This window comes from Thermodesulfobacterium hydrogeniphilum, assembly GCF_000746255.1.
GTDB classification, from domain to species: domain Bacteria; phylum Desulfobacterota; class Thermodesulfobacteria; order Thermodesulfobacteriales; family Thermodesulfobacteriaceae; genus Thermodesulfobacterium; species Thermodesulfobacterium hydrogeniphilum.
Genome location: NZ_JQKW01000013.1, coordinates 1 through 93132, shown reverse-complemented (window position 1 = coordinate 93132; position 93132 = coordinate 1). Strand labels below are relative to the sequence as shown.

Genomic DNA, 93132 nt, shown 5'->3' with positions numbered 1-93132 from the left:
GAGATAGTGAGAATCAGAAGGACCTCTATTGCGTTGTTTGAGCTTTATGTTTTGATCGAGGAGTTTGGGGAGACCGAGATATGAAGCGAAACGAGCGAGAAAAGTAATGCCACCTTTTGAGGTAAGAAGTTCATCAGTGAAGTCAATTTCAGGTTTTGGTGGTATAATATTCATAAGGGCACCTCCTGGGTGAAAGGTGTTATTTGGCTATATAATAATTTATACCCCAGGTTTGGTGCCCTTCCAACCTATTTTATCAGGGAATTTTGGATTCAAAATTAACATTTTTCAAGATTTTGGATATATGGTTGTAATATTGTCTGTATGTATTATAATTTAGGATAAGGCTATTGGGGGCTGCGCGACGGATCTCGGTGAACCCCGCCAGGCCCGAAAGGGAGCAACGGTAGCCGGGCTCTCCGGGTGCCGCAGATTCCCCAATAGCCCCTTTTGTTTATGGAAGCGTAAGGGGACTGGTGTCCCTCCCGGGCTTCAAACCCGGTGCACCTCCTATAAAGAGGTGGGTGGGTTCAATTCCCACACGCTTCCGCCAAAAAAATTGTTATTTTATATACTAAATTGAAATCCTTAGTTTTAAAACTTCTAACCATTTTTGTTGCTTTTCAGCTATTTTTAAATATTCCATTTGGTTATCCCCTGATTAGTCTTCAAGAAGAAGAAAAAATAGGTAAAGAAATAATTAAAGAACTAAATTCTCAAGTAGAATTTATTCAAGATATAGAATTAGTAGCTTATATAAATACTATTGGACATATCCTTAAAATTAAAGGTCTGGATTTTTCTCCTTTTAATTTCAGATTTTTTTTAATAAAAGATGATACTTTTAATGCTTTTTCAATTCCTGGAGGATACATTTTTTTAAATTCTGGAATTTTTAATAGTATAAAATCCGAAGATGAGCTTGCAGCTATTATGGCTCATGAAATGGGACATAATATTTGCAGGCACATAGCCAGAAGATTTGAAAAAATGAAAAGACTACAAATAGCTACTACTGCAGCTACCATAGCAGCTTTACTTTTAGGAGGAGGAAAAGTGGGAGAAGCTGTGGGAATAACTTCCTCGGCTTTGGCTCAAACTAAACTTTTAGCTTATAGTAGAGCTGATGAAGAAGAAGCAGATAGAACCGGTTTCCAAATTCTTACTAAAGCTGGGTATAATCCATGGGGTATGGTTAACATTATGGAAAGACTATCAAAACAAAGCAATTTTGCTATAGAATTAAATTACAGATATTTAATAGATCATCCTCTACCTCCTGAAAGATTGAATTATATTACTATATTAGCTGAAAATTATACAACCAATAAAACCCCTGCTAATATAGTATGTCATGAAAAAGAATATTTTAAAAGATTATGCATCAAGGCTCAGGTTCTTTCTAAGGACCCTACAGATTTAGTTATAAAATATAGAGAAGAACTTAATATTAAAGATGATCCATGGAAACATTATGCTTTAGCTCTTGCTTTAAGCCAAGAGAGATTCTTTAAAGATGCCCTTATAGAAATGAAAAAAGCTCTTTCAGAGCTACCTGCTAAACCCTATTTTATTTTAGATCTTGCAGAAATCTATTTCAGATCAGGTAATTATTCTAAAGCATTGAGTGTTTTAGAAAAAATAAAATCTCATTCTGATTCCAAATATTGGTATAAAAAAATTTATAATTTAAAATTGAAATATTTAAAAGCTCGTATTTTTACTGAAATTGGAGATACTTATAAAGCTTACACTTTGTTTAATGAATTAAAAAACAGCAATATTCTTAATACAGATCCTTATTTTTATTTTTATTTTGGAAGAACCGCTTCAGAAATGAACAAATTAGGAGAAGCACATTTTTATTTTGGAAAATATTATGAATTAAAAGGAGATTATAAAACTGCCATTTATCACTATAAAAAGGCCCTTTCTTTTTTATCTAAAACAGATAAAATGTATAAAGAAGTGCAAAAAAATTTAAAAAATTTAAAATAAAAAGGATCTTTTAAAAGGAGGCTTTAATAAATGGAAGAAAAAAATTTTTCTCCTATAAGAAAGCATCAAATAAAGATAAAAAAACCTTTTAAATTGAATTATAAAGAAAAAATTGTGTGTCCTTATTGTAATAATAGTGAAGAATTTTATGAGGTTATTGAGAATGCTACTTTTCTTATTTATTATGTTCAAAATCCAGATGGCACTTTAGAACCTATTGAAGAAGAAACAGAGGTTCTTGGGCCTGTAAAATTTTTTTGTGGAAATTGTCATGCAGATCTTACTATGTTAAGAAATAAAAGGAATAATAAAAAATAATAATGAGAGCTTATTATATAATTTTAAGCTATCAAGCCTTTAGAAAACATTTTAATGACCTGAAAGAAGGAGATCTTATAGGAATAAGATTGCCTCTTAAAAAAGAGGAAATAGGATTAATTGTAGATTTAATAAATAGAAAAGTGGAAGCCTTTCCTCCTTTTTTGGCACAACTTTTAAGTGGTTCAAAGACTTTACAAGCTGAAATTTTAAAAGAATTTATGCTCCCTTTTACTTTTGTAATTAGAGATTTGAAAACCATGTTATCAGCTATTTCTTTGTTTTCTCAATTAGAAGGTAGTTTTAGCAAATTTATTACTAAGGATGATAAAGCTAATTGTGGATTAGGAGTAAGACTTTGGAATTCTTTAGAAGATATTTTTAATGTAGCAGGATCTCAGGTTTTACCTTTCCCTTTTGTTTTACAACCTTTTTATGAAAATATAAGAGATATTAGAGTAATTATTCTGGGAGATTATTATATAGAAGCCTATGAAAGAATTAATCCTACTAATTTTAGAAAAAATATCTTTTTTGGAGGAACTTCTCAAATTTATAATTTATCTGAAGAAGAAATAAATTTTTGCAAAGCTGTAATGAAAAGAGGTCAATTTCCTTATGCTCATTTAGATTTAATTTATATAAATGGTGAGGGTCCTTATCTTTCTGAAATAAATCTTAAAGGAGGAATAAAAGGAGCTCAAATAAATACTCAAGAGTATGAAAAAATTATTTATAAAATTACTCAGGATTTTTTTAAAACTTGGGAAGAAAGATATAACCCTGTAATTTATTTAAAACCTTGAGAAAGTTCTTTTAAATTGGGGAAAAGATAAGTTTTTATTACATAATCCCAGTTTAATTTATATCCTATCTCAGCTATTTTATAAAATTTTTCTTCTTTTTCTTTTAAAGATTTGGGAATTTTATTAAAAACTTCTTTTACTTTGTCTGCAATTACCATTTCTTCTAAAATATGCCTTTTTTCCTCTGTCATTTTTTTTAAGCTTTCAATAGAAAGCTTTTCTCCTGCAGAAATAAAATCAAAAGCAAAATAGGGTTTAAATTCATTTTTAAAGGTTTTTTCTAAGAAAAAATTAACTCCACAAGAAGTGGAAAATACAGGAGTTCCTGTAAAAGGTAAAACTTCTATGTGAGCAATTCCAAAAGGCTCATAAATAGACATACCAAGTTCTAAATCTGAAGCAATTCTAAGATCACGAGTTTCTACATCCTCTGTTACCAAAGCAAGACATTTTCTTTTAGAAAAACCAAACTGATTTATAAAAATTGCTTTTATATTTTTAGATGTTTGATTAAAATTTTTTATAAGTCTATAAATATCTATTTCATAACTCACTAAATCTGGCCAGCCTTCTCTGTGTTCAAAAGGCCAGTTATATTCTTTTACCATTTTTTCAACTTCATAAGTTGGTCTACCTGTGACTACTAAAGAAGAAAGTAAAATATATACTCCAAATATACGATTTTTATGGAATAATTCATCTAAGTATTGAAGCAAAATTATATCTCTCCAAATTCCCTTACTTTTTACCAAACGACATACATGAGTAATAATGATATCTATATATGTGTTTAAGTATTTAGAAAAACATTTTTTAATTTTTTCCTGAGATTTTATTTTATCTTCAAAAGTATAATGATCTAAAGCTATGGCATTATATACTACAGTAAGTTTTTGGTCTGGGGTATCAGGACAAAGAAATTTGTATTCTTCTACTACCCAGTCCCCTACTGCAAAAATTTTATCAAACCTGCGTGCCAATTTAACCAAAGGGGTTCTATACCAGTCATCTTGAGGACCAAAAATCTGTTCTAAAGATATTCCTGAAAGTTTGCATTTTTTAAGAATATTATAAAAACTTATATCAGCACCACCTAAGTTTTCTACAATTCTTCTAACTGGAGCTACCTCATGAGCATAAAATATTCTTTTATGTCTTTCTGAATTGAACTCAGGATGCAATTCCAAAGCTAATAACGATGGAATTCCCATATATTCATGAGCAAAATGAACAAATTTATTATTAGGGGAATATAGAGCTGTAATTAATTCATAATAAGGAACACCTATTCTAAAATACTGTTCATAATCCCAATCATATTCATATCTGTCAGAAGGTAATCCAAAATGTTCCCAGAATAAATATTTTATATAATTAAGGATATCTTTATTTATATGGGTGATGTCTACCAATAAAACATCTACATTTGAAGTTTTATTAGGATTTAACTCATTAACTATTTTTCTTTTTCCATAAACAATATCTATATTATACTTTTCTAAAATTGGTTTAAAAATTTTTGAAAACTCACCTGTATCATAGTTATCTTTACTGGAATAAAAAACTGTTCCATCTTTTCCAAGTCTTGTATTAGCTGAGCCTATATATTCAAAAAGAGGCCCGTAAAGAAGAGTTTTATTAAAAATAGAAAGATAAGAAGGAGAGGTACAAAGCTGATTTATTACTTCTCCTATACCACCAACTTTATATAAAGCTTCATGAGTAACATGGATAGCAATTTTCATATTTTTAAAATTTTAATATAAAAGCTTTAAAAAGTAAAGCTCACACTTTTTCATAAATGCCTTTTTTTTTATGTATTCTATAAATTTCTGATAGGTTGGATGACAGGCTAAGGTTTTAGCATTACCTATGCAAATAAGTTTTCTTCTTGCTCTGGTAATAGCTACATTAAGTCTTCTTAAATCATTAAGAAATCCTATTTCTCCTTTTTCATTTGATCTTACAAAAGAAATAATTATTACTTCCTTTTCTCTACCTTGAAAACCATCTACAGAGTTCACTTCAACTTTTAATCCCTTTTCAATAAGAATCTGTTTTATTAATTTTACCTGAGCAGAATAAGGTGTTATTATACCTATATCCTTTTTATCAAGACCCATTTTACATAATTCTTCTGTTAGTTCTATAACTAAATCCGCTTCTCTATAATTTTCATAAGAGGTAGAACCTTCAGGCTGAAATTCGTAAGTATTACCTTCTGAAGTATCAAGAAAAGTAATAGGTACTTTAGGATCAAGAATTTTTTCGTATTTTCCAGGACTTTTAACTCCTAAATCAGCTAAGGTATGATTTTTAACAAGATCTGAAGCTTTAAGCTTTCCTCCATAAAATTCCTTATTTGGAAAATCCATTATTTTTTCATTCATACGGTATTGAATTTCCAGCATTAAAGCCAGTTCTGGAAATCTATTAATCAATTTTTCAAAAAGAGTATTTTCAAGCTCCTTGGCTTTCTCACTTAAAATAGTAGGAGGGAGTTGTTTGTGATCTCCTGCAATGTAAAATTTATCAACTTTCATTATAGGAATTAAAGTAGAAGGTTCTGTTTGTTGACTTCCTTCATCTATAACAGCTACATCAAAATAAAAATCTTTTAAAAATTCAGATTGAACCATAGAATTTGTAGATACTACTACATCTGCTTTTAAGATAATAGAATTAAAGATAGCTTTTTCTTTGTCCCGCAAAGCTTGTATTTTTTCATTTATTTGATAATTTAAAACAAGCCAATTTGCCATAGACCTTAGAGTAACTCCAGAAATTCCTCTTGTTCCTTTTCTTTTTTCTCCTAAAAATATAATTTCCTCATCACTAAGACCTCTTCTTAATTTTGGAGAGGGTTTGGTAAAAGAGTCTCTTTTTTCTATTAATTTCTTAACTTCTTCCCACTCTTTAAATAATTCCTTTGCAGCATTTGCTTTTTCAAAAAGCGCAAAGATAGAAAATTTTTCTAATTCTTCCATAACTCTCGCAGGATGTCCAATTCTTACAATTTTAAGTTCAGGATATCTGGAAAGATTAAGAATAAGATTATCTGCAGCAATATTAGAATCAGCAGTAGCTAATACTTTTTTCCCTTGATTAACAAGTTGCACTATCAATTCTGTAAGTGTGCTGGTTTTTCCTGTTCCAGGTGGTCCATGGATAAGAAAAAAGTCTTTAGCTCCCAAGGCAAGTTTTATAGCCTTTATCTGAGTAGGATTGAGTTTGGTATCCTTTAAAGAAAAATCGCATTCCTCTGCTTTGTCTGGTTCTTTTAGTCCTAAAATAATGTTTCTTAAATCTCTTTGTCTTCCTTGTGCATGTCTTAAAAACTCTAAATTTTCTTCCATACGTTTATAAGTAATATCATTTGCATAAAGATCAATTCTCACTCCTTTTTTATAAATCCATTTGGGAGGCTTTTTATCAAATGCAACTGTTATGGTTTTCTCTGTGACCTTTATTACAGTTCCAAGAAGATCAATTTTTAAAGGATTCCCTTGGCTTATTAAAACTATATCTCCTGTGCTTATTTCTGTTTCTATAGGTTTTTCTCTCCAAAATCTAACTAAATAAAGATGAAATTTTGTTCCAGCTTTGTTACCTTTTAAATTAAGAATAGCTCTTCCAATAAGTTCTCTTTCTTTCCCTGAAAGTTTTCTTATTTCTGCTTCTTGATTAGAAATTTCTGCTTGTCTTTCAAATTCTATTAATTTCTTAAATTTTTCTACATATTTATGAACAGTTTTTATTTCTTTAATGGTATTTTTATCAGGAACAAAATCTGGATAAAACCTGCATAAAGATTCATCTTTAAGATAAAGAAGAATGGAATTATTGGCTATATAAATTTTTTTAATATCTTTTTTCTTTAAACCTAAGCGTTTTAATTCTTTCTGAAACCTCTTTTCTTGTAAAATTCCAGGTAAAAGTAAAGGCATAAAATAATCCCTTTTAATATTTTAACATTTAAATTATTATAAAATAGAGGCTTTTTAAAAGAATTTTTTATTTCTTATTTTTTATCCAGGAAGCTATATAAAGCAACCACCCTAAAATGCCCAGACCTATTAATAGACCTGTATGAGTTGCTACCAGAGGTTTTTTAAATGATTTTACAAACATATTTTTTCCAACTTCAATATCTACCTGAACACTATGTAAACCATGTTCTGTTTCATCCCTTACTTTTATTATCCATTTTCCTTTTCTATCAGGTAAAAAGCAGACAAAACCATTTTTATCTGTTCTCCCTTTCATATAAGGAAATTCATCTCCCGGACCAAAAATTTCATATTCTGCATAATTAGCTGGTTCATCTTCATAATAAAAAAATCTGGCACAAATACCTTTATTTTTCACTTGATATTGAATAGAATGAGCTCCTGCTCCTTTAAAGCAAAGGAGCAGGAGAAAAAGAATTAAATAAAAATTTCTACTTTTAAACATAATAATTATATTACTTCCAGGTCAATACTGTAGTAAAGGCTTTATAATCGGCTTTAGAAGTATCTTTTAAAGGTATTCTATATCTTACTGCGATTACTTTCAAAATTCCTTCTGGAACATTCACTTGAGCAATTCCGTTTTTATCAGTTTTACCAAGCTTTTTATGCCCTCTGGTCTCTATAATTAACCCTTCCATAGGTTTTCCTTTGAAAAAAACTTTTATAGGTAAAATATCTCCTGATTTTAAATTTAAAGGGTTTTTAAGAGGAACAATTTCAAATTTTAATCCTAATGGTTTGGTAACAACATCAGAGTAGGTAAAAATAGATTTGGCAAATTGTTGAGAATAAAACGAATCTAATATTTGAAGCCCTTGTTTTAAAGCTTCTTTTTTGGTCATTTTATTGTATTTTTTCTTTCCTTGAGGAGTAATAGATACTACATAGTATTTAGGTTTGCTTAAAACTGCTATCAAAGATATTTTGTTCTTTGTTTCTAAAATAACCTTGTTTTTCATATTTATTCTTTTTATAGAAACCTTTTTTCCTTTCAAATTATAAGCTATTATTTTTTCTATCATTTGAGGATTATAAAAATCTACCCTCTTGTAAGGATGTCCCCATTTGATTTCAAATTTATTAGGTTCTACTTTTTCTACCCAAAAATGATGAGCAAAGCTTAATGAAATAGTTGTTAATAATACAACTAATATAATAATAAACTCTTCAAATGCCTTTTTCATAAGCACCTCCTTTTATAATTTAAAAATTAAAACTGACTTTACCAAAAATATTTCTTCCTAACCAATCTTTATCAGGCTGTCCATAGTCTGAATCAAAAACATTATTAATTTCAAAGGAAAATTTAATATTTTTAGAGATATCTTTTATTACTTTTAAATTAGAAATAGAATAATCCGGTATAGTTTTGGTATTATCACTATTTGTATATTCTCTGGAAATATAATTGGTGTCCCAATGGACTAATATTTTTAGAGGCTTGATTTTATAATCAATACCTAAGCTAATAGTATGATGAGGACAATAAGTAAGATCTTTCTCTGTATCTTTATTCTCTGTATCAAGATAGGTATAACCCAAATTTAGATTAAAATTTTTGAAAGGCTTGGTTTTTATACTTATTTCAACACCCTGAGTATAAGCTTTTTGAACATTTTCCCAGGTTCTTTGATTAGAGGAAATATCTACACGAACGATCATATCTTTTACATTATTTCTAAATAAAGTTAAATTAGCAAAAAGTTTATCAGAAAATTCATGTTCTATTCCTGCAGAGTATCCCCAAGATTTTTCAGGTTTAAGATCTTCATTAGGAATATTCCACCAACCATGATGGTAAAAGTAAACATACAACTGTCTTATAGTAGGAGATTTAAAGGCTCTTCCAACTGAAAATCTTAAACGAGTGTCTTCTCTTAATTTCCACAATAAGCTTGCTTTAGGATTAAATTCTGTTCCATATAAAGAATTGTGATCCCATCTGGCTCCTAAAACTATTACTAAAGGATCAAAAGAAATTTCATCCTGTATATAACCACTTGTAATATCCATATTTTTATCTATTTTGCTATACCCTTCTACAGTTAAATCTACATTTCTATGTAAAAATTCTATCCCTCCTGTAAAAAGATGGTTTATTCCTATAGGTTTAGTATATTGGACTTCCATTTGATTATAAGAAACATCTCCATATCTGTGAGTATACCCAGGAGAAAAAAGATCCATATTAAAATTATAATAATATTCTCTAATTTTAAGGAATGAACTATCTGGAAAATTAATATCTATGGATGGACTTATTCTTACCTTTTCGTCACTTTCGTATTTCCAATCCAATTTACCGTAATTTAAACCAAGATTTAAATTTATTTTAGGAGTTAATTTATAGGCGAGGTTAGTTAAAACATATTTTCCTTCAAAATTATCTCTACGTGCTCCATATTTACTTCTTTCAGCCTTATCATAATGAGCATCTATAAAAAATCCAAATTTATCAGTAATCCATCTTCCCAAACCTGTGTTTAAAGTAGAGGTTCCATATTCACCATATCCTCCAGAAAGTGTAAACAAAGGCTTATCCGGGACAGATTTAGTTATAATATTTACTACTCCTGCCATTGCATCACTACCATATAAAACAGAAGCAGGGCCTTTAACGATTTCTATTTTTTCTATCATTTCAGGAGGTATCTGATTAATACTTGTTCCATATTCTCCCATTCCTCCACCAAAAACCCTTTCTCCATTTATTAGAATAAGTCCATAACCACTATCAAAATCAAGACCCCTTAATTTAGAACGCCAAGCTGAAGAGCCAGGCACATTTTCACTTTGAATATAAAAACCCGGAATTTGTCTCAAAATTTCTGATACATTTTTAGCAGTAGATTTTTCAATATTTTCTTTTGTAACCACAACAGTTTCAACAGGAACATCTTTAAGCAAATGAGGTGTTTTTGTGGCTGTGACCACCACTTCAGGTAGTTCCTCTGTAGCATTTTCAAATTTAACTTTTTGTGCTAAACAGGCACCATTAAATCCTAAAAATGAAATCAAAGCTGAACTGATAAAAAGATCCTTTAACTTCATTTACACCTCCTTTTCAATTTTAATATATTTTGTTATTATCATTGGAATTATATAATTTTAAAACAACTTTTCATAAATTTTGTAACAAAAAATTTAAAAAAGTCAATAATATTTCAAAAAATTCAACTATTATTTTATTTTAAAGACAAAAATTTAATACTTAATGAAATTTAAAGATATTTCAGTGCCACTTTTTTATAAATAAAATAGAAGATTTTTAAATTGAATTAGGGTTTGATTAAAGTTTTTCAATTTTTACTGTAGTAATTTTATATTCAGGAGTATCTGCTAATTCATCTTTTGCAGAACTGGTAAGAAGATTAGTTAGAGTATCTTCAAAATGGAAATCCATGAATACTATGCCTGGTGGAACTTCATCACTTATTTCCACTTTAACTGTTATCTCACCTCTTCTACTTTTTAATTTAACCAAACTATCATTATAAATTTCTAATTTTTTAGCATCTTCTGAATTAATAGATAGTTTTTCATAAGGACATAGTTGTTTTAGAGTACTGATTTTATTAGTCATACTTCCGCTTCTGAAATGATATAATCTTGTTCCTGTTATAAGAAGAAAAGGATATTCTTTATCAGGATGCTCTTCAGGAGAAATATATTTAGGAGGAACTAATTTGGCTTTTCCTGTATAGGTGGGGAATCCATTAGTAAACAATAATTCTGTACCGGGATGATTTTCATCTGGACAGGGCCATTGAATCCCTGTTTTTTCAAGTCTTTCATAGGTAATTCCTTTCATAGCTGGAACAGCTCTTCTTATTTCATTCCAAATATCCTCAGGTGTTTCATAATCCCAATTGAATCCTAATCTATTAGCAAGTTTTTGTAAAATTTTCCAATCTGGTAAAGCTTCTCCAGGAGGTTTTACAGCGGGGTTTATTTTTTGAATTCGCCTTTCACCATTGGTAAAAGTTCCTTCTTTTTCTAAGAAACTCTCTGCAGGTAAGACTACATGAGCCATTTGTGCAGTGCGTGTCATAAATATGTCCTGAACTATCATAAATTCTAAATTTTCCAAAGCTTTCCAGACAAAATTTAAATTAGCATGGGTTGCAGCTATGTTATAACCTATTATATAAAGTGCTTTTAAGTCCCCTTTTAAAGCTGCTTCATACATTTTAGTTTCATTTAAGCCTGGTTTGTCTGGAATATCTGTTCCCCATAATTCTTTGAATCTTAATCTTACAGCTGGATCAGAAACTCTTTGATAGCCTGGTAAAACATAAGGTAAAGCTCCCATATCACAAGCACCTTGAACATTGTTATGTCCACGAAGAGGCATAGCACCGCATCCTGGTTTACCATAAAATCCACAAAGTAAAGCCAGATTAGATGCTGCCATAACCGCATAAGAACCTGATCTATGTTCCACTAAACCTACTCCCCACCAAATAAGCCCGCTTTTGGATTTAGCATAGATCATAGCAGTTTTTTCTATTAATACAGGATTTATTTCTGTAATTCTCTGAACCTTAACTAAATCCCATTCAGAAAGAATATATTCCCTATATCCTTCAAAGTTTTCTACATGTTTTTCTATAAATTCTTTATTATAAAGATTTTCTTTTAATATTACGTAGGCAATTCCATTTAATAATGCTACATCTGTTCCTGGTTTTAAAGGTAGCCAAAGGTTAGCTAATTTTGCCAAATAAGTTTTTCTTGGATCTATGACTATTAATTTTAAATTTTCCTTGTTTATTCTTTCTAAAACTTTTTGAGCCAAAACTGGATGAGCCTCATAAGGATTTGCTCCTATTAATATTAAGGTTTCAGTTCTTAAAACTTCATCAAAGCTACTGGAAGGTGCACCTGTTCCTGTGGTGGCAGCCAGCCCCACTACTGAAGGAGCATGTCAGACACGAGCTGAACAATCTATATTGTTTGTTCCTAAAACAGCTCTGGCAAATTTCTGAGCTAAATAATTCTCTTCATTAGTAATCTTAGATGAAGATAAAAGACCTATAGCGTGAGACCCATAAACTTTTTTTATTTTTGATAATTTTTCTGCTACAAAATCTAAAGCTTCTTCCCAAGAAACTTCTTTGAATTCATCTTTTCTATCTTCTCTGATAAGTGGCTTTTTCAATCTTTCTTCATTTTTATAAATTTCAAAACCAAATCTTCCTTTTACACAAAGATTCCCGTAATTAGGCGGCCTGTTTTCTCCTGTAATTTCTAAAATTGTATTGTTTCTTACATGAATATTAATATTACAACCAACTCCACAATAACCACATACTGATTTGACAATTTTTACATTTTCTAAACTATAAGGAACCTTTTGCTCTTTTTTAGTTAAAGCACCAGTTGGACATACATCCACACATATACCACATTTAACACAGGTTTCTTTGAAATAAAAGGTGATGTGCTCTTCAGGAGTACCTTTATCAATTATTTTCATTTCTATGCTATTATAAGGACAAGCTCTCATACATCTAAAACAGGCTATACATTTATTAAGCTCAACATTTATTAAAGGGTGATCTTTATTTAAAGGATATCTAAATTTAGTAGGAATTCCTATTACAGAAACATTTTCTTTAATAAGAATTTCTCTAAATTCACATTTATGAAAACCTAAGCATCCACATTGCAAACACCTTTGAGCCTCTTCTATAGCTTCTTTTTCTGAAAAAGTAGAATAAATTTCTTTAAAACTGGAAATTCTTTCAGAAATAGGCAATTCTTTGGGACTTTTGGATTGCTTTTCTGAAAACTGTTCTGCATAATAAGGATCTATTTGATCTAAACGCTTTCCACGAGAAAAATCAAATTTTACTGTAATAGTTTTTTTTGGGCTTTTTTCTTTTAGAAGATAAGTATTTATAGATTGAGCAGCTTTTCTTCCTGAAGCTACTGCTTGAATAACTGTTTTTGGACCATAAATAAAATCTCCTCCAGCAAAAACTCCTGGCACATTAATTTCTAAGGTAAAATTATTAACTACTAAATATCCTCCAGGATTTATTTCTAATTTTTCTTCTAATTTTCCATAATTAACAAAATCTGTTTCAGGCCCCTCTCTTAAAGCTTTTATTACCAAATCAAACTCTTGCCATTCTTCAGTACCTTTAGCAGGTAAAACCTTTCTTACTTTATGTTCATCTGGTTCTGAAAGAATGGTTTTGACTGTTAAAACTCTATATTTATCTCCTTCTTTTTGAATTTTTAAAGGCATAGACATGAATAGAAATTTAATCCCTTCTTTTTCAGCATCTCTAAGTTCTCTCTGAGGGATAGGCATCTCAAGTTTTGAACGTCTATAAATTACATAAACATCTGCTGACAATCTACGAATACTTCTGGCAACTGCTATAGCAGTATATCCTCCTGCTATTACTAAAACCCTTTTCCCTGATAAATTTTCCCTGAATTTATTTTCTTTTATATCAAATAAAAGTTTCAATCCACTTAAAGCTAATTCTTCCCCTTCAAAACCAAGTTTTCTTTCTTTTCTTGCTCCTACCCCTATAAAAATTGCAGAAAATCCCTGCTCAAACAAATCTTTCAGAGAAAAATCTTTACCCCAGACCTTTCCACCTTGAAACTCTATGTCTAATCTAAAAATGTTTTCTACTTCTTTTCTTACAATTTCTATAGGCAATTTATACGAAGGGATTCCATATCTTAAAAGACCTCCAGGTTCTTCATGAGCATCAAAAATAGTCACTTCATGTCCTTTTAATCTCAAAAAATAAGCACAGGAAAGACCACTGGGGCCTGCTCCTATGATTGCTACTCTTTTTCCTGTAGATGGAGGTATTGAAGGAAGATCTTCTCCATATTTTAAACCATAATCTGCTACAAATCTTTTTAAATGATTAATAGCTATGGGTTCATCTACCAAAGCTCTTCTACAAACTGGTTCACAAAATCTTGGACACACCCTTCCTACCGAAGCAGGTAAAGGTAATTTTTCTTTAATTAAAGCTAAAGCCCCTTTAAAATCCCCTTTTGCTATAAGACCAATATAGCCCTGGATATTAAGACCACCAGGACAAGGGACATGACAAGGAGCTTTGCAATCACCATAATGATTTTTGATAAGTTTTTGTAGAAGCTCCTTTCTTATCTTTTTAACTTCAGGAGTATTTGTAAAAACCTTTAATCCTTCTTTAATTTTTGTTTCACAGGCTCTTTTTATGCCTTCACCTTTAACCTCTACCACACAAAGTCCACAAGAAATTTTAGAAGGTTTATCTTTTGAAAGATAACACAAACTCGGAATATAAATATTATAACGTTTTGCTACATCTAATATAGTCTCTCCAGAAAATCCATATACTTCTTGCTTATTTATTTCAAACTTTATCATCTTTTTTCCCTTTAAAGATTTTAAAATGTTTATAAAAAATCTTAAAGTTCTAACCAAGATTCTGAAAAGATAGTTTTTCCAAGAAGTACTCTTGTAGTTTTATATATTTCTAACTCCTTAGGAGACAGAGTCTTAGGATCTGGTTCATCACCATCCATTATTCTATGAACCAAAGCTACCCAATCAGAGTGTTTTCCTTTGGCTATTTCTACCAATTCTTTATCATAAACATCTAAAATGGCACTATAAATGTTGTATTTCATAAGCATCATTAACATTACTCTATTTAAATAAGGTCTCAAAGGAGCAGCTACTCCATTGGAAACATTAGAAAGCCCTACTATAGTTTTAGCTCCTGGGGCAATTTCTTGGAGCATTGAAAGAAAAACAAATACTTCATTGAGTTGATCTGCTCCTAAGGTAATAGGTGTAATTATTGGATCAATCCAAATTTTTTCATTTGGAATTCCGTATTCATTAAGTTTCCCTACAAGATCTACTGCAAGCGCAGCTCTTTCATTGGCATCTCTTGGCAATCCTTCAGTTCCCCATAAAAGTGCTACAACATCACTTCCAACTTCTGCAGCAAAAGGACCAAGCTTTTCTAATCTTCCAGGCTGAATAGTAATAGAATTAATTAAACATCTATCAGGTTTTTTAGATGCTTTAATTCCCGCAATCATAGCCTCTGGATTGGTTGTATCAAGAGAAATAGGTGTATCTACTACTTCTTCTACTATTTTCACAATCCAACTTGCAAATTCTTCACCATTCTTTTTAGCTGGTCCAATATTTAAATCTAAATAATCTGCTCCAAGTTTCGTCTCTTCCTTAGCCATGTCTTGAATAGGTTTAGGATCCCTTGCTTTCATTGCACTTCCTATTTTTTTTGACATAATGTTTATACTTTCTGCTACACACAATACAACTCCTTCACCTTTTGGAGCCTCTGTAGTTTTTTTATCTTTTTCTTTTGGTGATTCCATAGATACAGCACTTATTTCTTCTTTTTCCTCTTTTTGTAGTTTAACTTCCTCTTTCTTTATCTCTTCCTTTTTTTTAACCTCTTCAACTTTAACCTCTTCAACTTTTTTTTCTTCTTTTATTTCTACTTCTCCAGCTCCTTCTCTTATTTTTCTACTTACTTCTTTTAAAACAGGGGGTAAGCCATTAGCTTCTCTTGGACCTACAACAATCTCCCAATCTGGCAACTCTTCTTCTAATTCTCCTTTTATACCTGCTAAATATCCAGGAATCATGAGCTTTCTATGTTTAACTTTTTCAGCTATACCACATTTTTTAACAAATTCTGCAATAGTATCAGCTCCAAATTTACCTGCTGCCCAAGCTGTAAGAACAGAAAGTCCTTCTGTGTCTTTAATAAGCAACCAAGTAGGAACTCTACTGCCTTCTATTTCTCCAGATACAATAAAATAGGTTAAAGCAAAGTTGCAGGTTATAGCAACAGGTGAATACTCATCTGGATTATTAATTGGGTAAATTCCTTCTTCAACAACCAGAGGCTTTTGAGGATCTGTAAAAATATTCATTCTCTCTACTAATAAAGGAAATAGATACTCAGCTTTTAAATCAGAAAGTAGAATAATACTTGCATACTTAGGAATTATGGAACTTGCTAAGATACACTCTAAAAAAAGATTATCAGCGTACCTGTATAAAAAGGTAATATTAGGAAAACCTAAGGGTTTAAATCTTTTTTTAATAGCTGCTCTTCTCATAATTATAAGGTCTTCAAAAAGTTCCTTAGGAGATTGGGCTCCACTATCTAAAACAAGTTCTTTTACACCTAATTTAAGAAGTTCTTCACTTAATTTGGCAACCTTTCCTACACTATCAGCTTTGATTCCAATAGGAACCTTAGTATCTGTAGCTAATTTAGCAAAATTTTGATAATTTTGAAAATCAGCTCCATAAACAAGAGGTTTAAAATCTCCGCAAATAGAAATAGCTTCTTTTAAAGTTTCTAAATTTTCACTTTTTAAAATTATAGCTACATCTGGGATCTCAGCTCTTATATTTTTAACCAAATTTAAAAATTTATCTTTATCACTTTCATCTTCAACAAGGATTACATCAGGCTTTAATAAAATTCCTACTCTGTCCCATCTAAATCTTTTATAAGCTTCAATTCTTGAATCAATCTCATCCTCATCCATAGAGGTTGTGATAAAAGTTCCAATTAAAGGAGGGTTTTCAAAACGTTTTTCATGTCTAAAAAGAACAGTTTCCCCTCCTAAGGAATAAACAGCTTCTCCACCTCCTAATTTTACTATTCTTATAGGAGGAGCTGTAGCTTCAGCCAGTTCTTCTTTTACCTCAGGATCTACATAAGGGCACTTATCTATTTCTATCTGTCCTGCAGCAACTTTCATAGCAAAAGCTAAACAAGTAGGAAAACCACATTCTCCACAATTTTTCTTAGGAAGTTTTTGCATTATCTGAATTCCTGTAAGTCCCATCTTTCCTCCTCTAAATTATTCTTTCCTATATGCCTATTTATCCTATAGGTGGTAGATCTAAAATAGGATGTTTGACCTTTTTAATCCAGTTTTGTACTTCTTCTTCTGTAGTTCCTATGGTTTCATCAGCAATTTTTTCAATTAAATCTGGAACTCCGAGTTCCTGTCCTCTTTTTTCTAATTTTTCTTTAAGCTCATCTTTTAGCATTTTGGGCATCCAAACTACTCTTAAAAGCCCTCCTTCAGGTTTTAAAAATTTGTTAGATATTATATAGTTTTTAGCTATACCAATAAAGCCAGGAGTCTGTTGCCCTCCTCCTACCATACCTGCTAAGGTAGAAAATTTCATTCCTGCAGGAGTCATACCTAAATAATCTCTATTAACTATCATTATTCCTCCAGTTCCAGGAAGAAAAGCAGCAATAGCTTCCATACATCCACAAACTGTCATAGGGTCTGACATTATGCTATACAAGTTTAATCTCTCTACTTTTCCACGAGAGGCTTGTTTAACAAATTCATTTACATTACTAAACTGTCCATATTCAGAATCTATACATTCGCCTTTTTCTATAGGCTGGTTAGGTCCAGCTGGATTTAATTGATAACAAGCTTTAGCATCAAGCCAGTTATAAGCTCCACAAGGTCCTATTCTTTCAGGTGTAATAATACATATATGGGTAGGAGCAAAACTCTGACAAAGAGAACATGAATAAAAAACTTCTACATTTTCGTCTATAAGACCAGCAAGCTTGGCATCTCTTCTTTCATAAACCTGTTTTGCTATTTCAAGTATTTCTCTGACTTTTTCTTCTTCTGTATAAATAGTAACCTCACACTTGTCTACAATAGCTCCAAAGTCTTGTCTTAACTTGGCATAAAGGATTTTTCCAATATGTTCAAATTTAAAGCCTTTTTCAGCAGCTGCTTTACTAATTCTAATCCATACCACATTTCTTTGGCCCATGTGCATGATGCCTTGAGCATAATTGATTAAATGATGAAATTGTCTTTCTAAAATAGCTTCAAAATCCTCCTGCATATTAACACCAGCGACTTTAACTACAATGGCTAAAGGCAATCTATAAGGTGGTCCTTTGATTCCAAATTTTGCTACATCTGTAATCTCAGGACCTATTACTTCTATTTTACCATCTTGAACCTCATCCAAAGATCCTGTAAGCAAAAGCTCTACAGCTGGTGTTCTTCCACCACCACATTCTAAAAACAAATCATTTTTTCTAACCCTTTCTCCTTCAAAAGCAGGAGCATAAGCAACAGGTATATCTAACTTGACTTTTGTTACTTTTAATCCTCTTACTTCAACAGCTTTATCAACTATTTCTTCATAGGGTACTTTGGATACTACATGTTCATAAGTGCAAACTCCATAAGGTTTAATTTCAGGTATCTCCCAGTCAGATATTATTGGAAAGCCCCAGTTTATTGCTCCTGCACCATTGGCATACCATTCGTCAGAAACAGGACCAAAAGTAATTACAAAAGCAAAAGTTCTATCTTTATTATAAAGAAGATTCCCTAAATAATCTCCTGGTTTGATACCTCCAAAGGACATAGCTACTCTACAAGCAAAACCTATAGAGAATACTACAGAGGTATATTCTGGACCAAAAGGAATAAGTCTTATAGGCCAACCTAATTGTAAGTTAGCTTCTTTTAAAAGATAAGGCATATAAATACCATTTGTCTGATCATGCATAAATACATATAGATTTTTTTCTAAAAGCTCTTGAACCATTTTAACTGCCAGTTCTTTATTAGGAGGTGCTCCAAGAATAGCAGCAAATCCAGGAGCTGTTCCATCAACAAATTCTACTCCTCTTTTTCTAAAGATTACATCATCCGCTGCTCCAAGCCAAATGTTCTCTTCTGTAGGCTCTTCTCCTTGAACATAGAAATTTGGATCTTCTAAATACCTTATAGCCTCTATAATCTCTTCAGCAAAGTAAGTGGCCATTCCTGCATCTAAAGCAGGTCCTAAATAAGGAGTATAAATTTTTTCTTTTTCATCAGGAAGAGGAGGAAGTAGCTTTTTAGCCTCCTCCAATACTTCTCCACAGTCTCCAAGCCTTTTAACAGGATAACCTAAAATAGCATATATAATAGGAAGATAATAAGCGGTATTAGGAAAACCCACCTCAACTTCTTTGCCAAATTTTTTTACAGCTTCTTCATATTTTTCCCAAGCCCTTTCAAGTATCTTATAAGCACCTCTAATAGCTGAAGTGCAAATTATTCTTGACATTTAATCTTTACACCTCCTTTTTAACTTAAAGAATTAAATAAAATTTTAGCCAATTCTATAGCTTTAGGATGTCTCATAATAAAAATTTCTCCACCTGCCAAAGCTAAACATACTGTTGTAATAGCCTCCATCATAATTCCTCTCATTTCAGCCTCACCCCATAAATCATCTGTAGGAAGCCCTACTTCCTTTGTTTTCCAAACCTCTCTACCTACATTACAAATAAATGGAGCTTGAAGCTTAATATCTTGAGCATAAAGCGCTGCTATCCTTATTCTTTCCATAACTGAATAAGTATATTCAATTCCATATCCTAAAGCACCTACAGAAGGATCCATTAGAATTTTATCTAAATTTACTCCAACATTTTCTAATAAAATATTAAGTTGTTTAGCCAAATTAACATCTATAGGTGATGAAGCTACAACAGGAAGATCATATCCTATAGCAGTAGCACCAAGTGTTCTATGATTAGCTTCTACAATAGGTCCTATAACTGACCCTCTATCTCCTATAACTTCTGCTACCTCTCTTAAAACTTCTACATCTTTTTCAGCATTTCCAGATCCCCAGATTATTAAAGGAACATCTACAGCTTCTTTTACTTTTTTAACCACCTCTACAGCATGCTTAACATCTAAATTTTTAAAATTGGGATCAGTTCCAATTAAATAGACGCCTATAGCCTCAGCTTTATACTCTTCTACACATTTTTTAGCCCAAAGTCCTGGATCATGAAAAACATCAGAAAAATACTTTGTTAGTGTCTCTGGCCAGTCTTCAGGAACTATATCTAAAATTTCCATAGCTATTTTTAAAGGTTGTCCTGTATTCCCTTCAAAACTGTAAAAGGGTAAAACCTCTGTTCCGCCAACTTTAAAGGCTTTTTCACCTTTTCCTATTTCAACCTCTACAATTTTCCCTGAACTTTTATCTATATAGAGATCCTCTGAAAGCCCTTCTGCCCTTGTTTTTAAATCTCTATAAGTTCCTTTAAAACCAGTTTTTCCTATATCTTCTACTTTCTCTTTAATTTCTTTTTTTGGTTTTCTTATTTCTTTTTCTTCTTTTGGCTTTTCTTCAACCTTTATTTCAGGCTTTATTTCAGGTTTAGCTTCTACCTTTACCTCGGTCTTTATCTCTTTAATCTCCTTTTCTTTTCTTTCTTCTTTAGCTATTTTTTCTACCTTTTTCTCAGGAATTTCTTCAATTTTACGAAAAACTTTTTCAATCTTTTTTGGTTTTCTTCCTAATAATTGTTTTTCAATCTCAGCCAAAGTTTCTTCTATATGTTCCATTCCAGATTGTAAATTTTTCAACCCGGCTTTAAGATTGGTTATCATCTCTATCAGAAATTCTATTGATACACCTTTAATTTTATCCATTTCTTCCTCTCCTTCTAATCCCTTTTCCACTTCTATAGGTTTTTCTACAATCTTTTCTACTATCACTTCTACAGGCTTTTCAATCACTTTTTCCACTATCTTTTCTACTGGTTTTTCCACAATTTTTTCTACTTCTACCACTTTTTCCACTACAAAAGGTGGTTGAATTTCAGGTTCCATAGGTCTGGGATGAAGTCCAGCTCTTTTTACTATTTCAGGAACAGCTTCTTCCCATTCAATAGCCATTATATGAACACCTTTTACTCCAGGAATTTCTTTAACTTGCTGAATAATTTCTACTGCTATATTTATTCCTTCCTCCTTAGGATCTTTAGCTTCTTTCATTCTTTTTAATAATTCATCAGGAACCATAAGTCCTGGAACATTGTATTTCATATAACGAACCATTCCAAAAGATTTAGGAGGGGTTATACCAGCTAAAATATAAACTTTATCAAGAAGACCCTCCTCTTCAGCTAATTCCATAAATCTCTTAAATCTTTCTACATCATATACAATCTGAGTTTGGATAAATTCAGCTCCAGCTCTAACTTTTTTAGCAAGTCTTTTTACTCTAAATTCAAAAGGATCTGCAAAAGGATTAGCTGCAGCTCCTGCAAAAAAATTGGGTTTTTCTCCTTTTATTTCTTCTCCATTGATAAACCTTCCTTCTTTAAAGCCTTTTACCAAACTGAGCAGTTGTATAGAATCTAAATCAAATACAGGTTTAGCCTGAGGATGATTGCCGAATTTAGGATGATCTCCTGTTAAACAAAGTAAATTTCTTATACCTAATCCCCAAGCACCCAAAAGATCTGCCTGAATACCAATCCTGTTCCTATCTCTACAGGTCATTTGCATTACAGGTTCTAAACCTTCAGATAAAGCTATAATAGCAGAAGCAAAACTGGAAAATCTAACCACAGCTGTTTGACAATCTGTAATATTTACAGCATCTACATAACCTTTTAAAATTTTCGTCTTCTTCTTTAATATTTCTATATCTGCATTCTTAGGAGGTCCCATTTCACAGGTAACAGCAAAGTGTCCCTTTTTTAAAATTTTCTCAAGATGGCTTCTTGTTTCCATTATCCTTCCCTTTTATTGTTTTTTATTAAATCCTCTCTTATCCTTTTTCTTGGAGATTCACCTAAATAGGTTCTCCAATCCTTAGGCTCCCATATTTCATTAAGCTTATCTAATTCTCCTCTGGCTGTTAATCTTTCTATGATTAAATGCCATATACAAGGATTTTCAGGATTTATTTCACATTTTCCATTTTGAGAACCTCCACAAGGACCGTTCAATAAATTTTTAGGACATCTTGCTATAGGACAAAGCCCAGCTGTTAAATCTATAATACAATCTCCACAACCACGACATTTTTCTTGCCAAACCCCTAATTGGGTATTGGCACCAAAAAACAAAGTATCTACTCCTGGATAAACTCTTATATCAGGATATAAATCTGCTATTAAATTAACCCCCACTCCACAGGCAAGACTTACTACTGCCTCTGCATCCTTCATTAACTCTGGGAGATTTGCTAAATACTCAGGATCACATTGTCTTATTAAGGTTGCCTCATAAGTAATAAGTGGTTTCCCCTGTCTTTTTCTGGCTATCCTCAAAGCCGTAGCAATAATTTCTACCTCTCTATCCCCTCCTGTGGAACAAATAGCAACACAACCTCTACATCCTAAAATTAAAACCTTATTATAAGGTTCTATATTCTTTAAAATCTCTGAAAGATGCCTTCTTTCTGCTACTATCATTTTTTATCCTCATCTTTTATTTAAAATTTTTTCTACAAAATCTTTAACTGTTTCTACAAAAGCACCTGTATCTAACCTTGGAACAAAAGCCATTTGAGCTCTTTCAGGGTCTATTCCTATTTCTTCTAAATACTTTTTCGCTCCTAAAACCCTTTTTTCTGCTCTTAAGTTTCCTGTTTTATTATGACACTTTTCTTTTTCACAACCACAAACCAAAACCCCTTCGGCATCATCTTCAAATTCTTTTAGAATATCAACAATTTCTATACTGCCAGAACAGGGAAACCTTTTTATTACAATTTCACAAGGAAAATCTTTAAAGTCTTCATCAGTAGCAGAATTAGTATAATTACAGCATAAAACTGCAATTTTTGGTTTAGCCATTAATCGTCTCCTCTTTATATTCTACACTTGGTTTAAGCTCTATAGCCCTTGCTGGACATTCTTTAACACAAATACCACAAGCTCTGCACATTTCTATATCAATTTCCGCATATTCTTTATCTTTTATAAAAGGTGCTCCAAAAGGACAAATTCTTACACAGGTTAAACAAACAATACATTTATCTTTATTTACTCTTGCAAATTTGCCAAGTTCAAAAAGTTTATCAACGCTTACTAAACCTTTCTCCAATGCATAGGTTCTTAAAATTCTTATCACCTCTTTTGGTTTAACATCCATAGGACACACTTCTACACAACTACCACACTGAGAACAATACCATAAAATTTCATTTAAAACCTTTTCTGTAAAACCCAGAAGAAAGGTATGAACAATTCTTCTTGGATCAAATTCAGGTTTCATCCTTTTCACAGGACAAATACTTGAACAAGCTCCACATCTAAAACATTGAGCATAAGAAGGATTCTCTTCAGTAAATTTTTTTATCAAATCTTCAGCTTTTTTATTGACCTTAGACTCTATAAGCATTTATATGCTAACCTCCTTTTTTCTTGAAACTCTCTAAAATTTTTTGAATTTCTTCAGGGGTTGCCCCTGTTTTTTCTTGTAAAATTTCCAAAGATTGAGGACCTTGTTTCATAAGTTTTTTAATTTCAAATTCGTAAAGTTTATTTTTTATAACTTTGCTCAACTTTTGTTGTGCTTTTGCTTTTATACTCTCTTCACTATAATCTCCTAATTTTTTAATCTCTTTGCATAAATTAGCATATTGAGCACGAAATTGCATATTTTTACATAAATTTTCTGCAGCCCTTAATCTTAAAATTAAAGTTTCTTTATCCAAACCTTCTCCTTTTCCTAAGGGTCCTAACTCTTTCAAAATTTTTGTAAAATCTTTAATTATTTCTGCAATCCTTGCACTTTCAGAAGAAGAAACCCACTCTTTTCTAAATCTTTTAATATTAAGCCCTATATTTTCTAAAACTAAGTATATAACTTCTCCCATAACTACAGCTTCAAGATTACCTGAAAGGTATTTACATTCTCCTAATTTACAGCCTGCTACCATAATTCCATCTGCTCCTGCTAAAAATCCTTCTATTATAAATAAAGGATCCACTCTACCAGAGCACATAACTCTAACTGTTCTATGGTAAGGCGGATAATTTTGGCGAGCCACCCCGGCTGCATCTGCTGCTGCATAGGCTCACCAATGGCACATAAAACTTAATATCCTTGGCTCAAATCCTGCCATTATTTTTTATTCCTCCTTTAATTTTCTATTTTCTTTTCTTCCATTTCTGTTTTTTTTTGTTTGATTTTCCAAAAGTTCCCATCCTTTAAAAGCTTGAACTTGAGAAAGAACAGCTTCTGTTGAAAATCCCCCTACATCTATAGCAAATACAGGACAATGACTGGCACAGACTCCACATCCTTTACAAGATGCTGTTATAACTTTTGCTTTTCTTCTTTTTTCAACTTTAACCATTTCTATAGCACTAAAAGGACAAAGCTCTGCACATATTCCACATCCGATACACTTTTTTTCATTTATACTGGCAATATAAGGAGTAGTTTCAACTACACCCTTAGCTAAAAGAATACAAGCTTTAGCTGCAGCTGCTTTTACTTGGGCTAATACCTCAGGTAAAGGCTGAGGACTATGAGCTAATCCACAAATAAAAACTCCATCAGAGGTGGTTTCAACAGGTCTCAGCTTGACATGAGCTTCCATTAAAAAACCTTCTTGAGTAGTTGGTAATTTAAGCATATTCACAATTTCATTTTCTTCTGGAAATTTTATTCCCACAGATAAAACTACTAAATCAGGCTTTATTTCTATTTCTTCTCCTATAATAGGATCATATACTTTGACTACTACACCTCTTCCTTTCTTCTCTACCATTGGCCTCTTGTTATTTAAATATCTTATAAATTTTATTCCTCTCTTTCTTGCTTCTAAATAATACTTTTCATAAAATCCATAGGCTCTTATATCCTGATATAAGATATATACTTCTGTATTTGAAGACATTTCCTTTATTTTTAAAGCATTTTTTAAAGCTTGCTGACAGCATACCTTGCTACAATAACTCAATTCTTCTCCTCTTGATCCTGCACATTGAATCATTACTACTTTTTTGATTTTCTTAAAACTTTTATCTTCTATAAGCTTTTTTTCTAAATCTAACTGTGTAATAACTTTCTTTCCATCATAAGGATATTTACTTGGTATATATTCCTTTGCTCCTGTTGCTGCTATTATAACACCATGATTTACAGTTTTTTCTTTTTCTTCATTTTTTAATACTGTTGTAAAATTACCTACATAACCACTGATCTTTTCTACCTTTGTATTAAGATAAACTTTTATTTTTGGATGATTATTAACTTTTTCTATTAGTTCTTTCAGAAAAACTTTTGGATCTTCTCCTGTAATTAAATATTTAATTCTTTTTAAGTTCCCTCCTAACTCATTTTCTTTTTCTACAAGATAGACCTCATATCCCTGTTCTGCTATGGATAAAGCTGCTGTAATCCCTGCTACCCCTCCTCCTATTACCAGAGCAGAAGGAGTAACTTTTACAGTATGAATATTTAGAGGTTCTAACTTTTGAACCTTAGCTAAAGCCATTCTTACAAGATCTTTAGCTTTTTCAGTAGCTTTGTCAGGATTATCTGAATGCACCCAGGCACACTGGTCTCTAATATTTGCCATCTCAAACAAACCCAAATTAAGACCTGCCTCCCTTAATGTATCCTGAAATAAAGGTTCATGAGTTCTTGGAGTGCAAGCTGCAATTACAATTCTGTTAAGTTTATATTCTTTTATTTTTTTCTTTAATTCTTCTAAAAAATCTTGAGCACAAGCATAAAGTACAGTTTCTGCTAATACTACATTGGGAAATTTTTCTATATAATTTCTTACCTCTTCAACTTTCACTACTCCTGCAATATTTACTCCGCAATGGCAAATAAAAACCCCTATTCTTGGTTCTTCTTTTATTAATTCTTTTTCCTCTGGAGGATATTCTTTTTTAATTGTGGCTGAGAATCTCGCTTCTTTTAAAATTTCTGAAACCTGAGCTGCTGCGGCAGAAGCTTGAGTTACACTTTCTGGAATATCCTTAGGTCCCTGAAAAGCTCCTGCTACATAAATTCCAGGCTGAGAAGTTTGAATAGGAGCTATACTTTTAGTCGCTACAAATCTGTATTCATTAAGATCTATGCCAAAAATCTCAGCTATTTTTTCAGCATCCTCAGGTGGAGAAAGTCCAGTAGATAAAACAACCATATCATAAAAATCCCTCTTATATTCTCCCTCCTCTGTAACATAGGATAAAACTAATTTATCCCCTACTTTATCTACTTTAGCTGGTCTTCCTCTAATTATTTTGAATCCATACTTTTTAACAGCATTATTAAAAGCTGCATCAAAGCCTTTTCCCTGGGTCCTTATATCCATATAAAATAAAGTTATATCCAGATCAGGATCATGTTCTTTTAAAACTGAGGCTTCTTTAATAGCATACATACAGCATACTGAAGAGCAATAAGGTCTGTCACAAGTTAAATTACGAGATCCTATACACTGAATATAAGCGATCCTTTTAGGATGTTTGAAATCTGAAGGTCTTATAATTTCTCCTTGAGTAGGTCCAGAAACACACATAAGTCTTTCTATTTCCATACTGGTTAAAACATCTTCATATTTACCATAGCCATATTTTTTAAGAACACTTTCAGGAACATCGCTAAACCCAATAGTTAAAACAATAGCTCCGACTTCTAAATCTTTTATTTCTGGTTTTTGAGAAAAATCTATAGCTTTAGGTCCACATACATTTGTGCAAATTCTACAAGTTTCATGATTTAAATATAAACAGGAGGCTTCATCAATATAATAACAAGTGGGAATAGCTTGAGGAAAATCTATTCTTGCTGCTCTGGTAAATGTTAATCCTACATTATAAGTATCTATAGCTAAGGTTGGACAATATTTCATACATTCACCACAGGCTGTACATTTGTTTGGGTCAATATATCTTGGTTTAATCTTAACTTTAACTCTGTATCCATCCTCTTCTTTTTCAACTTTTTCTATATCAGTTAAAGTAAGAATTTCTATATTTGGAGACCTACCGGTCTCTACCATTTTTGGAGCAAGTATTCATATACTACAGTCATTGGTAGGGAAGGTCTTATCAAGTTGAGCCATCACCCCACCAATGGTTGATTTCTTTTCAACTAAATATACATAAAATCCAAGTTCTGAAAGATCTAAAGCTGTCTGGATTCCTGCTATTCCTCCTCCTACAATTAATACTCTACCTTTTTTCATCTTTTCTCCTTTTTGATTTTTAAAGTGTTTAATACATTTAATATTAAAATTATTTTAATTTTTGAAAAGGCTTATTATATTTTTCACAAATTCATCATAATTTTTTGAACCTAACCAAAACCCCCCAAAAAGATCTTTCATTTCTTTAGAAAGAAAATCTGTTACTTTTTTACTTCCAAGAGTTGGTAAATCTGATCCCAAAACTACAGGAATTCCACTACAGGATAAGTACATAGCTACACTAACCATACTTTCACTCATCCATTCAGGGATTCCTGCTACTATAGGTAAGCCCTGTTTTAAAAATTCAAAAATATGAGGAACATCTATGCAAGCTCCTAAATACCATAAAGGGGGAGCTTCTATCTTTTCAAGACTTTTTTTCAAACCTTCTCCAGCAAAATCAAGCCCTTCTAAAGATAAAAGACCAGACATAGCCAGAGAAGTAGCTGTGCAGCCTGATACTAAAACTAAAAGGTTGTTTTTTATAAGATCCTTAGCAACTTTTATTTGAGGAGGCTCACTTAAGCAAGGAGTATCACATCCAAGAAGAAAAACTATTCCTAAAATATCTTTTTTGGCTATTTTTTCTTTTATATAATTTATATCAGTATTATTAGCTCTAAATCCTATTTTAATATCAAAACTTTTTTCAGGTACTCTTATTTTGCTTTTATCCCTTAATTTAAATCTTGTAATTGCTAATTTAAGAATTTCCTTAGCTACTTCCAAAGACTTTGTCCGTTCAAACTCTATATAAGTTGCCTTCTCTAAATTACATCTTTTATCTGTAGTAATAATTAAAGAGTGATATTGATTAGCTAATTTAACAAGATTTGGACTTACGCAGGTAGAACCAATTACTATAGCTTCAATTAATCCTGTAGCTAAGGAGACTTCCTGCTGAATAAAACTTCCCATTAAAGAAACATTGTTAAATACATTAGTGAAATTAATTCCCTTGGCTTTGGATTTCTTTATCAGTTTAAAAATTTCTTCATCTGAGCTTGCTTTTATTAGAGCTTCTGTCAAAGAAGGATCTGTTTCATAAACAGAAATATTTATTTTCTCAGGATCAATCCAGTTTAAACCTATATTTACCTTTATTTCAAGAGGTTTATTTAGATCAAACATAAGATCTCTTAATTTAGAAGCAATTAAAGAGGAACCCCAACCATCTGCTAAAGCTGTTCTTATAGCACCCTTTAAAATATTTTTATATTCCTGATCAACTCCTACAGTAGTTTTATGAAACAATTCCACTATTTCTCTATTAATTCCTCTTGGAAAAACTTTATAGTTTTCCCATTTATCTTTTAAAGAATCAGGAGCCAGGTCTGCTGTTAAAACCCTACCTTGGGATTGACTAAAAATTTTAAAAATCCTATCTATCATTTGAGATAAAAGCTCTTTTTCAGACAAATCAATTTTAATACCAAGCACCTTTGTCCAGTTTTCAAAATTTTCTATATTTTTAATCTTAAAACCATTTTCTATTTTTTTTGCCAAAGTTAAAAGGATATCTCTTGTATGTTCAGAATGGGCAGAGGCTCCACTTACAACCATTCTGGAAAAATTTCTACTAACCACTGTAGAAGCAGAAGCACCGCAAATTCCTTTAAGTTCTTCAAAACCCTCCATAATCTGGCAGGGTCCCATATTACAAACTCTACAACAATTCATTCCCTTAGAAAATTTACAGGAAGTAGCAGGTCTTTTTTGGAAGTTTTTAAAAGCTATAGAAAACTTTTCTCTCAAAGAGAAAAAATCATTCTTGATAATTTTTCTAACAGGTTCCGGTTTTGTTTTAAATCTCGCTCTTTTATCTAACATACTTTTTATCTCCTTAAGCTGCTTTATCTAATTTTTCAGTCTTTAAACGCCAGCCAAAACACCCCAAACCATGGAATGGAGTAATATACTTTGGCTCTTCTAAAGCTCTTCTCATAGCCATATCATAGAGTATTCTGGGTTTTGGTTTGTCAATACCGAGTTTTATCCTTTGCTGATTAATTCTATCCATCATAATGTTTACAAACTCATTAGCATTTCTGGCAATTCGCCAAGATCCTCCAAAATAATTTTCTATTTCATAAAAAAGAAAATCTGTAACTTCTTTGCTTTTTTCTGTAGGAAAATCAGGTCCAAAAACAACTTGGACTCCGCTTGAGACAAAATACATTCCTATTGAAATGGCCTTTTCACTCATCCATTCAGGTGCAGCACCAACAGCAGGAAGTTGATAAATATCATCTCCTAAGCCACCTGTATGAACTATTTCTGTAGTAGCAATAAGAATACGAGAATTATCAACACAGGACCCCATATGAAGAACAGGAGGTGCTCCTATAGCTTCCAAAACTTCTCTTAGACCAGGTCCTGCAAGTTCTATAGCTTCTGGAGAAAGAAGCCCTGCTACTCCCATAGCTATTGCAGAACAACCTGTAGTTAAAACTAATACATTATTAGCAATTAATTCCTTGGCTATCTCTACTTGTAAAGATTCATCCACTCTGTAATTATCACATCCTACTATAGCAGCTACCCCCAAAATTTTTCCATTAATTACATTTTCATTTAAAGGTTTAAAAGAAGCTCTAAATCTACCACCAAGCATATACATAATAGCTTCTGTGCTAAAACCTGCTATTACATCTATAGTATTATCAGGAATTCTAACTTTATTAGGATCTCTTAAAGGATAACGAGCTATTGCTCTTTTTAAGATTTCTTTAGCAGAATCTAAAGGTTTTTTATGATCAAAAGGTATATGAGTAGCTCCTTCTAACATTGCTCTATCATTGGTAGTAATAACCTCTGTATGAAAGTTTTTAGCAATTTCTACAATATTTTGCATAATACATTGAATATCTACCACTATAACCTCTATAGCACCTGTAGCAATTACTACTTCTTGCTGAAGAAAACTTCCTGCAACTGGAATACCCTTTCTCATTAGAACTTCATTTCCTGTGCAACAAACTCCTGCTAAATTTATTCCTTTAGCTCCAACTTTTTGGGCTTCTGCTATAATTTCAGGATCAGAAGCTGCTATACTTAAAGCATCAGCTAAAAGTGGATCATGACCATGAACTGCCACATTTATCATATCAGGTTTAATAACAGATAAACCTATATTTACCTTAGCTTTTATAGGCTGGGGATTACCAAGAAGAAAATCCTGTAATTCTGAAGCTATCATTGAACCACCCCAGCCATCTGCCAATGAGCATCTGGCAGCAGCTAAAAGAATTTTCTTATAATCCTGATCAATCCCGGTAGAAGTTCTATGTAAAAGTTCTACAATCTCCTTATCAACTCCTCTTGGAAAAACACCATACTTCCTCCATTTTTCCTGTAAAGGTTGAGGCGCTCTATGACCAAAAGCTAATTCTCCTTCCATCTGTCCAAAACATTCCAACGCTATTTCAGCTATTTTGTACAATATATCTTTTTCAGATAAACTTGGATCTATTCCTAAAGCATGAGCTATTACTCTTAGCTTTCTTTTATCTCTAACCTCAAATTGAGAGTCTCCATGAACAGTTTCATAAAAAGCCAAAGCAATATCTCTTCCATGATCAGAATGAGCAGAAGCTCCTCCTACTACCATTCTGGCAAAATTTCTTGCTGTTACAGTAGCTGAAGAAGCTCCACAAATTCCCTTTAAATCTTCCACACCTTCTACTACCTGACAGGGACCCATATTACAAATTCTGCAACAGGTTCCACCCTTTCCAAAAAGACAAGGAGTTACCCCTCTTTTAATAACTCTCTTGGGAGCAGTTAAAACTTCATCTTTAAGAGAATTATAAAGCTCTTCTATAGTTTTCTTTCTGTTTTCAAATTTTTTATTTTTCATTAAGCCACCTCACTTGGTAATCCATGCCAAGCTTTTGCTGATTCTAAGGTATTTTTCATAAGCATGGTAATGGTCATTGGTCCCACCCCTCCAGGAACAGGGGTGATAACACTGGCTTTTTCTTTTACATTTTCAAAATCTACATCTCCACAAAGAATTGCTTTTCCTTCAGGAGTTGTTCCTATTCTATTTACTCCTACATCTATTACTACAGCACCTTCTTTTACCATATCAGCAGTAATTACTTTAGGACGTCCAGCTGCTACAATTAAAATGTCTGCTCTTCTTGTATGAAAAGCAACATCTTTTGTAGCAGTATGACAAACTGTTACTGTAGCATTCCCAACAGGCTTTCTTTTTTGCATAAGAAGTATGGCTACTGGTTTCCCTACAATATTACTCCTTCCAACAACTACTACCTCTGCTCCTTCTACCTGACAACCTGCTTTAGAAAGCATAACCAATATTCCATAAGGGGTGCAGGGAATAAAACCAGGTTCTCCTATTACCATTTTCCCTACATTTACAGGATGAAAGCCATCTACATCTTTTCTTGGATCTATAGCATATAGGATTTTGTTCTCATTAATATGCTTTGGTAAAGGAAGCTGAACCAAAATTCCATGAATTTTAGGATCTTTATTATATTTATCTATTAATTTTAATAATTCATCTTCTGAAACATCTTCAGGAAGATTTTCCTGAATAGAATAAAATCCTAATTCATGAGCTGTTTTTTGTTTAGCCTTAACATAGGATACAGAAGCAGGATTTTCTCCAACTAAAATAGTAACTAAACCTGGGATAATTCCGTGTTTATTTTTTAATTCATCTACTTCTGCTTTTATCTGTGATCTTATTTCTTGGGCAATTTCTTTTCCACTTAAAATTTTAGCAGCCATTTTTTCCTCCTATTTTAGAATAATCCTTTAACCTTTCCTGTTTCTAAATCCACATCTATTCTTCTATAAGCTGGATCTGAATCAGTTCCTGGCATAAGATTGATATCTCCTGCTACTGGAACAATAAATCCAGAACCTCTATAAATAAGAACTTCTCTTACCCTTAATTGCCATCCCTTAGGCACTCCTTTTTTACTTGGATCATCTGATAAGGATAAATGAGTTTTAACCATACAAATGGGCATTTTTCTTAATTCAGGATCTGATTCAAGATATTTGATTTTTTGTTCTGCATCTGGAAGATAAATAACTCCATCTGCTCCATAAACTTCCTTAGCAATTTTTTCAATTCTATCCTTAATAGGTTCATCTAATTCATAAAGAAATTTAAAATCTGAAGGTTCATTACAGGCATCTATAACTGCATCTGCAAGTTCTAAAGCTCCCTCGCCACCTTTTAACCAATGGTCAGAATAAGCCACTCTTACTCCAGCCTCTTCACAAATTCTTTTTACTAATTTCACTTCATTTTCAGTATCAGCATAAAATTTATTAATACAAACCACAGGAGTAGCTCCACTCTTTTTAACAATATTTACACAATGCAAAAGATTTTCGCATCCTTTTTCTACCCATTCTAAATTTTCTTCTAAGTATTCCTTGGGAATTGGTGCTCCTGGTTTAGGAATTGGTGCTCCACCATGACATTTAAGAGCTCTAATAGTAGCTACAATAACTACTGCATCAGGTTTTAACCCAGAAAGTCTGCATTTAATATTCCAGAATTTTTCAAAACCTATATCTGCAGCAAATCCAGATTCTGTGACTATATAATCTCCTAATTTAAGGGCTACATAATCTGCAATAATAGAACTTTGTCCTATAGCAATATTAGCAAAAGGTCCAGCATGGACTAACATAGGTTGTCCTTCCAGAGTTTGCATTAAATTTGGATTAATAGCATCTACTAACCAGGCAGTCATAGCTCCAGCTACTTCTAAATCTTCGGTAGTAATAGGATTGCCAAACTTATCAAAGGCAACCACAATCTTTCCAATCCTTTCTCTAAGGTCTTTTAAATCCTTAGCTACAGCTAAAATAGCCATAACTTCAGAAGCAACAGCGATCCAGAATTTACTTTCCATAGGATAACCATCCTTTTTACCTCCAAGTCCTATTACAATATGTCTTAAAGCTTGAGCACAAAAATCTATAACCCATCCCATTTCAACTCTTTTAGGATCTATATTAAGTCTTTTTAATCCCTTTTTAGCCAGAATTTCATCATTATAATTTGCTTCATGTTGCATTCTTGCTGTTAAAGCCACCATAGCTAAATTATGAGCATTCATAACAGCATTTATATCTCCTGTAAGCCCCAAAGAAAACTTATCTAAAGGAATTACTTGAGCTAATCCTCCTCCTGCTGCACTTCCTTTTATATTGAAAGTAGGACCTCCAGAGGGTTGTCTGATAGTTCCTATGACATTTTTTCCTCTTTTACCAAGGCCCTCTACCAATCCTATTAAAGTAGTGGTCTTCCCCTCTCCTAAAGGAGTAGGCGTAATAGCTGTTACATCAATATATTTCCCATTTTGTCTATCCTTTAATCTTTCTAATACTTTTTTATAATCTATTTTGGCTACATAATGACCATAAGGTAATAACTCCTCTTTTGTTAATCCCATCTCTTCTGCTAATTGATAAACTGTTTTCATACTTTTTTCAGCTTCATAGGCTATTTCCCAATCTTTCATCTTGGTAGGATCTAATTTCATAATCCACCTCCTTTTGAAATTGTATTTTCAATAATAGCAATTCTCATACCTAAAATATACAGCTCGTAACCTTTTCTTAATAAGTAAATATTACTTTTAAAAAATTTTTGTTATTAAAGGTAAAAATAAAAAATTGAGGAAAAATTCCCTAAAAAATAAAATCTTTTTATTATATTGAGAAATTTTTCCCCAGTTTTCATTTGCTAAAATAGGAAAAATTCTCAATAAAATTAGTATATAACTCAATAAGATAATTATGACATAATTTAAATTTTTTGACAAGGCTTATTTAAAAGATCCTTAATTATAAAAACTACAAACTTAGGTAATTTTATAGAATTTTTTAAAAATTTTAAGATTCTGTATTTTTACTTAACTTGCAGATATGTTTAAAAAGATTTAAATTAAGAATTCTCTTAGCACCTACAAAATGAGTTCTAAAATAATGACTATTTAAGGAATCAATAGCCAATCCCCTTTTTGCAGAACAAAAATGCACAAATTTGTTATTACCTATATAAATGCCCACATGAGAAACATATTTTTTTCTCCTATATTTAGAAAAAAATACCAGGTCACCAGGTATAAGTTCATTTTTATTTACTTTTATTCCAATTCTGAATTGCTCTCTTGAAGTTCTTGGCAAGGAAATACCCAGTTCTTCATAAACAAGTTTAACAAACATAGAACAATCTAAATAACCATTATTTCCGTTACCACCATATTTGTATCTATAACGTCTATATTGTTTGGAAATTTCTAAAAATTTATCTCTAAGTAATTGTTCTTCTTCTTTTCCTAAAACAGATTTTGATAAAAAAAGATTGTGAAATTTTTTAGATAAAGTTTTATCTTCTATTTTTTGTTGATAAGTCAAAGCTGGATTTTTTAAAATAAAAGCTTCTTTAGAATTTTTAGGTATTTTAAGAATTTGTCCCACGAAAATAAAATTATCATTTAAATGATTTATTTTTTTTATAGTTTCAATGGGAACATTATATTTTAAAGAAATAGTATATAAAGTTTCTCCTCTTTTTACTTTATGATTTATTAAGCCAGGAATATTAATAAGCGTGGGTTTAATCACATAAATCTCAGGAATTTTTATTTTCTGTCCAGGTTTTATAAGACCACTTCTAAGATGATTGAGTTTTTTAAGCAATCTAACAGAGGTATCAAACTTTTTAGCAATTTTATATAAATTATCTCCTCGTTTAACTACATAATAAAAATAAGGAAGATTTATTAAATTTTTTTTAGATTCTGCCAGAGTTAATTCAGTTTTTTTTTGAATTCCACCAATTTTCAACCTTTGTCCGGGTTTAATAAGATTACTTTTAAGATTATTAAGTTTTTTAAGCTTTTTGATAGATATATGGAATTTTTTAGCAATATGGTATAATGTATCTCCTTTTTTAACTATATAATAAAAATTATATTGAATATTTTGATTTGACTTGATTTTATTTTTTTGAATAGTTTTGGCTGATAAATTTTTATAAAATATAGAAAAAAGCAAAAAATTTAAAATAAACAAAAAATTTTTGAAAGAATTAGAATTAATCATAATCTAAACCAGGAAAAATTTTAAGAATATTTATACTCAAAAAAAAGGAAAAGTCAATGTAATTTTTAAAAATACACAAAGTTTTAAGATTGCTAATTTAAAAGATTTAGATAGAATAAACTTAAAAACTCAAAAAGGGAGGTAAAAAATGATTCCAAGATATACAAGACCTATCATGGCTAAACTTTGGAGTCCTGAAGAAAAATTAAGAGCTTGGTGTTTAGTAGAGTTTTATGCTTGTGAAGCCTGGTATAAATTGGGTAAAGTTCCTGAAGAAGATTATCAGATAATTAAAGAAAAACTTAAGCCTTATATGCAGGAAGGAGGTTTTAAAGAAGAAAACTTAAAGAGAATTGAGGAGATAGAGAAGGAAACTAAACATGATGTTATAGCATTTTTAACGCATCTTGCAGAGATTATAGGACCCTCTGCGCGTTATTTACATTTGGGTATGACCTCTTCTGATATGCTTGATACTGCTATGGCATGGCTAATGAAAAGAGCTATGGAAATCATTATAGAGGATTTAAAAAGAATTAAAGAAATTTTAAAGGACAGAGCTTATGAATTTAAAGATACTTTAATGATAGGAAGAACCCATGGAATTCATGCAGAGCCTATTACTTTTGGTTTTAAACTGGCGCTATGGTATGAAGAAATGAAAAGAAATGAAAAAAGATTGGAAAACGCTTTAGAAAATATTTCTTATGGAAAAATCTCAGGGGCAGTGGGGACTTTTGCTCATGTTCCACCAGAAATAGAGGCTTATGTTTGTGAAAAGCTTGGTTTGAAACCAGATCCTGTTACAAACCAGATTATTCAAAGAGATAGATATGCTGAATATATGGCTTCTCTTGCTATTCTTGGAACTACAGTAGAAAAAATTGCTACAGAAATAAGACATTTACAAAGAACTGAGGTTCTTGAGGCAGAGGAATATTTTTCTCCTGGACAAAAGGGTTCTTCTGCTATGCCTCATAAAAGGAATCCTATTCTTTCTGAAAATCTTTGCGGTTTGGCAAGACTTTTAAGAGGTTATTTAATACCAGCTCTTGAAAATGTAGCTCTATGGCATGAAAGAGATATAAGTCATTCTTCTGTAGAAAGAGTAATTATTCCTGATGCTACTACAGTAGCTGATTTTATGTTAGTAAGACTTGAAGGATTGCTTAAAAAATTGATGGTTTATCCTGAAAGGATGGAGAAAAATTTTAATTTGTTGAGAGGTTTGATTTTTTCTCAACAAATCATGCTTGCTCTTACAGAAAAGGGTATGACAAGAGAAGAAGCCTATAAGATAGTTCAGGAGATTGCTATGAAGGTCTGGCAAGATGAGACACTTAATTTTAAAGACCTTGTTTTGCAGGACAAAAGGATTTTGAAAGTTCTTTCTCAACAAGAGATTGAAAAGGTCTTTGATGTGAAGTATTATTTAAAAAATATAGACAAAATATTTGAGAGGGTCTTTTCAGATTAATGATTTTAAAAGTTGTTGCAGGTTTATTTAAAAAAAATGGAAAGGTTTTACTTGTAAGAAGGCCTTTTAATAAAAGAAGAGGAGGGCTTTGGGAATTTCCTGGTGGTAAAGTTGAAAAAGGGGAAACTTTGGAAGAGGCTATAAAAAGAGAATTAAGTGAAGAGCTTGGTGTAGAGGTTAAGGTTAAAAAATTGCTTGATAAAATCAGACATAGATATCCCGAAGGAGAGATAGAACTTTATTTACTTGAAGTTGAAAGTGAGGGGGAGCCCAAACTAAAAGAAGCTATAGAAAAGAAATGGGTAGATCTGGAGGAGGCTGAAAGGTTGGAGCTTTGTCCTGCTGATAAAAAACTTCTAAAGAATCTGAGGGCTTGTAAAAAACAAAAAATAGGGTAATTTTATTTATTAAATATTGGAGGGAGGGCGGTTAGCTCAGGGGTAGAGCGCCATCCTCACACGGTGGATGTCGCAGGTTCGAATCCTGCACCGCCCATTTTCCTCCTTGCTCCCTCTTGATATAAACGGGGGCCAAATTAGACCAAAAGGAGGGGATTTATGGTAGAATTGTGGAGACCTGTTAAAAGAATTCGTAAATGGGAAACCCTGTTTATTATTCATCCTGATCGTGTTTCAGAAAAAGATCAGGTTTTAGAAAAAATTAAAGAAATCGTTGAGTCCAAAGAAGGAGGAATTTTAAAAATTGATGAATGGGGTTTGAGAAAGCTTGCTTATCCAATTGAAAAAAGGAAACAGGGATATTATATTTTGATAGAGTTTTATGGTCTGGCAGATTTACCCAAGGCTTTAGAAGATTTTTTTAGAATTGATGAAAGAGTAATTAGATTTATAATTGTGAAATTAGAGGATAAATATTCTCCTTCTCAAGAAGGAACACAAGAAGCTACTCAGACAGCTTAAATAAAAATTAAAAAGGAGGGAAAAAACAATGGATAATGTTATTATAAAAAGAAGAACTTTCAGCAGAAAGAAATTTTGTAGATTTTGTGCAGATCCAAGTTTAAAGATTGATTATAAAAATCCTGAAGTTTTAAAACCTTTCTTAAATGAAAAGGGTATGATTATTCATAGAAGACAGACTGGAACTTGTGCATATCATCAAAGACAGCTTACAACTGCTATTAAAAGGGCAAGGATTATGGCGCTCTTACCTTTTGTAGCTGATATTGAAATGGAATAATCTTTAAAAGGAGGATATCCAATGGAAGTTATTTTAAGAACTGATATTCCCAAGCTTGGGAAAGCAGGAGATATAGTTAAAGTTAAAGATGGCTATGCCAGAAATTATCTTATTCCTAAAGGGTTTGCTATTCCTGCTAATCAGAAAAATATAAAAGCTTTAGAAAAGCAAAGGAAAATTATTCTGGCTAAAGCAGAAAGAGAAAGAAAGAAACTTGAAAGTTTAGCAGAAAAATTAGAAGGTATTACTCTTACTATATATAGAAAAAAAATTGATGAAGAGAGAATTTATGGATCTGTAAGTGCTTTAGATATTGTAAATGCTTTGAAAGAACATGGTATAGAACTTGATAAAAAATATGTAGATTTAGAAGAACCGATTAAAAGTTTAGGATCATTTGAGGTTCCTATAAAATTAAGCAATGACAAAGTTGTGAATATAAAAGTAGAAGTATTAGAAGAAAAATAAAAATTTAAATGCCTTCTAATAAAAAAAACAAGAAAAGTAAAGGAGATCAATTGGGGGAGGTTTTTCCCCCAGAACTTTTACCACCTCAGGACCTTCAGGCAGAAAAGTATATATTAGCCAGTATCTTTGTTGATCCCTCTTCTATTGTTAAAATTATAGATTTTTTAAAACCAGAAGACTTTTATTCTTTAGCACATCGTCTTATTTATTCTGCTTTTTTAGCTTTATTTGAAAGAGATGAACCTATAGATATTGTTACAGTCCATAATGAGCTTGAAAAAAGAGGAGAATTAGATAAAGCTGGTGGAGTAGTTTATCTTACAGAAATAGTAGGGCTTCTTCCTACATCTGCTCATATTTTACATTATGCTAAAATAGTCAAAGAAAAAAGTATTTTAAGAGAAATTATAAAAATTAGCCAAGATCTTATTTATCGTGTTTATTATTCAACAGAAGACTCTCATGAGCTTTTAAGTTATGCTGAAAAGGCTTTTTTTGAATTATCTAATTATGGTAGAAAGGATAGCTTTTCTCCTTTAAAAGATGTCGTTAAGGATACTATTAGATATTTAGAGAATATTTATCAAAGAGGAGATTTAATTACAGGAATTCCTACAGGATTTTATGATTTAGATAGAATGACAGCAGGACTTCAGAAGGGTGATCTTATTGTTATTGCAGCTCGTCCAGGAATGGGGAAAACAGCTTTAGCTTTAGATATTGTAAGGAATGCCTGTAAACAAAGTAATATTGGTGCTGCTGTTTTTTCCTTAGAGATGAGTAAACAACAGCTTTGTGCCAGAATGCTCTGTGCAGAAGCTAAAGTGAATTTTCAGAAATTTAGAACAGGACAACTTGATTCTCAAGAATGGCAAAAAATAGCTCAAGCTGCTTCAACTTTAAGTCAGTTATCCATCTATATTGATGAAACACCAGGGATTAATATTTTAGAAGTAAAAGCTAAAGCTAAAAAATTATTAAAAGAAATTCCTTTGGGTCTTATTGTTATAGATTATTTGCAATTGATGAAAGGCTTAGAAAGGAAAGAGAGAAGAGAACAGGAAATTTCAGAAATATCCGCAGGACTTAAGGCTTTAGCCAAAGAATTAAATGTTCCTGTTATTGCACTTTCTCAGTTAAATAGAAAAGTAGAAGAACGTCCTGATAAAAGACCTCAACTTTCAGATCTTAGAGAATCCGGAGCTATTGAACAGGATGCAGATGTGATTTTGTTTATTTATAGAGATGATTTTTATAATAAAGAAAGTCCAGAAAAAGGTATAGCAGAAATCATTATAGGAAAACAAAGAAATGGTCCTATGGGTACTGTTAAATTAGCATATTTTTCTCAATTCACCTCTTTTGGCAACTTAGAAACTTCAGGGATATAAATAATTATTTCTTTACAACTAAAATAGGAACATTAGAATTTGCAATTATTTTTTGAGCTATACTTCCAGTAAACTTTTTACCTGTCTCTTGATTTGCACCTATGGTAAGAATAGTAGCTTCTATATCCTTTAATTTATTTGTTATTATTATATGAGGCTCTCCTTTTTCTATAAAAATTTGTGGTTCAAGCCCAAGTTTTTGAATTTTTTCTTTTATAGGAGTTATTTCTTTTGCTATTTCTTCTGTTAGCATATTCATAATTTCTTCTGCTCCCACAATTAATTCTGGAGGTAGATGTATTACAGAAATGATAGCTAAGTCACCATTATAAGCTTTAGCCAATTTTCCGGCTTTTTCAACTGCTCTATTTCCATGCTCAGATAGATCAGTAGCAGCTAAAATTTTCTTGAAGGAGATCTGAGAATTTCTCGGGACTAACAAAAGATCTACAGGACTTTCATTGATAAGCCTGGTAGCTGTGCTACCAATCAATATTTTTTCAAAAGCTGTAATACCTCTGCGTCCTAATATAATAACATCACACCCTTCTTTCTTAGCAGTTTCAATAATTTTTTCGTAAGGCTCACCTTCTTCAAGAACAGTTTTTATAGAAAGATCTTCATCTTCAGCCATATCTTTGGCTACTTCTAAAGCTTTCACATAAGGTTTTCTTGCTAACTCCGTAATATGACCAAATATAGAAAGAGAACTGCTTAATCCTTTAACAGGTGGAATAACACTAATTACACTAACTTCAGCTTGAGTTTCCTTAGCAAATTTTAAAGCCTCTTCCACAGCATGTGCACTTGATTCAGATCCATCAGTAGCTATTAAAAATTTCTTATATTTACACATAAGCACCTCCCTATGCTTTTATTTAAGGTCTAAATTTTTTTAATAATTATACTATTTAAAAAAATATTATAAGAATTTTATTCTTGATAGTCAAGGAAAATTTAAAGTATAAAGTTTAAAGGAATTTTGAAAAGAATGAAATTATAGGAAATATTTACAAATTAAGATAATAATTTATTATTTTATCAATAGTCTGATGATTAGCTGTAATCCAAAAAACTAACTTATTTTTATAAAAAACAGCATGGTTTTTACCAAGTCCGGAAAAGAAATAAATTAAAGTATGACTAATTTCTTTTTCTTGGAAGTTATAAAAAGGGCTTTTACCTTTTAAAATTTTTTCCATCATTATTTCTGTTTGTTTTTTACCTTGAGAAGATGTAAAAGCTTCAGATACCCAAATTATGGCTTTATTTTGATGAGTATCTTTATAATAAGCAACCCAGGCTTTTTTGACTTGAATAGGTTTACCATGTAATCTATTAACCATATTTATAGCTGCGTTACCTTTAATAAGTTTTACGAGATGCAAATTTGAAAGAGTTTGAGGAAATAAAATATAACTTTTAGGTTGATGTTGACAACTTATAAAAAGAAAGAGGCAAATAAATAAAAAACTGTAGAAGAGAAAACAAAATAAATTTCTCATTATATCTTTCTAACTATTAATTAATGTATAAAAAATATAGAAAATAATTAAAAAACGCCCCCAACGGGATTCGAACCCGTGTCTCTGGCGTGAGAGGCCAGTATCCTAGTCCACTAGACGATGGGGGCATCTTTAATTAACATTTTATAAAATAAACTAATCTAAAGAAAAGTCAATCCCACTTGTATTTTTTTAAAAAAGGAGTATCTTTAATCTTAAAGTAAGAGGAAATATTCTCCTATAGTTCAGGTTAACAGCTTCTCAGTTGTTCTTGTTAAGAGAATTTTTCCTCCAAAAAATTAACTAATAGAGGAGGTATTTTTTATGTCAGTGCAATTTTTTCAAGATTTAAGTATTTCTAATTTAACCTTAGCTTCTTTAAAAAAGATGGGATATAAAGAACCTACAGAAATTCAGGCTAAGGCTATTCCTTTGATTCTTCAAAGAAAGGATCTTATAGCACAGGCTCAAACAGGAACAGGTAAAACTGCAGCTTTTGGTATTCCAATAGTTGAGATAATTAATTCCAAACAAAGAAAAATCCAAGCTCTTATTCTTGTTCCTACCAGAGAACTTGCTATGCAGGTAACAAAAGAAATAAAGGATATCGGAAGATTTAAAAGAATTTTTGTTTTAGCAGTTTATGGAGGCAAATCTATTCAGCGTCAAATTGATTTTTTGCAAAAAGCAAGAGATGTGGTAGTAGTTGGTACCCCAGGAAGAATAAAAGACCTTATTAATAGAGGACATTTAAAATTAAATCATGTAAGAATACTTGTTTTAGATGAAGCTGATAGAATGTTTGATATGGGATTTATAGAGGATATAAGAGAAATTATAAGCCATTTGCCAGAAGAAAAACAAAATTTGCTTTTCTCTGCTACCATGCCTAAGGCAGTACTTAATCTTGCTAAAGAATTTTTAAATCCTGAATTTGAAATTATTAAAGTCAACCCTGAAGAAATAGTAATAGATAGGATTAAACAAATGGCTTATAAAATTAAGACCCAGAATAGATTTTTAAAATTAGTAGAAATTCTTAAAGAGTATGGGGATATTAAAACTATAATTTTTACTCAGACTAAAAAGGTAGCTGATGAAGTAGCTTATAAGCTTAAAAATCAAGGTTTTAAATCCTCATCTATTCATGGAGATTTTTCTCAAATAAAAAGGGAAAAAGTTTTAAGAGATTTTAAGGCTGATGAATTTAAAATTTTAGTTGCTACAGATATAGCAGCCAGAGGACTTGATATAAAAGGTGTAGATCTTATTATTAATTATGAGATTCCCAGAGATCCAGATAGTTATATTCACAGAATAGGAAGAACCGGAAGAGCTGGAAAAAGGGGATTGGCTATTTCTATATTTTCCTATGCAGAAAATAAATATTTTAGAAATATTAAATCCAGAACCCAAGCAAATATAGAGTTAATTTTGTAAATAAGAGAGAAGAACTTCTGAGGTGGGGGTATTTGCTTTTAAAAAATCTGAAATAGAACCTTGGAAAAGTAGATGCCCACCTTTTTCTCCTCCCTCAGGTCCAAGCTCTACAACCCAGTCTGCACATTTTATTAATTCTAAATTATGCTCTATTACTACTACAGTATGCCCTTTTTCTATAAGACCCTGCAAAACATTTATTAATTTTTCCACATCCTTTATGTGAAGTCCTGTAGTAGGCTCATCTAAAATAAAAAGAGTTCCAGTTTTAGAGGATTTTACAAACTCCTTAGCAAGTTTTATCCTTTGAGCTTCTCCTCCTGAAAGAGTAGGACTGGGTTGTCCGAGAGTTAAATAATCAAGCCCTATCTCACAAACTGTGTTCAATTTATGTTGTATAGAGGAAAAATTAGTAAAAAATTCAGCTGCCTCTGCAAAGTCCATATTTAATATATCTGCAATATTTTTACCTTTTAAGAAAATTTCTAAGGTTTCTGGATTATATCTTTTCCCCTGACAGTACTCACAAAGTTGATAAACCTCAGGTAAAAATTTTATTTCAACTTTTATATATCCCTGACCTCTACAATAAGGGCATTGTCCTTCAGAAGTATTAAAAGAAAAACGTCCTTCTTTATAACCTCTTTGTTTAGCTAAAATAGTTTGAGCAAAAACTTTTCTTATATCTGTGAAAACACTTATATAAGTAGCAGGGGTAGAACGAGGAGTATTTCCTATAGGAGAATGATCTACTAAATAAACCCTCCTTATTTTCTCAAAATTTTCAATCTCTTTTACTCCGATTAATTCAGATTTAGATTTTTCTAAAAGCCTTTTCAAGTTTTCAAAAAGCACATCGCAAACTAATGTAGATTTTCCAGAGCCAGAAACTCCTACTACTACAGTTAAGGCATTAATAGGAAAGGAAACATCTACATTTTTAAGATTTCTAAGATTAGCTTTTTTTAAAGTAATAAACTCCTTAGGTTTTCTATTAAGACTTTTAAGAATCTTTCTGGTTTTATCCTGTAAAACCTTAGCAGTTTCTGAATTTTTGCAATTTAAAAGCTCTGAAGAAGGACCTGCGAAAATAACTTTTCCTCCTTTTTTACCACCACCAGGTCCAAGATCTATTACAAAATCACTTGCAAGAATGGTATCTTCATCATGCTCTACCACTATAACAGTATTTCCTTTATCTCTCAAAGTTTTTAAAACTTCTATTAGTTTAGCGTTATCTTTGGGATGAAGCCCAATAGTTGGCTCATCAAGAATATAAGCTACTCCTGTAAGATTACTTCCTATCTCAGCTGAAATCCTTACCCTTTTAGCCTCTCCAGAAGAAAGAGTATCTGCTGATCTTCCAAGAGTAAGATATCCTACTCCTAATTTAATAAGATATTCTAAACGCGAAATAATTTCAGTTACAAGTTCTTCTGCCAGAAGTTTTTCTTTTCCTTTTAACTTTAAGCCTGTTAAAAAGTCTTTTACCTTATAAATGTCTAATTCACAGAGTTCAGGAAGAGAAAGTCCGTTAATTCTATAATAAAAAACTTCTTTTTTATATCTGCTACCTTTACAAATAGGACATATCTCATTTTCTATTCTTCCAAGTCCTTGACAGCTTTGACAGGCTCCTATTTTAGAATTAAAAGCAAATAAAAGAGGATCTGGTTCTGGAAGACTGATTCCACAACTTGGACAGGTTCTTTTCTGGCTAAATAAATATTCTTTGTTATCTAAAAGTAAAATAGCTTCCCCTTTCCCTTCTTGCAAAGCTTTTAAAAACAAATCCTTAAAAGTTTGTTTATTAAAATTATTCAACTTGCCTAAAACCACCTCTATAGTATGTTCTTTAAACCTTGATAAAGATGGTATAGGAGGGATTTTATAAAAAGTTCCATCTATTCTTACCTGATGATAACCTGAGTTTAAAAGCTTTTCAAAAAGATTTCTGTAGATTCCTTTGCGATACTTTATTAAAGAAGCAAGAATAGTAATTTCTTCTACTTTTTTATTTTTTATTAAATCTAAGGCTATTTCAAAAAGTTCTTCCGGGGTATGAGGCTTTAATTCCTGATTACACTTTGGGCAAAAAGCTTTGCTTATTTTAGCATAAAGAAGCCTTAGATAAGGAAGAATTTCGGTTACTGTGCCTACAGTAGAACGAGGGGATAATTCTCCTGATCTTTGTTCTAAGGCTACTGTGGGGGGAATTCCTGAGATAAGGTCATAATCTATTTCTTCATAAAGTTTTAAAAACTGTCTTAAATAAGCAGGTAGAGTTTCAAGAAAACGCCTCTGTCCTTCTGTAAAAAGGACATCAAAAGCAAGAGTTGATTTTCCAGAACCAGAAACACCGGTTATAACAATAAATTTTTCTCTTGGTATATCTAAATTTATGTTTTGTAAATTATGATGTCTTATACCTCTTAGTTTTATATAAGGCTCTTCATAGGTATATTCTCTTAAAATTTTAGCTTTTTCTTTAAGATTTAAGCCTTGTAGATATTCTTTTAAATAATCAGAAGTGAAGCTTTTTCCTTTTTCAAGTTTTATAAAATCTGAAAGAGATCCTTCAAAAATGAGATACCCACCTTTTTCTCCTCCTTCAGGCCCAAGCTCTATAACCCAGTCTGAAGCTAAAATTATTTCAGGATTGTGTTCCACTATAACAATGGTATGCCCTTCCTCTTTCAAAAATTTTAAAGCAGAGATAAGATTAGATATATCTTTTAAATGAAGGCCTACTGTGGGTTCATCAAGTAGAATTAAAGCTTTTTCTTTTTTTATTTGAGATAAGATCTCTGCAATTTTAAGCCTTTGTGCTTCTCCTCCTGAAAGGGTAGATAAAGGTTGACCAAGTTTTAGATATCCCAGTCCTAATTTTTTCAAAATTTCAAGATGCTTTTTTATTTGAGTATGACTTCCAAAAAATTCTAATGCAGAATCTACAGTTAAATCAAGGATTTCTGCAATATTTTTGCCTCGCCATTTAATCTCAAGCACTTCTTCTCTAAATCTTGTCCCCTTACAAACCTCACAGGGGATTACAAAATCTGATAAAAATTGCATTTCTACAATTTCAAATCCCAGCCCTTTACAGGCAGGACATTGAGCTAATTCTGAATTAAAAGAAAAAAAAGTTTCTGGATAACCATATTTTTTAGCAAGAGGTGTACTGGCAAGAAGTTTTCTAATAAAAGGAAGAATATTTATATAACTTGCTATAACAGATCTGGGAGACTTAGCTAAAGGTTCCTGTGTAAGAAAAAGTACCTGTGAAATATGCTCTATCCCCTCTATTTTTTTACAATTTTCAAACTTTAATTCATTTTTATAGGCATTGATTCCTTTATAAATAATTTCTTCTAAAAGAGTAGATTTACCAGAGCCAGAAACTCCTACAATAGAAGTTATACAGCCTAAGGGTATAGAAAAAGAAATATTTTTGAGATTATACTTTTTTGCTCTTTTGAAAATTAAATTTTTTTTAGATTTTATTTGAGAAGGGAAAAAGGTTCTTTTCGAACTTACTAATTTTAAAGCTTCTGCTGTAGGAGTATCTTTTTTAAAAATATCCTTAGGAGAACCTGCATGCAAAAGATATCCACCCTTTTCTCCACCTTGAGGACCAAGCTCTATTAAAAAATCAGCCTGTGTAATTATCTCTGGATCATGTTCTACTACCACTACTGTATTTTTTTGAGATACTAAATTTTCCATAAATTTTAAAATTCTGCGTGTATCACGAGGATGAAGTCCTGTAGTAGGTTCATCTATGAGATAAAGTGTTTCTACCAAATCAGAGGACAAAGCTCTTGTTAGAAGGCATCTGCTGGCTTCTCCGCCTGAAAGGGTTCTGCTGGTCCTATTTAAAGTAAGATAGGAAAGCCCAACCTCTTTCAAATAAGAAAGTCTTTTTAAAATTTCCTTAGCCAGTCTTTCTTCTGCAGGAAGTTGATTTTTAGCAAGAAAAGATTCTATAAATTTTTTAGCCTTTTCTATTTCTAAAGCATAAAAATCTCCTATATTTAAATTATCTATATAAAAATAAAGAGCCTGAGGATTAAAACGAGAACCCTTACATAAAGGACAAATAATTTCTCTTCTTAGTTTTGATAAAAGAATTCTTATATGAGATTTATATTTTTTACTTTCCAGCCAATTTATTACTTCTTTTAAACCATACCACTCATTTTCACCATAAAAAATTTTTTCTTTTATTTCTTCAGGTAATTTATAAAAAGAAGTATTTATAGAGATATTTAAGCGTTTTAAATAATCCAAAAGATCTATTTTTACTTCTAACATAAAAGGATAATCAAGAAGAGGTATAGCACCATCTTTTATAGATTTTTCAGGATGTTTTACCAATGATTCAAAATCAACCACCAAAAGATTTCCAAAACCTTTACATTCCGGACATGCTCCTTGAGAGGTATTAAAGGAAAAAAGATTAGGAGTTTTTAAAGGAACTTTAAAACCACAATCAGGGCATATTAAATCTCGGGTATAATAAATTTCTTCTCCATAAATAGTTCTTATTTTCATCTGGCTTGAAATCTTAAAAGCCTGTTCTATAGCTGAAACAAGAGATGATAGATCTTTTTCAGTGGGTTTTAATCTATAAATAACAAGCTCTATTTCCTCCTGATCTGGTGGTTTTTCTATTTCATCAATCTCACAGACCCTTCCATTTAGAAAAATTCTGCTAAATCCAGAAGAAAGAAGACCTTTTTTTAAATATTCAAAGCTTGTTTTAATCTTTTGAGGAGCAATTAGATAAAGAGGGATATTTTTGAATTTTTGTATAATTTCCTTAGCAATAGAATGGGGATCTTTTACCTGGATATATTTATTGCAATTTGGACATTTTGGAATACCAGCTTTATAATAAAGCATTTTGGTAAAATGGCTTATTTCTGTAAGAGTAGCAACTGTTGAACGAGATGTTTTAATGTAATTTCCTTGAGGAAAAGCTAAAGAAGCAGGGATATTATGAACAGCCTTTACCTTAGGTTTAGGGAGTTTTTCAAAGAATTGTCTTACATAAGAAGAAAAAGTTTCTAAATATCTTCTTTGTCCCTCTGCATAAAGAGTATCAAAAACTAAGCTTGATTTTCCTGCCCCAGAAACTCCGGTAACAACAATTAATTTATAAAATGGAAGTTCAAGATCAAAACCTTTTAAATTATTTTGAGAGATTTCAAAAAGTTCAATAAATCTTTCTTTAGATGTAGACACCTTAGTTTAATTTTTATTCTCCTCTAATTTTTTCTATTCTTTCTTGAGCTTTTTTACATTCTATGCAAAGAGTAGCTTCAGGACGTGCTATAAGTCTTTTTTCATCAATTTCTCCGCCACACATTTCGCAAATTCCATAAGTTCCGTCTTCTATTTTCTTTAAAGCCTTTTCTATCTTTTTGAGAAGTTTTTGTTCTCTATCTCTTAATCTTAATTTAAAAGTAAGATCACTTTCTTGAGAGGCCTGATCTACAACATCAGGTAAAGGTTCTGAAACTTCTGTTAATTCCTTTTTTGTTTCAATAACCTCTTTTAAAATTTGTTCCTTTTTTTTAAGCAGAAGTTTTTTAAAGAATTCAAGTTTTTCTTTATCCATGCAATCCTCCTTTTTTGGTTATTCAAGGATTGTTTCTCCGCTTTTTCCGCCGGATTTATAGATAAGGCGGATATTATTTATTTTTATACCTTTATGGAGGGATTTACACATATCATAAATAGTAAGAGCAGCTACTGAAACAGCTGTAAGAGCTTCCATTTCAACACCAGTTTGAGCTACAGTTTTCACCTTCCCTATAATTTCTAAGGAATATTTTTCTGGAAGAAAATTGAACTCTATATCAATCTTGGTAATTGGTAAAGGATGACATAAAGGGATAAGCTCTGAAGTCTTTTTAGCAGCTAAAATTCCAGCAACTTTAGCACAGGCCAAAAAATCTCCCTTAGGTACATCTTGAGAAAAAATTTTAGGATAAATTTCCTCTGGGAAGATAATTTCTCCTTTAGCAATGGCAACTCTTTCAGTAAAAGTTTTTGGACTAATATCAACCATATGAAGTTTTCCATCTTTGTCAAGATGAGAAAATTGATTCATTATTTACTTCCAAAAATAAATTTTTTCCAGAATCCCTCTTTTTTCTTTTTTTGATAGGATTCTAAACCATTTTTAAAATCTTCTAAACCTTCTACTTGAGCAAATTTTTTAAGAAGTTTTTTACCCTCTTCACCAACTTTTTTAGGAAGTTCTACTTGCACTTTTAAAATAAGATTTCCTCTTTTTCCTGTTTTAGGATCAGGTAATCCTTTATTTTTTATAACAATTTCATCTACTGGTTGAGTTCCAGCAGGAATTTCTACTTCTACTTCTTCTCCAAAATAGGGGATTGTAATTTTATCTCCTAAAATAGCTGAAATAAAATTTATTTTTAAATTTCCTATTATATCTGATTTATTTCTATAAAAATAAGGATGAGGTTTAATTTTAACTCTGATATAAAGATCGCCTGGTCTTCCACCAAAAAGACCAGCTTCTCCTTCACCTGGTATTCTTAAAATAGTTCCATCTTCTACCCCAGCAGGTATAGTGATATTTAATTTTTTCTTTTTCCAAATTCTTCCAGAACCTTTACAATGAGAACACTTTTCTACATAAATAGTCCCTCTTCCTTTACAATCTGGACAGGTATAACTTATTCTAAAGAATCCTTCGCTATAAGTAACTCTTCCTTTTCCTTTACAGGTCTCACAGGTTTTAACCCCTTTTTCAAGATCATATCCTAAACCACCGCAATATTCACAAGCTTCCAATTTTTCTACTTCTATTTCTAATTTTTTATCCTGAAAAAGATCTTCTAAATCTAAAACTATTTCATAAGAAAGGTCTGCTCCGTCTCTGGGTCTGGTTTGGGATTTTTCTTCAAAAGAAAATCCAAAAAAATCTTCAAAAATATCAGAAAAAGTTTTAAAAATATCAGAAATATCTTCAAATCCACTATATCCAGAGGATTTTAGTCCAGAATAACCATAATTATCGTATATAGCTCTTTTTTCGGGATCAGAAAGAACTTCATAGGCTTCAGAAATTTCCTTAAATTTTTCTTCAGCCTCTTTATCTCCTGGATTTTTGTCAGGATGATATTTGAGAGCAAGTCTACGATAGGCACGTTTTATCTCTTCTTGAGTAGCATTGCGTGGAATACCTAAAATTGCATAATAATCTTTATAAGCCATTTTTATTTATTAGTTCCTTTTTGTTTTAAAATTTCAGAAATTTCATAAGGGGAGGTAACTCTTTCTTTTTTCATCAAATCTTTAATATTTTCAGGGGTTACGAATCCTGCAGCAATTTCTCTCAGAGCTAAAACTACTTCTTTATTGTCACATTCAATAAGAGGTTGGGCTCCTTCTCTTAATTGTTTAATTCTTTCTATGGCTAAATGAATTAATTTAAATCTACTTGGAACTTTTTTTAAACAATCTTCTACAGTTACTCTTGCCATTTTTTCACCCCAAGAGAATTTTTTTAATTTTAAACTGCAACTACTTCAGTAACTTCTGGAACTTCTTTTTTTAGATACCTTTCAATTCCCATTTTTAAAGTCATAGTTGCCATAGGGCAAGATCCACAGGCTCCTTTTAATCTAACTTTTACTATACCATCTTCCGTTACATCTACTAATTCAACATCTCCTCCATCAGCCTGTAACATAGGCCTTACTTTAGCTAAGGCTTGTTCTACAGCTTCTTTAATCATAAAACCTCCTTTATTAAAATTTTATATAAATTTAATACAAAATTCCTTGACAGCAAGGTTTAATTTTTATAAAATATTTTTTTATCTAAAATGATTTAAATTTATAAAGGAGGCTTTTAAATGAGAAGTGACAAGGCAAAAAAGGGTATTGAAAGAGCTCCTCATAGATCTTTATTTAAAGCTTCAGGTTTTACAAATGATGAGTTAAAACGTCCTCTTATAGGAGTTGCTAATTCTTTTAATGAAATAATTCCTGGACATATTCATTTAAGACAAATTGTAGAGGCAGTAAAGGCAGGTATAAGGGAAGCTGGAGGGGTTCCTGTAGAATTTGGAGTTATAGGGGTTTGTGATGGAATTGCCATGAATCATGAAGGGATGAAATATTCTCTACCCAGTAGAGAAATTATTGCCGATTCTATAGAAATAATGGCTCAAGCCCATGCTTTTGATGGTTTAGTTCTTGTTACAAGTTGTGATAAAATTACTCCTGGTATGCTTATGGCAGCTTTTAGAGTAAATATTCCTTCTATTATTGTAGCAGGTGGTCCTATGCTTACTGGTTTATACAAAGGTAAAAAAGTAAATCTTATTTCTGTTTTTGAGGCTATAGGAAAAGTTAAAAGAGGAGAGATGAGTGAAGAAGAATTAGCAGAGTTGGAATCATGTGCCTGTCCTACCTGCGGATCTTGTGCTGGTATGTTTACAGCTAATTCTATGAATTGTCTTTCTGAGGCAATAGGTTTGGCACTTCCTGGTAATGGTACTATTCCTGCTGTTTTTGCTGATAGGATTAGACTTGCCAAAGAAACAGGAAGAAAAATTATGGAATTGGTTAAGAAAAATCTTACTCCAAGAAAATTAATCTCTAAAAAATCCTTTGAAAACGCTATAGCTGTAGATATGGCTTTAGGATGTTCTACTAATACAGTTTTACATCTTATGGCTATTGCTCATGAAGCTAAAGTGGATCTGGATTTAAAAACTTTTGATGAAATTTCCAGAAAAACACCTGTTCTTGCTAAACTTATTCCTGCAGGTGATCATAGTGTAGTTGATTTGCATTTTGCAGGGGGAATTCCTGCAGTAATGAAAGAACTTTCTAAGCTGGGGATTATTCATTTAGATGTTAAAACAGTTACAGGAAAGACCCTTAAAGAAAATTTGAAAAACGCCGAAATTTTAAATAGGGAAGTTATAAGATCTGTAGAAGAACCTTATGCTAAAGAAGGAGGAATAGCTATACTTTATGGAACTTTAGCTCCAGAAGGAGCAGTGGTTAAAACCAGTGCAGTTCTTCCTAAGATGCTTAAACATACTGGACCTGCTAAGGTTTTTGATTCAGAAGAAGAAGCTTATAAGGCTATACTTGATAAAAAAATAAAACCAGGAGATGTGGTAGTTATAAGATATGAAGGTCCAAAGGGCGGTCCTGGTATGAGGGAAATGCTTTCTCCAACATCTGCTATTATAGGAATGGGATTAGGAGATTCAGTAGCCCTTGTCACTGATGGGAGATTTAGCGGTGGGACTCAAGGAGCTTGTATAGGGCATGTTTCCCCAGAGGCAGCAGAGGGAGGTCCTATAGCTTTAGTAAAAGATGGTGATATTATAGAAATAGATATTCCAGAAAGAAAACTTGATCTTAAAGTTTCTGAAGAAGAATTGGAAAAAAGAAGAAAAAAATGGAAACCTAAGAAGAAAAAATTAGAAGGAATTTTAAAAAAATATCATATTTTGGTAAAATCAGGAGCTAAAGGGGCTATTTTAGAATGAATTTTTTTGCCCTTTTAGGAAAAGCTTTTTTAAAAGTTATTTGTGATTGTGGTGGAATCTTTATTTTCTTTTTACAAAGCTTTTTTTATTTTTTTACCCGTCCTTTTCGTATAGGACTTCTTATTAAATATATGGAATTTATAGGAGTAAACTCTTTTTTAGTAGTATTCCTTACTTCTCTTTTTTCAGGAATGGTTACAGCTTATCAGGTAAATATTGCTCTTGCTAAGGTTGGTTCCCAGAGTGTTCTTGGTGGAGTGGTGGCTTTAACTTTGACCAGAGAACTTGGGCCAGTTTTAACTGCAGTTGTAGTTATTGCAAGAGCTGGTTCAGCTATCTCTGCAGAACTGGGAAGCATGAGAATTACTGAACAGATAGATGCTTTAAAAATAATGGCTGTAAATCCCATTCAATATCTTGTGAGTCCAAGACTTTGGGCTGGTATTTTAGTTTTACCACTTTTAACTGCTATAGCGGATTTAGTAGGAATTGCTGGAGGTTACATTGTTGGAGCTTTTTTGGTTCATATTGATCCTGGTATCCTAACTGCAAGAATGATAGATATGGTGGAATTAAAGGATATAATGAGTGGAATATATAAATCAATTTTTTTTGGAGCATTTTTAGTAACAGTTTGTGGATATAAAGGATATTATGCTTCTGGTGGAGCAGAAGGGGTGGGTAGAGCTACTACAGAGGCAGTTGTAATATCTACTGTAGGGATATTAATATCTGATTATATTTTAACTACTATATTTTTCTAAAAGACTATGATTAATATAAAAGATCTTAAAAAAAGTTTTGATGGATTTGAAGTTTTAAGAGGTGTTAACCTTATTATCCCTGCTAATCAAATTACTTTTATTATGGGACAAAGTGGAACAGGAAAAAGTGTTCTAATAAAACACATTGTAGGTCTTTTAAAGCCTGATAGTGGAGAGATATGGTTCGATAATCAAGATATTACTAAACTTTCTGAAAAGGAATTACAAAAAATTAGAAAAAAAATAGGTTTTCTTTTTCAGGAAGGTGCTTTATTTGATTCTATGACAGTAAAAGAAAATGTAATGTTTCCTTTAAAAGAGCATTTTAAAATGTCAAAAAAAGAAATAGAAGAAAAAGCAGAAGAGCTACTTTCTGTAGTTAATTTATTAGAGGCAAAAGATAAATATCCTTCTGAATTATCTGGAGGAATGAGGAAAAGAGCTGCTTTAGCAAGAACCTTAGCTCTACAGCCTCAAATAGTTCTATTTGATGAGCCTACTACAGGGTTGGATCCTATTTTACAGGTTTCTATAATGGAATTAATCAAAGATTTGAAAGAAAGGTACAGTTTAACCTGTGTGGTAATTAGCCATGATGTACCCCTTGCGTTCAAATTTGCAGATAGGATCGCCTTTCTTCATCAAGGAAAAATTCTTGTAGAAGGGACCCCTGAGGAAATAAAAACTATAGATGAACCTTTTATAAGAAATTTTATAGAAAGTGCTTTAATATAGGGGGGATGAAAATGACCATAAGAAACTCTACCGAAATAAAGGTTGGGATTTTTGTTTTTATAGGTCTTTTGGCGCTTTTTTATTTGACTTTTAAACTTGGTGAAGAAACTTTTACCACCAAGGATACCTACAAACTTTATGCTGTATTTGAAAATGTTTCCGGGCTTACAAAAGGTGCTAAAATAGAGATGGCTGGAGTTAATATAGGTAAAGTAGGTGATATAGAATTAACTCCTGATGGCAAAGCCAAAGTAGAGTTAATTATTTATAAAAAATATAAAATTCAAGATGATGCAGAGGCTTATATAAAAACCTATGGTGTTTTAGGAGATAAATTTGTGGATATTAAACCTGGTAAATCACAGCATTATTTAGAAGCTAATTCTATAATAGCAAAAACTCATAGTCCAATTTCTATGGATGATATTTTGGCAAGTATAGGCCCTACACTGGAGGGTTTAAAAGAATTGTTAAGTACTGAGGAAGGAAAGCAGAATTTAAAAGAGTTAGTATCCAATGTAAAAGAAATTTCTAAAAGTTTCAAAATTATTGCTGAAAAAATAGAAAAAGGGCAGGGAACTCTGGGTAAACTTATTAATGATGATACACTTTATAAAAATCTTACAGCTTCTACAAAGAGTTTAAAACATATAGCTGAACAAATAGAAAGTGGACAAGGAACCTTAGGAAAATTAGTAAAAGATGAACAACTTTATAAAAAATTAACACAGACTGTAGCTAATTTGGAAAATATTTCTGAAAAATTAAAAAATGGAGAAGGGACTCTTGGTAAGCTTATGACAGATGATAAACTTTATAGAGATCTGAAAGCGGTCTCAAGTGGTTTAAAGAGAATGATAGCTAATATTGAACAGGGTAAAGGAACCCTTGGTAAACTATATAAAGATGATTCTTTATATATAGAAGCTAAAAAAACTCTTAGAAGTGTCAATAGAGCAGCACAGGGTGTAGAAGAACAGGTGCCTATAACTGTTTTTGGTACAATAGCAGGAGCTGCTATGCAATAACTATAATTCAAAAACTGCTTTTACTTTAAACTTTTTTGTAGCTGGAAATGCTTTTATTTTTAAACTATAGGTTTTTTCTAAACTCTGGATAATATTTAATAAATCTTCTTCACTTTTGCTGATTATAGTAAACCAAAAATTTAACTTATGTTCTCTTAAATAGGCATGGGTTATTTCTGGAAGTTCTGCAATTTTATAAGCTATATCTATTTTATTTTCTGGAATAGAAGTTGCACATAAACAGGTAGTATATTTTAACTTATGAGAATTGATAGTGGCTCCGAAGTGTCTAATAATATTTTTTTCTTTTAATTGTTTTAAATAATCAATTATTTCTTTTTCTGAGAGTTTAAACTTTTTAGATAAAACCTGAAAGGGTCTTGGATGCAAAGGAAAATTGTCTTGAATATAATTTAAAAGCTTTTTAAATTTTTCTTTTTTTGGGTTTTCTGACATTTTTAATTTGTTTCTCTTTGCAGGTAATAAATTTATGATAATATAATTTCTAATATTTCCAAGAGGGGGAAACTTATGGAAAAAAAAGAGATAAGTATTCAGGAAATTTTTGAGTTTTTACCTCATAGATTTCCTTTTTTGATGATTGATAAAGTCTTGGAAATAAATGTTCAAAATGAATATGTAAAAGCTATTAAAAATGTTACTATTAATGAGCCTTTTTTTCAGGGACATTTCCCTGAATATCCTATTATGCCAGGGGTTTTAATTATTGAAGCTATGGCTCAAGCTGCAGCAGTAGGTTTAAAATACATTTTTCCAGAATATAAAGATAAACTTTTTGTTTTAGCTGGAGTTGATAAGGCGAAATTTAGACAGCCTGTTTATCCTGGAGATACCTTAATTTTAGAAGCTAAGGGATTTAAGAAAAAAGGACCTATTATAAAAACTACAGCTACAGCAAGAGTAGGAGATAAAATTGTTGCTGAAGGTGAAATTACTGCTGCTATGAAAGACAAGGAGGCTTAGTTTATGGCTAAAATTCATCCTACAGCTTTTATAGATCCCTCAGCTCAAATTGCAGAAGATGTAGAGATAGCTCCTGGTGTTTATATAGGGCCCAAAGTAAGCATAGGAAAGGGAACCGTAATAAAAGCTAATACCTATATAGAATCAAATACCAAAATAGGAGAAAATAATCAAATTGGCCCATTTTCTGTCATAGGAACTGCTCCTCAACATCTGGGTTATAAAGGTGAGGAAACCTTTGTGGAAATAGGTAATAATAATATTATAAGAGAATTCGTTACTATTCATCGTGGAACTGCCTATGATGATGGTATTACCAGAATAGGAGATAACTGTTTGCTCATGTGTTATGTGCATATAGCTCATGATTGTAAAATTGGTAATAACGTGGTTATGTCCAACAATGCCACCTTGGGAGGACATGTAAGAGTAGGTAATAGAGTAGTAATGGGTGGTTTTTCTGCGGTTCATCAATTTTGTAGAATAGGCGCTTATGCTTTTGTTAGTGCCATGACAGGGGTTGATAAAGATGTTCCTCCTTATGTAAAGGTTTTTGGTATTCCTGCTAAAATTCAAGGAGTGAATCTCGTAGGATTAAGAAGAGCAGGTTTTTCAAAAGAGGATATAAGAAAAATTTCTCAAGCTATAGGATTCTTCTTGGATGCTCCAGCTACTATTAAAGAAGTAATACAAGAATTAAAAGACATTTTTAAAGGAGAACCTGTAGTAGAAGAACTTATTAAATTTTTAGAAAATTCATCAAAGCAGGGTATTATGAGAAGAAAACCCTTTGAAGGAGAAGAGGCTTTTTAAGTTTTATGGATAATTCTACTATAGGACTTATCGCAGGAGAAGGGGATTTTCCTGTTATACTTGCTCAGTCTTTAAAAAATAGAAATTGTAAAGTAGTTGCTATTTGTTTTTCTAAGGAACAAGAAAAAAGGCTAAAAAAAATTACAAAAGATGTTTATAAAATCTCAATAGGGCAATTGGGAAAACTTATAAAAATTTTTAAGGAAAAAAATGTAAAGGATTTGGTCTTTTTAGGAAAGGTGGATAAAAGTTTGGCTTTAAAACTAAGTATTCCTGATTTTAGAGCATTATCTTTATGGAGAAGACTAAAAAACAGAGAGGATAATACTATTTTAAAGGCTGTAGCAGATGAATTAGAAAAGGAAGGTTTTAAAATAAGAGGCCCTGCTGAATTTTTGAAAGAGTTTTTAACTCCAGAAGGGGTACTTTCTAAAAGATCTCCTACCTCTGAAGAATGGGAAGATATAGAATATGGTTTTTATATAGCAAAACAAATAGGAGCTTTAGATATTGGTCAATGTGTAGTAGTAAAAAATAAAATGACTGTAGCTGTAGAGGCTATGGAAGGAACAGATGCTACGATTTTAAGAGCGGGTAAATTAAAAAAGGGTGCGGTAGTTGTAAAAGTTGCTAAGCCTATACAGGATTTGCGTTTAGATTTACCTGTGATAGGCTTACGTACTATAGAAAATTTAATAAAAGCTAAGGCTAAGGTTTTAGTTTTAGAAGCAGGGAAAACCTTTTTTTTACAAAGAGATGAAGCATTAAAACTTGCTAATAAGCATAAAATAGTAATAGTAGGGTATAAAAAAGAAAATGAATAAACTAAAAATAGCAGTTATAGGTTTAGGACATCTTGGGAAATTTCATGCTGAAAAATTAGCAGATATACAGGAGGTAGATCTTGTAGCTTTAGTAGATATAAATTTAAAACAAGCAGAGAAGGTCTGTAAAAAACTTAAAGAACAATTTGGAATTTCTCCACAGGTTTTTACAGATTATAAAAAAATTCTTAATAAGATTGATGCTGTTAGTATAGTCACTCCTACAGTTACTCATTATGAAATTTGTAAGTATTTTTTAGAATCTGGGAAAGCAGTATTTTTAGAAAAACCTCTAACTCATGATTTAAAGCAGGCTGAAGAACTGGTAGAAATTTCTTTAAAAAAGAAATTGCCTTTTCAAATTGGATATATAGAAAGATTTCAACCTGCAGTAAAAGAACTTTTAAAAAAAGTTAAAAATCCATTATTTATAGAAGCTCATCGGTTGTCTTCTTTTGTAGAAAGAAACTTAGATATAGATGTTGTTCTGGATTTAATGATACATGATTTAGATCTTGTTCGTCTTTTAAAGCCAGACCAAGAAATAGAATTAATACATGCTGTAGGAGCACCTTTATTTACATCTTTACCAGATATTGTAAATGCAAGAATTATTTTTAAAGATGGAACTACCTGCAATTTAACGGCAAGTAGAATATCTTTAAATAGACAAAGAAGGTTTAGAGTTTTTGAAAAAGGTGCTTATTATGTAGTGGATACCTTAGAAAGAAGTTATTTAGAAGTAAAAGTAGATATGTCAAAAAAAGGATATCAATCAAATAAACAGACTTTTTTTAAAAGCGATCCTTTAAAAGAAGAACTGTCTTCATTTGTAAAGAGCATATTAACAGGGGAAAAGGTTGAAGTAACAGGAGAGGAAGCATTAAAATCTTTAGAATTAGCATTTAAAATAAAAAGACAAGTAGATGAAAATTTAAGAAAGTTCTTATGAAACCAGAATTATCTCATAGAATTTTATTAATTACTGGAGAAATTTCAGGAGATCTCTATGGTTATTTGTTGATCAAAGCTATGAAAGAATTGAATCCTGTCTTTCAATTTATTGGTATAGGTGGTCCTAAAATGAGAAGTCTTGGAATTGAGATATTATTTCCAGCTGAGTCTTTGGCTTTGGTAGGAGTTCCGGGTTTTTCAGATCTTAAAAAGTATTGGTTTATATATAAAAGATTAAAAAGATTTTTAGAAAAGAAAATAATAGATGTGGTTATCTTAGTAGATTTTCCCGGATTTAATTTAAAAATAGCAAAATTAGCTAAAAAATTAGGTTACCCTGTTATATACTTTATAGCTCCTCAGGTCTGGGCTTGGAATAAAGGAAGAATCAAAACTATTAAAAAATATGTAGATAGACTTTATGTAGTCTTACCTTTTGAAAAAGAATTTTTTTCTTCTTATGGAATCTCTACAATTTATTTAGGACATCCAATTTTAGACGTAATTAAATTAAATTTATCAGAAGATGTTTTTTATGAAGTGTATAATTTAGATCCAAATAAGCCTATAATAAGTTTTTTTCCAGGTAGTAGAGAAAAAGAAATAGTAAGACATGTTCCTATGTTTTTAAAAGTTTTTAAAAAAGTAAAAGAGAAAGAACCTTATGTTCAGGGTATAATGGTAAAAGCTTCAGGATTAAAAGATTCCTTTTTATGGGATAAAGCAAAGGAGGAAATAAAAGTTATAGAAAATACTCAATATGAAATTTTAAAATTTTCTACTGTAGCAGTTTTGGCTTCTGGAACAGTTACCTTAGAAGCAGGTATTGTAGAAACTCCAGCTGTGGTAACTTATTCTTTACCTTCTTGGATGTTTTTTTTAGCTAAAAGTTTGGTTAAAGTTCCTTATATAAGTTTAGCTAATTTGATTTTAGGAAAAGAGGTATATCCGGAGATCTTAAAAGGAAAAAATAAAATAGAAAATATTAGTTCTAAGTTATTAGAGTTAATAAGAGATAAAGAAAAAAGAGAAAATATAAAAACAGAATTAAAGAGAATAAAGCAAATTTTGGGAGGACCTGGAGCAAGTTGGAGAATTGCAGAAGATATGATAAAGTATTTAACATCTTTGAATAATAAACTTTCTTGACAAATATTTTAAACAAAAATAATATTATAAACAACAATAAATAAATTTAAAAATCTATAAAGGGGGTATGATTATGGCTGAAGATTTAAAGAAGATGTATAGAACAGTAATAGGAGATCATTTTCCTTCTGAAATCAGAATAACTTTTGGTGATCAAACTTTGATTTACAAAAAAAGGACTTGGGAAATAGAGGTGGAACCTGGAGTTGTTGAAAAAAGAGGTTTGAGGTATGGTGAAAACCCTGATCAAGAGGCAGCGCTTTATGAATTAGTAGCAGGGAATTTAATTTTGGGAGAATGTGAGTTTATAGCTCCTGGCCTTGGGTTAGTTTCCAGTTTAAAGGAATCTGATTTTATTCAATTTGGAAAACATCCGAGTAAGATTAATCTTACAGATATAGATAACGCTCTTAATATTTTAAGATATTTAACTAAAAAACCAGCATGTGTAATTGTAAAACATAATAATCCCTGCGGAGTTGCCTATGGTTCTACTATAGAAGAGGCTTTTATAAGGGCTTTCAGAGCAGATAGAATTGCTGCTTTTGGTGGTGCTATAGCTTTAAATTATCCTGTAGATAAAGCTTGTGCTGAAGCTATTGCTTCCCAATATTTTGAAGTATTAGCTGCTCCAGAATATGAAGATGGCGCTATTGAAATTTTAAAACAAAAAAAATCTTTAAGAATTATTAGAATTAAAAATATGGATAAACTTCAAGATTATCAAAACTATAGAGTGATAGAGTTTAAAAGCCTTATAGATGGTGGTATTATAGTTCAAGTATCTCAGCAAAATAAAATTAGAAGTAAGGAAGATTTAAAACCTGCAGTAGCTGTAAAAGATGGTAAAGAATATAAATGCCTGAGAGAACCTGATGAAAGAGAAATTAGAGATATGATTTTTGGTTGGGCTGTAGAACTTGGTGTAACTTCTAATTCAGTTTTATTTGTTAAAGATGAATGTACTGTAGCTATTGGAACAGGGGAACAGGATAGAGTGGGTTGTGCAGAGATAGCTATTTTCAAAGCTTATACTAAATATGCAGATCTTTTATGTTATGACAAATACGGAATTCCTTATAAGCAATTAGAATTAGAAATTGAAAAGGGATTAAGACCAGCTTCTCAAAAAGAGGAAATAGATGAGGAAACCAAGAAAAATAAAGGTGGACTTGCAGGATCTGTAATGATTTCAGATGGATTTTTCCCTTTTAGAGACTCAGTAGATGTGGTTGCTAAGCATGGAATTACTGCGATTTTACAACCTGGTGGATCTGTAAGAGACTGGGAAGTAATTGAAGCTTGTAATGAATATAATATTGCTATGAAATTTACAGCTCAAAGAGCTTTTAAACATTAATATAATAATTTTAACATTAAGAGAGGAATACTTTGGAAATAATTAATAAAAATTTATTATATGGAATTGGTGTTTTAGTAATTTCAATTATTGCAGCAATAGTTTTACATACTATTTTATATTTTTTACTTAAAAAAATTACCTTAAAAACAAAAAGTAAAACTGATGATCTAATTATTAAATATTCACGTGGTCCTGCTTTGGTTATTTTTATTATTGGGATTCTTCTTTTGGTGATTCCATTTGTTCCGTTTTCTGAAGAAGTAAAAAGTGTTTTTAGACATATAGTTGTACTTATTTTAATATGTGATATTGCTTGGCTTTTCATTGCTGGGGCTTATTTTTTAGAAAAACTTATACTTACTCGTTATCCAATGGATACTCCTGATAACCTCAAGGCTCGTAAAATATATACTCAGGTAGTAGTACTTAAAAGAATTATAATAGTTATTTCCATATTTTTTGCTTTTTCTTTGTCTCTTCTTACTTTTCCAAAGGTGAAACAAATAGGAATGAGTCTTTTGGCTTCAGCAGGGGTAGTAGGTGTTATTTTAGGGATAGCTGCTCAAAAGACTTTGGCTAATATTATAGCTGGTATTCAATTAGCTATTACTCAACCTATACGAATAGATGATGTAGTTATTGTAGAAGGAGAATGGGGACGTATTGAAGAAATTACTCTCACCTATGTGGTGGTACGTGTCTGGGATAAAAGACGTTTAATTGTTCCTGTAAATTATTTTTTAGAAAGACCTTTTCAAAACTGGACCAGAGTTTCTGCAGATCTTTTAGCTACGGTTTATATTTATGCTGATTATCATCTACCTGTAGATCCGGTTAGAAAGGCACTTTATGAGATTCTTAAAGAATCTAATAATTGGGATGGAAAAGTTTGGGGACTTCAAGTAACAGATCTTACGGATAAGACTATGGAATTGAGAGCACTTATGAGTGCTTCTGATTCTTCTAAAGCTTGGGATTTACGTTGTGAAGTAAGAGAAAAATTAATAAATTTTATACAAAAACAATTTCCTCACTGTTTACCTAAGATTCGTGCTGAATTGGAAAATAAAAAAATTATAAAAGGAGGTAATGTTTAGACATGGCAAAGATACCTTTTACTCCGGAAGGATTAGAGAAAATAAAAAAAGAATTGGAGCACCTTATTAAAGTGGAAAGAAGAAATGTGATTAAAGCTATAGAAGAAGCCAGAGCCCATGGAGATCTTTCTGAAAATGCAGAATATGAAGCAGCTAAAGAAAAACAGGCTCATATAGAAGGTCGTATCCAGGAATTATCAGGCGTTTTAGCTAATGCTGAAGTAATTCCTCCTCTTAAAAAGGTTCCAGATAGAGTGCAATTTGGAGTGAAAGTAAAACTTCTTAATTTAGATATAGATGAAATAGTGGTTTATAAAATTGTTGGGCCTTATGAATCTGATCCAGCTAATGGTTGTATTTCTGTACATTCTCCTATTGCCAGAGCTTTAATAGGTAAAGAAATAGGAGATGAGGTGCAGGTCAAAACTCCTGCAGGAATTAAAAATTTTGAGATTTTAGATATAGAAATTTAAAAAAGGAGGTTTTTTAATGGAGTTTTTAGCTAAAAAATATCTTTTTACTCCTGGACCTGTAGCAGTAGCTCCTAAGGTTCTTTTAACTATGGGTCAACCTATGACCCATCACAGACTACCAGAATTTTCTGAAATTTTAAAAGAAATAAGAGAAAACCTTAAATATCTTTTTCAAACACAAAAAGAGGTTTATTTTTTTGCTTCTTCTGGCACTGGTGCAATGGAAGCTGCTATTGTTAATCTTTTTTCACCCGGAGATAAAGTAATAGTGGTGGTGGGAGGAAAATTCGGAAAAAGATGGTTAGAATTATCTCAGACTTATGGTTTAAATCCTGTAGCTATTGAAATTACTTGGGGAGAAGCAGTAGATCCAGAATATGTTAAAAAGACTATAGAAAAAAATCCAGATACCAAGGGAATTTTAATTCAGGCCTGTGAAACATCTACAGGTGTAAAACATCCTGTTAAAGAAATAGCAGAGATTACAAAAGATAAAGAGACGGTTTTGGTGGTAGATGCTATTACAGCCTTAGGGGTATATGATCTCCCTATGGATAAATGGGGGCTTGATGTAGTTATTACTGGATCTCAAAAGGCTTTAAGTTTACCTCCAGGATTATCTTTTATAGCCCTTTCTGATAAAGCCTGGAATTTAATAGAAAATTCAAAATTACCTAAATACTATTTCAATCTAAAAAAAGAAAAAAAAGCATATGAGAAGGATACTACAGCTTTCACACCTGCGGTTAGTTTGCTTCTTGGATTAAGAGAAATGTTAAAAAGAATAAGAGAAATTGGTCTTGAAAATCTATTCAAATATTATGCTACTCAGGCTAAGGCTTGTAGAGAAGCTGTTAAAGCATTAGGATTAGAACTTTTTGCAAAGGTGCCATCTGAATCTCTTACTGTTGTTAAAGCTCCAGAGAATTTTAAAGTAGGAGAACTTTTGAATTTTCTTAAAAATAAACTTGGTATTATATTTGCTGGAGGTCAAGAACACCTAAAAGGAAAAATAATAAGAATTACCCACATGGGAGATCAATCTCCTTTTGATCTTCTTATAGCTATTTCTTCTTTAGAAATTGGATTAAATCTTTTTGGATATCCTGTGGAACTTGGTAAAGGTGTAAAAGCTGCTGAGGAAATTTTACAAGATTATATAAAAGAAACACTTTTATAAAAAATAAAGTAATCAGGAGGGGTAAAGAAATGAAGGTTTTGATTTCTGATACGCTTTCAGAGGATGGTATAAAAATTTTAAAAGATGCTGGGATTGAGATAGTTTATAAACCCGGACTTCCTTACGAAGAATTGCTGAATATTATTCCGGAATTTGATGGACTTATTATAAGAAGTGGGACAAAAGTTACCAGAGATGTTATAGAAAGAGCCAAAAATTTAAAAGTAATTGGAAGGGCTGGAACAGGTCTTGATAATGTGGATTTACAAGCTGCCAATGAAAAAGGAATAGTAGTGATGAATGTTCCTGGAGGGAATACTTTATCTGCAGCAGAACATACCTTAGCATTGCTTTTTGCTCTGGCTCGTAAGATACCACAAGCTGTAGCTTCTATTAAAGCTGGAAAATGGGAGAAGAAAAAATTTATGGGAGTAGAATTAAATAATAAAATCCTTGGTATTATTGGCTTAGGAAGAATAGGAAGTATTGTAGCAGATAGAGCTCTTGGATTAAAAATGAAAGTTATTGGTTATGATCCTTTTGTAACCCCAGAAGCTGCAGAGAAAAAAGGTATAGAATTGGTTAGTTTGGAGGAATTATATAAAAGATCTGATTTTATAACCATTCACACACCTTTAACAAAGGACACCTATCATCTTGTTGATGAAAAAGCCTTTTCCATGATGAAAGATGGGGTTTATATTATAAACTGTGCCAGAGGAGGAATTATTGATGAAGAGGCTTTATATAAAGCTATGGTTTCAGGAAAGGTAGCAGGAGCAGCTCTGGATGTATATGAAAAAGAGCCTATAGATCCTGATCATCCTTTATTATCCTTGGATAATTTTATAGGAACACCTCATCTTGGAGCTTCTACTGTAGAAGCTCAAAAAACTGTAGCTATTGGAATTGCTCAACAAGTAGCAGATTATTTAACTAAAGGTATTATCAGAAATGCTGTGAATGTACCATCTTTAAGCCCAGAAACTTTAAAAATTATAGGACCTATTTTAACCTTAGCAGAGAAAATGGGATTGCTTGCTGCTCAAATTTCAGAAGGAGCTATTAAAGAGGTTGAAATTAGTTACAAAGGAGAAATAGCTCAATTAGATGTTAAACCTCTAACACTTGCTTTTGTAAAAGGCTTATTATCTCCATTTTTAAAAGAAGATGTAAATTATGTTAATGCTCTTATTAGAGCTAAAGAAAGAGATATAAAGGTTATAGAAGCTAAAACAGAAACTGCAGAAGATTTTACCTCTTTGATAAGTGCAAAAGTCAAACATACTGAAGGAGAAACAGTAGTAGAAGGAACACTTTTTGGTAAAAAAGAACCCCGTATAGTCAGAATTAATGGATTCAGGTTAGATGCTTTACCTGAAGGACACATGCTTTATATTTTTAATGAGGATAAACCAGGAGTTATAGGACAAATAGGTATGACCTTAGGTAAATATAATTTGAATATTGCCAGAATGTATGTAGGACAGGATCCTTTAAAAAAGAGTAATGTTATTTTATTAAGTTTAGATCAACCCCCAACTTCAGAAGCTTTAGAGGAATTAAACCAATTACCTGCTGTATATCTTGTTAAACCTTTAGAATTATAAAATGGAGAGACTTAATTTAAGAAATTATACCTTAGATGAATTAAAAGAGCTTATTAAAGATTTAGGAGAGCCTTCCTACAGGGGGGAGCAGATTTTTCACTGGATAACCTGTAGGGAGGCTCTAACTTTTAATGAAATGACCAACCTTCCTAAAACCTTAAGAGCAAAACTCACAGAAAAATTTTCCTTAGAACTTCCTCAAATTATAGAAAAAAAAACTGATATAGATGAAACAACTAAATTTGTGCTTAAATTAAAAGATGGAGAAATAATAGAAACTGTAGTCATTCCAGAAAGAGATCATTATACTTTGTGTGTTTCTACCCAGGTAGGATGCCCTATAGGATGTAAATTCTGTCTTACAGGAACTATGGGTTTTAAAAGAAATTTAGAGGTATATGAAATTATAGGTCAGGTAGTTTTAGGAAGAAGATATTTAAAAGAAAAAGGAGCTATTCTTCCACTTAGAAATATAGTTTTTATGGGAATGGGAGAACCTTTATTAAACTTAGAAAATCTTATAAAAGCTCTTAAAATTTTAGCTCATCCTAAGGGATTTAATTATTCTAAAAAAAGACTTACAGTTTCTACAGTAGGAATAGTAGAAAGAATGGATATTTTAGCTAAGGAATTTCCTACAGCTTTGGCTTTGTCTCTTCATGCTCCTATAGATGAAATCCGCCAGAAATTAATTCCTGCTGCCAAAAAGTATCCTATAAAAGAAGTAATATCAGCTTGTAAAAGATTTCCAAGAATTAAACATGGTAGAATAACTATTGAATATATCCTTATAAAAGACGTGAATTGTGATTTAAATAGTGCTTCTAAGTTGGCTGAATTATTGAAAGATTATCCCTTTAAAGTAAATTTGATACCCTTTAATCCTCATCCAGATTTACCCTTTAAAAGACCAGATGAAGAAGAGATAGAAAAGTTTCAAAAATACTTACTTTCTCAAGGAATTTTAACCACAATTAGAAAAAGTAAAGGTCTTGGTATTCAGGCTGCCTGTGGGCAATTAAGAGCTAAACATATTAAAAAATCAAACCCAAACTCCATGAATTTTAAATCCACAGTTAGGACAGGTTTTATTATCTCCTAAATTTACTTTTAAAATCCTAAAACCATATCTTTCAATAATTAAAGTATTACACTGAGGACAATAGGTATTTTCATATTGATTACCATGCACATTTCCGATATAAATATAATAAAGTCCTGCCTCTTTTCCTATATAATAAGCTCTTAAAAGAGTTTCTTCAGGAGTATAGGGTTTATCAAGCATTTTATAAGTAGGATAAAATCTGGAGATATGCCAGGGAGTTTCAGGACCTAATTCAGTTTTGATAAAATTAGCGATATCTTTAAGTTCTTCTGGATCATCATTTTCCCCAGGAATAATAAGAGTAGTAACTTCTAACCAGATACCTAATTGTTTAATGTATTTTAAGTTATCTAAAACCGGTTGAAGGCGTGCTTTACAGATATTTTTATAAAAACTATCTTTAAAGGATTTTAGATCTATATTAGCAGCATGTAAATAAGGTTTAATATAATCTATAACTTCTTTACTCATATACCCATTTGAAACAAAAACATTTTTTAACCCATGTTTAACAGCTAATTTAGCACAATCATAAGCAAATTCAAAATATACAGTAGGTTCAGTATAGGTATAGGAAATACTTTTAGTTTCCTCTTTGAGAGCATCTTCTACAACTTCCTTGGGAGTTTTTGGTCTTCCTGCTATGCTTTTGTAAATATGAGGATACTGAGAAATTTCATAATTCTGGCAGAAGCTACATCTAAAATTGCATCCTACAGTTGATATAGAATAACTCCAAGAACCTGGCAAGAAGTGAAATAAAGGCTTCTTTTCTATAGGATCTACATGCTCAGCTATAATCTTTCCATAGACCAAGGAATAAAGAACCCCTTCTTCATTTTTTCTAACACCACAAATTCCTGTAGAATTTGGAGGAATGATACAATTGTGATTACAAAGTTTACATTTTACCTTTTTATCTTCCAAAGTTTCATAAAATAGAGCTACTTTCATTTTTTGACTCCTTTATTAAGGACTTCTTAAAATAAAGATAGGCTTGATTAGGAGTTTTTCAATATGAGCCTTTTAACATTTTTTCTACTTCTTTAGTATAAGGACCTTTTTTGTATTGATAAATGTAAAGAGGTGGTAAAATTCTTATTTCTTCTCCTGCGTTTTTAACTGCAGAAATAAGAACTAATCTTGCCTCACTTCCAGGATAGGAGTAAACCAATCTAATAGTTTTAGGTTCAAGATGATATTTTTTTAAAAAGAAAATCAATTCTGCTAATCTAAAAGCTGTAAAAATAAGATAAAATTTTCCGCGATTTTTTAAGAGATAGGAAACTTTTATAATGAATTTTTCTAAATTGAATTTTAAATCCTTTCTTGCAAAATTTTCTATTTCATAAGGGCTTTTTCTGCCTGCTTTGAATTTAAAATAAGGAGGATTGGCAAAAATTACATCAAAGACTTCTGGTTTAAAAGGTTGTTTATTTATATCTCCTTTTATAATAAAAAAACTTTCTTCTAATTTATTTTCCACACGATTTTTAGCTAAACATTTTATAAAAATAGGTTCTATTTCCAAGGCATAAATTTTCACCTTAGGAAAGCGTTTTAAGGCAATTAAGGAAATAATACCAGAACCTGCTCCGATTTCTAAAATTTTTTCATTCGGCTTTAGATTTAAAAAATAGCTTAATAAAACTGCATCAATGCTAAAACGATAACCCTTTTCAGGTTGATAAACTCTTAAAGAACCGTTTAAAAAAGGGGTTAGGGTTATACACATATTAAATTCTCCCATAATAATAAAACTATACGATTATAAAGAAGCTTACCTCTAAAAGTGAGATATATTCTGTCTTTTGTTTTACTTAAGAGACCTTCATAAATAAGCCTATCTATGATTTCTGTTTTTATTTTTGTTTTATATTTGTTTTTCAAAATTTCAAGACTGATCCCCTTTTTAAGTCTTAACCCCATAAAGATATATTCTTTAGCAAATTCAAAGTTGTCAAGCTTTTCCAAAATTTTGAAAGGCAATTTATTCTTTTTTAAAAGATTATTAATATAAAGATTCAAGTCAGGAGGATTTTCCCATCTAAGATAGGATATTCTTGAAACAGCAGAAGGCCCCAAACCTAAATAAGGTTTTACTTCCCAATAAATGAGATTGTGCTTGCATTCAAACCCAGAAAAAGCATAATTTGATATTTCATATCTATCATATCCATAACTACTCAAGGTATCCTCTATAATTTGATAAAATTTTTCTGATTTTTTATCTTTAAACCAGCTTTTTTCTTTATATAAATGATAAAAAGGGGTATTTTTTTCTATAGTTAACTCATAAAAAGAAAAATGAGGAGGATCAAATTCTAAAGCCTTTAAAATTTCCTTTTTTAAAGTTTTTTCTCCTTGTCCTTTCCAACCAAATATAAAATCCAGAGAAAAATTTGAAAAATTAGCTTTTGAAATCCAATTTATAGATTTGACAATATCTCTTACAGTATGAAGTCTTCCCAAAAACTTTAAACCTTTTTGGGAAAAACTTTGCACTCCCAGGCTTAAGCGATTTATTCCTATTTTACGAAAATTTTTTAACTTTTCTAAGGTAAGAGTTTCAGGATTAGCCTCCAAAGTTAACTCTGCAGGGGAAAAATTGAAATTATTATCCAAAAAATTAAAAAGATTTTCATAAAAATCAGGAGATAAAAGAGAAGGGGTTCCTCCACCAGCATAAAAAGTAATAAAAGAAAAATCTTTTATTTGTATTTTTTTTGATAGAAAATTTTTTATTAAAACAAGTTCTTTTTTAATAGCTTTTAAATAATTCTCTTCAAAATTTCTATTAAATTTTATAGGAATAGAATAAAAATCACAATAAGGGCATTTTCTGAGACAAAAAGGTATATGAAGATATAACCCTATCTTTATCATAAAACTACTTAAATTTTATCAAAAAAGCTTTAAAATAATAGAGATGAAAATTTTTCTAAAGTATCAGCTTAAAGAATATTTTTTTTACACTTTTTCTTTTTTCTTTGGTTTTAGTGCAATTATAACCCTTATTAAAGGTATTTTCACTTTACAAAAATTTATAGAATTAAATCCATCTTTATTCCATATTTTTGCAATTTTTATTTTGATCTTTTTACAATTCATTTCTTTTATTTATCCTTTATCTGCTTTTATGGGGGTTATTTTTACTATTTATCGTTTAAAAGACGAAAAAGAGTTGTTAGCTTTTTATTCTTTGGGTTTTTCTTTAAAAGATTTTTTAAGACCTCTTGGTATCTTTATGGGTATAAGTTTTATTATAACTTTTGTAGCTAATTTTTGGATATTACCCTGGACTAAAAGAACACAGAAAATAATAAAAATAGATCTTATAAAAAAACAATTTAAACGTCCATTCCCTGCTAAAAAACCTGTTCCCTTAGGAAAAATCTATGTTCTTTATGTAAAAAATTCTCAAAAAAAAGGAGATATACATAAATTTGAAAAAGTTTTCCTTTTTAAAAAGACAGGTGAGAAAAAAATGTTATTTCTTACTAAAGAAGGATATCTTTCTGTTAAAGACAATATTTTTGAGCTTGATCAAGGCTGGGCTTTTTCATTGAATAAAGCAGAAAATATAGAGGTTTTAAAATTTAAAAATTACAAATTTTTGGTATCTCTAAAAGAGCTTGCAAAGATTCCATATTTTACAAGAGGTGAAAAACCCTTTTTAGAACTTAAAGAAGAATTGAAAAAAATACCTCCTAAAACATCTCGTTATTATCGTTATCTTACAGAATATTATAGTAGAATACTTTATTCTTTTTCTATAATATTTTTAATATTACAAGCTTTTTTATTAGGCTTTTGCTTAAGAAGTTCCCATAAATTTTTGATATTTTTTATAGGTATTGTGGTATATCTTCTTTTTTATTTAACCTATCAATTTTTAGTTTCTTTGGGAGAGAATGGAAGATTATATCCTTTATTAAGTTTTCTTGTTTTTTATACCTCGGTTAGTTTATTACTTTTTGTACAAATAGCAATTTTAAAAAAGAAAAAAGGTGGGATTTTCCTGTGAGAGTTAGACTATTTCAAAAGTATATCTTAATAGACCTTTTAAAAATAATTGCTTTGTTAGTTTTTATTTTTGGTGGTTTTTATATTCTTATAGATTTTTTTGAAAAATTAGGAGATTTTTTAAAATTTAAAAAGCCCTTTTATTTATTTTTATCTTATATATTTTGGAAGTTATGGGTTAATATCTATGAGATTTATCCTTTTATAATAGGACTTTCTGGTATTTTTTGTCTTTTATGGCTGAATCGCACTAATGAGCTTTTAGCTTTTTTATCCTTGGGATTTTCCAAAAAAGAAATTTTAAGGGAATTAAGTAAGGGACTTTTAATAATTTCTATCTTAGGAGGATTAATTTTGAATTTAATATTTCCTAAAGCTGCCTTTATGAGTTTATATACTTGGGATTACAAAATAGAATCTCAAAAAAAGCAATATTTAATTTTTGATAGGGATATATTTTTTGCAGGAAACAACTATTATTTAATAGCTAAACCATTAGAACCTAAGGGAGAATATTTAAAGAATATAATTTTGGTTTTTTTAGATAAGGAAGATCCAAAAGAGATCTGGTGGATTGATAGCGGGTATTATATTGATAAAACCTGGGTCCTTTCTGGGGTTATAATACAAAAAAAGGAACTTGGATTTAAACCAGAATTTTTTACTAATATAAAAACCAAACTGCCTTTTAAGCCATCAACCTTAGTGACTGTAGAAAAACCAATAGAATTTCTTTCTTTTTCAGAACTTATAAAAAGATATAGATTTTTAAAAAAAGTAAAAAGACCCTATGATGATATATTAGCAGAGATATTTTTAAAAATATTTTATTTATTTTTGCCTTTTATTTTGGGATTTTTACCAATGCATGTTTATTTAGAAGAATTTGCACCATCTAAAATGTTAACATGTTTTAGTAAGAGTTTAAGTTTGTATTTTATATTTTTATGTCTTTTTTTATTATTACAGACTTTTTTAAGAAAAGGATTTTTATTTGCAAGTATAATTTTGATAATCTGGAGTATAATTATTTTTGTATTTTTTATTTTTAGTTTAAAGAAAAATAAGTAAATTATCTTGTAATTTTAAAAAAATCTGGTAAAAGTAAAGAAAAAAATTTTTTCAAGAGGAGGGATTTATGTCTGTAGAAGAAAAAGTTATTGATATTATTGCTCAAAAGTTAAATCTTTCCAAAGATCAAATTAAACCTGAAGCCTCTTTTGTAGAGGATCTCGGAGCTGATTCTTTAGATTTAGTAGAGTTGGTAATGGCTATGGAAGAGGCTTTTGGAATGGAAGTTCCTGATGAAGATGCTGAGAAACTTAGAACAGTTAAAGATGTTATAGATTATGTAAAATCCAAAATAGGAGACCAATAGAAGAGGGTTTTAAAGTGAAAAGAAGAGTTGTAGTTACAGGACTTGGAACTGTTAATCCTGTAGGTATAGGGGTAGAGGAAACTTGGAAAAATATAAAATCTGGCAAATCAGGTATAGGAAGGATTACTAAATTTGATCCTTCTAATCTTCCCAGTCAAATTGCAGGAGAGGTTAAAAATTTTAGACCTGAAGATTTTATACCTGCTAAATTAGTTTCCAGAGTAGATCTATTTATTCAGTATGCTTTAGCTTCTACCAGGATGGCTTTAGAAGATGCAAATCTACCTACCAGTGATCTTGGAGATGAAGTTGGTGTTATTATTGGTGTTGGAATGGGAGGGGTAGGACAGATAGAACATTATACCAGAATCTTAGACGAAAAAGGTTATAGAAGAGTAACACCATTTTTTATACCTATGATTATTCCTAATATGGCAGCTGGACAAGTTGCTATTCTTTATGGAGTTAAAGGTCCTAATATCGCGGTTTGCACAGCTTGTGCTGCAGGTAATCATGCTATAGGAGAGGCTTTTAAGCTTATAAGAGAAGGAAAAGTTAAAGCTATGATTTGTGGAGGAGCAGAGGGTTTAATTACTCCTCTGTGTGTAGCTGGTTTTTCTGTTATGAAGGCTCTTTCAACCAGAAATGACGAACCTGAAAAAGCTTCCCGTCCTTTTGATGCTAAAAGAGATGGGTTTGTTATTGCTGAAGGGTGTGGAATTCTTATTTTAGAAGATATGGAACATGCTTTAAAAAGAGGTGCTAAAATTTATGCAGAAGTTATAGGTTATGGGGCTAATGCTGATGCTTATCATATGACTGCCCCTTGTCCAGATGGAGAAGGGGCAGCTAAATGCATAGAACTTGCTTTAAAAGATGCTGGAATAGATCCTACCCAGGTTGATTATATTAATGCTCATGGAACAAGCACTCCCTTGAATGATTTAGCTGAAACAAAAGCAATAAAAAAAGCTTTTGGGGATCATGCCTATAAAGTTATGATTTCATCTACTAAATCTATGACAGGGCATTTATTAGGAGGAGCTGGTGGTTTAGAGGCAGTTTTAACAGTAATGTCTATTTATGAAGGAATTGTTCCTCCTACTATTAATTTAGAAGAACCTGATCCTGAATGCGATCTTGATTATGTTCCTAATCAAGCTCGTAAAACAAATATAAAAATAGCTCTCTCTAATGCCTTTGGTTTTGGAGGAACCAATGCCTGTTTAGTCTTTAAAAAATGGGAAGGAGTCTAAAAAATGAAAATTGTTATTGCATCAGATCATGCAGGTTTTTTTTTAAAAGAAAAGATTAAAGATTTTCTTCAAAAAGAAAATCATGAAATTATAGATGTAGGATGTCATTCTCATGTATCAGTTGATTATCCTGAATATGGAGCTAAGGCTATTGAAAAACTTCTTAATAAAGAAGCTGATTATGGAATTCTTATTTGTGGAACAGGGATAGGAATGAGCATAGTTGCTAATCGTTTTAAAGGAATAAGAGCAGCTCTTTGTCATGAACCTTTTTCAGCTAAAATGGCAAGGCTTCATAATAATGCTAATGTTTTAATAATGGGAGGAAGATTAATTGGAGATGGAATGGCTATAGAAATTGTAAAAACTTTTTTATCCACTGATTTTGAAGGTGGAAGACATGAGCGTAGAATTAATTTAATAGAAGAATTAACCGATAAATTAAAATAAAAAAATTAAAATTGAGTATAATAGGGATAGGAATAGATTTAGTATATATTCCAAGGATTCAAAAATTATATGAAAATTATGGGTCAAAATTTTTAAATAAAATTTTTGCACAGGAAGAAATAGATTACGCTTTTCAAAGAAAAAATTTTGTTATTCATTTAGCTTCAGCTTTTGCTTCCAAAGAAGCTTTCTATAAATCCGTAGGAGGATATTCTCCTTTTTCATTTAAAGAAATAATTTTAAAAAGAAATATAGATACAGGTAGGCCTTGTTTAAAATTAACAGGTTTAGCAGAGAGAGTTTTTAAGGAAAGAGGGGGTAAAAAAATTACCCTTGCACTTTCTCATGAAAATGAGTATACTATAAGTGTAGTTATTATTACATAAACAAGGTACTTGTTTATGAAAGTCCTTACTGCCTTAGAAATGCAGAATCTTGATAAAATAGTTATTCAAGAAATAGGTATCCCTGCAGAAGTTTTAATGGAAAGAGCAGGTCTGGGAGTAGCAAAAAATATTTTTAAATATTATCCTAAGGAGTTTTATAGAAAAGTTTTAATAATATGCGGTCCCGGAAACAATGGCGGAGATGGAATGGTTTGTGCTCGTCACTTGTGGGATAAGGGTTATCAGGTAAAAGTTATTTTACTTTCAGATAAAGAGAAATATAAAGGAGAGGCTTTAACCAATCTTAAAATTTTAGAAAAATTAGATATTCCTACAGAAATAATAAAGGACATTACAGTCTTTAAAAAACATCTCCTTACTTTTTCACCTGAAATTATAGTTGATGCTATTTTTGGTACAGGCTTAAAAAGACTTATAGAGGGATTTTTAGCTGAGATTATTCAAGAAATAAATATTTATAAAGAAAAAAAAGGAGTAAAAATTGTAGCTGTAGATATTCCTTCAGGAATTTGCTCTAATACAGGGCAAATTTTAGGAGTTGGTGTTAAAGCAGATTTAACAGTAACTTTTGAATTGCCTAAATTAGGGCATTATTTTTATCCAGGAAAGGAATATGCTGGTAATTTAGAAATTGTTTCTATAGGATTTCCCAAAAATGTTATAGAAGAAAAAGGTCCTAAAAGAAAATTTATAGATTTAGAATGGGTTAAAAAGATTTTTAAGCCGAGAAAAGGGTATACTCATAAAGGAACTTTTGGACATGTTTTGGTTTTAGCAGGAAGTAAAGGTAAAAGCGGAGCAGGGCTTCTTTGTGCTTTGGGTGCTTTAAGAGGAGGAGCAGGTTTAGTTACTCTTGCTTCTACTGAAAGTTTACAAAAAATTTATGCTTCTATACTCCCTGAGATTTTAACTTCAGGATTAGAAGAAAATGAAAAAGGAGAGATTGCTTATACTAATTTATCAAAAATTATAAAACTCTGTCAGAATAAAAGTGTTTTAGTAATAGGTCCAGGTTTAGGTTTAAGTGAAGAGATAAAAAAGCTTTTTTTTGAATTGTTATCAAAAATTGATATTCCTGTAGTTATAGATGCAGATGGATTAACTTTGTTATCAGAAAATTTAGAAATTTTAAAGACTTATAAGGCTCCCAAAGTTTTAACTCCTCATCCAGGAGAAGCAGAAAGGCTTTTAAAAGTTTCCAAAAAAGACATATTAAAAGATCGTTTAACTCATACTCAAAAACTTGCTGAATTAACAGATTCTATAGCCCTTTTAAAAGGGCCTCATTCTGTAATATGTTCTTCCGATGGAAGATGCGGTGTTTCTTGTATAGATGAACCAGGGCTTTCTCAAGGAGGAACAGGAGATGTTCTTGCAGGCTTGATAGGAGCTTTTATAGCTCAAAAATATGACCCTTTTGAGGCTACATGTTTAGCAGTATTTTTACACGGTAGAGCAGGAATTTATTTATCAAAAGAAAAAGGCCCTTTTGGATATACTGCCACAGAAGTAGCTAATGCTGTTCCTGCAATTTTAAGGGAGATACAAAATGATAGATCTTAGAAGATTTCCAAGGTGTATTACAAGATTAAAAGCCTATTTTCCAGAAGATAATAAGTCTTATGAAATAAGAGATATTTCTTATAAAGGATGTTTTATAAAAACAGATAAAAAAATTTCTACTAAAAGATTGGTCTATTTTGAAATAGAAATCCCAGATGTAGGTCTGATTCCTGTTTATGGAGTAGTCATTCATCATGGAACTCAAGAAAGGCCAGGTCTTGGAATAGAAATAGTAGATATAGATAAAAATATGCTTCCTGTATGGAGCTATTATTTAAAGGCATTGTCTTATATAGAAGAAGCCAAAAGAGCCTATAAAAGAGCTTTAGAAGAAGAACGATCAGAAAAAAGCTAAAAAATCATATTAGCACTACCAAACAAATTTTTTAATCAAAAATATATGAATGAATATATAATTTATTGCTGTTTATTTGTTTTGGGTTTATGCTTAGGGAGTTTTTTTAATGTAGTTATTTATCGCTGGAGTAAAGGTTTATCCATTTTGAACCCTCTATTTTCTTTTTGCCCTAAATGTGGGAAAACATTAAAATGGTATCACAATATACCTTTATTTTCTTACTTATTTTTAAAAGGAAAATGTGCCTATTGCAAAGCTCCAATTTCTATCAAATATCCTTTAATAGAACTTCTTACTACAGGTTTATTTACTTATTCTTATTTTTATTTTAAACCTTCTTTTGGTTGGATTGTTTTTTTTGGTTTTTCTTTTTATGTTTTAATGCTTATACCTATATCTTTTATTGATTTAGAAATAAAAGAAATTCCTGATAAATTAAGTTTAGGACTTATTTTAGCAGGCTGGGTATTCTCTTTATCTCAATTTAATCCCTTAGTTGATTTTGGTATGAGTCTTTTATCTAGTCTTTCAGGTATAGGTCTTTTGTTTTTAATTAATGAATTTTACTATCATTTTACTGGAAAAGAAGGAATAGGAATGGGAGATTTTAAACTTATGGGAGCAATAGGAGCCTTTTTAGGATATAAAAGTTTCTATACAGTTTTAGTTATAGCCTCTGTAGCAGGGATTTTAGTTTTTTTAGGGGTTAATTTGTATTATAAATTTAAAAAGCAAACCCAAAAAATGCTTGATTTACAAACAGAGATCCCTTTTGGCCCATTTTTGGCTTTAGGAAGTTTGTTTTATCTTTTTAATTGGTTAAAATTAACTCTACTTTAGAACCTTTTCTCTAAAACTCTTGACAAAACCACCTAAGCTCTTAAAATACTTAATTAGCAAATCAATTCATAAAAAATTTTACTAAAAGGAGATCTGCATGATAAATGTTCCTCCGGGTATAAAAAAGACTTACAAAGAATTTGGAAAGGTTAAAAGACCTAAGAACCTTTCTAATGAAGTTAAACAGGAGCTTTTAACCAAGCTTTTTCAAAAAGATCCTTCTATATTTTCTTCAGATCCTCAAATTCAGGACAAAATAAAAAAAAGACTTGATTGGTTAGATGGACCTAATTATATACTTCCCAGAATTAAAGATTTGCAAGCTTTTGCAGAAGATGTTAAAAATAATTTTTCTCATATAGTTTGGTGTGGAATGGGAGGGTCTTCACTTTTTCCTTTGGTTCTTTCTGAGGTTTTTGGGCCAGAAGAGGGTTATCCTGAATTACATGTTCTTGACACCAATGATCCAGAAAATATAGAACAGATAGAAAAACTGCCCTTAGATAAAACTTTATTTATTATTGTATCTAAATCAGGAACAACTGTAGAAACCCTTTCCCACTTTAAATATTTTTGGAAAAAGGTGGAAGATATAAATTCTAATCCTGGCTCACAGTTTGTAGCTTTGACAGATCCAGGCACGCCTTTAGAAAATTTGGCTAAGGAATTAAACTTTAGAAAGATTTTTCAACATCCCCCTTTTATAGGAGGAAGGTATGCTGCTTTGAGTGAAATAGGTTTTCTTCCTGCCTGTTTATTAGGTTTAGATGTTAATAAAGCCCTTAACTATACTAAAAACATGTATGAATCCTGCCAACCTGATATTCCTTGGGGATATAATTTAGGTGCTCTTTTGGCTGAATTTTTAATAGAAAGTTATATTTTAGGACAAGATAAAATAACTTTTATTACAGATCCATTACTAAAGCCTTTTGTCTTATGGTTAGAACAACTTATAGCTGAAAGTTTGGGAAAAGAATTAACTGGTTTAGTTCCTATAGTTGGAGAGTCTCCGGGTTCACCCACAGTTTATGGAACTGATAGAGTCTTTATATACCTTACCTTAAAAAACAGAGAAAATGTTTATCAAAGGTTAATTAATGATTTAAAAGAAGAGGGCTTTAATGTAAAGACTTTTGTTTTAGAAGATAAATATGAAATTTTTGCTGAAGTTTTCAGATGGATGCTTGCTATAGCATTATGTGGACATTTTTTGAGTCTTAATCCATTTGATGAACCAGATGTAATTTTGACTAAGCAAAAAACTAAAGAATTTTTAGAAAAATTCAAAAAAGACCAGGATTTTGGTATAGAATTTTACTTAGATGAAGATACAAATTGGGGATTTTTTTATGATAAAACTATTACTATAGAATATCCTAAATTTACAGCTTTGCTTAAAAAATTTTTTAAGGATTTTTCTCCTTGGAGTTATGTAGGATTTTTAGCTTATTTACCTGTAGATCCTGAAATAGAAGAAATTTTTAAGGATTTTAGAACTTTGGTAAGAGGAAAAAAGACCTGTAGTACAGTTTTTGGTTTTGGTCCTCGTTATCTTCATTCTACAGGACAGCTTTATAAGGGTGGTCCTGTTTTGGCAAGATTTATGATATTTACCAGAAGAGGAAGAAGAGAAAACCAGATTATTCCTGGAGAGGGATATACTTTTTGGGATCAACAATTTGCTCAGGCTTGTGGAGATTTCAGAGCTTTGGAAGAAAAGAAAAAACCTGTTATTATGATACACCTTACAGAAAATTATAAAGAAGATCTTAGGGAATTTTATAAATATTTAGAAAAAGCTTTAAGTCCGGAATAAAGGAGGGAGTTATGCTTTTTCCCGAATATCGCCCAAGAAGACTTAGAAGAACAGAAAATATAAGGACTTTGGTTAGAGAAACCCATCTTTCTGTAAATGATCTTATTTATCCTCTTTTTATTTGTGAAGGTAAAAAAATCAAACAAGAAATTAAATCTATGCCAGAAGTTTATAGATTCTCCATAGATAACGCTTTAGAAGATATTAAAGAAGCTGTGGATTTAGGGATAAAAGCGATTCTTCTTTTTGGTATCCCTGATAAAAAGGACGAGGTAGGATCTTCTGCTTATACTAAAAATGGAATAATCCAAAAAGCTGTAAAAGCAATAAAAGATAGATTTCCTGAACTGGTAGTTATTACAGATGTTTGTCTTTGTGAATATACTTCGCATGGACATTGTGGTATTATTAAAAATGGAGAAGTAGATAATGATAGCACTTTGGAACAACTTGCTAAGATTGCTGTTTCTCATGCTAAAGCTGGAGCTGATATAGTTGCACCATCTGATATGATGGACGGAAGAGTGGGAAGAATAAGAGAAGCCCTTGATGATGCAGGATTTTCTAATGTAGCTATTATGAGTTATTCTGTTAAATATTGTTCTGCTTTTTACGGGCCTTTTAGAGAAGCAGCGGAATCTGCTCCTAAGTTTGGAGATAGACGTTCTTATCAAATGGATCCTGCTAACAGCAGAGAAGCTTTAAGAGAAGCATATTTAGATATAGAAGAAGGGGCTGATATTTTGATGGTTAAACCAGCTATGCCTTATTTGGATATTATAAAAATGTTAAGAACCGAGTTTAATTATCCTCTGGCAGCTTATCAGGTAAGTGGTGAATATGCTATGATAAAAGCTGCTGCTAAGATGGGTTGGTTGGATGAAGATAGAATTCTCTGGGAAAGCTTGATATCTATTAAAAGAGCAGGAGCAGATTTAATTATTACATATTTTGCTAAAAAGGTAGCGAAAATGTTATTAAAAGGATAAAGAGGTGAAAAAATTTTTTTATTTTGTCTTTTTCCTATTGATATTAGAAGGATGTGCCAGACCTCCTAAGCCTGCAGTTTACCGGGGATATAGATCTTCTCATAATCTTCCTAAATGGTTAAAACCTTATACTATAAATGGTAAAACTTATTATCCTTTGCCCTCAGCTCAAGGATATGAAGAAGTTTGTATAGCCTCTTGGTATGGTCCGGGATTTCATGGAAGACTTTCTGCCAGTGGAGAGATTTATAATATGTATGATCATACTGCTGCACATAAAACCTTGCCTATAGGAACTTATGTATTGGTTACTAATTTAGAAAATGGTAAACAAACCATTGTTAGAATAAATGATAGAGGTCCTTTTGTTAAAAATAGATGTATAGATCTCAGTTATATTGCTGCAAAAGACCTTGGTATGATAGGAAAAGGAACTGCCAAAGTAAAAATAGTAGCCCTGAGTGAGGGAGAACTTACAGCTTTTGGAATCAAATATAAAAATGTCCCTAATTTTAGACAGGGAAATTTTTATTTACAAGTGGGATCCTTTAAAATTTATAATAATGCTATAAATTTAAAAAAATCTTTGGAAAAAGAATTCAATAGAGTAGAAATAGAGCCTTTTGTTAAAGATGGAATTGTTTATTATAGAGTGCAAATCTATTTGAGTAATGATTTTTATAAAGCTCTGGAACTTGCTAAAGAATTAAAAAAACTAAGATTTAAAACAGCTTTTTTAGTAGCAAAGTAATTTTAGATGGACAAAAATTTAGAAGAATTTGAGAAAATTTTAGGTTTTCAATTTAAAAATAAAGATCTTCTTAAAACAGCTTTAACTCATAGATCTTATAAAATCAGTCATAAACAAGAAAATTTAGAAGATAATGAAAGATTAGAATTTTTAGGGGATTCAGTTTTAAATCTTTGTATTTCTATGTTAATTTTTCAGAAATTTCCAGAAGATAAAGAAGGTGAACTTACCAAAAAAAGAGCTTATTTAGTATGTAAAAATACTCTGATAAAAATAGCTAAAAGATTAAAGTTGTTAGATTATATTTTTTTAGGAAAAAGAGAAAAAAAATTGGATATGAAAAGCAAATCCAACATTTCAGCAAGAGCGTTAGAAGCAGTAATCGGAGCCATGTTTTTAGATGCAGGTTTGGAGCCTACTTGTGAAAAAATAAAAAAATGGTTCCGTTCATATTTAGCAAGATTTCCCAAAACACCTCCTCATGATTATAAAACACAACTCCAAGAGTTATGTCAAAAGGAATTTAATCAAAGACCAGAATATGAAGTTATTTCAGTTTCAGGTCCATCACATGAACCTAAGTTTGAAATAGCAATTAAATTAAATGGAGAAATAATTACTAAAGCTAAAGGAACTTCCAAAAAAGAAGCAGAAATCTTAGCAGCTAAAAAGGCTTTGAACATTTTAAAAAAAGAAATTAGCAAAAAATTAAAGGCTTTTACTCTTGATTAAATCTTTTTAAAATATTATCTTTTTAAAATAAATTCTTAAAAGGGGTATATAATGGAAGAAAATAATGCCTTTGTAGATAAAAGGCCTACTAAATCAGGATTTGTTGCTATTATAGGACTTCCTAATGTAGGTAAGTCCACACTTTTAAATCAGATTTTAGGAACCAAAGTTTCTATTGTCAGTCCTAAGCCTCAAACAACACGTTTTAATATCAGAGGAGTGTTTACTAAAGATAATTATCAAATTATTTTCATTGATACTCCAGGAATACATGATGCCAAATCATTATTTAATCAAATTATGGTTCAGGAAGCTTTAAAAGTTTTGGAAGAGGTTGATGCTATTCTCTGGGTCATGGATGTAAGTCATAGATTACCAGAAGAAGAAAAAATTTTAGATTTGATAAAGAAAGCCAATAAACCTGCTATTTTGGTTTTAAATAAAATTGATCTCATAAAAAAACAGGAACTTTTACCTATTATTGATTATTTTTCTAAACTCCATGATTTTAAGGCTATTATTCCTATTTCAGCTTTGCATAATGATGGAGTGGATAGAGTAATTGATGAGTTAATTAAAATTTTACCAGAAGGTCCTTTTTATTATGAACCAGATCGTATTACAGATCTTCCTTTAAACTTGCTTATAGCAGAAATAATCAGAGAAAAAATATTTTTATTAACATATCAGGAAATACCTTATTCTACAGCAGTAAAAGTGGAAGAAATCAGAGAAGAACCGGATAGAAATCTTCTTTATATTCAAGCTACAATATTTATTGAGAGAGATTCTCAAAAGGGGATTATTATTGGTAAAGGTGGAAAAATGTTAAAAAAAATAGGAACCTTAGCCAGAGAAGAATTAGAGTTTCTTCTTGGAAAAAAAATATATTTAGATCTCTGGGTTAAGGCTTTAAAAGATTGGAGAGAAAAAGAAACTCATATAAGAAGACTTGCCATTCCATTTAAAGATTAATTCTTTTTATTTCAACTTATAAGCCTCCTTTAATTTCTCTATTATATTTTTAAATTGTTCTAACAGTTTTTCTTCATTCTCAAGTAATTGTTTAACTCTTTCCGTATTTCCGCTATCATGTGCTTGTATAATTTCTTTTGCTGTTAAATGAATATTTCTATGAAGTTCTTCAAACTCTTTAAAGAAGGGTAAATCTTTAAGCTCTGCTCCTTCACCTTTATAAATCCATTTACCCATTTCGCAGGATTGATAATCACCAAGAATTTCAGGGTTAAGTTTGTCAAGACCCTTCAAATGAGCTTTCACTCTTAAATACAAGCGTTCATGGTCACTTTTGAAAATATCAAAAAGCATTTCCCTAAGCTTATGAATTTTTACAGATGTGGCTGAATGCCTTAAGTCTGAAGAGATCATTAAAAGTTGATATATAGATTTTCCAAGATTTTCTATCAATTCTTTAACTTTATGTGCTAAGTCAGCTACATTTTCTACATTTTTGGTGACTTCTTCACTTGCTATAGATTGTTCTTCTGTAGCAGCTGCTATTTGAGCTATAGCATTTTTAACATTTTCAGAGGAACTTACAATGTTATCAAGAGCATCTTTAACTTTATTCAATCCTATCAAAGCATCTTCCACATCCTTAGCAGTTGTTTCCATATTAGAAAAGGCTTCACGAGTTTCTCCCTGAATAGTATTAATTATATTAGCTATTTCATTAGTAGCGTTCAGGGTTCTATCAGCAAGTTTTCTAATTTCATCAGCAACTACAGCAAATCCCTTTCCATGTTCTCCAGCTCTTGCTGCTTCTATAGTAGCATTAAGTGCTAAAAGATTAGTCTGATCAGCTATATCTTTAATAAGTTGAACAATGTAACCTATTTCCTCAGCTCTTTTATTTAAGTTTTCTATTATATTTTTTAAAGCTTTAGTTTGCTCATTAGCTCTGGTTATAGTTACACCAGCTTCTTCAGACAATTCTTTGCCTTCAACTGCAAGATTAATGTTCTGAGTAGCAAGTTCAGCTACCTGATTAGCATTTTTAGCAATATCTGCTACAGTAGTAGACATCTCTTCTATAGCCGCAGCTATTTGAGAAGTTTGAGTTTTTTGAGTTTCTGCATTTTCTAAAATTTTATCTGATAACTCAAAACTCTTATCTATAGAATCTGATAACCTTTGAGAGAAGTTTAAACATTTTTCATTTAGATTTGTAAAAAAGTTTATAAGTTTCTGAATGCTTCTTGCCATTCTTCCTGTTATATCAGTATAATCTTGATATTTTATTTCTACAGTAAGATCTCCCTCTCCCATTTTTTTAAGAATTTTTGCAAAATTGTTCAAAGGTCTGTGTGTTATAATATAAGTTATAAAAACTGACAAAAAGGCTCCTATGATTCCTAAAAGACCTAAGATAACATAGCCAATTTTAATTTTATTTATTAAAGAAAAAACGTCTCTATAAGGCATGGTTATTATTAAACCACCTAATAAATCTCCTTTATTTACTTTATGACAGGTTAAACATTTTTCTTCAGCTTTTAAAGGATAAAAACCTATTAAATTGCCATCTTTTTCTAAAACCTTTACCTTACCCTTTGATAAGAATTCTTTTTCTTCAGGAGTAGAAGGATAAAATATGTTTTTATCCTGTCCAAATTGAGAATCCACTTTTATTGTTCTTAAAATTTTAACATTTTTTAAAGTGCTTAGATAATAATTGCGAAGTTCTCTGTAATTTGGATTTGTCATATCTTTTACTAAAGATTCTTTTACAGCTTTATAATAGGTGGGTAAAGTTTTTTTCTTGATCTGGTAAAGAGTGGTAGTATGAAGTGTATAGCTTGTAACTAATACGGTTATTATTACACCTATAGTGATTATAAAGATTAAAGGTAAGGTAAGTTTCCAACGAAGTTTAAGAGTTTTATCTAATTTTGAAAATAATCCCACTTTTACCTCCTTTCTAAAATTAGTATTAAGAGATGTTTTATAACTCTATTTTATAGAATTTTGTTTTTAAAATCAATAGTTAAAAATAAAAAATTTTTAAAACATTTTGTAATTTAAATGAAATTTTTGTAAATAATTAAAAATTATACAAAAATAGAAAGAAATATGCGGGAGGAGGGATTTGAACCCTCACGGGGATAATCCCCACCGGATCCTAAGTCCGGAGCGTCTACCGTTCCGCCACTCCCGCAGTTTTTAAATTTAAATTTAATATATCTCCTCTATTTTTCAATTCTTGATTTAAAGTTACTCAGATTTATTCAATTAACCTATTGAAATTAGATAAAAATTTTTTATTTTTTAAATTTATAAGAATAAGGGAAGCAGGGTTTAAGAGGTGGTTGCTCTGGGAGTTCTTTGAAAAGCTCCCAGGGAGGAAAGTCCGGGCTCCACAGGGGAGGACGCCGGGTAACACCCGGAGGGAGTAATCCCTGGAAAGGGCCACAGAAAACAGACCACCAGCGGCCTAAGGAGTTTTTAAAAACTCCTTAGGTGCGGGCAAGGGTGAAAAGGTGGGGTAAGAGCCCACCGCACCGGATGGTAACATCCGGTGGCACGGTAACCCCCGTCCGGAGCAAGGCCAAAAAGAGCGCGACGGGTGCCCCGCCCAATGCGCTCGGGTAGGCCGCTTGAGGGTAGGAGTAATCCTACCCCCAGAGAAATAACCACCACCTGGGTAATTTTTTCACAAAGATGAAAAAATTACCCAGGTAACAGAACCCGGCTTACTTAAACCCTGCTTCCCCCTTTTTGATTTAAAAACAATGTTTAAAAAAATAGAATTTATAAAAAGCATATACAATCTTAAAGATCTCCCCCCTCCAGAGTTTCCAGAAATCGCTTTCTTAGGTAGATCCAATGTGGGGAAATCTTCTCTTATAAATGCTTTTTTAAATAGGAAAAATATAGCAAGAGTCTCTTCAACTCCTGGATTTACTAAAGCTATAAATTTTTTCAGGGTTGACTATCTTTTTTACTTGGTTGATCTTCCTGGATACGGTTTTGCTAAGGTTTCTCCCAAAATGCAAAAAAAATGGAAGTATTTAATTGAAGGTTATTTAAAAGCCGTAAGAGATTTGCGTTTATTGATTCTTATTTTTGATATAAGAAGAACTCCAGATATTATGGACACAAAGCTTATAGAATTTGTAAATTTTATCAAAAAAACTTATTGTATAGTTCTCAATAAAATAGATACTCTTTCTAAAAACGAAATTAAAAAACAAATAGAAATATACAAAAAAATCTTCAATCTTGATCCCAAAATCCCTTTATTTTTAACTTCCTGCAAAGAAAAAGAAGGAATAGAAACTTTCAGAAAATTTATTTTATCTAAAATTAGATCCTAATTTCTCAATTATAGTGTTGGTTAAATTTATAAGAGAAATATTTCACAAAGAGTTCTTTATTTCAAATTAATCTGTTTTATTATAAAGCCATTTTATAAAAATAAACAAAAGGAGGTAGATGTATGGGAAACAGATTAGCTAATCCTGCACCTTTAGGTCTTACAGCATTTGGTATGACTACAGTTTTGCTTAATTTGCACAATGCTGGAATTTTTCCTTTAGGGACAATGGTTTTAGCTATGGGAATTTTTTATGGTGGACTTGCTCAGATAATAGTTGGAATTATGGAATGGGTTAAGGGTAACACTTTTGGTACAACAGCTTTTTTATCTTATGGATTATTTTGGGAAACTTTGGTTGGATTATTGTTAATGAGCAAACTTGGCTGGTGGGTTGGTCCTGCTAAAGAGGCTATAGTTGCTTATCTTATTATGTGGGGAATTTTTACTTTTTTAATGTGGATAGCTCTTCTTATAGGAAAGCATAACATGGGCCTTCAACTTGTTTTTATAACTTTATGGATTTTATTCTTTTTGCTTGCTATTAAAGAAGCTACTGGTAATGCCTTGATTGGTAAAATTGCAGGAATTGAAGGTATTATATGCGGTTCCTTAGCTATATATGTAGCTTTTTCACAAATATTCTCTGAAGCAAAAGGATCTTAAGAGGGTTTATCAGGAGCCGAATTATTTCGGCTCCTTTTCAATATTTAATTTCATTCCATCATAAGCAGCAATTATATTTAAATTTAACTCCTTACTTAAGTCTTTAGCTACTTTAAAAGGATTAGCTTTTAGCATAGTCATTCCAAAATGAGTGAGAATAACAGTTTCTGGTTTAATTTTAGTTAAAAGTTTTTTAATATCAGGAATACTCATATGTAAAACCCCTTCCTTAGGGGTATAACGAACAGTATTTATTACAAGAATTTGGGCATCTTTAAATTCTTCAGAAAGTTCTTCAAAATAGGCTGTATCTGTAAGAAATCCTAAAATTTTTCCTTCAGGAAGATAAAAAAGAAAACCATAATTTTCAGCAGTATGTTTTAACTCACAAGAAGTTTTAAATTTAAACGGTGGGTTTTCAAAAAAGGTATAAGGTTTTAAAATTTCAAGTCGGTATAAAAAGGGCTGTAAATAGGGAAGAAGGATATGTTCTTTTAGAGAGCTTTCTGTCAAAAATACAGTTCCTCTTTTTTTAAATCCTCCTTCTGTAATAGCATCTACCATTATATTTAAATCTGCAGAATGGTCTAAATGTTGATGAGATACCAAAATGGTATTAATTTTTTGTAAAGGAATTTTTCTTTTAGCAAGATAAACAAGAGTTCCTGGACCTGGATCTAAAAGAAGGTAAGAATCTTCAATTTTTATAAGTGTTCCTGCTGAGGCTCTAAGTTGTTTAGCTACGACATACCTTGCTCCTGCTGTTCCAAGAAAAATAATTTCACTCATGATTATAAAATTTATGATAATTTTTATTTTTTGACAAGTTAAAACCAAAAATCCCGCTTAAGGTTGAAGGAATAAAAAAATTTACACAAATAGGTAGATACTACTCTTTCTTGACATTTAGCTAAATAGCTATATATTTTTAAGTTGAAAATGATTCCCAATAAAAGACAGTTTTAAAGGAGGTATGTCATGAGCAAAGATATAAAAGAGGTATTAAAAAAGATGGATCTTAATTTTTTTGCAAGTGGGATATTTAAAATTTTGCTTCAGGAGTTTAAGGAGAAGCTGTTAAAAAATGAAGTAGTTCTTCTTGATGTAAGAGAAGAGGTAGAATTGAATTATTTGAAATTTCCTTTTGGATTAAACATTCCTTTAAAAGAACTCCCTGAGCGTTTGGAAGAGATTCCTAAGGATAAAGAGATAGCTGTGTTTTGTCCGGGGAAAATAAGGGCTACTATGGCATATCTCTTTCTATTAACCGAGGGTTTTGACAAGGTAAAGATTTTAGATGCTACATCTTCGGAGCTTGCAAGCATTTTTAAGCCTCCTTATGTAAAAAAATTGTGTAACGGTTAAAAAATTAACAGGTAATTAAAAAAGAACTTGAAAAAAATGTTCGAATTTCACAGACATAAATGCTGGATTTCCACTCTTGGTTTTAGAGCTGGGGTTATTGCTTTAGATAAACTTGATGCTAATAAAATAAAAATATGAAACTTTATGTAATTATTGAGACTTGATATACCTATGAGCTGTATGTTTTTTAGACAGGCTTCAATATGCAACTGATTGTACAATTAAAATTAATTCTGAGATAAGGAATAGAATTACCCAAACAGCTTTTATGGGTAAATATTATCTTAGAGGCTCTGGTAGAGGATATTTTAGCATTTAACACATCGCCTATGGAGGGATGTCATGCTTGCACATTATTTAGAAGTAGCTGGAGTATGTTTTAGTTTTTCTTTTTTATTTGCCCTTGGGGGGGTCGGGGCAGCGGTTGCCATTGTCCCTATACTTGTGTTTCTCGGTATTCCCTTTGCTATAGCGCGTCCTACAGGACTTTTTGCAAACTTTATGTCAACAGGTTCTGCTACCTTTTATAATCTAAAAAAAGGCTTGGTTGATTTTAAACTTGCCCTTCCCCTTATACTTTCTTCTATTGCCTGTTCTCCCATAGGAGCTTATGCATCGCACCTCTTTCCTGAAAAAATCGTAGCCATAGCTTTTACTGCCTTTCTTTTTTTTGCAGGAACAATGGTGTATGTTCCAAAAAAAGCTGTATTTAAAGAAGAAACCTCTATCTTTTATCCTGTGCTTATTGGTGCTATTGCAGGATTTGTATCTGGATTTCTTGGAGTGGGAGGAGGTGGGCTGATTTCACCTTTTCTTATCCTTCTGGGATATAATCCCAAAAAAGTTGCTGTAACCACTGCATTCGTAGTTCCTTTTTCTTCTTTTACAGGATTTCTTGCTTATTGGAAGATGGGAAGTGTAGATTGGATGATACTTCTTTTTGCAGCAATACCGTCTTTAATTGCAGGTTACATTGCCTCTTATATTACCCACCGTTACCTAAAACCTCAGCAGGTAAAAAAACTCTTAGGCATCCTGTTTTTTATTCTTGGTATAAAATTTTTCTTAAAGTATGTTAAATTTTAACGAAATTTTTTAACTGAATTTTATAGGATAAGAAAGCTTCTGTCGCATTTTTGAAGAGTTGCAAATTCAGGCAGATTCTCTCTACAGGTTGTAATGGAAAGATTTGAAAATTTTGTATTACTTATGATGATATAATTAACAAAAGGTGCAATTTTTTCCTGCCCCTTGTTTTCAAAATTATGTAGTATAATAGAATAATCCTTTTTACCAAAGTATTTTGCTAAAAAACGGATAAAAGCGAGAGGAGACAGAGGTGGAGGAAAAGAAGTATTCGCTTTGGGAGATATTTTTTTCTTTTTTAAAGTTAGGTGCTGGTGCTTTTGGTGGGCCTGCTATGGTTGCGTATATTAAAGATCTTTCTGTGCGACAAAAAAAATGGATAAAGGAAGGAGAATTTAAAGAAGGTGTAGCTATTGCTCAGGCAGTTCCCGGAGCTACTGCTCTTCAAGTAGCTACCTATGTAGGGCTTAAATTAAGAGGCATTTTAGGAGGTTTATGTAGTTTTTTAGGTTTTGTTTTGCCTGCATTTTTGCTAATATTAGTGCTTTCCTGGGTTTATACTACTCATCAGCATCTGCCTCAGGTTGCTCAAATATTTAAAGCCTTAAGAGTTGCAGTTGTTGCAATTGTTGCAAAAGCTTTTTTTGATTTCTTTTTGCCAATTTCTCGGAAAGTAAAAGAGGTAAGCATAGCTTTTTTGGCTTTTATTCTTTTTTCCTTAGGTGTAAATCCATTTTTAATAATTTTTACCTGCTTTTTGTTTTCGCTTTTAATATTTAAAGATAAAGGTATAGCCTCTCAAGAGGATCTTTTTATTATTAATTGGAAAAGGATTTTTTTACTTAGTCTTTTTCCATTTTGTTGCCTGGGAATTTTGTACATATTTTTTCCAAAATATTTTAATCTTTCCTTTGTTATGATGAAAGTAGATGCTTTTGCTTTTGGAGGAGGGTATGCTTCTTTACCCCTTATGGTAAGTGAAGTTGTTGATAAGTATGGTTGGATGAGTAAAACTGTATTTATGGATGGTATAGCTTTGGGACAGATTACACCTGGCCCAATAATTATTACTGCAACTTTTGTTGGTTTTTATACCTTAGGAATTATAGGTGCTATTGTTGCCACTATTTCAATTTTTACTCCTTCTTTTGTAATAATTTTTATTGCTTCAGAACTCCAGTCAAAGATTCGCCATTCAGTTTGGTTCGTAAGAGCCAAAAGAGGACTGATTGCTTCTTTTTCAGGACTACTACTGTTTGCAGAACTAAAATTTATAGGAGGAATTGATTGGAATTTATTTAAGATAATTTTTGCTTCAGCTTTAACATTAGCACTTTTAAAAAGGGTAAATATTTTGTGGATAGTTGCTTTTACTGTAATTTTGTCTTTTTTTGTTCCCTTTTAGTATTTTTTATAAAAAAACAAACCCCTCTTGACAGATTAAAAGTTTACATTAAATTTTATTTCTGCTTAGTTGATCTTTTAAATTGTTAAATAATAAATTTTCCGTGAAACTCTTGAAAAGCCAAGATTTTTAGATAAGCTATCCAATAGCTTGAGAAATAAAACATAATTCCCTTCCCTCTGCGAGGGGTTAGGAGGGAAGGATAATTTGTTTGTCAACCAAAATTTTGGGTTGACAAATTGATTGATTGTGTTATCATTCAATATTTGAAATAGGAGTTATTTGTTCTTTTAAAATAAATTTTTAAATTTTTCAAAAAAGGTCTTGACAGAAATAACTTTTGTTTTAAATTATATAGTTGTTAACGATAAGAGAATGATCTTTGAAAATTGAATAGCGCCTGTGAGGGACCCGCAAGTTATTTGAAAACTTGCGGCCGCACCTACTGTCAACAGTAGGTGCGTATGAGCCGGGAAGTTTTTCCTGAGGGTTTGATCCTGGCTCAGGGCGAACGCTAGCGGCGCGCCTAACCCATGCAAGTCGTGCGGGAAAGGGTTTCGACCCAAGTACCGCGGCAGACGGGTGAGTAACACGTGAGTAACCTGTCCCCGGGTCTGGGATAACCACCCGAAAGGGTGGCTAATACCGGATAAAGTCACCAGGCGCAAGTCTGGCGATGAAAGGGGGGCCTCTGCATAGCAAGCTCCTGCCTGGGGAGGGGCTCGCGGCCCATCAGGTAGTTGGTGGGGTAACGGCCCACCAAGCCTACGACGGGTAGCCGGCCTGAGAGGGTGGTCGGCCACACGGGCACTGAGACACGGGCCCGACTCCTACGGGAGGCAGCAGGGGGGAATCTTGGGCAATGGGCGCAAGCCTGACCCAGCGACGCCGCGTGGGGGAAGAAGGCCTTCGGGTCGTAAACCCCTGTTCTGGGGGAAGAACCCTGGTTTAGTGAATAGCTAAGCCAGGCTGACGGTACCCCAGGAGAAAGCCACGGCTAACTGCGTGCCAGCAGCCGCGGTAATACGCAGGTGGCGAGCGTTGCCCGGAATCACTGGGCGTAAAGGGTGCGTAGGCGGCCGGACAAGTCGTAGGTCAAAGCCCGGAGCTCAACTCCGGAAAGGCCTACGATACTGTCTGGCTTGAGGGCCGGAGAGGCTGGCGGAATTCCCGGTGTAGGGGTGAAATCCGTAGATATCGGGAGGAACACCGGTGGGGAAGCCGGCCAGCTGGACGGTTCCTGACGCTGAGGCACGAAAGCGTGGGGAGCAAACCGGATTAGATACCCGGGTAGTCCACGCCGTAAACGATGGGCGCTAGGTGTGGGGGGTTAAACCCTCCGTGCCGAAGCTAACGCGTTAAGCGCCCCGCCTGGGGAGTACGGCCGCAAGGCTGAAACTCAAAGGAATTGACGGGGGCCCGCACAAGCGGTGGAGCACGTGGTTTAATTCGATGCAAAGCGAAGAACCTTACCTGGGCTTGACATGCCAGGGTTGTACCCCGGTGGAAACACTGGGGGAGCCTGAGATTTTTCTCAGGCGCTCTGGCACAGGTGCTGCATGGCTGTCGTCAGCTCGTGTCGTGAGATGTTGGGTTAAGTCCCGCAACGAGCGCAACCCCTGCCCCTAGTTGCCAGCGGGTAATGCCGGGCACTCTAGGGGGACTGCCGGGGATAACCCGGAGGAAGGAGGGGATGACGTCAAGTCCTCATGGCCCTTATGCCCAGGGCTACACACGTGCTACAATGGGGGGTACAGAGGGTTGCGAACCCGTAAGGGGGAGCTAATCCCAGAAAGCCCTCCTCAGTTCGGATCGGGGTCTGCAACTCGACCCCGTGAAGCCGGAATCGCTAGTAATGGCGGATCAGCATGCCGCCGTGAATACGTTCCCGGGCCTTGTACACACCGCCCGTCACACCACGGAAGCCGGTCCTACCCGAAGTCGCTACCCTAACCTGCTTCAGCAGGAGGGGGGCGCCTACGGTAGGGCTGGTGACTGGGGTGAAGTCGTAACAAGGTACCCCTACCGGAAGGTGGGGGTGGATCACCTCCTTTCTAAGGAGAAAATATAGGGTCCTGAGCAGGCGCTATTCAATATAAATTTTTGATCTTTGAAAAATATTGGTGAACGGATTACGGGCCTATAGCTCAGCTTAGGTTAGAGCGCACGCCTGATAAGCGTGAGGTCGGAGGTTCGAATCCTCCTAGGCCCATTCTCTTATTTTTAGAGAATGGGTTTAGGAGGAAGAGTGGGGGTGTAGCTCAGCTGGGAGAGCGCCGGCTTTGCACGCCGGAGGTCGACGGTTCGAATCCGTTCACCTCCACCACTTAAAGATAAGTGGTGGATAATTTAGATCTTTGACAAGTGAATAGAGGTATCCTTTGGTATCTTTAAGCTGGTTACTGTAGCCAAGCTACTAAGGGCTGGCGGTGGATGCCTCGGGTGCGGGAGGCGATGAAGGGCGTGGTAAGCTGCGATAAGCCCCGGGGAGCCGCAAACAGGCGTTGATCCGGGGATGCCCGAATGGGGAAACCCACCTGGGGGAATGCCCAGGTATCCATGGGTTAAAAGCCCATGGAGGCGAGACCGGGGGAAGTGAAACATCTCAGTACCCCGAGGAAAAGAAATCAACCGAGATTCCCTGAGTAGCGGCGAGCGAAAGGGGAGGAGCCTAAACCAGGCAGGTGTCTAAGCCCGTGGGCGTTGCCTGTCTGGGGTCGTGGGACTACACCGGAGGAGGCCACGGACTCCTCGGGGAGTTACAAAACCGCTCCTTTAGCCGAAGGCGCCTGGAATGGCCCGCCAGAGAGGGTGAAAGCCCCGTAGGCGAAAAGGGAGCGGTCTCCCTGGGTGTAGATCCCGAGTAGCACGGGACACGAGGAATCCCGTGTGAATCAGGGGGGACCACCCTCCAAGGCTAAATACTACCCGCACACCGATAGTGCACTAGTACCGTGAGGGAAAGGTGAAAAGACCCCCGGGGGGGGAGTGAAATAGAACCTGAAACCGCCAGCCTACAAGCGGTCGGAGGGGAGCTTTGCTCCCTGACGGCGTGCCTTTTGCATAATGAGCCCGGGAGTTGTCGTCAGCGGCAAGGCTAAGCCGTTGAGGCGGAGCCGTAGCGAAAGCGAGTCCGAATAGGGCGTTAAGTCGCTGGCGGCAGACCCGAAGCGGGACGATCTACCCATGGCCAGGGTGAAGGTGGGTTAAACCCCACTGGAGGCCCGAACCGGTGGAGGGTTAAAACTCCTCGGATGAGCTGTGGGTAGGAGTGAAAAGCTAATCGAGTCCCGTGATAGCTGGT

At 32.1% G+C, this 93132-nt stretch carries 76 protein-coding genes, 6 tRNA genes, 2 rRNA genes, 2 other RNA genes and 2 pseudogenes; 52 read left to right on the top strand and 36 right to left on the bottom strand.

Features of this window, described 5'->3' with window-relative positions; genetic code table 11:
- Positions 1–348: 348 nt before the first annotated feature.
- The 5 genes from ffs to CC87_RS07880 all read left to right on the top strand — a co-directional run bounded on the left by ffs (position 349) and on the right by CC87_RS07880 (position 3122).
- Positions 349–446, top strand: an RNA gene (gene ffs, locus CC87_RS08950) — signal recognition particle sRNA small type.
- Positions 447–458: 12 nt separating this feature from the next.
- Positions 459–553: transfer RNA gene (locus CC87_RS07895), tRNA-Sec, on the top strand.
- A 26-nt stretch (positions 554–579) separates the two neighbouring features.
- The gene (locus tag CC87_RS08945) at positions 580–1998 is read left to right on the top strand and encodes a M48 family metallopeptidase (RefSeq protein ID WP_156955605.1); all 1419 of its coding nucleotides are present in this window, start codon (positions 580–582) and stop codon (positions 1996–1998) included.
- 30 nt (positions 1999–2028) lie between these two features.
- Positions 2029–2316: a hypothetical protein gene (locus CC87_RS07885; protein ID WP_051920788.1), complete on the top strand. Its 288-nt coding sequence runs from the start codon at positions 2029–2031 to the stop codon at positions 2314–2316.
- A 2-nt stretch (positions 2317–2318) separates the two neighbouring features.
- A complete protein-coding gene (locus tag CC87_RS07880) occupies positions 2319–3122 on the top strand; it encodes an ATP-grasp domain-containing protein (protein ID WP_051920786.1) in 804 nt (267 codons plus the stop codon).
- Here the strand turns inward: CC87_RS07880 and CC87_RS07875 are convergent.
- From CC87_RS07875 to CC87_RS08780, 20 genes and pseudogenes are all read right to left on the bottom strand, one after another.
- A complete protein-coding gene (locus CC87_RS07875) occupies positions 3107–4867 on the bottom strand; it encodes a hypothetical protein (protein ID WP_038057859.1) in 1761 nt (586 codons plus the stop codon). The genes CC87_RS07880 and CC87_RS07875 overlap by 16 nt on opposite strands.
- 12 nt (positions 4868–4879) lie before the next feature.
- Positions 4880–7069 carry an IGHMBP2 family helicase gene (locus CC87_RS07870; protein WP_084222237.1) on the bottom strand — a complete coding sequence of 730 codons (2190 nt, stop codon included), beginning with the start codon at positions 7067–7069 and terminating at the stop codon, positions 4880–4882.
- A 67-nt stretch (positions 7070–7136) separates the two neighbouring features.
- Positions 7137–7577 carry a hypothetical protein gene (locus CC87_RS07865; protein WP_038057857.1) on the bottom strand — a complete coding sequence of 147 codons (441 nt, stop codon included), beginning with the start codon at positions 7575–7577 and terminating at the stop codon, positions 7137–7139.
- Positions 7578–7587: 10 nt separating this feature from the next.
- Positions 7588–8319 carry a DUF4198 domain-containing protein gene (locus tag CC87_RS08800; protein ID WP_051920784.1) on the bottom strand — a complete coding sequence of 244 codons (732 nt, stop codon included), beginning with the start codon at positions 8317–8319 and terminating at the stop codon, positions 7588–7590.
- Between the two features lie 19 nt (positions 8320–8338).
- Complete coding sequence (locus CC87_RS07855; protein ID WP_038057855.1) at positions 8339–10186, bottom strand: TonB-dependent receptor plug domain-containing protein; 1848 nt, start codon at positions 10184–10186, stop codon at positions 8339–8341.
- Between the two features lie 238 nt (positions 10187–10424).
- Positions 10425–13943, bottom strand: coding sequence for a formate dehydrogenase subunit alpha (gene fdhF / locus CC87_RS07845; RefSeq protein WP_342666630.1), 3519 nt, complete (start codon positions 13941–13943; stop codon positions 10425–10427).
- 66 nt (positions 13944–14009) lie between these two features.
- Positions 14010–14528, bottom strand: a pseudogene (locus tag CC87_RS09380) (2Fe-2S iron-sulfur cluster-binding protein); the annotation flags it as partial.
- A gap of 41 nt (positions 14529–14569) precedes the next feature.
- On the bottom strand, positions 14570–17008 hold the full coding sequence (gene acsC, locus CC87_RS09305) for an acetyl-CoA decarbonylase/synthase complex subunit gamma (RefSeq protein ID WP_245605499.1): 2439 nt from the start codon (positions 17006–17008) through the stop codon (positions 14570–14572).
- Between the two features lie 37 nt (positions 17009–17045).
- Complete coding sequence (gene acsB, locus CC87_RS07835) at positions 17046–19274, bottom strand: acetyl-CoA decarbonylase/synthase complex subunit alpha/beta (protein WP_038057853.1); 2229 nt, start codon at positions 19272–19274, stop codon at positions 17046–17048.
- A gap of 20 nt (positions 19275–19294) precedes the next feature.
- Positions 19295–21748, bottom strand: coding sequence for an acetyl-CoA decarbonylase/synthase complex subunit delta (locus CC87_RS09300; protein WP_038057851.1), 2454 nt, complete (start codon positions 21746–21748; stop codon positions 19295–19297).
- On the bottom strand, positions 21748–22434 hold the full coding sequence (locus CC87_RS07825; protein WP_038057849.1) for a methylenetetrahydrofolate reductase C-terminal domain-containing protein: 687 nt from the start codon (positions 22432–22434) through the stop codon (positions 21748–21750). The genes CC87_RS09300 and CC87_RS07825 overlap by 1 nt, the downstream gene beginning before the upstream one ends.
- A 9-nt stretch (positions 22435–22443) precedes the next feature.
- Positions 22444–22818: a hydrogenase iron-sulfur subunit gene (locus CC87_RS07820; RefSeq protein ID WP_051920776.1), complete on the bottom strand. Its 375-nt coding sequence runs from the start codon at positions 22816–22818 to the stop codon at positions 22444–22446.
- A complete protein-coding gene (locus tag CC87_RS07815; protein WP_051920774.1) occupies positions 22811–23365 on the bottom strand; it encodes a 4Fe-4S dicluster domain-containing protein in 555 nt (184 codons plus the stop codon). Before CC87_RS07815 ends, CC87_RS07820 begins: the two co-directional genes overlap by 8 nt.
- A gap of 7 nt (positions 23366–23372) precedes the next feature.
- A pseudogene (locus CC87_RS08785) lies at positions 23373–24032 on the bottom strand (hydrogenase iron-sulfur subunit); the annotation flags it as partial.
- Positions 24033–24098: 66 nt separating this feature from the next.
- Positions 24099–27179: an FAD-dependent oxidoreductase gene (locus tag CC87_RS07805; RefSeq protein WP_156955604.1), complete on the bottom strand. Its 3081-nt coding sequence runs from the start codon at positions 27177–27179 to the stop codon at positions 24099–24101.
- Positions 27180–27233: 54 nt separating this feature from the next.
- A complete protein-coding gene (locus CC87_RS07795; protein ID WP_038057845.1) occupies positions 27234–29012 on the bottom strand; it encodes an anaerobic carbon-monoxide dehydrogenase catalytic subunit in 1779 nt (592 codons plus the stop codon).
- Between the two features lie 13 nt (positions 29013–29025).
- Positions 29026–31041 carry an anaerobic carbon-monoxide dehydrogenase catalytic subunit gene (gene cooS / locus CC87_RS07790; protein ID WP_051920770.1) on the bottom strand — a complete coding sequence of 672 codons (2016 nt, stop codon included), beginning with the start codon at positions 31039–31041 and terminating at the stop codon, positions 29026–29028.
- Positions 31041–31943, bottom strand: a complete 903-nt coding sequence (folD, locus tag CC87_RS07785) for a bifunctional methylenetetrahydrofolate dehydrogenase/methenyltetrahydrofolate cyclohydrolase FolD (protein ID WP_038057844.1) — start codon at positions 31941–31943, stop codon at positions 31041–31043. Before folD ends, cooS begins: the two co-directional genes overlap by 1 nt.
- A 14-nt stretch (positions 31944–31957) precedes the next feature.
- Positions 31958–33721: a formate--tetrahydrofolate ligase gene (locus tag CC87_RS07780; RefSeq protein WP_038057843.1), complete on the bottom strand. Its 1764-nt coding sequence runs from the start codon at positions 33719–33721 to the stop codon at positions 31958–31960.
- A gap of 352 nt (positions 33722–34073) precedes the next feature.
- Positions 34074–35240 carry a C40 family peptidase gene (locus tag CC87_RS08780; RefSeq protein ID WP_211248412.1) on the bottom strand — a complete coding sequence of 389 codons (1167 nt, stop codon included), beginning with the start codon at positions 35238–35240 and terminating at the stop codon, positions 34074–34076.
- Between the two features lie 196 nt (positions 35241–35436).
- Here CC87_RS08780 and purB point away from each other — a divergent pair, with 196 nt between their 5' ends.
- From purB to dnaB, 7 genes are all read left to right on the top strand, one after another.
- Positions 35437–36765, top strand: coding sequence for an adenylosuccinate lyase (gene purB / locus CC87_RS07770; RefSeq protein WP_038057841.1), 1329 nt, complete (start codon positions 35437–35439; stop codon positions 36763–36765).
- Positions 36765–37163: a (deoxy)nucleoside triphosphate pyrophosphohydrolase gene (locus CC87_RS07765; protein ID WP_038057840.1), complete on the top strand. Its 399-nt coding sequence runs from the start codon at positions 36765–36767 to the stop codon at positions 37161–37163. Before purB ends, CC87_RS07765 begins: the two co-directional genes overlap by 1 nt.
- Before the next feature lie 25 nt (positions 37164–37188).
- Positions 37189–37260: transfer RNA gene (locus CC87_RS07760), tRNA-Val, on the top strand.
- A 62-nt stretch (positions 37261–37322) separates the two neighbouring features.
- Positions 37323–37685, top strand: a complete 363-nt coding sequence (rpsF, locus tag CC87_RS07755) for a 30S ribosomal protein S6 (protein ID WP_051920767.1) — start codon at positions 37323–37325, stop codon at positions 37683–37685.
- A 28-nt stretch (positions 37686–37713) separates the two neighbouring features.
- The gene (gene rpsR / locus CC87_RS07750) at positions 37714–37965 is read left to right on the top strand and encodes a 30S ribosomal protein S18 (protein WP_038057839.1); all 252 of its coding nucleotides are present in this window, start codon (positions 37714–37716) and stop codon (positions 37963–37965) included.
- 21 nt (positions 37966–37986) lie between these two features.
- Entirely contained in the window at positions 37987–38433 is a 447-nt protein-coding gene (gene rplI / locus CC87_RS07745; protein WP_038057837.1) for a 50S ribosomal protein L9, read from the top strand.
- A gap of 8 nt (positions 38434–38441) precedes the next feature.
- On the top strand, positions 38442–39824 hold the full coding sequence (dnaB, locus tag CC87_RS07740) for a replicative DNA helicase (protein ID WP_084222235.1): 1383 nt from the start codon (positions 38442–38444) through the stop codon (positions 39822–39824).
- Between the two features lie 4 nt (positions 39825–39828).
- Here dnaB and CC87_RS07735 read toward each other — a convergent pair whose 3' ends face one another.
- From CC87_RS07735 to CC87_RS07725, 3 genes are all read right to left on the bottom strand, one after another.
- Entirely contained in the window at positions 39829–40680 is an 852-nt protein-coding gene (locus CC87_RS07735) for a universal stress protein (protein ID WP_038057835.1), read from the bottom strand.
- Positions 40681–40834: 154 nt separating this feature from the next.
- Positions 40835–41170: a hypothetical protein gene (locus tag CC87_RS07730; protein WP_156955603.1), complete on the bottom strand. Its 336-nt coding sequence runs from the start codon at positions 41168–41170 to the stop codon at positions 40835–40837.
- 214 nt (positions 41171–41384) lie between these two features.
- A tRNA-Glu gene (locus CC87_RS07725) sits at positions 41385–41457 on the bottom strand.
- A gap of 196 nt (positions 41458–41653) precedes the next feature.
- Between CC87_RS07725 and CC87_RS07720 the strand changes: the two genes are divergently transcribed.
- Positions 41654–42769: a DEAD/DEAH box helicase gene (locus CC87_RS07720; protein WP_051920765.1), complete on the top strand. Its 1116-nt coding sequence runs from the start codon at positions 41654–41656 to the stop codon at positions 42767–42769.
- Here CC87_RS07720 and uvrA read toward each other — a convergent pair.
- The 6 genes from uvrA to CC87_RS07690 are packed head-to-tail and all read right to left on the bottom strand — an operon-like array spanning position 42758 to position 50543.
- A complete protein-coding gene (gene uvrA / locus CC87_RS07715) occupies positions 42758–48016 on the bottom strand; it encodes an excinuclease ABC subunit UvrA (protein WP_038057832.1) in 5259 nt (1752 codons plus the stop codon). The two genes, CC87_RS07720 and uvrA, sit on opposite strands and share 12 nt — an antisense overlap.
- A 13-nt stretch (positions 48017–48029) precedes the next feature.
- Positions 48030–48392 (bottom strand): RNA polymerase-binding protein DksA, encoded by a 363-nt coding sequence (dksA, locus tag CC87_RS07710; protein ID WP_038057830.1) that lies wholly within the window; start codon positions 48390–48392, stop codon positions 48030–48032.
- A gap of 18 nt (positions 48393–48410) precedes the next feature.
- Complete coding sequence (gene moaC, locus CC87_RS07705; protein WP_038057828.1) at positions 48411–48890, bottom strand: cyclic pyranopterin monophosphate synthase MoaC; 480 nt, start codon at positions 48888–48890, stop codon at positions 48411–48413.
- On the bottom strand, positions 48887–50023 hold the full coding sequence (gene dnaJ, locus CC87_RS07700; RefSeq protein WP_038057826.1) for a molecular chaperone DnaJ: 1137 nt from the start codon (positions 50021–50023) through the stop codon (positions 48887–48889). The genes moaC and dnaJ overlap by 4 nt, the downstream gene beginning before the upstream one ends.
- A 2-nt stretch (positions 50024–50025) precedes the next feature.
- Positions 50026–50292, bottom strand: coding sequence for a DNA-directed RNA polymerase subunit omega (gene rpoZ / locus CC87_RS07695; protein WP_038057824.1), 267 nt, complete (start codon positions 50290–50292; stop codon positions 50026–50028).
- Between the two features lie 29 nt (positions 50293–50321).
- The gene (locus CC87_RS07690; protein WP_038057868.1) at positions 50322–50543 is read right to left on the bottom strand and encodes a NifU family protein; all 222 of its coding nucleotides are present in this window, start codon (positions 50541–50543) and stop codon (positions 50322–50324) included.
- A 123-nt stretch (positions 50544–50666) separates the two neighbouring features.
- On the opposite strand from CC87_RS07690, the gene ilvD reads away from it, so the two are divergent.
- Genes ilvD through CC87_RS07670 form a run of 4 tightly spaced genes read left to right on the top strand, consistent with a single transcriptional unit; the run spans position 50667 to position 54849 of the window.
- Entirely contained in the window at positions 50667–52322 is a 1656-nt protein-coding gene (gene ilvD, locus CC87_RS07685; RefSeq protein ID WP_038057822.1) for a dihydroxy-acid dehydratase, read from the top strand.
- Complete coding sequence (locus tag CC87_RS07680) at positions 52319–53086, top strand: MlaE family ABC transporter permease (protein ID WP_038057820.1); 768 nt, start codon at positions 52319–52321, stop codon at positions 53084–53086. The genes ilvD and CC87_RS07680 overlap by 4 nt, the downstream gene beginning before the upstream one ends.
- Positions 53087–53092: 6 nt before the next feature.
- Positions 53093–53821 carry an ABC transporter ATP-binding protein gene (locus CC87_RS07675; RefSeq protein ID WP_038057818.1) on the top strand — a complete coding sequence of 243 codons (729 nt, stop codon included), beginning with the start codon at positions 53093–53095 and terminating at the stop codon, positions 53819–53821.
- An 11-nt stretch (positions 53822–53832) separates the two neighbouring features.
- The gene (locus CC87_RS07670; protein ID WP_038057816.1) at positions 53833–54849 is read left to right on the top strand and encodes an MlaD family protein; all 1017 of its coding nucleotides are present in this window, start codon (positions 53833–53835) and stop codon (positions 54847–54849) included.
- Here the strand turns inward: CC87_RS07670 and CC87_RS07665 are convergent, their stop codons facing one another.
- Positions 54850–55305, bottom strand: coding sequence for an Lrp/AsnC family transcriptional regulator (locus tag CC87_RS07665; RefSeq protein ID WP_038057814.1), 456 nt, complete (start codon positions 55303–55305; stop codon positions 54850–54852).
- Positions 55306–55380: 75 nt separating this feature from the next.
- Here CC87_RS07665 and fabZ point away from each other — a divergent pair, with 75 nt between their 5' ends.
- From fabZ to rlmN, 11 genes are all read left to right on the top strand, one after another.
- Positions 55381–55833 (top strand): 3-hydroxyacyl-ACP dehydratase FabZ, encoded by a 453-nt coding sequence (fabZ, locus tag CC87_RS07660; protein WP_038057813.1) that lies wholly within the window; start codon positions 55381–55383, stop codon positions 55831–55833.
- Positions 55834–55836: 3 nt separating this feature from the next.
- Entirely contained in the window at positions 55837–56646 is an 810-nt protein-coding gene (lpxA, locus tag CC87_RS07655) for an acyl-ACP--UDP-N-acetylglucosamine O-acyltransferase (RefSeq protein ID WP_038057811.1), read from the top strand.
- A gap of 5 nt (positions 56647–56651) precedes the next feature.
- Positions 56652–57470: an LpxI family protein gene (locus CC87_RS07650; protein WP_038057809.1), complete on the top strand. Its 819-nt coding sequence runs from the start codon at positions 56652–56654 to the stop codon at positions 57468–57470.
- Entirely contained in the window at positions 57463–58422 is a 960-nt protein-coding gene (locus tag CC87_RS07645) for a Gfo/Idh/MocA family protein (protein WP_038057807.1), read from the top strand. The genes CC87_RS07650 and CC87_RS07645 overlap by 8 nt, the downstream gene beginning before the upstream one ends.
- Positions 58419–59573 (top strand): lipid-A-disaccharide synthase, encoded by a 1155-nt coding sequence (gene lpxB / locus CC87_RS07640; RefSeq protein WP_038057805.1) that lies wholly within the window; start codon positions 58419–58421, stop codon positions 59571–59573. The genes CC87_RS07645 and lpxB overlap by 4 nt, the downstream gene beginning before the upstream one ends.
- 73 nt (positions 59574–59646) lie before the next feature.
- The gene (locus CC87_RS07635; protein ID WP_038057803.1) at positions 59647–60933 is read left to right on the top strand and encodes an IMP cyclohydrolase; all 1287 of its coding nucleotides are present in this window, start codon (positions 59647–59649) and stop codon (positions 60931–60933) included.
- 32 nt (positions 60934–60965) lie between these two features.
- Positions 60966–62033, top strand: a complete 1068-nt coding sequence (locus CC87_RS07630; RefSeq protein ID WP_211248410.1) for a mechanosensitive ion channel family protein — start codon at positions 60966–60968, stop codon at positions 62031–62033.
- 2 nt (positions 62034–62035) lie between these two features.
- The gene (greA, locus tag CC87_RS07625) at positions 62036–62506 is read left to right on the top strand and encodes a transcription elongation factor GreA (protein ID WP_038057801.1); all 471 of its coding nucleotides are present in this window, start codon (positions 62036–62038) and stop codon (positions 62504–62506) included.
- A gap of 16 nt (positions 62507–62522) precedes the next feature.
- The gene (locus CC87_RS07620) at positions 62523–63686 is read left to right on the top strand and encodes a pyridoxal-phosphate-dependent aminotransferase family protein (protein WP_038057800.1); all 1164 of its coding nucleotides are present in this window, start codon (positions 62523–62525) and stop codon (positions 63684–63686) included.
- Between the two features lie 29 nt (positions 63687–63715).
- Positions 63716–65296 carry a phosphoglycerate dehydrogenase gene (gene serA / locus CC87_RS07615; protein ID WP_038057798.1) on the top strand — a complete coding sequence of 527 codons (1581 nt, stop codon included), beginning with the start codon at positions 63716–63718 and terminating at the stop codon, positions 65294–65296.
- A gap of 1 nt (position 65297) precedes the next feature.
- The gene (gene rlmN / locus CC87_RS07610; RefSeq protein WP_038057796.1) at positions 65298–66398 is read left to right on the top strand and encodes a dual-specificity RNA methyltransferase RlmN; all 1101 of its coding nucleotides are present in this window, start codon (positions 65298–65300) and stop codon (positions 66396–66398) included.
- Here the strand turns inward: rlmN and amrS are convergent.
- The 3 genes from amrS to hemW are packed head-to-tail and all read right to left on the bottom strand — an operon-like array spanning position 66339 to position 69287.
- The gene (gene amrS / locus CC87_RS07605; RefSeq protein WP_038057794.1) at positions 66339–67355 is read right to left on the bottom strand and encodes an AmmeMemoRadiSam system radical SAM enzyme; all 1017 of its coding nucleotides are present in this window, start codon (positions 67353–67355) and stop codon (positions 66339–66341) included. The genes rlmN and amrS overlap by 60 nt on opposite strands.
- Before the next feature lie 58 nt (positions 67356–67413).
- Complete coding sequence (locus tag CC87_RS07600) at positions 67414–68136, bottom strand: tRNA1(Val) (adenine(37)-N6)-methyltransferase (RefSeq protein WP_169740279.1); 723 nt, start codon at positions 68134–68136, stop codon at positions 67414–67416.
- Positions 68127–69287: a radical SAM family heme chaperone HemW gene (gene hemW, locus CC87_RS07595; RefSeq protein ID WP_038057790.1), complete on the bottom strand. Its 1161-nt coding sequence runs from the start codon at positions 69285–69287 to the stop codon at positions 68127–68129. The genes CC87_RS07600 and hemW overlap by 10 nt, the downstream gene beginning before the upstream one ends.
- 43 nt (positions 69288–69330) lie before the next feature.
- Here hemW and CC87_RS07590 point away from each other — a divergent pair, with 43 nt between their 5' ends.
- The 14 genes from CC87_RS07590 (at position 69331) to era (ending at position 81945) form a co-directional block, all read left to right on the top strand.
- Positions 69331–70428 (top strand): LptF/LptG family permease, encoded by a 1098-nt coding sequence (locus CC87_RS07590; RefSeq protein WP_038057788.1) that lies wholly within the window; start codon positions 69331–69333, stop codon positions 70426–70428.
- Positions 70425–71498, top strand: a complete 1074-nt coding sequence (locus tag CC87_RS07585) for an LptF/LptG family permease (RefSeq protein WP_038057784.1) — start codon at positions 70425–70427, stop codon at positions 71496–71498. The genes CC87_RS07590 and CC87_RS07585 overlap by 4 nt, the downstream gene beginning before the upstream one ends.
- 67 nt (positions 71499–71565) lie before the next feature.
- Entirely contained in the window at positions 71566–71805 is a 240-nt protein-coding gene (acpP, locus tag CC87_RS07580; RefSeq protein WP_038057783.1) for an acyl carrier protein, read from the top strand.
- 14 nt (positions 71806–71819) lie between these two features.
- Complete coding sequence (fabF, locus tag CC87_RS07575; RefSeq protein ID WP_038057782.1) at positions 71820–73061, top strand: beta-ketoacyl-ACP synthase II; 1242 nt, start codon at positions 71820–71822, stop codon at positions 73059–73061.
- 3 nt (positions 73062–73064) lie between these two features.
- Entirely contained in the window at positions 73065–73511 is a 447-nt protein-coding gene (gene rpiB / locus CC87_RS07570; RefSeq protein ID WP_038057781.1) for a ribose 5-phosphate isomerase B, read from the top strand.
- An 11-nt stretch (positions 73512–73522) separates the two neighbouring features.
- The gene (acpS, locus tag CC87_RS07565) at positions 73523–73897 is read left to right on the top strand and encodes a holo-ACP synthase (protein WP_051920763.1); all 375 of its coding nucleotides are present in this window, start codon (positions 73523–73525) and stop codon (positions 73895–73897) included.
- Between the two features lie 15 nt (positions 73898–73912).
- The gene (locus tag CC87_RS07560; RefSeq protein ID WP_038057779.1) at positions 73913–75481 is read left to right on the top strand and encodes a bifunctional ADP-dependent NAD(P)H-hydrate dehydratase/NAD(P)H-hydrate epimerase; all 1569 of its coding nucleotides are present in this window, start codon (positions 73913–73915) and stop codon (positions 75479–75481) included.
- Positions 75468–75836, top strand: a complete 369-nt coding sequence (locus CC87_RS07555) for a PilZ domain-containing protein (protein WP_038057777.1) — start codon at positions 75468–75470, stop codon at positions 75834–75836. The genes CC87_RS07560 and CC87_RS07555 overlap by 14 nt, the downstream gene beginning before the upstream one ends.
- Before the next feature lie 45 nt (positions 75837–75881).
- Positions 75882–76679 (top strand): prepilin peptidase, encoded by a 798-nt coding sequence (locus CC87_RS07550; protein WP_038057775.1) that lies wholly within the window; start codon positions 75882–75884, stop codon positions 76677–76679.
- 97 nt (positions 76680–76776) lie between these two features.
- Positions 76777–78498 carry a phosphoheptose isomerase gene (locus tag CC87_RS07545; RefSeq protein WP_038057773.1) on the top strand — a complete coding sequence of 574 codons (1722 nt, stop codon included), beginning with the start codon at positions 76777–76779 and terminating at the stop codon, positions 78496–78498.
- A gap of 11 nt (positions 78499–78509) precedes the next feature.
- On the top strand, positions 78510–79487 hold the full coding sequence (gene hemB, locus CC87_RS07540; protein WP_038057771.1) for a porphobilinogen synthase: 978 nt from the start codon (positions 78510–78512) through the stop codon (positions 79485–79487).
- Between the two features lie 37 nt (positions 79488–79524).
- Positions 79525–80238, top strand: a complete 714-nt coding sequence (locus CC87_RS09350; RefSeq protein WP_281170025.1) for a septal ring lytic transglycosylase RlpA family protein — start codon at positions 79525–79527, stop codon at positions 80236–80238.
- Positions 80239–80244: 6 nt separating this feature from the next.
- Entirely contained in the window at positions 80245–80970 is a 726-nt protein-coding gene (rnc, locus tag CC87_RS07530) for a ribonuclease III (RefSeq protein WP_038057767.1), read from the top strand.
- 51 nt (positions 80971–81021) lie between these two features.
- Complete coding sequence (era, locus tag CC87_RS07525) at positions 81022–81945, top strand: GTPase Era (protein ID WP_038057765.1); 924 nt, start codon at positions 81022–81024, stop codon at positions 81943–81945.
- Positions 81946–81951: 6 nt separating this feature from the next.
- Here the strand turns inward: era and CC87_RS07520 are convergent, their stop codons facing one another.
- A complete protein-coding gene (locus CC87_RS07520) occupies positions 81952–83898 on the bottom strand; it encodes a methyl-accepting chemotaxis protein (RefSeq protein ID WP_038057763.1) in 1947 nt (648 codons plus the stop codon).
- 166 nt (positions 83899–84064) lie between these two features.
- Positions 84065–84148: transfer RNA gene (locus tag CC87_RS07515), tRNA-Leu, on the bottom strand.
- A 135-nt stretch (positions 84149–84283) separates the two neighbouring features.
- On the opposite strand from CC87_RS07515, the gene rnpB reads away from it, so the two are divergent.
- The 3 genes from rnpB to CC87_RS07505 all read left to right on the top strand — a co-directional run bounded on the left by rnpB (position 84284) and on the right by CC87_RS07505 (position 85972).
- An RNA gene (gene rnpB, locus CC87_RS08805) (RNase P RNA component class A) lies at positions 84284–84700 on the top strand.
- A 22-nt stretch (positions 84701–84722) separates the two neighbouring features.
- Complete coding sequence (gene yihA, locus CC87_RS07510; RefSeq protein WP_038057760.1) at positions 84723–85307, top strand: ribosome biogenesis GTP-binding protein YihA/YsxC; 585 nt, start codon at positions 84723–84725, stop codon at positions 85305–85307.
- Positions 85308–85429: 122 nt separating this feature from the next.
- Positions 85430–85972 carry an acetate uptake transporter gene (locus CC87_RS07505; RefSeq protein ID WP_038057758.1) on the top strand — a complete coding sequence of 181 codons (543 nt, stop codon included), beginning with the start codon at positions 85430–85432 and terminating at the stop codon, positions 85970–85972.
- A 21-nt stretch (positions 85973–85993) separates the two neighbouring features.
- On the opposite strand, the gene CC87_RS07500 is transcribed toward CC87_RS07505, so the two are convergent.
- The gene (locus CC87_RS07500; RefSeq protein WP_038057862.1) at positions 85994–86761 is read right to left on the bottom strand and encodes an MBL fold metallo-hydrolase; all 768 of its coding nucleotides are present in this window, start codon (positions 86759–86761) and stop codon (positions 85994–85996) included.
- A gap of 189 nt (positions 86762–86950) precedes the next feature.
- On the opposite strand from CC87_RS07500, the gene CC87_RS07495 reads away from it, so the two are divergent.
- The 7 genes from CC87_RS07495 to CC87_RS07465 form a co-directional block, all read left to right on the top strand.
- Positions 86951–87337, top strand: a complete 387-nt coding sequence (locus CC87_RS07495; RefSeq protein ID WP_038057756.1) for a rhodanese-like domain-containing protein — start codon at positions 86951–86953, stop codon at positions 87335–87337.
- A gap of 342 nt (positions 87338–87679) precedes the next feature.
- Positions 87680–88423 carry a sulfite exporter TauE/SafE family protein gene (locus tag CC87_RS07490; RefSeq protein WP_038057753.1) on the top strand — a complete coding sequence of 248 codons (744 nt, stop codon included), beginning with the start codon at positions 87680–87682 and terminating at the stop codon, positions 88421–88423.
- A 253-nt stretch (positions 88424–88676) separates the two neighbouring features.
- Entirely contained in the window at positions 88677–89828 is a 1152-nt protein-coding gene (chrA, locus tag CC87_RS07485; RefSeq protein WP_038057747.1) for a chromate efflux transporter, read from the top strand.
- A 479-nt stretch (positions 89829–90307) separates the two neighbouring features.
- A 16S ribosomal RNA gene (locus CC87_RS07480) occupies positions 90308–91882 on the top strand.
- A gap of 82 nt (positions 91883–91964) precedes the next feature.
- Positions 91965–92040: transfer RNA gene (locus tag CC87_RS07475), tRNA-Ile, on the top strand.
- Between the two features lie 38 nt (positions 92041–92078).
- Positions 92079–92154: transfer RNA gene (locus CC87_RS07470), tRNA-Ala, on the top strand.
- 80 nt (positions 92155–92234) lie between these two features.
- Positions 92235–93132: ribosomal RNA gene (locus tag CC87_RS07465) — 23S ribosomal RNA — on the top strand; the annotation flags it as partial.

Coding starts and splice junctions, on each gene's coding strand:
- CC87_RS07885 (WP_051920788.1), top strand. CDS start 2,029: ATGGAAGAAAAAAATTTTTCTCCTATAAGAAAGCATCAAATAAAGATA.
- CC87_RS07880 (WP_051920786.1), top strand. CDS start 2,319: ATGAGAGCTTATTATATAATTTTAAGCTATCAAGCCTTTAGAAAACAT.
- CC87_RS07875 (WP_038057859.1), bottom strand. CDS start 4,867: ATGAAAATTGCTATCCATGTTACTCATGAAGCTTTATATAAAGTTGGT.
- CC87_RS07870 (WP_084222237.1), bottom strand. CDS start 7,069: ATGCCTTTACTTTTACCTGGAATTTTACAAGAAAAGAGGTTTCAGAAA.
- CC87_RS07865 (WP_038057857.1), bottom strand. CDS start 7,577: ATGTTTAAAAGTAGAAATTTTTATTTAATTCTTTTTCTCCTGCTCCTT.
- CC87_RS08800 (WP_051920784.1), bottom strand. CDS start 8,319: ATGAAAAAGGCATTTGAAGAGTTTATTATTATATTAGTTGTATTATTA.
- CC87_RS07855 (WP_038057855.1), bottom strand. CDS start 10,186: ATGAAGTTAAAGGATCTTTTTATCAGTTCAGCTTTGATTTCATTTTTA.
- acsC (WP_245605499.1), bottom strand. CDS start 17,008: ATGGGACTTACAGGAATTCAGATAATGCAAAAACTTCCTAAGAAAAAT.
- acsB (WP_038057853.1), bottom strand. CDS start 19,274: ATGTCAAGAATAATTTGCACTTCAGCTATTAGAGGTGCTTATAAGATA.
- CC87_RS09300 (WP_038057851.1), bottom strand. CDS start 21,748: ATGGAAACAAGAAGCCATCTTGAGAAAATTTTAAAAAAGGGACACTTT.
- CC87_RS07825 (WP_038057849.1), bottom strand. CDS start 22,434: ATGATAGTAGCAGAAAGAAGGCATCTTTCAGAGATTTTAAAGAATATA.
- CC87_RS07820 (WP_051920776.1), bottom strand. CDS start 22,818: ATGGCTAAACCAAAAATTGCAGTTTTATGCTGTAATTATACTAATTCT.
- CC87_RS07815 (WP_051920774.1), bottom strand. CDS start 23,365: ATGCTTATAGAGTCTAAGGTCAATAAAAAAGCTGAAGATTTGATAAAA.
- CC87_RS07795 (WP_038057845.1), bottom strand. CDS start 29,012: ATGTTAGATAAAAGAGCGAGATTTAAAACAAAACCGGAACCTGTTAGA.
- cooS (WP_051920770.1), bottom strand. CDS start 31,041: ATGAAAAATAAAAAATTTGAAAACAGAAAGAAAACTATAGAAGAGCTT.
- folD (WP_038057844.1), bottom strand. CDS start 31,943: ATGGCTGCTAAAATTTTAAGTGGAAAAGAAATTGCCCAAGAAATAAGA.
- CC87_RS07780 (WP_038057843.1), bottom strand. CDS start 33,721: ATGAAATTAGATCCTACCAAGATGAAAGATTGGGAAATAGCCTATGAA.
- purB (WP_038057841.1), top strand. CDS start 35,437: ATGATTCCAAGATATACAAGACCTATCATGGCTAAACTTTGGAGTCCT.
- CC87_RS07765 (WP_038057840.1), top strand. CDS start 36,765: ATGATTTTAAAAGTTGTTGCAGGTTTATTTAAAAAAAATGGAAAGGTT.
- rpsF (WP_051920767.1), top strand. CDS start 37,323: ATGGTAGAATTGTGGAGACCTGTTAAAAGAATTCGTAAATGGGAAACC.
- rpsR (WP_038057839.1), top strand. CDS start 37,714: ATGGATAATGTTATTATAAAAAGAAGAACTTTCAGCAGAAAGAAATTT.
- rplI (WP_038057837.1), top strand. CDS start 37,987: ATGGAAGTTATTTTAAGAACTGATATTCCCAAGCTTGGGAAAGCAGGA.
- dnaB (WP_084222235.1), top strand. CDS start 38,442: ATGCCTTCTAATAAAAAAAACAAGAAAAGTAAAGGAGATCAATTGGGG.
- CC87_RS07735 (WP_038057835.1), bottom strand. CDS start 40,680: ATGTGTAAATATAAGAAATTTTTAATAGCTACTGATGGATCTGAATCA.
- CC87_RS07730 (WP_156955603.1), bottom strand. CDS start 41,170: ATGGTTAATAGATTACATGGTAAACCTATTCAAGTCAAAAAAGCCTGG.
- CC87_RS07720 (WP_051920765.1), top strand. CDS start 41,654: ATGTCAGTGCAATTTTTTCAAGATTTAAGTATTTCTAATTTAACCTTA.
- dksA (WP_038057830.1), bottom strand. CDS start 48,392: ATGGATAAAGAAAAACTTGAATTCTTTAAAAAACTTCTGCTTAAAAAA.
- dnaJ (WP_038057826.1), bottom strand. CDS start 50,023: ATGGCTTATAAAGATTATTATGCAATTTTAGGTATTCCACGCAATGCT.
- rpoZ (WP_038057824.1), bottom strand. CDS start 50,292: ATGGCAAGAGTAACTGTAGAAGATTGTTTAAAAAAAGTTCCAAGTAGA.
- ilvD (WP_038057822.1), top strand. CDS start 50,667: ATGAGAAGTGACAAGGCAAAAAAGGGTATTGAAAGAGCTCCTCATAGA.
- CC87_RS07680 (WP_038057820.1), top strand. CDS start 52,319: ATGAATTTTTTTGCCCTTTTAGGAAAAGCTTTTTTAAAAGTTATTTGT.
- CC87_RS07675 (WP_038057818.1), top strand. CDS start 53,093: ATGATTAATATAAAAGATCTTAAAAAAAGTTTTGATGGATTTGAAGTT.
- CC87_RS07670 (WP_038057816.1), top strand. CDS start 53,833: ATGACCATAAGAAACTCTACCGAAATAAAGGTTGGGATTTTTGTTTTT.
- CC87_RS07665 (WP_038057814.1), bottom strand. CDS start 55,305: ATGTCAGAAAACCCAAAAAAAGAAAAATTTAAAAAGCTTTTAAATTAT.
- fabZ (WP_038057813.1), top strand. CDS start 55,381: ATGGAAAAAAAAGAGATAAGTATTCAGGAAATTTTTGAGTTTTTACCT.
- lpxA (WP_038057811.1), top strand. CDS start 55,837: ATGGCTAAAATTCATCCTACAGCTTTTATAGATCCCTCAGCTCAAATT.
- CC87_RS07650 (WP_038057809.1), top strand. CDS start 56,652: ATGGATAATTCTACTATAGGACTTATCGCAGGAGAAGGGGATTTTCCT.
- CC87_RS07645 (WP_038057807.1), top strand. CDS start 57,463: ATGAATAAACTAAAAATAGCAGTTATAGGTTTAGGACATCTTGGGAAA.
- lpxB (WP_038057805.1), top strand. CDS start 58,419: ATGAAACCAGAATTATCTCATAGAATTTTATTAATTACTGGAGAAATT.
- CC87_RS07635 (WP_038057803.1), top strand. CDS start 59,647: ATGGCTGAAGATTTAAAGAAGATGTATAGAACAGTAATAGGAGATCAT.
- greA (WP_038057801.1), top strand. CDS start 62,036: ATGGCAAAGATACCTTTTACTCCGGAAGGATTAGAGAAAATAAAAAAA.
- CC87_RS07620 (WP_038057800.1), top strand. CDS start 62,523: ATGGAGTTTTTAGCTAAAAAATATCTTTTTACTCCTGGACCTGTAGCA.
- serA (WP_038057798.1), top strand. CDS start 63,716: ATGAAGGTTTTGATTTCTGATACGCTTTCAGAGGATGGTATAAAAATT.
- rlmN (WP_038057796.1), top strand. CDS start 65,298: ATGGAGAGACTTAATTTAAGAAATTATACCTTAGATGAATTAAAAGAG.
- amrS (WP_038057794.1), bottom strand. CDS start 67,355: ATGAAAGTAGCTCTATTTTATGAAACTTTGGAAGATAAAAAGGTAAAA.
- CC87_RS07600 (WP_169740279.1), bottom strand. CDS start 68,136: ATGTGTATAACCCTAACCCCTTTTTTAAACGGTTCTTTAAGAGTTTAT.
- hemW (WP_038057790.1), bottom strand. CDS start 69,287: ATGATAAAGATAGGGTTATATCTTCATATACCTTTTTGTCTCAGAAAA.
- CC87_RS07590 (WP_038057788.1), top strand. CDS start 69,331: ATGAAAATTTTTCTAAAGTATCAGCTTAAAGAATATTTTTTTTACACT.
- acpP (WP_038057783.1), top strand. CDS start 71,566: ATGTCTGTAGAAGAAAAAGTTATTGATATTATTGCTCAAAAGTTAAAT.
- rpiB (WP_038057781.1), top strand. CDS start 73,065: ATGAAAATTGTTATTGCATCAGATCATGCAGGTTTTTTTTTAAAAGAA.
- CC87_RS07560 (WP_038057779.1), top strand. CDS start 73,913: ATGAAAGTCCTTACTGCCTTAGAAATGCAGAATCTTGATAAAATAGTT.
- CC87_RS07555 (WP_038057777.1), top strand. CDS start 75,468: ATGATAGATCTTAGAAGATTTCCAAGGTGTATTACAAGATTAAAAGCC.
- CC87_RS07550 (WP_038057775.1), top strand. CDS start 75,882: ATGAATGAATATATAATTTATTGCTGTTTATTTGTTTTGGGTTTATGC.
- CC87_RS07545 (WP_038057773.1), top strand. CDS start 76,777: ATGATAAATGTTCCTCCGGGTATAAAAAAGACTTACAAAGAATTTGGA.
- hemB (WP_038057771.1), top strand. CDS start 78,510: ATGCTTTTTCCCGAATATCGCCCAAGAAGACTTAGAAGAACAGAAAAT.
- rnc (WP_038057767.1), top strand. CDS start 80,245: ATGGACAAAAATTTAGAAGAATTTGAGAAAATTTTAGGTTTTCAATTT.
- era (WP_038057765.1), top strand. CDS start 81,022: ATGGAAGAAAATAATGCCTTTGTAGATAAAAGGCCTACTAAATCAGGA.
- yihA (WP_038057760.1), top strand. CDS start 84,723: ATGTTTAAAAAAATAGAATTTATAAAAAGCATATACAATCTTAAAGAT.
- CC87_RS07505 (WP_038057758.1), top strand. CDS start 85,430: ATGGGAAACAGATTAGCTAATCCTGCACCTTTAGGTCTTACAGCATTT.
- CC87_RS07500 (WP_038057862.1), bottom strand. CDS start 86,761: ATGAGTGAAATTATTTTTCTTGGAACAGCAGGAGCAAGGTATGTCGTA.
- CC87_RS07495 (WP_038057756.1), top strand. CDS start 86,951: ATGAGCAAAGATATAAAAGAGGTATTAAAAAAGATGGATCTTAATTTT.
- CC87_RS07490 (WP_038057753.1), top strand. CDS start 87,680: ATGCTTGCACATTATTTAGAAGTAGCTGGAGTATGTTTTAGTTTTTCT.